The organism is Flavobacterium azizsancarii (genome assembly GCF_027980145.1).
GTDB classification, from domain to species: Bacteria; Bacteroidota; Bacteroidia; order Flavobacteriales; family Flavobacteriaceae; genus Flavobacterium; species Flavobacterium azizsancarii.
The window spans coordinates 115,343-230,685 of record NZ_JAMZNK010000003.1; the positions used below are offsets into that span (position 1 = coordinate 115,343).

Annotated in this window: 110 protein-coding genes, 1 tRNA gene and 1 pseudogene (2 of these 112 running past the window's edge); 57 read left to right on the forward strand and 55 right to left on the reverse strand. The window is 33.6% G+C overall.

What is annotated here, in order from left to right:
* Both NJT12_RS02665 and NJT12_RS02670 read right to left on the reverse strand, forming a co-directional pair.
* A protein-coding gene (locus NJT12_RS02665) for a L,D-transpeptidase family protein (protein ID WP_271334389.1) crosses the window boundary here: on the reverse strand, nucleotides 1–1,477 show its 5' portion. Its footprint begins 104 nt before the window's first position; the window shows 1,477 of its 1,581 coding nt (coding positions 1–1,477); the start codon lies at nucleotides 1,475–1,477; the stop codon falls past the left edge of the window.
* A gap of 189 nt (nucleotides 1,478–1,666) precedes the next feature.
* On the reverse strand, nucleotides 1,667–2,083 hold the full coding sequence (locus NJT12_RS02670; protein ID WP_271334390.1) for a DUF1573 domain-containing protein: 417 nt from the start codon (nucleotides 2,081–2,083) through the stop codon (nucleotides 1,667–1,669).
* Between the two features lie 162 nt (nucleotides 2,084–2,245).
* Between NJT12_RS02670 and NJT12_RS02675 the strand changes: the two genes are divergently transcribed.
* The 3 genes from NJT12_RS02675 to NJT12_RS02685 all read left to right on the forward strand — a co-directional run bounded on the left by NJT12_RS02675 (nucleotide 2,246) and on the right by NJT12_RS02685 (nucleotide 5,304).
* Entirely contained in the window at nucleotides 2,246–3,508 is a 1,263-nt protein-coding gene (locus tag NJT12_RS02675; RefSeq protein WP_271334391.1) for a sensor histidine kinase, read from the forward strand.
* Nucleotides 3,505–4,188: a response regulator transcription factor gene (locus NJT12_RS02680; protein ID WP_271334392.1), complete on the forward strand. Its 684-nt coding sequence runs from the start codon at nucleotides 3,505–3,507 to the stop codon at nucleotides 4,186–4,188. Before NJT12_RS02675 ends, NJT12_RS02680 begins: the two co-directional genes overlap by 4 nt.
* Before the next feature lie 351 nt (nucleotides 4,189–4,539).
* Nucleotides 4,540–5,304, forward strand: a complete 765-nt coding sequence (locus NJT12_RS02685) for an MBL fold metallo-hydrolase (RefSeq protein ID WP_271334393.1) — start codon at nucleotides 4,540–4,542, stop codon at nucleotides 5,302–5,304.
* Here the strand turns inward: NJT12_RS02685 and NJT12_RS02690 are convergent, their stop codons facing one another.
* Complete coding sequence (locus NJT12_RS02690) at nucleotides 5,305–7,539, reverse strand: B12-binding domain-containing radical SAM protein (RefSeq protein ID WP_271334394.1); 2,235 nt, start codon at nucleotides 7,537–7,539, stop codon at nucleotides 5,305–5,307.
* 146 nt (nucleotides 7,540–7,685) lie between these two features.
* On the opposite strand from NJT12_RS02690, the gene NJT12_RS02695 reads away from it, so the two are divergent.
* The gene (locus NJT12_RS02695; RefSeq protein ID WP_271334395.1) at nucleotides 7,686–10,256 is read left to right on the forward strand and encodes an Ig-like domain-containing protein; all 2,571 of its coding nucleotides are present in this window, start codon (nucleotides 7,686–7,688) and stop codon (nucleotides 10,254–10,256) included.
* Between the two features lie 100 nt (nucleotides 10,257–10,356).
* Here the strand turns inward: NJT12_RS02695 and NJT12_RS02700 are convergent, their stop codons facing one another.
* The gene (locus NJT12_RS02700; RefSeq protein ID WP_271334396.1) at nucleotides 10,357–11,634 is read right to left on the reverse strand and encodes an MFS transporter; all 1,278 of its coding nucleotides are present in this window, start codon (nucleotides 11,632–11,634) and stop codon (nucleotides 10,357–10,359) included.
* Between the two features lie 268 nt (nucleotides 11,635–11,902).
* On the opposite strand from NJT12_RS02700, the gene bshC reads away from it, so the two are divergent.
* The 3 genes from bshC (at nucleotide 11,903) to NJT12_RS02715 (ending at nucleotide 15,608) form a co-directional block, all read left to right on the forward strand.
* Nucleotides 11,903–13,492: a bacillithiol biosynthesis cysteine-adding enzyme BshC gene (gene bshC / locus NJT12_RS02705; RefSeq protein WP_271334397.1), complete on the forward strand. Its 1,590-nt coding sequence runs from the start codon at nucleotides 11,903–11,905 to the stop codon at nucleotides 13,490–13,492.
* A 204-nt stretch (nucleotides 13,493–13,696) separates the two neighbouring features.
* On the forward strand, nucleotides 13,697–14,968 hold the full coding sequence (locus NJT12_RS02710; protein WP_271334398.1) for an acyltransferase family protein: 1,272 nt from the start codon (nucleotides 13,697–13,699) through the stop codon (nucleotides 14,966–14,968).
* A gap of 220 nt (nucleotides 14,969–15,188) precedes the next feature.
* Entirely contained in the window at nucleotides 15,189–15,608 is a 420-nt protein-coding gene (locus NJT12_RS02715) for a nucleoside-diphosphate kinase (RefSeq protein ID WP_055095565.1), read from the forward strand.
* Between the two features lie 74 nt (nucleotides 15,609–15,682).
* On the opposite strand, the gene NJT12_RS02720 is transcribed toward NJT12_RS02715, so the two are convergent.
* The 13 genes from NJT12_RS02720 to NJT12_RS02780 all read right to left on the reverse strand — a co-directional run bounded on the left by NJT12_RS02720 (nucleotide 15,683) and on the right by NJT12_RS02780 (nucleotide 25,966).
* Nucleotides 15,683–16,156 (reverse strand): hypothetical protein, encoded by a 474-nt coding sequence (locus tag NJT12_RS02720; protein ID WP_271334399.1) that lies wholly within the window; start codon nucleotides 16,154–16,156, stop codon nucleotides 15,683–15,685.
* A gap of 26 nt (nucleotides 16,157–16,182) precedes the next feature.
* Nucleotides 16,183–16,476 carry a DciA family protein gene (locus tag NJT12_RS02725; protein WP_271334400.1) on the reverse strand — a complete coding sequence of 98 codons (294 nt, stop codon included), beginning with the start codon at nucleotides 16,474–16,476 and terminating at the stop codon, nucleotides 16,183–16,185.
* Entirely contained in the window at nucleotides 16,457–16,897 is a 441-nt protein-coding gene (locus tag NJT12_RS02730) for a lipocalin family protein (RefSeq protein WP_271334401.1), read from the reverse strand. The genes NJT12_RS02725 and NJT12_RS02730 overlap by 20 nt, the downstream gene beginning before the upstream one ends.
* 507 nt (nucleotides 16,898–17,404) lie before the next feature.
* The gene (gene ftsY, locus NJT12_RS02735) at nucleotides 17,405–18,358 is read right to left on the reverse strand and encodes a signal recognition particle-docking protein FtsY (RefSeq protein ID WP_271334402.1); all 954 of its coding nucleotides are present in this window, start codon (nucleotides 18,356–18,358) and stop codon (nucleotides 17,405–17,407) included.
* Between the two features lie 271 nt (nucleotides 18,359–18,629).
* Nucleotides 18,630–18,782 carry a DUF4295 domain-containing protein gene (locus tag NJT12_RS02740; protein ID WP_072961632.1) on the reverse strand — a complete coding sequence of 51 codons (153 nt, stop codon included), beginning with the start codon at nucleotides 18,780–18,782 and terminating at the stop codon, nucleotides 18,630–18,632.
* A 102-nt stretch (nucleotides 18,783–18,884) separates the two neighbouring features.
* Nucleotides 18,885–19,067: a 50S ribosomal protein L33 gene (rpmG, locus tag NJT12_RS02745; RefSeq protein ID WP_047778459.1), complete on the reverse strand. Its 183-nt coding sequence runs from the start codon at nucleotides 19,065–19,067 to the stop codon at nucleotides 18,885–18,887.
* 26 nt (nucleotides 19,068–19,093) lie between these two features.
* The gene (gene rpmB, locus NJT12_RS02750; RefSeq protein ID WP_072961635.1) at nucleotides 19,094–19,330 is read right to left on the reverse strand and encodes a 50S ribosomal protein L28; all 237 of its coding nucleotides are present in this window, start codon (nucleotides 19,328–19,330) and stop codon (nucleotides 19,094–19,096) included.
* A gap of 71 nt (nucleotides 19,331–19,401) precedes the next feature.
* Nucleotides 19,402–20,655, reverse strand: a complete 1,254-nt coding sequence (locus NJT12_RS02755; RefSeq protein ID WP_271334403.1) for a CinA family nicotinamide mononucleotide deamidase-related protein — start codon at nucleotides 20,653–20,655, stop codon at nucleotides 19,402–19,404.
* A gap of 224 nt (nucleotides 20,656–20,879) precedes the next feature.
* Entirely contained in the window at nucleotides 20,880–21,224 is a 345-nt protein-coding gene (locus tag NJT12_RS02760; protein ID WP_127339700.1) for an Hpt domain-containing protein, read from the reverse strand.
* Nucleotides 21,224–21,835 carry a fumarylacetoacetate hydrolase family protein gene (locus NJT12_RS02765; protein WP_271334404.1) on the reverse strand — a complete coding sequence of 204 codons (612 nt, stop codon included), beginning with the start codon at nucleotides 21,833–21,835 and terminating at the stop codon, nucleotides 21,224–21,226. The genes NJT12_RS02760 and NJT12_RS02765 overlap by 1 nt, the downstream gene beginning before the upstream one ends.
* Before the next feature lie 94 nt (nucleotides 21,836–21,929).
* Nucleotides 21,930–22,700: a 3'-5' exonuclease gene (locus NJT12_RS02770; RefSeq protein WP_271334405.1), complete on the reverse strand. Its 771-nt coding sequence runs from the start codon at nucleotides 22,698–22,700 to the stop codon at nucleotides 21,930–21,932.
* A gap of 216 nt (nucleotides 22,701–22,916) precedes the next feature.
* Nucleotides 22,917–24,227 carry a dihydrolipoamide acetyltransferase family protein gene (locus tag NJT12_RS02775; protein ID WP_271334406.1) on the reverse strand — a complete coding sequence of 437 codons (1,311 nt, stop codon included), beginning with the start codon at nucleotides 24,225–24,227 and terminating at the stop codon, nucleotides 22,917–22,919.
* 557 nt (nucleotides 24,228–24,784) lie between these two features.
* Nucleotides 24,785–25,966 (reverse strand): BamA/TamA family outer membrane protein, encoded by a 1,182-nt coding sequence (locus NJT12_RS02780; RefSeq protein ID WP_271334407.1) that lies wholly within the window; start codon nucleotides 25,964–25,966, stop codon nucleotides 24,785–24,787.
* 141 nt (nucleotides 25,967–26,107) lie between these two features.
* Between NJT12_RS02780 and NJT12_RS02785 the strand changes: the two genes are divergently transcribed.
* Nucleotides 26,108–26,698: a hypothetical protein gene (locus NJT12_RS02785; RefSeq protein ID WP_271334408.1), complete on the forward strand. Its 591-nt coding sequence runs from the start codon at nucleotides 26,108–26,110 to the stop codon at nucleotides 26,696–26,698.
* Between the two features lie 5 nt (nucleotides 26,699–26,703).
* The gene (locus tag NJT12_RS02790; RefSeq protein WP_271334409.1) at nucleotides 26,704–27,105 is read left to right on the forward strand and encodes a hypothetical protein; all 402 of its coding nucleotides are present in this window, start codon (nucleotides 26,704–26,706) and stop codon (nucleotides 27,103–27,105) included.
* A 287-nt stretch (nucleotides 27,106–27,392) separates the two neighbouring features.
* On the opposite strand, the gene NJT12_RS02795 is transcribed toward NJT12_RS02790, so the two are convergent.
* On the reverse strand, nucleotides 27,393–28,586 hold the full coding sequence (locus tag NJT12_RS02795; RefSeq protein ID WP_271334410.1) for a DUF5009 domain-containing protein: 1,194 nt from the start codon (nucleotides 28,584–28,586) through the stop codon (nucleotides 27,393–27,395).
* Nucleotides 28,587–28,813: 227 nt separating this feature from the next.
* Between NJT12_RS02795 and NJT12_RS02800 the strand changes: the two genes are divergently transcribed.
* The 4 genes and pseudogenes from NJT12_RS02800 to NJT12_RS02815 all read left to right on the forward strand — a co-directional run bounded on the left by NJT12_RS02800 (nucleotide 28,814) and on the right by NJT12_RS02815 (nucleotide 32,757).
* The gene (locus tag NJT12_RS02800) at nucleotides 28,814–29,779 is read left to right on the forward strand and encodes a T9SS C-terminal target domain-containing protein (RefSeq protein WP_271334411.1); all 966 of its coding nucleotides are present in this window, start codon (nucleotides 28,814–28,816) and stop codon (nucleotides 29,777–29,779) included.
* 90 nt (nucleotides 29,780–29,869) lie between these two features.
* On the forward strand, nucleotides 29,870–31,732 hold the full coding sequence (locus NJT12_RS02805) for an ABC-F family ATP-binding cassette domain-containing protein (protein WP_271334412.1): 1,863 nt from the start codon (nucleotides 29,870–29,872) through the stop codon (nucleotides 31,730–31,732).
* Between the two features lie 105 nt (nucleotides 31,733–31,837).
* Nucleotides 31,838–32,206: pseudogene (locus NJT12_RS02810) on the forward strand (four helix bundle protein).
* 83 nt (nucleotides 32,207–32,289) lie between these two features.
* Nucleotides 32,290–32,757: an FKBP-type peptidyl-prolyl cis-trans isomerase gene (locus NJT12_RS02815; protein ID WP_271334413.1), complete on the forward strand. Its 468-nt coding sequence runs from the start codon at nucleotides 32,290–32,292 to the stop codon at nucleotides 32,755–32,757.
* A gap of 108 nt (nucleotides 32,758–32,865) precedes the next feature.
* Here NJT12_RS02815 and NJT12_RS02820 read toward each other — a convergent pair whose 3' ends face one another.
* Nucleotides 32,866–34,416: an SDR family NAD(P)-dependent oxidoreductase gene (locus NJT12_RS02820; RefSeq protein WP_271334494.1), complete on the reverse strand. Its 1,551-nt coding sequence runs from the start codon at nucleotides 34,414–34,416 to the stop codon at nucleotides 32,866–32,868.
* Between the two features lie 183 nt (nucleotides 34,417–34,599).
* Here NJT12_RS02820 and NJT12_RS02825 point away from each other — a divergent pair, with 183 nt between their 5' ends.
* Nucleotides 34,600–35,388: an O-methyltransferase gene (locus NJT12_RS02825; protein WP_271334414.1), complete on the forward strand. Its 789-nt coding sequence runs from the start codon at nucleotides 34,600–34,602 to the stop codon at nucleotides 35,386–35,388.
* Between the two features lie 53 nt (nucleotides 35,389–35,441).
* Here NJT12_RS02825 and NJT12_RS02830 read toward each other — a convergent pair whose 3' ends face one another.
* Complete coding sequence (locus NJT12_RS02830; protein WP_271334415.1) at nucleotides 35,442–36,101, reverse strand: DUF6565 domain-containing protein; 660 nt, start codon at nucleotides 36,099–36,101, stop codon at nucleotides 35,442–35,444.
* Nucleotides 36,102–36,410: 309 nt separating this feature from the next.
* Between NJT12_RS02830 and NJT12_RS02835 the strand changes: the two genes are divergently transcribed.
* The 11 genes from NJT12_RS02835 to NJT12_RS02885 all read left to right on the forward strand — a co-directional run bounded on the left by NJT12_RS02835 (nucleotide 36,411) and on the right by NJT12_RS02885 (nucleotide 50,319).
* On the forward strand, nucleotides 36,411–37,097 hold the full coding sequence (locus NJT12_RS02835; RefSeq protein WP_271334416.1) for an ABC transporter ATP-binding protein: 687 nt from the start codon (nucleotides 36,411–36,413) through the stop codon (nucleotides 37,095–37,097).
* An 81-nt stretch (nucleotides 37,098–37,178) separates the two neighbouring features.
* Nucleotides 37,179–37,748, forward strand: coding sequence for a cob(I)yrinic acid a,c-diamide adenosyltransferase (locus NJT12_RS02840; protein WP_271334417.1), 570 nt, complete (start codon nucleotides 37,179–37,181; stop codon nucleotides 37,746–37,748).
* Between the two features lie 239 nt (nucleotides 37,749–37,987).
* Nucleotides 37,988–38,209: a DUF2795 domain-containing protein gene (locus NJT12_RS02845; protein ID WP_007138072.1), complete on the forward strand. Its 222-nt coding sequence runs from the start codon at nucleotides 37,988–37,990 to the stop codon at nucleotides 38,207–38,209.
* An 87-nt stretch (nucleotides 38,210–38,296) separates the two neighbouring features.
* Nucleotides 38,297–41,638 carry a preprotein translocase subunit SecA gene (gene secA / locus NJT12_RS02850; RefSeq protein WP_271334418.1) on the forward strand — a complete coding sequence of 1,114 codons (3,342 nt, stop codon included), beginning with the start codon at nucleotides 38,297–38,299 and terminating at the stop codon, nucleotides 41,636–41,638.
* 252 nt (nucleotides 41,639–41,890) lie between these two features.
* Nucleotides 41,891–42,268 (forward strand): hypothetical protein, encoded by a 378-nt coding sequence (locus NJT12_RS02855; protein ID WP_271334419.1) that lies wholly within the window; start codon nucleotides 41,891–41,893, stop codon nucleotides 42,266–42,268.
* A 117-nt stretch (nucleotides 42,269–42,385) separates the two neighbouring features.
* Entirely contained in the window at nucleotides 42,386–43,189 is an 804-nt protein-coding gene (locus NJT12_RS02860; RefSeq protein ID WP_271334420.1) for an MbnP family protein, read from the forward strand.
* A gap of 249 nt (nucleotides 43,190–43,438) precedes the next feature.
* On the forward strand, nucleotides 43,439–44,479 hold the full coding sequence (locus NJT12_RS02865; RefSeq protein WP_271334421.1) for a cytochrome-c peroxidase: 1,041 nt from the start codon (nucleotides 43,439–43,441) through the stop codon (nucleotides 44,477–44,479).
* Between the two features lie 485 nt (nucleotides 44,480–44,964).
* Nucleotides 44,965–45,924, forward strand: a complete 960-nt coding sequence (locus tag NJT12_RS02870; RefSeq protein WP_271334422.1) for a transporter family protein — start codon at nucleotides 44,965–44,967, stop codon at nucleotides 45,922–45,924.
* A 34-nt stretch (nucleotides 45,925–45,958) separates the two neighbouring features.
* Complete coding sequence (locus tag NJT12_RS02875; RefSeq protein WP_271334423.1) at nucleotides 45,959–46,339, forward strand: hypothetical protein; 381 nt, start codon at nucleotides 45,959–45,961, stop codon at nucleotides 46,337–46,339.
* 93 nt (nucleotides 46,340–46,432) lie between these two features.
* Complete coding sequence (locus tag NJT12_RS02880; protein WP_271334424.1) at nucleotides 46,433–48,601, forward strand: TonB-dependent receptor; 2,169 nt, start codon at nucleotides 46,433–46,435, stop codon at nucleotides 48,599–48,601.
* Nucleotides 48,602–48,723: 122 nt separating this feature from the next.
* Complete coding sequence (locus tag NJT12_RS02885) at nucleotides 48,724–50,319, forward strand: PepSY-associated TM helix domain-containing protein (protein ID WP_271334425.1); 1,596 nt, start codon at nucleotides 48,724–48,726, stop codon at nucleotides 50,317–50,319.
* A 262-nt stretch (nucleotides 50,320–50,581) separates the two neighbouring features.
* Here NJT12_RS02885 and NJT12_RS02890 read toward each other — a convergent pair whose 3' ends face one another.
* Genes NJT12_RS02890 through cysC form a run of 5 tightly spaced genes read right to left on the reverse strand, consistent with a single transcriptional unit; the run spans nucleotide 50,582 to nucleotide 53,925 of the window.
* Nucleotides 50,582–51,244 (reverse strand): TrmH family RNA methyltransferase, encoded by a 663-nt coding sequence (locus NJT12_RS02890; protein WP_271334426.1) that lies wholly within the window; start codon nucleotides 51,242–51,244, stop codon nucleotides 50,582–50,584.
* A gap of 52 nt (nucleotides 51,245–51,296) precedes the next feature.
* Nucleotides 51,297–51,683, reverse strand: a complete 387-nt coding sequence (locus NJT12_RS02895) for a hypothetical protein (RefSeq protein WP_271334427.1) — start codon at nucleotides 51,681–51,683, stop codon at nucleotides 51,297–51,299.
* Nucleotides 51,684–51,721: 38 nt separating this feature from the next.
* Nucleotides 51,722–52,681 carry a sulfotransferase family protein gene (locus NJT12_RS02900; protein WP_271334428.1) on the reverse strand — a complete coding sequence of 320 codons (960 nt, stop codon included), beginning with the start codon at nucleotides 52,679–52,681 and terminating at the stop codon, nucleotides 51,722–51,724.
* 9 nt (nucleotides 52,682–52,690) lie between these two features.
* A complete protein-coding gene (locus NJT12_RS02905) occupies nucleotides 52,691–53,374 on the reverse strand; it encodes an aspartyl/asparaginyl beta-hydroxylase domain-containing protein (protein WP_271334429.1) in 684 nt (227 codons plus the stop codon).
* A gap of 26 nt (nucleotides 53,375–53,400) precedes the next feature.
* On the reverse strand, nucleotides 53,401–53,925 hold the full coding sequence (gene cysC / locus NJT12_RS02910) for an adenylyl-sulfate kinase (protein WP_271334430.1): 525 nt from the start codon (nucleotides 53,923–53,925) through the stop codon (nucleotides 53,401–53,403).
* A 315-nt stretch (nucleotides 53,926–54,240) separates the two neighbouring features.
* On the opposite strand from cysC, the gene NJT12_RS02915 reads away from it, so the two are divergent.
* The 4 genes from NJT12_RS02915 (at nucleotide 54,241) to NJT12_RS02930 (ending at nucleotide 59,553) form a co-directional block, all read left to right on the forward strand.
* Nucleotides 54,241–54,942 (forward strand): SIR2 family NAD-dependent protein deacylase, encoded by a 702-nt coding sequence (locus tag NJT12_RS02915; protein WP_271334431.1) that lies wholly within the window; start codon nucleotides 54,241–54,243, stop codon nucleotides 54,940–54,942.
* Complete coding sequence (locus NJT12_RS02920; RefSeq protein WP_271334432.1) at nucleotides 54,939–55,631, forward strand: sterol desaturase family protein; 693 nt, start codon at nucleotides 54,939–54,941, stop codon at nucleotides 55,629–55,631. The genes NJT12_RS02915 and NJT12_RS02920 overlap by 4 nt, the downstream gene beginning before the upstream one ends.
* Before the next feature lie 89 nt (nucleotides 55,632–55,720).
* The gene (purB, locus tag NJT12_RS02925) at nucleotides 55,721–57,067 is read left to right on the forward strand and encodes an adenylosuccinate lyase (protein ID WP_271334433.1); all 1,347 of its coding nucleotides are present in this window, start codon (nucleotides 55,721–55,723) and stop codon (nucleotides 57,065–57,067) included.
* 236 nt (nucleotides 57,068–57,303) lie between these two features.
* On the forward strand, nucleotides 57,304–59,553 hold the full coding sequence (locus NJT12_RS02930) for a cation:proton antiporter (RefSeq protein WP_271334434.1): 2,250 nt from the start codon (nucleotides 57,304–57,306) through the stop codon (nucleotides 59,551–59,553).
* Between the two features lie 101 nt (nucleotides 59,554–59,654).
* On the opposite strand, the gene NJT12_RS02935 is transcribed toward NJT12_RS02930, so the two are convergent.
* From NJT12_RS02935 to NJT12_RS02945, 3 genes are all read right to left on the reverse strand, one after another.
* Nucleotides 59,655–60,293, reverse strand: coding sequence for a peroxiredoxin (locus NJT12_RS02935; RefSeq protein WP_271334435.1), 639 nt, complete (start codon nucleotides 60,291–60,293; stop codon nucleotides 59,655–59,657).
* Between the two features lie 231 nt (nucleotides 60,294–60,524).
* Complete coding sequence (locus tag NJT12_RS02940; protein ID WP_271334436.1) at nucleotides 60,525–61,745, reverse strand: MFS transporter; 1,221 nt, start codon at nucleotides 61,743–61,745, stop codon at nucleotides 60,525–60,527.
* Nucleotides 61,746–61,762: 17 nt separating this feature from the next.
* A complete protein-coding gene (locus tag NJT12_RS02945; RefSeq protein ID WP_271334437.1) occupies nucleotides 61,763–62,677 on the reverse strand; it encodes an AEC family transporter in 915 nt (304 codons plus the stop codon).
* 116 nt (nucleotides 62,678–62,793) lie between these two features.
* Between NJT12_RS02945 and NJT12_RS02950 the strand changes: the two genes are divergently transcribed.
* The 3 genes from NJT12_RS02950 (at nucleotide 62,794) to meaB (ending at nucleotide 65,161) form a co-directional block, all read left to right on the forward strand.
* Nucleotides 62,794–63,201 carry an RrF2 family transcriptional regulator gene (locus NJT12_RS02950; RefSeq protein ID WP_271334438.1) on the forward strand — a complete coding sequence of 136 codons (408 nt, stop codon included), beginning with the start codon at nucleotides 62,794–62,796 and terminating at the stop codon, nucleotides 63,199–63,201.
* Nucleotides 63,202–63,260: 59 nt separating this feature from the next.
* A complete protein-coding gene (locus tag NJT12_RS02955) occupies nucleotides 63,261–63,902 on the forward strand; it encodes an NAD(P)-dependent oxidoreductase (protein ID WP_271334439.1) in 642 nt (213 codons plus the stop codon).
* 161 nt (nucleotides 63,903–64,063) lie between these two features.
* Nucleotides 64,064–65,161, forward strand: a complete 1,098-nt coding sequence (meaB, locus tag NJT12_RS02960; protein WP_271334440.1) for a methylmalonyl Co-A mutase-associated GTPase MeaB — start codon at nucleotides 64,064–64,066, stop codon at nucleotides 65,159–65,161.
* Nucleotides 65,162–65,186: 25 nt separating this feature from the next.
* Here the strand turns inward: meaB and NJT12_RS02965 are convergent, their stop codons facing one another.
* The 3 genes from NJT12_RS02965 to NJT12_RS02975 form a co-directional block, all read right to left on the reverse strand.
* Nucleotides 65,187–67,127: an LTA synthase family protein gene (locus tag NJT12_RS02965; RefSeq protein WP_271334441.1), complete on the reverse strand. Its 1,941-nt coding sequence runs from the start codon at nucleotides 67,125–67,127 to the stop codon at nucleotides 65,187–65,189.
* Nucleotides 67,128–67,163: 36 nt separating this feature from the next.
* A complete protein-coding gene (locus NJT12_RS02970; protein WP_271334442.1) occupies nucleotides 67,164–67,391 on the reverse strand; it encodes a hypothetical protein in 228 nt (75 codons plus the stop codon).
* Nucleotides 67,392–67,512: 121 nt separating this feature from the next.
* Entirely contained in the window at nucleotides 67,513–68,898 is a 1,386-nt protein-coding gene (locus NJT12_RS02975; RefSeq protein WP_271334443.1) for an MATE family efflux transporter, read from the reverse strand.
* Nucleotides 68,899–69,086: 188 nt separating this feature from the next.
* Between NJT12_RS02975 and NJT12_RS02980 the strand changes: the two genes are divergently transcribed.
* Nucleotides 69,087–69,602: a hypothetical protein gene (locus NJT12_RS02980; protein ID WP_271334444.1), complete on the forward strand. Its 516-nt coding sequence runs from the start codon at nucleotides 69,087–69,089 to the stop codon at nucleotides 69,600–69,602.
* A 354-nt stretch (nucleotides 69,603–69,956) separates the two neighbouring features.
* Here the strand turns inward: NJT12_RS02980 and NJT12_RS02985 are convergent, their stop codons facing one another.
* The 3 genes from NJT12_RS02985 to NJT12_RS02995 all read right to left on the reverse strand — a co-directional run bounded on the left by NJT12_RS02985 (nucleotide 69,957) and on the right by NJT12_RS02995 (nucleotide 74,369).
* Nucleotides 69,957–71,750, reverse strand: coding sequence for a cytochrome-c peroxidase (locus NJT12_RS02985; RefSeq protein ID WP_271334445.1), 1,794 nt, complete (start codon nucleotides 71,748–71,750; stop codon nucleotides 69,957–69,959).
* A 91-nt stretch (nucleotides 71,751–71,841) separates the two neighbouring features.
* Complete coding sequence (locus NJT12_RS02990; protein WP_271334446.1) at nucleotides 71,842–73,293, reverse strand: PhoX family protein; 1,452 nt, start codon at nucleotides 73,291–73,293, stop codon at nucleotides 71,842–71,844.
* A 194-nt stretch (nucleotides 73,294–73,487) separates the two neighbouring features.
* Complete coding sequence (locus NJT12_RS02995; protein WP_271334447.1) at nucleotides 73,488–74,369, reverse strand: PPK2 family polyphosphate kinase; 882 nt, start codon at nucleotides 74,367–74,369, stop codon at nucleotides 73,488–73,490.
* A gap of 213 nt (nucleotides 74,370–74,582) precedes the next feature.
* On the opposite strand from NJT12_RS02995, the gene NJT12_RS03000 reads away from it, so the two are divergent.
* The 9 genes from NJT12_RS03000 (at nucleotide 74,583) to NJT12_RS03040 (ending at nucleotide 81,006) form a co-directional block, all read left to right on the forward strand.
* The gene (locus tag NJT12_RS03000) at nucleotides 74,583–75,419 is read left to right on the forward strand and encodes a DUF6929 family protein (protein ID WP_271334448.1); all 837 of its coding nucleotides are present in this window, start codon (nucleotides 74,583–74,585) and stop codon (nucleotides 75,417–75,419) included.
* 177 nt (nucleotides 75,420–75,596) lie between these two features.
* On the forward strand, nucleotides 75,597–75,938 hold the full coding sequence (locus NJT12_RS03005; RefSeq protein WP_271334449.1) for a hypothetical protein: 342 nt from the start codon (nucleotides 75,597–75,599) through the stop codon (nucleotides 75,936–75,938).
* 440 nt (nucleotides 75,939–76,378) lie between these two features.
* On the forward strand, nucleotides 76,379–76,879 hold the full coding sequence (locus tag NJT12_RS03010; protein WP_271334450.1) for an RNA polymerase sigma factor: 501 nt from the start codon (nucleotides 76,379–76,381) through the stop codon (nucleotides 76,877–76,879).
* A gap of 2 nt (nucleotides 76,880–76,881) precedes the next feature.
* Nucleotides 76,882–77,841 carry a hypothetical protein gene (locus NJT12_RS03015; protein WP_271334451.1) on the forward strand — a complete coding sequence of 320 codons (960 nt, stop codon included), beginning with the start codon at nucleotides 76,882–76,884 and terminating at the stop codon, nucleotides 77,839–77,841.
* Nucleotides 77,842–77,905: 64 nt separating this feature from the next.
* Nucleotides 77,906–78,226 carry a TonB-dependent receptor plug domain-containing protein gene (locus NJT12_RS03020; protein WP_271334452.1) on the forward strand — a complete coding sequence of 107 codons (321 nt, stop codon included), beginning with the start codon at nucleotides 77,906–77,908 and terminating at the stop codon, nucleotides 78,224–78,226.
* Between the two features lie 147 nt (nucleotides 78,227–78,373).
* On the forward strand, nucleotides 78,374–78,961 hold the full coding sequence (locus tag NJT12_RS03025; protein ID WP_271334453.1) for an LURP-one-related/scramblase family protein: 588 nt from the start codon (nucleotides 78,374–78,376) through the stop codon (nucleotides 78,959–78,961).
* Nucleotides 78,962–79,073: 112 nt separating this feature from the next.
* Nucleotides 79,074–79,790 (forward strand): 3-ketoacyl-ACP reductase, encoded by a 717-nt coding sequence (locus NJT12_RS03030; RefSeq protein ID WP_271334454.1) that lies wholly within the window; start codon nucleotides 79,074–79,076, stop codon nucleotides 79,788–79,790.
* Between the two features lie 85 nt (nucleotides 79,791–79,875).
* Nucleotides 79,876–80,385 carry a hypothetical protein gene (locus tag NJT12_RS03035; RefSeq protein WP_271334455.1) on the forward strand — a complete coding sequence of 170 codons (510 nt, stop codon included), beginning with the start codon at nucleotides 79,876–79,878 and terminating at the stop codon, nucleotides 80,383–80,385.
* Nucleotides 80,386–80,388: 3 nt separating this feature from the next.
* On the forward strand, nucleotides 80,389–81,006 hold the full coding sequence (locus NJT12_RS03040) for a hypothetical protein (protein ID WP_271334456.1): 618 nt from the start codon (nucleotides 80,389–80,391) through the stop codon (nucleotides 81,004–81,006).
* 120 nt (nucleotides 81,007–81,126) lie between these two features.
* On the opposite strand, the gene mtaB is transcribed toward NJT12_RS03040, so the two are convergent.
* A complete protein-coding gene (gene mtaB / locus NJT12_RS03045) occupies nucleotides 81,127–82,461 on the reverse strand; it encodes a tRNA (N(6)-L-threonylcarbamoyladenosine(37)-C(2))-methylthiotransferase MtaB (protein WP_271334457.1) in 1,335 nt (444 codons plus the stop codon).
* A 501-nt stretch (nucleotides 82,462–82,962) separates the two neighbouring features.
* On the opposite strand from mtaB, the gene NJT12_RS03050 reads away from it, so the two are divergent.
* A complete protein-coding gene (locus tag NJT12_RS03050; RefSeq protein ID WP_072961981.1) occupies nucleotides 82,963–83,481 on the forward strand; it encodes a hypothetical protein in 519 nt (172 codons plus the stop codon).
* 102 nt (nucleotides 83,482–83,583) lie between these two features.
* On the opposite strand, the gene NJT12_RS03055 is transcribed toward NJT12_RS03050, so the two are convergent.
* The 11 genes from NJT12_RS03055 to hisS all read right to left on the reverse strand — a co-directional run bounded on the left by NJT12_RS03055 (nucleotide 83,584) and on the right by hisS (nucleotide 94,039).
* Nucleotides 83,584–84,111: a GNAT family N-acetyltransferase gene (locus tag NJT12_RS03055; protein ID WP_271334458.1), complete on the reverse strand. Its 528-nt coding sequence runs from the start codon at nucleotides 84,109–84,111 to the stop codon at nucleotides 83,584–83,586.
* A 16-nt stretch (nucleotides 84,112–84,127) separates the two neighbouring features.
* Nucleotides 84,128–84,931 (reverse strand): Cof-type HAD-IIB family hydrolase, encoded by an 804-nt coding sequence (locus tag NJT12_RS03060; RefSeq protein WP_271334459.1) that lies wholly within the window; start codon nucleotides 84,929–84,931, stop codon nucleotides 84,128–84,130.
* A gap of 95 nt (nucleotides 84,932–85,026) precedes the next feature.
* Nucleotides 85,027–85,245: a putative signal transducing protein gene (locus NJT12_RS03065; protein WP_271334460.1), complete on the reverse strand. Its 219-nt coding sequence runs from the start codon at nucleotides 85,243–85,245 to the stop codon at nucleotides 85,027–85,029.
* A 115-nt stretch (nucleotides 85,246–85,360) separates the two neighbouring features.
* On the reverse strand, nucleotides 85,361–86,026 hold the full coding sequence (locus NJT12_RS03070; protein ID WP_271334461.1) for a DEAD/DEAH box helicase: 666 nt from the start codon (nucleotides 86,024–86,026) through the stop codon (nucleotides 85,361–85,363).
* 103 nt (nucleotides 86,027–86,129) lie between these two features.
* Complete coding sequence (locus NJT12_RS03075; RefSeq protein ID WP_271334462.1) at nucleotides 86,130–87,293, reverse strand: sigma-54-dependent transcriptional regulator; 1,164 nt, start codon at nucleotides 87,291–87,293, stop codon at nucleotides 86,130–86,132.
* Between the two features lie 105 nt (nucleotides 87,294–87,398).
* Nucleotides 87,399–88,715 (reverse strand): ABC transporter permease, encoded by a 1,317-nt coding sequence (locus tag NJT12_RS03080; protein WP_271334463.1) that lies wholly within the window; start codon nucleotides 88,713–88,715, stop codon nucleotides 87,399–87,401.
* 79 nt (nucleotides 88,716–88,794) lie between these two features.
* Nucleotides 88,795–89,724: an ABC transporter ATP-binding protein gene (locus NJT12_RS03085; protein WP_271334464.1), complete on the reverse strand. Its 930-nt coding sequence runs from the start codon at nucleotides 89,722–89,724 to the stop codon at nucleotides 88,795–88,797.
* Nucleotides 89,725–89,889: 165 nt separating this feature from the next.
* Nucleotides 89,890–91,002, reverse strand: a complete 1,113-nt coding sequence (gene dnaJ / locus NJT12_RS03090; protein WP_271334465.1) for a molecular chaperone DnaJ — start codon at nucleotides 91,000–91,002, stop codon at nucleotides 89,890–89,892.
* 100 nt (nucleotides 91,003–91,102) lie between these two features.
* Nucleotides 91,103–91,681, reverse strand: a complete 579-nt coding sequence (locus NJT12_RS03095) for a nucleotide exchange factor GrpE (protein WP_271334466.1) — start codon at nucleotides 91,679–91,681, stop codon at nucleotides 91,103–91,105.
* A gap of 307 nt (nucleotides 91,682–91,988) precedes the next feature.
* Nucleotides 91,989–92,059 (reverse strand) — tRNA-Trp (locus tag NJT12_RS03100).
* A 552-nt stretch (nucleotides 92,060–92,611) separates the two neighbouring features.
* The gene (gene hisS, locus NJT12_RS03105) at nucleotides 92,612–94,039 is read right to left on the reverse strand and encodes a histidine--tRNA ligase (protein ID WP_271334467.1); all 1,428 of its coding nucleotides are present in this window, start codon (nucleotides 94,037–94,039) and stop codon (nucleotides 92,612–92,614) included.
* A gap of 216 nt (nucleotides 94,040–94,255) precedes the next feature.
* Between hisS and NJT12_RS03110 the strand changes: the two genes are divergently transcribed.
* Nucleotides 94,256–95,500: an ABC transporter permease gene (locus tag NJT12_RS03110; RefSeq protein ID WP_271334468.1), complete on the forward strand. Its 1,245-nt coding sequence runs from the start codon at nucleotides 94,256–94,258 to the stop codon at nucleotides 95,498–95,500.
* Nucleotides 95,501–95,696: 196 nt separating this feature from the next.
* Here the strand turns inward: NJT12_RS03110 and NJT12_RS03115 are convergent, their stop codons facing one another.
* From NJT12_RS03115 to NJT12_RS03130, 4 genes are read right to left on the reverse strand one after another with little or no spacing between them, the layout of a single operon-like run.
* The gene (locus NJT12_RS03115; protein WP_271334469.1) at nucleotides 95,697–96,224 is read right to left on the reverse strand and encodes a hypothetical protein; all 528 of its coding nucleotides are present in this window, start codon (nucleotides 96,222–96,224) and stop codon (nucleotides 95,697–95,699) included.
* A 25-nt stretch (nucleotides 96,225–96,249) separates the two neighbouring features.
* Complete coding sequence (gene prmC / locus NJT12_RS03120; RefSeq protein WP_271334470.1) at nucleotides 96,250–97,116, reverse strand: peptide chain release factor N(5)-glutamine methyltransferase; 867 nt, start codon at nucleotides 97,114–97,116, stop codon at nucleotides 96,250–96,252.
* 59 nt (nucleotides 97,117–97,175) lie between these two features.
* A complete protein-coding gene (locus NJT12_RS03125; protein ID WP_271334471.1) occupies nucleotides 97,176–97,985 on the reverse strand; it encodes a hypothetical protein in 810 nt (269 codons plus the stop codon).
* Between the two features lie 7 nt (nucleotides 97,986–97,992).
* Nucleotides 97,993–98,478, reverse strand: coding sequence for a GNAT family N-acetyltransferase (locus tag NJT12_RS03130; protein ID WP_271334472.1), 486 nt, complete (start codon nucleotides 98,476–98,478; stop codon nucleotides 97,993–97,995).
* Between the two features lie 105 nt (nucleotides 98,479–98,583).
* On the opposite strand from NJT12_RS03130, the gene ribD reads away from it, so the two are divergent.
* From ribD to NJT12_RS03145, 3 genes are all read left to right on the forward strand, one after another.
* Nucleotides 98,584–99,633 carry a bifunctional diaminohydroxyphosphoribosylaminopyrimidine deaminase/5-amino-6-(5-phosphoribosylamino)uracil reductase RibD gene (ribD, locus tag NJT12_RS03135; RefSeq protein WP_271334473.1) on the forward strand — a complete coding sequence of 350 codons (1,050 nt, stop codon included), beginning with the start codon at nucleotides 98,584–98,586 and terminating at the stop codon, nucleotides 99,631–99,633.
* Nucleotides 99,626–100,228 carry an HAD family hydrolase gene (locus NJT12_RS03140; protein WP_271334474.1) on the forward strand — a complete coding sequence of 201 codons (603 nt, stop codon included), beginning with the start codon at nucleotides 99,626–99,628 and terminating at the stop codon, nucleotides 100,226–100,228. The genes ribD and NJT12_RS03140 overlap by 8 nt, the downstream gene beginning before the upstream one ends.
* 251 nt (nucleotides 100,229–100,479) lie before the next feature.
* Nucleotides 100,480–101,112: an IMPACT family protein gene (locus NJT12_RS03145; RefSeq protein WP_271334475.1), complete on the forward strand. Its 633-nt coding sequence runs from the start codon at nucleotides 100,480–100,482 to the stop codon at nucleotides 101,110–101,112.
* A gap of 31 nt (nucleotides 101,113–101,143) precedes the next feature.
* Here NJT12_RS03145 and NJT12_RS03150 read toward each other — a convergent pair whose 3' ends face one another.
* The gene (locus NJT12_RS03150; protein WP_271334476.1) at nucleotides 101,144–101,548 is read right to left on the reverse strand and encodes an acyl-CoA thioesterase; all 405 of its coding nucleotides are present in this window, start codon (nucleotides 101,546–101,548) and stop codon (nucleotides 101,144–101,146) included.
* A gap of 187 nt (nucleotides 101,549–101,735) precedes the next feature.
* Here NJT12_RS03150 and dnaA point away from each other — a divergent pair, with 187 nt between their 5' ends.
* From dnaA to scpA, 10 genes are all read left to right on the forward strand, one after another.
* The gene (dnaA, locus tag NJT12_RS03155) at nucleotides 101,736–103,163 is read left to right on the forward strand and encodes a chromosomal replication initiator protein DnaA (RefSeq protein ID WP_271334477.1); all 1,428 of its coding nucleotides are present in this window, start codon (nucleotides 101,736–101,738) and stop codon (nucleotides 103,161–103,163) included.
* A 9-nt stretch (nucleotides 103,164–103,172) separates the two neighbouring features.
* Nucleotides 103,173–103,640, forward strand: a complete 468-nt coding sequence (locus NJT12_RS03160; protein WP_271334478.1) for a low molecular weight protein-tyrosine-phosphatase — start codon at nucleotides 103,173–103,175, stop codon at nucleotides 103,638–103,640.
* Between the two features lie 71 nt (nucleotides 103,641–103,711).
* Entirely contained in the window at nucleotides 103,712–104,425 is a 714-nt protein-coding gene (locus tag NJT12_RS03165) for an SAM-dependent methyltransferase (protein WP_271334479.1), read from the forward strand.
* A 22-nt stretch (nucleotides 104,426–104,447) separates the two neighbouring features.
* Entirely contained in the window at nucleotides 104,448–104,885 is a 438-nt protein-coding gene (locus NJT12_RS03170; protein ID WP_271334480.1) for an energy transducer TonB, read from the forward strand.
* A 36-nt stretch (nucleotides 104,886–104,921) separates the two neighbouring features.
* The gene (locus NJT12_RS03175) at nucleotides 104,922–106,049 is read left to right on the forward strand and encodes a methionine aminotransferase (RefSeq protein WP_271334481.1); all 1,128 of its coding nucleotides are present in this window, start codon (nucleotides 104,922–104,924) and stop codon (nucleotides 106,047–106,049) included.
* A 77-nt stretch (nucleotides 106,050–106,126) separates the two neighbouring features.
* Nucleotides 106,127–107,008 carry an SDR family oxidoreductase gene (locus NJT12_RS03180; RefSeq protein ID WP_271334482.1) on the forward strand — a complete coding sequence of 294 codons (882 nt, stop codon included), beginning with the start codon at nucleotides 106,127–106,129 and terminating at the stop codon, nucleotides 107,006–107,008.
* Nucleotides 107,009–107,261: 253 nt separating this feature from the next.
* Nucleotides 107,262–107,870: a uridine kinase gene (gene udk / locus NJT12_RS03185; RefSeq protein WP_055095441.1), complete on the forward strand. Its 609-nt coding sequence runs from the start codon at nucleotides 107,262–107,264 to the stop codon at nucleotides 107,868–107,870.
* A gap of 152 nt (nucleotides 107,871–108,022) precedes the next feature.
* Nucleotides 108,023–108,358, forward strand: coding sequence for an FtsB family cell division protein (locus NJT12_RS03190; RefSeq protein ID WP_271334483.1), 336 nt, complete (start codon nucleotides 108,023–108,025; stop codon nucleotides 108,356–108,358).
* A 23-nt stretch (nucleotides 108,359–108,381) separates the two neighbouring features.
* Nucleotides 108,382–109,746, forward strand: a complete 1,365-nt coding sequence (locus tag NJT12_RS03195; protein ID WP_271334484.1) for a methylmalonyl-CoA mutase subunit beta — start codon at nucleotides 108,382–108,384, stop codon at nucleotides 109,744–109,746.
* A gap of 46 nt (nucleotides 109,747–109,792) precedes the next feature.
* Nucleotides 109,793–111,934: a methylmalonyl-CoA mutase gene (gene scpA, locus NJT12_RS03200; protein WP_271334485.1), complete on the forward strand. Its 2,142-nt coding sequence runs from the start codon at nucleotides 109,793–109,795 to the stop codon at nucleotides 111,932–111,934.
* A 48-nt stretch (nucleotides 111,935–111,982) separates the two neighbouring features.
* Here scpA and NJT12_RS03205 read toward each other — a convergent pair whose 3' ends face one another.
* The 4 genes from NJT12_RS03205 to dapF all read right to left on the reverse strand — a co-directional run.
* Entirely contained in the window at nucleotides 111,983–112,636 is a 654-nt protein-coding gene (locus tag NJT12_RS03205; protein WP_271334486.1) for a peptidoglycan-binding protein LysM, read from the reverse strand.
* A gap of 613 nt (nucleotides 112,637–113,249) precedes the next feature.
* Nucleotides 113,250–114,290 (reverse strand): endolytic transglycosylase MltG, encoded by a 1,041-nt coding sequence (mltG, locus tag NJT12_RS03210; protein WP_271334487.1) that lies wholly within the window; start codon nucleotides 114,288–114,290, stop codon nucleotides 113,250–113,252.
* 10 nt (nucleotides 114,291–114,300) lie between these two features.
* Nucleotides 114,301–114,834, reverse strand: a complete 534-nt coding sequence (locus NJT12_RS03215; RefSeq protein ID WP_271334488.1) for a GNAT family N-acetyltransferase — start codon at nucleotides 114,832–114,834, stop codon at nucleotides 114,301–114,303.
* A 48-nt stretch (nucleotides 114,835–114,882) separates the two neighbouring features.
* Nucleotides 114,883–115,343: the 3' portion of a diaminopimelate epimerase gene (gene dapF, locus NJT12_RS03220; protein WP_271334495.1), read on the reverse strand. It continues 322 nt past the right edge of the window; only the last 461 of its 783 coding nucleotides appear in the window; its start codon lies beyond the right edge, outside the window; the stop codon is at nucleotides 114,883–114,885.

Here is a 115,343-nt window from a genome sequence, read left to right on the forward strand (position 1 = left end):
TATAAACAGGAATTTTCTTTTTTAGCGTGTACCAGCTTTCTTTTCCGGCATGCATCGCTCTATCAATTTTCTCCGGAGTCATGCTTGGATCTTGCTTTAAAAGTTCAATGGCTAATTCTCTTGGTTTCCCCACACGAACGCAACCATGACTAAAAGCTCTGTTTTCTCTTTCGAACAAACTTTTTGCCGGCGTATCGTGTAAATAAATATTATTTGAATTTGGGAATAAAAACTTCACCAAACCAAGCGAATTATTTTTTCCAGGCAACTGACGAACAGCACCATTATTCCATTCCAGATTTTTTTGTGCCAAATAATTTTTATTTTTCGCCATTCCGGGTTTAATCTCGCTTTTTATGATACTTGGAGGGATATTCCAATATGGGCTAAAAACAATATTATTCATCATTCCGCTAAAAACCACGGTTTTAGTCATTGCTTTACCTACAACAACCGGAGATACAAAAACAATTTCGTGATTACGAATCAAATACAATTTGAATTCAGGAATATTAACCTCTATAAATTCTTTGCCTTTTTCGAGTTCAGGATCAATCCATCTGCAGCGTTCCATATTGACAATGATAGTTTTAATTCTGTCTGAAACCGGAATGTTCAATTCAGCAATGTGTTCAGGTAAGATTATATTTTTTGGAGTTAATCCGTGGTGAGATTCGAAATTTTTAATCCCGGAAATTAATGTAGAATCACATACATTACTTTTACTGTTTTCCTTAAGATCTCCTGTTAGAAACAATCTTTCTCTTATTTGTCCAATTGCAGCAACAGAATCTCCTTTTTTTAAACTTTTAAAACCTTCGCCAACTTCAATTGTTTTCCATCCGCCTTTTTTCTCTATCTCTCGATATTGCTGTAATGCATCGCGAAGTTTGTAATATTGACTGAACATCTTACTTTTTTTATCATCACTAATGGTAGATTTTTTAAAAATAGAATCTGAAAACACCTGATAATTTACTTTCTTACGAGGTAAAAGCCATTCTAGTGATTTGGTCGTTTTTTCATCTACTCCGGACACTTTCTGAACATAATAAAAATAGAGATTTGTAATCATCAAATCTGTGTCAGCTTTTGCTAATTTATTTTCAGGAATATGTTCAAAAATAGAACTGATATTTTCGTTATAAGGGAAATTTGCTTTTAAACCTTCCTGCTCGAGTCCTTTATATTTATTAAACAGCGTATTTGCAAATTCGACTACACCTTTATTATCCAGCCACAATTGAGTTGAATTGTTTTTCTTGTACAAAGCCAAAACCTGATCCTGAAATTTAACCACTTTGGGATATCTCTTGTAAAAAGCAGTAATACCGACGCTATCAATTGAAATTTTGAGTTCAGGTACCACTTTTTCAGAAGTCTCTTTCAGTTCTTCGCCTTTCTTTTCTGCTTTCTTATTGCAAGAAATCACTGAAAAAAGAAGGATAGCAGCAATCAGCGGATACAAAATTTTCATAATATTATTTTTAATAAAAATAGAAAAGTTTTGGTGAAAACAAAGTATTTATACAAAAATTAATATTTGCCTTACAAACCTGCAAAAGCGATCAAAGAAAAATACTGATTTCCTAAAATACAAAGTATAAAAAAACTCCAGCTAACATGACTTAACTGGAGTTTTTCGCTTTATAACTAACCTTTATTTTTAGATTACTGTACCTTTTAGAGTAAGTACTTTTGGAGTACTTTCTGCACTTGTCGTAACAGTAACTGTTTTTGTAAAACCACCTTTATTGGCAGCGTTGTACGTTGCCGTTACTTTCGCTGATTTACCAGGTAAAATTGGTTCTTTTGTATAATCTGTCGCAGTACAACCGCAAGATCCCTGAACATTTGTAATCACTACTGCTGTCTTTCCTGTATTTTTAAATTCGTAAACAATCGCTTTTGGTGTTCCCTGAGGAATCTGACCTACATCGATAGTTTCTGCTTTCCATACAATTGTCGAAGCAGCAGCTTCAACCAATTTTTCTTCAGAAGTCATAGATTGTATTGGTGCAATTGCTGAAAAAGACATTAAGCTTAAAGCTAAGGCTAACATCGAAATTTTGATCATTTTCATAATTATATATTTTAATGGTTTATAGTTCTAATTTTGTTTTACAAAGGTAATTCAGACAAATCCTAATCGCTGTTAACCACTTTCAAATCTTTGTTAATGACTTGTTAATCGCCGTTTTTAAGTCTAAATTTGATTAATATTACAGTCTAAAAACCGCATTTTTTGAAAATAAATAAACTCAATAGCATTATCCTTCTGGGACTTGTAGCCATTATTAGTATATTGGTGGCACAATTGCTTTGGACTAAAGAAGCTTTTACCCTGGAACAAAAAAAACTAAGCCAGAAAGCAAACATCGCTTTGCTTGAAGTTGCCAGAAAATTATACGAAGGAAAAGATCATGAAGCATCTTGTCAGAACCCAGTTCAAAAAATTTCGAACGATTATTATATTGTAAATATTCAGAACGATTTTGAACCAGATATTTTAGAATTCTATTTGAGATCAGAGTTTAAAAAAATGAATATTACAACTGATTTTGAATACGCAGTCTACAATTGCCAAAGTGATGAAATGGTTTACGGAAAGTATATTTCGTTTTCTGAAAAAGAAAAAAAAAAAAGAACGGTTTCTTTTCCAAAGCACAAAAATTTAGTATATTACTTTGCCATTCGTTTTCCCAACGAAACGACATATTTGTTCAGTTCTATGCGCTTTTGGTTTATACTTTCGATCGCTCTAATTCTGATTTTATTGATTTACGTATATTCGATTTTTACGCTTTTACAGCAAAAAAAATACTCAGAATTGCAACGGGATTTCATCAATAATATGACGCACGAATTCAAAACACCTTTATCTTCTATTTTAATAGCTTCAAAATACCTAAGTGAACAAAACCCAATTAAAGACGATAAAAAATTGCATACGTACACGAATATTATTATCAACCAAAGTCACAAACTGAACAATCATATTGAGAAAATTTTAAATATTGCCAAATCAGATTATGCTCCTTTAGAATTAAAAAAAGAAATGGTTTTAATTGTTCCTATTATCGAAGAAACTATCGAAAATATTCAATTGAAATATCCTGAAGCTTCTATTAAAATCCAAACGCCGTCGAATGAATATCAGATAGAAACCGATGTTTTTCATTTCTCCAATCTGGTTTATAATTTATTGGACAATGCTATAAAATACTGCAACGAAAAACCGGAAATCACAATTGGAATTTCAACGGAAAATTCAATTATAAAGATGACTTTTAGTGATAACGGAATCGGAATTTCTCCCAAAAACATGTCTTTTGTATTTGATAAATTTTACCGTGCTCAAAACGAAAAAAGCAATGAGGTAAACGGTTTTGGACTTGGTTTGTATTATGTAAAAGAAATTTGCAACTTGCATAACTGGAAAATAAAAGTACAAAATAACCCCACAAACGGCATTACTATAACTTTGTCAATTCCTTATAAAAAATGAAACAATTCAAAATACTTTATACCGAAGACGATGAAACATTAGCTTTTTTGACCAAAGACAATTTGGAACAAAACAACTATGAAGTGGTGCATTGCTGCGACGGAAAACTGGGTTTGGAGACCTTTAAAAAAGAAAATTTTGACATTTGTATTTTTGATATCATGATGCCCAAAATGGATGGTTTTGAATTGGCTACTGAAATTAGGAAATTGAATACTGATATTCCGATTATTTTCCTTTCGGCTAAGACTTTAAAAGAAGACCGTATTAAAGGATTGCGATTGGGTGCCGATGATTATTTGGTAAAGCCTTTTAGTATCGAAGAATTGCTTTTGAAAATTGAAATTTTTCTAAAGCGTTCTCAGAAAAATATTCCCGTAGAAAAAAACTTTTATCAGATTGGAAAGTATCAATTTGATATTAACAATTTTATTCTTTTTAATGAAAGTGAAAAAATTAGTCTTACACAACGTGAAGCTGATTTACTAAAATTATTTCTTGATAATAAAAATTTGGTTTTAAAAAGAGAGCAGATTTTAACTTCGCTCTGGGGAACTGACGATTATTTTATGGGACGAAGCCTGGACGTTTTTATTTCGCGTTTGCGTAAAATTTTGATTAATGAAACAGGGATTTCTATAGAAAACCTTCATGGAATTGGGTTTCGGTTTACGATGTAGTTTTATTTTTTTTAGCGCATCATAAAGTAATCACAAAGATTGTCCTTCAGATTTCTATGATAAAAACTAATTTTTATTTCAACGGATTAAAATCCGTTGCTACAATATAAATCATTCCTCTGGAATTTTTTTTAAAGTTCCGATAGGAACAAAATATATTGTAGGGATGGATTTTAATCCATCATTCGCAATCAGAACCTAATCTTGTCCTTCTTAGTAACGAGGAATCTCTGCACTATTCAGTAAAACAATATCTGAAATTAAAAAATAACAATTCTGCTAAAATTAGGGAAAAATCTGTAAAACAAGTTTTAAAAACTTTCGTAATTTTAAGATATAAATTTCCTGGATATGAAATTACATCACTTACGCAATGCTACTTTAGTTATCGAAACTGAAACCGATGTTATATTGGTTGATCCCATGTTAGGAAAAAGAAAAACAATTCCACCTTTTACCCTCTTTCGTTATAAACCCAAAAGAAACCCGCTTGTCGCTTTGCCTAAAAACAGCAGGGATATTTTGAGCAGAGTCACTATTTGTCTCATTACCCATTTGCATGCTGACCATATTGATAAAGCTGGCGAAATTTTTCTAAGACGAAAAAGTATTCCTGTCGTTTGCAGCATAAAAGATGAAAATGCTTTGACAAAAAGAGGGCTAAACATCATTCAAAGCTTGAGTTATTGGGAACCACAAGATTTTTTAGGTGGTAAGATTACTGGAATTCCTGCCATTCACGGTTACGGATTTATTGCAAAACTGATGGGAAATGTGATGGGTTTTCATATTGAATTACCAAACCAAAAATCGATTTATATCAGTTCTGATACGATTTTTACAGAACATGTTCAAAAAGTTTTAATTGAATTTAAACCAGATATTGCAACAGTTGCCTGCGGAACGGCACGTTTAGATATCGGTCAGCCGTTATTGATGCGAATGAACGATATTTTGAAGTTTGCTGCATTGGCTCCTGGAAAAGTTTTCGCCAATCATTTAGAAGCCTTAAACCATTGCCCAACTACCAGAATTGAGTTAAGCGTAGCACTTTCTGTACATGATCTTCTGGATAAAGTTGACATTCCTGACGATGGAACTTGTGTGGAATATTGATTATAAAACCAATAATCCAAATTCACGTAATGTATTAATTGGTTTGGAATACCAAAACAATTCAAAGTCATCTAAACTCGTTTCAAAATCTGATTTTACTTCCTGAAAAGTATAATTCTTAGCATTCGAAATCGTGATTTTAGTTAAAATTTCAACCAGCCATTCGCCTTCTTCTTTATTGGTCTGAATATTGAAACTCTCTTTTTTATCATGAAAAGTAAAAGTCATCATTTCCCATGAATTTCCTTTTTTCGATTTTGTAAAATGTTCAGCAAAAGGTTTTCCTCCCAGCCAAACTACTTTTGCATTTGGTTTTGTATTAAAATCATTTCCTTCTTCAAGTGCATTAAAAATAAAGTCGGGATCAATTTTTGTTTTCGGTATTTTAAAATCGAACCAATCCTGTAGTTCGTAATCAAAGCAAATTCCGTGCATGAAATTAAAGAGCGATTTCTTTAATCCAAAACTAAATTTATCATGATTGATTCCTGTAGAATCTGTATAGTCGATATCATTATTGGCAAAAGTACCAATGACTTCAGTCTTTTTTGTAACGCCAAATTTCTCCGGATACAATCCAACGGGACTATGAGCTGTCATCGCAAACTGATGCCAAAATCCGGATTGTAAAATTCCTGCTTCAAACAATTGGCGTACCATTTCCAGACTGTCAACGGTTTCCTGAATCGTTTGTGTTGGATATCCATACATCAAATAGGCGTGAACCATAATACCGGCTTCCGTGAAATTTCGGGTCACTTTTGCGACTTGTTCTACCGTTACACCTTTGTCTATTAATTTTAATAAACGATCAGAAGCTACTTCCAGACCGCCTGAAACGGCAATACATCCGGAAGCTTTTAACAACAAACAAAGATCTTTAGAAAAACTTTTCTCAAATCGAATGTTTGTCCACCAGGTTACGGCTAGTTTTCGGCGTAGAATTTCTAAAGCCAAAGCGCGCATCAAAGCCGGAGGAGCTGCTTCATCTACAAAATGAAAACCATTCTGACCCGTTTGCAGCATCATATCTTCCATACGATCACACAACAAATTGGCAGCAACAGGCTCATATACTTTGATATAATCTAATGAAATATCACAAAAGGTACATTTACCCCAGTAACAGCCGTGTGCCATGGTGAGTTTATTCCAACGTCCATCGCTCCACATTCTGTGCATCGGATTCACGATTTCGATTACCGAAATGTATTTATCCAAAGACAAATCTGAATAATCAGGCGTTCCTACGTAAGCTTGTTTGTAATCATGTTTTAAGGAATTGTTTTTATACACCACTTTTCCGTCTTCCAGAAGAAAGGTTCTTTTGTATTGCTTCTCTTCTTTCGACTCCGCTCGGGAAGACAAATTTTGAACAAGTTCTTCTATTGGAACTTCACCATCGTCTAAAGTTATAAAATCGAAGAACTCAAAAACACGTGCATCCGAAAGGGAACGCAATTCGGTATTTGGGAAACCTCCGCCCATCGAAATCTTAATTTCGGGATGATGTTGTTTAATCCATTGAGCACAACGAAAAGCGCTATATAAATTCCCGGGAAAGGGAACAGAAATCAGAAAAAATGTAGGTTGAATCGTTTCAATCTTCGCTTTTAAAATCGAAATTAGAATTGCATCGATATAAGTTGGTTCTTGTTGTAAAGCTTGGTACAATTCATCAAAAGAATTAGCACTTCGGCCCAAACGTTCAGCATATCGGCTAAAACCAAAATTTTCGTCGACACATTCAACAATATAATCGGAGATATCTTCAAGGTACAAAGTCGCCAAATGTTTTGCTTTATCCTGAGTTCCCATAGTTCCAAAAGCCCAATCGAGTTCTTCTAATTGTGCAAAACGAGAAGCTTCCGGCAGAAAATCTTCCTGACAAATTTGCAAAGCCAATGTTGGATTTTTCCCCTGCAAAAACTGAATTACAGCATCAATCGTTTTGACATATTCATCTTGTAAAGCAAAAATACGTTTGGAGTTATCTGAAACTTCATCCCTCGACTCCGCGCGGGAGGACACGTTTTCAAAAAGGCCCTGAGAATAAAGAAACAAATCTATCAATCCTTTTTTCGAAAACAACTCCAAAATCACATCAATACCCAAATCAGCCTGAACCGCTTCGATATTTTTGGTATTCAGAAATCCTTTTATATACGCTGTCGCCGGATACGGAGTATTCAGTTGGGTAAAAGGCGGCGTAACAACAAAAAGTTTGGTTTTCAAAAGGAATTATTTTTTTTGCAAAAATACGGCATATTTAGTGAATTTTCAGGAAAAGATTCAAGTTCTAGTTTTAGTTTTATTTTGTAGATATTTAATTACATTTGCGAGAATCCAAATTTTAGTCATATATATTACGATAACTATCAATGAATAGAATTACAATTACCTTATTTACTTTTTTTCTATTTTTTAATTTGAATCTATATTCACAAACTACACTAACTCATAATATTGGAAATGCTGTGATCCAGAATTCTATGTATTCTTGTAGTTGGGGAGGTATTTGCTGGGCGAGAAAATTTGTACTTTCAGATTTTGGAATCAAGTCTAATCAAAACTTCATAATTAATACTGGCGAAGTTGGTCTGTTTTATTCCGTTAATTGGGATACCAATCTACAATTCAATATTTATGCTATTGATTCAAACTTTCCGAGCTCTTTTTCTGAGTCAAATTTAATAGGAAGTAGTCAAATTGTTAAACTTCCAATGAGTAGTAATAACACCCAAATCATTACTGTAAATTTTGAAAATCCAATAATCGTACCCGCTGGTACTCAAGAAATATTAGTTGAAGTTTTTCAATTACACAGCACAAATAGTGAAGCACATGCATTTGTAGCCGGTACAGCTGAAGATAATGATTTTTCATGGTTTAGGTCTAAAAAGGGCGGATGTCCTCCGTATAATGAATATAAAACAACATTATCTTTAAATCGTCCAGATGCAAAATTTTACATTACTGTCAATGGAGAAGCAATAGATGATACTCCTTTTACCATAACTGTCAATAAAGATTGTAATGGACTTCAAAAACAATTCTCGTTAGTAAATAGCCTTGACATAAAAAGCGTTGTCTGGAATTTTGGAGATATAAATTCTAATACTGAAAATACAAGTACTTTAATTAATCCAACCCATACATTTTCTTCAGCCGACCAATACGAAGTTACCGCAACATTTACCGACATGCTGGGACAAATATATAATAGAACAAAGATAATTAACGTTAAATCATCGCCCATTGCCAATAAAGTTACAACTCTTTCCGCTTGTGAAAATACCTACCCAAGTGGCACTGCATCGTTTAATACATCTGATATTCAATCTGAACTCCTTGGGAATCAAACCGGAATGACAGTATCTTATTTTGATGCGAATGGTAATCCTTTCCAAAGTCCATTACCAAATCCTCTTCAAAGTAAAACTGCAATAATTAATGCAAGAGTGGCTCAAGCAGACAACCTAAATTGTTATAGTGAAACTACATTTAATTTAATAGTTAATCCTCTTAAAATACCAATTACCTCTTCGCTACAATCATTTTGCAATCCCATTAATGTAGATTTAGATGATATTTCTATAACAGGCCAGAATATAAAATGGTATAATAGTGCAACTTCCGGAATACTCTTACCAAATACAACTGCACTACAAAATGATGTAACGTATTACGCATCACAGACTATTAAAGGCTGCGAAAGCGAAAGAGTACCTGTGACAACAAAAATTCACAATACTTTACCACCAACAGCAGATACTAATCAACCTTTTTGTTCAGCCCAAAATGCAACTGTTGCCAACATTCAAGTTACAGGGAATTCTACAAAATGGTATGATGCATTAACGAACGGTTTATTATTACAAGAAACAACTAATCTTGAAGATGGAAAAACGTACTATGCTTCCCAAACTATAAATAATTGCGAAAGCCCTAGATTAGGAGTTACAGTTTCAATTGTAAACACACCATCTCCCCCAACTGGAAATGCAAATCAGCAATTTTGTAAAAGTGAGAATGCAACATTAAACGACATTCAAATAATTGGGCAAAACACAAAATGGTACGATACTGATTTCTCTGCGGCCAGTTTACCAAATACAACCTTACTAGAAGACAATAGAACATATTATGCTTCGCAAACAATTGGTTGCGAAGGTGACAGAACTCCTTTTTTAATCCGAGTTTATGATACTCCAATGCCAGGCGGAAGCGCTAATAAACAATTTTGTATAGACGAAATTGCAACTTTGGAAAATATAAATTTAACCGGAACAGCAATTAAATGGTACGATTCTCCGACAAATGGTAATATTTTATCCGAAACCACTTTATTACAAAATGGTATTTATTACGGTACACAAACATTAAACAATTGCGAAAGTAAAAGATTGGCTGTTACAGTAAAAATTCAGGATACTCAAAATCCAATTGCTGATTCACCTCAAACATTCTGTATTCAAAAAAATGCTTCAATAAAAAGCATCAACATTACAGGACAAAATATAAAATGGTATCAAAGCACATCTTCAAATATCACATTATCTGAAGCAGTAACTCTCGAAAACGGAATTACTTATTATGCTTTACAAACCATAAATAATTGCGAAAGCAACAGAATACCTGTTACTATTACTATTCTTGAAGCAACACAAGGAGATTGTATTAATTTTGTTGACGAACTTCCTTTTCCCAAATTTTTCACTCCAAACAACGATGGTTATAATGATACCTGGACAATAGATTTTGCGTATTTGAAACCTAATACAGGAATCAAAATATTTAATCGTTATGGAAAATTCATCAAAGAATTAAGTACTAATACTTCATGGGATGGAAATTATCTGGGCAGTCAGGAACCTGCATCAGATTATTGGTTTACTGCAACAAGATTAAACGGAAAAGAATATAGAGGGCATTTTAGTCTGAAGAGATAGATTTAAATTACAAAGTCCACAATCATGATACTTATTATCATGATTGTGGACTTTGTGTAAATCTTTTGTTTCCGATAAATATCGGATTACGATTAAACTTTTAAAACTTATGTTCTTCTTTGCTAATCACCAAAAATGAAAACAAAGAGATACAGGCTGCAATTGTTAAATATATCCCTACATAACTTACACTATAAGTAGAGGCTAACCAAATAGCAATCATTGGCGCAAAAGCAGCACCAAGAATTCCAGCCATATTAAAAGTCAAGGACGCACCGGAATAACGAACATTTGTTGGAAACAGCTCTGATAAAAAAGTTCCTAAAGGTCCATATGTGAATCCCATTAAAGCCATTCCGATACAGGCAAAAATGGTCACCAGAACAATGTTACCGGAACTTAAAAAGTATGAAAAGAAAAATCCAAAAATCCCGATTGCTACAGTTGCTATAATTAGCATTTTACGTCGGCCAATTTTATCTGCAACTACTGCCGAAACCGGAATAAAGATGGCAAAAAACAATACTGAAAATAATTGTATTAACAATCCGTCTCTTTTAACAATTCCTAAATCTGAAGTCGCCCAACTCAACGTAAAAACAGTCATTAAGTAAAAAACCAAAAAAGTTGTAATCGCGGCAAATGTTCCAAAAATCAATTGATTTTTATATGATTTGACAAGTACTAAAAAAGGAATTTTAACTTCTTCCTGTTCTTTTTTAGAATTTTCGAAAGAGGGAGTTTCAGTAATTTTTGTTCGAATATAAAACCCTATTACTACCAAAAGCGAACTGGCAATAAAGGGAATTCTCCATCCGTAATCCATAAAATCTTCATTACTCATTGAATCAGTCAAGAATAAAAAAGTTCCTCCTGAAAGTAATAATCCTATTGGAGCTCCCAATTGCGGAAACATTCCGTACCAGGCACGTTTGTTTGGCGGTGCATTTTCGATAGCCAATAAAACAGCTCCTCCCCACTCGCCTCCCAACCCTACACCTTGCCCAAATCGACACAGCATCAATAATAATGGAGCTGCAACACCAATACTGGCATAACTTGGCAAAAATCCAATGGCAACAGTCGAAATCCCCATCGTTAACAAAGCGGCAACGAGAGTGAACTTACGTCCTATTTTATCACCATAATGTCCAAAAAAGGCTGAACCTAAAGGACGCGATAAAAAAGCTATTGAAAAAGTAGCCAAAGATTCCAGAGTCGCCATAGTCGCATTAGAACCAGGAAAAAATAATTGCGGAAAAACCAATACTGCAGCATTGGCATAAATATAAAAATCAAAAAATTCAATTGTAGTTCCAATTAAGGAACCAAAAAGAACATGTTTTAATGAGTTCTTCTTTTTCGGGTTAGTTTCCATGTAAAATAGATATATCTTTTTTTATTGCAAAAATATAATTTCGTTATTAATAATTCACCATTATCATAAATAGTTTCAAAATAACAATCTTTTTTAACAACTATCATAAAAACTACACTTTTTAAACTGCATCCTATTTCAATTTTAAACAGCTGATTACAGGAACTTTAAAATAAAAGTAAAAAATCAAATCATAAGCAATAGTTAAAACTGAATTTAACTGCATATTTTCATTAAATTTACAGCTGTCAAAAATAAATTTAAAATTATGCCAACAGACTGTATCAGCTACCAAACTTCAGGATATTTCTCTAAATTGATGCAAGATTATTTAGATCAAAAACCAGAATTAAAGCCGCTGTACAATCATTTTCCAACATCGGAAAACTTTGAAAAACAAATCATTGAGAAACAAGCAAACTTCGATAATCAAAATCGAATGCCCTTGGTTGAAACTCTAAAAAAACAATACCAGCATATTGAAGTCTCTGATGCAACGAAACAAAACATAGAGCTTCTAGCGCTTCCAAATACGTTTACCATAACGACTGGGCACCAATTAAATTTATTTAGCGGTCCGTTGTATTTCTTATATAAAATTATTTCGACGATTAATCTGACGAAGGAATTAAAATTAAAATATCCGGCGAATAATTTTGTTCCGGTATATTGGATGGCGACAGAAGATCATGATTTTGAAGAAATCAATTACTTTAATTTTAAAGGAAAGAAATTTCGTTGGAATAAAGAAAGCACAGGTCCTGTTGGCAGACTTTCTACTGAAGGTTTAGCTGATTTTCTGGAAATTTATGCTGCGGAACTGGGATCAAGCACTAATGCTAATGTTATTAAAAAATTATTTGAAGAAGCTTATTTAAAACATGAAAACTTAGCAGATGCAACGCGCTTTTTAGCCAATAGTTTATTTGCTAACTATGGTTTAGTGATTTTAGATGCTGATGATGCAAATTTAAAACGTGCATTTATTCCTTATATCAAAGAAGAATTAGAACAACAAACTTCTTTCAAGGCGGTTCAGAAAACGATAGAACAACTTGCTGCTTATACCGTTCAGGTAAATCCGCGTGAAATTAATTTATTTTATATCGAAGATGACTTACGTGAACGCATTATTTTTGAGAATAACAAATACTTCGTTAACAATACCAAAATCTCATTTTCGAAAGACGAAATTCTAAAATTGCTAGAAAACAATCCTGAGAAATTCAGTCCAAACGTGATTATGCGTCCGTTGTACCAGGAGATTATTTTACCCAATTTATGCTATATTGGCGGAGGTGGAGAAATTGCCTATTGGCTAGAATTAAAATCTTTCTTCGAAGCCGTAAACATTACTTTCCCGATGCTTCTTGTTCGTAACTCAGTACTTTTAGCTACTGAAAAACAAGTTAAAAAAGCCGATAACCTAGGTTTAAGCTGGGCAGATCTTTTTACAAAACCAGCGAATTTAATCAATGCAATCACGCACAAATTATCTGCTTTCCCAATTGATTTAACACCTCAAAAAGAAGCATTAGAAAAACAATTTGAATATCTTTACGTATTGGCACAACAAACGGACAAGTCATTTACCGGAGCAGTCAAAGCGCAGGAAGTCAAACAAAAGAAAGGTTTAGACAATCTTGAGAAAAGATTATTGAAAGCTCAAAAACGAAAATTAGAAAACGAATTACAACGCGTAACAGATTTGCAATTCGAGTTATTCCCGAATCAAAGTTTACAGGAACGCCAAACTAATTTTTCTGAATTTTATTTAGAAAAAGGCGAACAATTGATTCCGCTTTTAATTCAAAAGTTAAAACCATTAGAAGCGAATTTTAATATAATTACAATATAAATATCGAAAAAAAACCGCGATTAATTACACGAATATTAATTCTCATGAATAAAAATTAGTGGAATTCGTGACAAAAAAACAATCCGTTTAACGGTAAAATAAAGTAATAATCCTCAGAAACAAATAACCACCTCTTCTGAAATTATTGCCTCTCTAAACCAAATAGTAACATTTAAAACAAAAATTAACCTATTTACCAAAATTATGACCAGAGAGCGCTTGATATCTTTAGATGTCTTTAGAGGATTAACCATTTTACTAATGACAATTGTAAATAATCCCGGAGACTGGGGACATGTTTACGGACCTTTATTACATTCAGAATGGCATGGCTGCACGCCAACCGATTTAGTTTTTCCGTTTTTTATCTTTATTATGGGAGTGGCAGTACCACTGGCAATGCCTGATAAATTTTATGACGGAAGCACTTTCAACAAAATTTTAGTTCGCTCTCTGCGAATGCTTTGTTTGGGGATTTTCTTTAACTTTTTTGGAAAAATACAGCTATTCGGTCTTGAAGGAATTCCACTTTTAATTGGCCGATTAATTATTACCATTGCTGTTGGTTACGCTTTAATGGGAAGTTTTAGTTCAAAAGTCAAAAACATACTGGCATTTTCAATTCTCGCTATTTATCTTTTTTTGGCATATAGCGGTATCGAAGCCTATCACGATGTGCGTTTACCGGGAGTTTTACAACGAATTGCAATTGTTTATTTTGTTGTTTCGCTTTTGTATCTTAAAACATCTCAAAAAACTCAAATTATAACCGGAATTATTTTATTACTGGGATATTGGGCAATAATGACATTAATTCCTGTTCCCGGAATTGGAGCCGCAAATCTTGACAAAGGAACTAATTTAGCTTCCTGGCTTGATAGCGTTTTACTAAAAGGACATATGTATCGCGGCACTATCACCTGGGATCCTGAAGGTATTTTAAGCACATTTCCGTCGATCGTAAACGGAATAATTGGTTTATTGATTGGACAACTTTTACAAACTGATGCAATCAAAATCCAAAAAGCTCAAAAAATGGGTATTATCGGTACGATACTTATCTTTTTTGGTTTAATCTGGGATCTCGTATTCCCAATAAACAAATCACTTTGGACAAGCAGCTATGTTCTATACACTACAGGATTAGCAACCGTATTTCTAACTATCCTATATTACATCATTGATATTACTAACTACCAAAAAGGTTTCAAACCATTCCTGATCTGGGGAGTAAATCCTATGATTGTTTTCTTTACCTCACAGATTATTCCGCAGGCATTAGTGATGATTGAATTTCAAAACCCACATAATCCTTTAGAAAAAATCAATCTTTTAAATTATTTATATACTTTCGGAATCGCCCCATTTTTCAGTAATCCAATGGCAGCCTCTTTAGCCGGAGCTTTAATTTATGTGGGGATCTGGACTTTTATCTTGTGGATATTCTACAAAAACAAATTAATTTTCAAAGTCTAAATGTTTCATCACATAAGCAATATAAGTTCATTTTAGAAAACAGCTAAAGTTCGGTACTGTTTTTCTACACAAAGCTATTTAAATGAACTTATATTACTTTTATGGTTCAAAAAACATCTTTCATTGGTCAAAACATTATTCTACCGTGTTTTAATTACGAATTAATTAAAATCAATTCATAAAAAAAGTATACTTTTGCACAAAATTTAATAAATATACAATGGCAACAAATAGAACGTTTACAATGATTAAGCCAGATGCAGTTCAAAACGGACACATCGGAAATATCTTAGCAATGATTACTAATGGAGGATTTAAAATCGTTTCATTAAAATTAACTCAATTAACTGTAGCTGATGCTAAAGCATTTTACGCAGTTCACGCAGAAAGACCTTTCTACGGAGAATTAGTTGAATTCATGTCTCGTGGACCAATTGTTGCTGCTATTTTAGAAAAAGACAACGCTGTAGAAGATTTCAGAACTTTAATTGGAGCTACAAATCCAGCTGAAGCTGCTGAAGGAACTATTCGTAAAGCATACGCAACTTCTATTGGAGAAAATGCAGTACACGGTTCTGATAGCGATGAAAATGCTGCTATCGAAGGTGCATTCCATTTTGCTGGAAGAGAGCAATTCTAAATTTCAGATTTCTGAATTTAGATTTTAGATTACACAATAAAAAAATCCCGTTCGACAAGTTGAACGGGATTTTTTTATGAATTTTTTAAAAAGTCAGAAATATTATCATGTCCTTTTATTTCACCTAAATCATTCAAATTTTCTTTTAAAACTAATTTTAAATCATTAAAATTACTTAGGTAATAACTACAAATACAAACAACTCTTTTTCCTTTTTCAAGAATAAAAACAGACTGCTCAGAAACACCAAGTTTTCCACTTTCGAATAAAACCACAAAACCATCTAATTTGCTAAAGTCATAAGCTATAGACCTACCTAACCCATAATAACGCTTAACTATTATATTGTTTTTTTCAATAATTACTTTATGAACCCTGGTTCTCACTAAAGCAAACCAAAAATAAACAATAATCATAAATACTACTAAAGGAAAAGCTACACTTTCTTGTGGAGAAATAACATAAATGTAAATAGCCAAAAATGGCAAAATACTTAAAATTGAAATTAACAAAATTGGTGAAATTTTAAACTGAGAATTTACAATCATGACAATTTAAACGTTCTATTAAACACTTATCTCAAAACCACATCCGTCACCACTTCACGCCCCAACTCTTCATTAATCATTTTCACGATCTTAGTTTTTCCGTGACTCAATTCCTCTCTTAAAACCGCTGATGACAACTCTACATATAATGTACTACCTTTCAAAACCACGTTTCTTGTATACGTATTAACACCATTCCCCATCAATTGTCTCCAGGCCTCCTTTACATCAATCTGGTCCATTCCTGCCCCTAATTTATTCACCTGGATAATCTGTTGCAAAACAGCCCCAATCGTTTGATTATTTAGTCTTTTTGCCATCTCCTAATAAATTTATTGCTGCTGCTTTTTTATAATGATACTCTTTTTTTTGCTGATTTTTCACCACCAGTTTCTCGTCTGAAATCGAAATCAATTCCTCACTCCACTTTGCATAATCTGTTTTATAATCCAGAAAAACCTGCTCACCCTTAAATCGAACCGAAACATTTTCAAAAGAATCACTCGTTAAAAAAGTTCCGTCAAATTGTGGCATTACCTTCTTTCTGATTCCTTTGTTATTTTTAATATCAAAATAATCAAAACTCTCATTCATTTTGTAATCCTTCTCTTCACCCTTATCAAAAACCACTTTTTCGATTTCCCAATAACCATTTAATTTCGCAATATCAGCCGGTTTAATTTCCTGTTTGCAACTTACAAAGAAGAGTGACACAACCAAAATTATAAAAGTTTTTTTCATAGTATAAAAATATATTAAATTCAAAACTGTTCTTTTGAACAATTCTGATAATTAAAAGTATAAAAATTAGGAGCTATTCCTGCTGTACGCTATATCTTTTCCTGGCTAAAGAATCCAGAAAAAGGATATCGCTTCCATCAGGGCTAAGGCTTCGGTTTTCAAAAGAATATTTAGTAATGCAAAGTTAACTTTATAAAATTCAAAAGAAATAAAAATTCCAGAAAACAAAAATAAGATCACCATCAAGTTATAAACATTATTAAAAAAATCAACAATGCAATTTGACGCAATCTTAAAGAAGAAAAATTTACTGCTATTACTCTATCGCTTCGTACGCAATCTTTTCAGAATTCCCATAAAAAAGAATATTAAACCTAAAACCAATAAAACGTAGTAGAAGGACAAAGCTTGATCTCTGATTACATTTGCTAAAACGAAACAAATAACGCTTGCAAAATAAAAAGTAAGAGGCGTTATATTTTTTAAAGAAGAAAAACTCATTATAAACTATTTAAAAAAACTATCTACAAATTCATATTTATTAAAGACCTGTAAGTCTTCGATTCCTTCACCAACACCAATATATTTTACAGGAATCTGAAACTGATCTGAAATACCAATTACAACCCCACCTTTTGCAGTTCCGTCTAATTTAGTCACAGCAAGGCAAGTTACTTCAGTTGCAGCAGTAAATTGTTTGGCTTGTTCAAAAGCATTTTGACCAGTAGAACCGTCTAAAACCAAAAGTACATCATGAGGCGCATCAGCAACAACTTTTTGCATAACACGTTTTACTTTGGTAAGCTCATTCATCAAATTGACTTTGTTGTGCAAACGTCCGGCAGTATCTATAATAACAATATCGGCATTTTGAGCCACAGCTGACTGTAAGGTATCAAAAGCAACAGATGCAGGATCACTCCCCATATTCTGTCTCACAATTGGCACATCTACACGATCTGCCCAAACTTGCAGCTGATCGATAGCAGCAGCACGAAAAGTATCGGCAGCTCCTAATACAACTTTATAACCTGCTTTTTTAAACTGATAAGCCAGTTTACCAATTGTAGTAGTTTTTCCAACTCCGTTTACACCAACCACCATTAAAACATATGGCTTTTTATCTTTTGGGATATCAAATTCAGTTGCTTCTCCAGTATTGGTTTCAGATAACAGAGCACCAATTTCTTCACGCAGAATCTGGTTTAATTCGTCTGTACCTAAGTATTTGTCTTCAGCAACACGTTTTTCTATTCTTGAGATTATTTTCAGCGTTGTATTTACACCAACATCTGACGCTACCAGAATTTCTTCCAGATTATCTAAAACATCGTCATCGACTTTAGATTTTCCGGCAACGGCTTTACTTAACTTTGAGAAAAAAGTAGTTTTTGATTTTTCAAGACCTTTGTCCAAAGTCTCTTTTTTATCAGTAGAGAATAATTTTTTAAAAAAACTCATTTTTATAGGTTGTTAGTTTTTTAGACTATCCGATTCTTTGACAATCTAAATAATCCTAATTTTTATAGAGGTCCAATTGTTTTATATGATTCTAAAAGCATTCACATCTTTTCGTTTCCACTACAGCGGAACAGTAAAGATATAGAGGATAGTAAGAATTATAGCTTAAAAAATTGCCAATTGTTATATTTCTATAAAATTTTAGACAAATATAAAAAATAAAAAAGCTACTTCCGAATGAAAGTAGCTTTTCTATATACTGTAATTGTTATTATTTCTTTTTCAAGAAAGTATCAACTTCTTCAGGAGCCATAATAGATTCTACGAATGTATATGCACCAGTTTTAGGAGATTTCACCATTTTGATGGCTTTTGATAATCTCTTAGAAGCTGTTTGTAACGATGCTACGGTTTTCTTTGCCATGATTTAAATGTTATTGAAATTCAATAAATCTTCAAATGCTACTAGTATTACAAGTATTACTTAATAATCAACATTTAAGATTGTATTAAAATCTCTAAATTATTACTTAATTTCTTTGTGAACAGTTACACGTTTCAAGATTGGATTAAATTTCTTAATCTCTAATCTGTCTGGTGTGTTTTTTTTGTTCTTAGTTGTTATGTATCTTGAAGTACCTGAAACACCAGAAGTCTTGTGCTCTGTACATTCTAAAATTACCTGGATTCTATTACCTTTCTTTGCCATCTTGCTATATATTTATTTAGGAAAGATTATTTGATAAATCCTTGTGACTGCGCTTTTTTCAAAACAGCAGAAATTCCATTTTTATTAATTGTTTTTATCGTAGATGCTGCTACTCTAAGAGTAATCCATCTATCTTCTTCTGGAAGATAAAAACGCTTTTTAACTAAGTTTACAGAAAATTTTCTCTTAGTTTTGTTCATAGCGTGAGAAACGTTATTTCCTACCATCGCTCTTTTACCTGTAAGGTCACAAACTCTTGACATTATACTTATCTTTTATCGTTATTCAAAATCAGGGTGCAAAGAAAAGAAAAATAAACGATTGAAACAAAAAATTATAGCACATTTTTTAAAATTTCTTTCTGTAATATTTCTAAACTCTTAATCACGGCTCTATCTATCACTTTTTCACGTGGTTGGCCAAAATTAAATTCTTCAACAATTATACCATCCGGAGTAGCCAAAGCAATAAAAACTGCTCCAATTTCAGCATTTGAGTCACCTTTTGTCGGTCCGGCGTTCCCGGTTGTAGCAATTGCATAGTCAGTTTTAAGTATCTCTTTCACATTCAAAGCCATAGCCGAGGCAACCTCTGCACTAACTACAGAAAATTGATCGATTAAATCCTGTGAGACCCCGAGAACATTAACCTTCACCTCTGTTGCATACGAAACTATACTGCCCTTAAAGTAGTTAGAAGCGCCGGGAACAGCTGACATAATCGAAGCTATTTTTCCTCCCGTAAAACTTTCAGCAGTTGCAATGGTTTTATTTTGCTTTGTAAGAATTTTACCAACTACAGATTCAATTGTTTCATTTTCCTCATACCCTACTATAATATCATGAATGATAGCATCTAATGATTTTACATTCTCCTCTATTGCAGCTTCAAGCAGTTCTTTATTTATTCCTCTGGCTGACAAACGCAGGCGAACTCTTCCTGGATTGGGCAAATAAGCCAACTTAATAAATTCAGGCAAATTATTCTCCCAGTCTTCAATACGTTCTGCCACTAGGCTCTCGCCCTGACCATATGTCAAAATAGTTTTATGAATGATATAAGGGCGTTTGTACTCCCGAACTATCTTAGGAACAATCTCTTCTTCGACTAAATATTTCATTTCATACGGAACTCCCGGAAGCGATATAAATACCGTATTCTCTTTCTTCATCCACATTCCCGGCGCTGTTCCCATTTTGTTGTGCAAAACGGTACATTTTGACGGAACTAATGCCTGATCTTTATTTAATTGTGAAATTGGCCGTTTATAAAAACCTTCAATCAATTCTGTCACGTGTGCAAGAACTTCCGTATTAACGACTAATTCATCATCAAAATAATCGCAGAAAGTTTTCTTAGTAACATCATCCTTCGTTGGCCCTAAACCACCTGTTATAATTACCACATCGACTTTGTTTTGCAGTTGCGCAAATGTGTCTAAAATGTGTTTTTTGTCATCGCTTATCGAAATCATTTCATGAACCTCAACACCGATCCGGTCAAGTGACTTGGCGATAAAACCAGAATTTGTATCTACAATCTGACCTATTAAAATTTCGTCTCCAATAGTAATGATAGTTGCTTTCATAGCTGTGGAATATTTTTACTTACTTATTGTAAGTTGTTATTACATAGTAGGTTGTTGTCCGCAATGATTTTGCGTGAGGGGTAGTAGCGATATCCTTTTATATAAAGGACATACATTGTTTAAACTAAAATTTCAGGGATAAAAGATACAGATCCCGAACTAAAGTACCGAATCTGTTTTTGACCTAAATTAAAAAAGATCAAAAACAGAGACATACCAAAATCTTATAGGTCAAAGTCTTTTTTAATTTCTTTGATTGCGTCCTTTACTTGTATCTTAATACTTTTAAAGGTCTCAATAATTTCTTTTTTCTTGCCTTCGGCCTTTGTCCAGGCTTCGACTTGCAGAATTTCTTCAAAAGCCACATTTAAACCCATTAAGTCTAATGTGGGTTTTATTTTGTGCGCGTAAGAATAAGCATATTTATGATCTTTTTTCTTAATTCCTTCTTTGATTTGTTTTAAATCCTCGGGAACTTCGGTAACAAATAACTTAAGAATTTCGTTTACAAATTCCGGATCATTGTCTGAAAGCGCATATACTTTCGAAAGGTTGTATTTTAAAGCCATTATTTTACTTGTATTCTGAATAATTTTTTATCTTCTAAAAAGCCTTCTAAAACATCATTTGGTTTAACCGCAGCAACACCTTCAGGAGTTCCTGTAAAAATAATATCTCCAATTTTTAAAGTGAAAAATTGCGATACATAAGAAACAAGCTCATCAATCTTCCAAAGCATAAAGCTTGTATTTCCTTTTTGAACTGTTTCAGAATTATTTGTTAACTCAAATGTAAGATTTTCCATCGAAACAAAATCAGTTTTTGGTAAAAACTCTCCAATTACTGCTGAGCCGTCAAAAGCTTTTGCTTTTTCCCAAGGCAATCCTTTTGCTTTTAGTTTGTCCTGTAAATCTCTGGCTGTAAAGTCAATACCTACACTAATTTCATCATAATATTTATGAGCAAATTTAGGTTCGATATACTTCCCTACCTTATTAATTTTAACAATTATTTCTATTTCGTGATGAATCTCTTCAGAAAATTCCGGAATTACAAACGGATGCTGCTTTAACAAAACTGCTGAATCCGGTTTCATAAAAACCACAGGTTCTGTTGGGCGCTCGTTTTTTAACTCCTCAATATGATTGGTATAATTTCTACCGATACAGATTATTTTCATTCTTTTTTGAGTTACTAAGTTACTAAGCTACTAAGGCCTTAAGAAACTATGTAAAAAAAACTTAGCAACTCAGAGCCTTAAGAACTTAGTCTCTTTATTTCGTATTTAACTTTCTTAATTTAATTGCCGTTAAAACTTTTTTGGTATACAAAGGAAAATCAGCGTTTTGAATCCAACTGAAATAGCCAGGCTCGGTTTCAAGGATTTTATCGACTTTGGCACCTTTGTGTTTTCCGAAGGTAAAGACTTCTTCGTTATCCTTATCAAAAGCAATCATTCCGGCAAAATCAGCGATTTTTTTACGGGTTGTAAATTCAGACAATGATTTCATATCATTCTCTAAATCCGGATAACGATCTAATTGTGCTTTTAGAATTTCATAGGTCGCCATTGTATCTGCTTCTGCAGAATGGGCATTTTCAAGACTTTTTCCGCAATAAAATTTCAATGCAGCACTTAAAGTACGTTCTTCCATTTTATGAAAGATAGTCTGCACATCTACAGAAACTTTATTTTTCATATCAAAATCAACTCCCGCGCGAAGCAATTCTTCTGCCAATAACGGAATATCAAAACGATCTGAATTAAAACCTCCCAAATCACTGTCCTTAATCATAGTATGAACTTGCATTGCCAGTTCTGCAAAAGTAGGCTCGTTGGCCACTTTTTCATCTGTAATACCATGAACCGCGGTTGTTTGTGCCGGAATTGGAATCGTGGGATTCACTAACCAGGTTTTACTTTCTTTATTTCCGTTTGGAAAAACTTTGAATATCGAAATTTCTACAATTCGATCTTTTCCGATGTCAATTCCAGTTGTTTCAAGATCAAAAAAGCAAATTGGTTTGTTCAGTTTCAGTTCCATTTTTTAATTTTATAAGATTACAAATGTAATTTTTAAAGCGGAATTTCCTCTTTTATTCTTGATTTTTTTAAACAAAAAAGGGCTCAAATTTGCGATTTTAACTTTTAAATTCATTCTGAAAGAAAGCTCTTGTTCATTTCCTAACCTTTTCTTACAAACAAAAAAACCCGGAAAATCACTAAAATCTTCCGGGTTTCGAATTTATTTTTATGTGATTTAAAAATCTCTGTCTATATCAAAAGCTTCTAAATACTCTGCTACTCTTTTTACAAAGCTTCCTCCTAACGCTCCATCTACAACTCTGTGATCGTAAGAGTGTGACAAGAACATTTTTTGACGGATTCCGATAAAATCACCTTCCGGAGTCTCTATAACCGCAGGCACTTTACGAATTGCACCAAGAGCAAGGATTCCCACTTGAGGCTGATTGATAATTGGAGTTCCAAAAACACTGCCAAAAGTACCTACGTTAGTTACCGTATAAGTTCCACCTTGAGTATCGTCCGGTTTTAGTTTTCCTGCTTTAGCACGATTTCCTAAATCGTTAACCGCTTTTGCCATTCCAACAAGATTCAACTGATCAGCATTTTTAATTACCGGAACAATTAAATTTCCGTTTGGTAAAGCCGCAGCCATTCCTAAATTTATATTTTTCTTTTTGATGATATATTCACCATCAACGGAGATATTCATTCCCGGAAAATCTTTTAATGCTTTTGCAACCGCCTCCATCATAATTGGCGTAAAAGTCAACTTCTCACCTTCCCTTTTCTCGAAAGCGGTTTTAACTTTTTCTCTCCATTTTACAATATTCGTTACGTCAACCTCAATAAAGGATTGTACGTGAGCCGAAGTTTGTATTGAAGCCATCATATATCCTGCAATCAACTTTCTCATTCTGTCCATTTCGATGATTTCATCACCACCATTTACAGAAATCGGAACTGCTTGTTGACTTTTCTGAACCGGAGCAGCTATTGGTTGTGCTTTTGGAGCAGCAACAACGGCTTTTGGAGTTTCGACACCCGATTTACGAGTTTCAATATATTTTAGAATATCTTCTTTTGTGACACGTCCGTCTTTTCCTGAACCAGCAATATTTTCTAATTCAGCAACAGAAATACCTTCTTCTTTTGCAATATTTTTTACTAACGGAGAAAAGAATTTATCAGATGCAGAAAAATCCTGTGCAGATGAAACTGACTCTTTTACAACTTCGATTGTTTGTTCAATGACCGCGGCTTCTGCAGGAGCAGCAACTTCAGCTTTTGCAGCTGGTGCGTCACCTTCTGTTTCAATAATCGCAATAGTTTGTCCTACCTGAACTAAATCATCTTTACCAAATAATTGCTCAACTAAAACTCCTGATACTTCACTTGGCACTTCACTGTCAACCTTATCAGTTGCAATTTCAAGTACAGCTTCATCAGCTTCAATTTTATCTCCCACTTCTTTCAACCAGTTGGTAATAGTTGCTTCAGCGACACTCTCTCCCATTTTAGGAAGTTTCAATTCAAATCTTGCCATATTGTTAACCTAAAAGGTGATTTTGATTTTCAGATTGCGAAATTACTGAATATTATAAATATAAATTACATTTAATATAATTTTTTACTCAATTTTTACAATTTGCCCCCTATCATTTCGTGAATTGCTTCCAATAATAAAATTTATGTTTTTGGGGAAAATCTTAAAAGTAACGTTCTTATCTTTAAGAGTTTTTATGATTTTGACACATTTTTCGAATGAAACATACTGATTATCCAAAATAATCCCAACCCTTTTGCCCTTAAAAATCAGGGACGAATTTACCATTTTTTCTTTTTTTAAATTCATAAACACCACTTTATTTTTCGAAATAAAGGGCAATTTTTCAGACAAAATTCTATTTGCAGCGTAAAAAGCAATACTTTCCGCTTAAGGTTTTGCTTTTATTTTAACCTGAAACATTTTCATAAAAGAGAAAAAATAATTTCCGATTTGAATAAAAAATACAAAGCTTTCTGAGTAATGCAATTTTATAATTACCCGTAATTACCGTAAAATGAAGGAATTGTTTTTGTTTTTGTTTTTTTTTTGCAGAGCTAAAAATTCTCAGCCAAACCTAATCGCAATGACCAATCGTTTTTACTAACCCCAAAATCCAAGACCAGATTACTATTATTTTGTTTGTTCCATTTAATACGTAATCCGGTTCCGACAGCGGGATTCCATTTTTTAAAATCATAAGTATCTAATTTAGAAACCGAAGAAATATTGGTAAAAAACACAGCCCCTAAAAAACCATTTTTAGTAATATCTGTCCTGTATTCTGTTTCAAAATAAATTAATGCATTGCTGCGGAATCTATTTCTGGTAAAACCCCGACCTGTTTTTCCGTCGCGATCCCAACCAATACTTGGCAAATCGAGATAATGAGGTTTTCCGCCAAAAGTAGACCAGTAAAAAGCTCTGTATGCTAGAACCCTGTGCTTGTATTTATTAAACGAATGATATTTTCGGGCATCAAAATAAATCGATTTCCATTTTTCACCATTTACTCCACTTGTATTAATTCTGTAATCTGCTTCGACATATAAGCCTTGTTCAGGATTTACGTTGTTTTTTCTCGAATCGTATAATCCTTGTATAGCAACCCCAAAAGAAGTTTCATCAGAGAAATCCCCATTCATATATTTTGAGTAATCAGTTTGATCCTCTACATAAGATTGCTCAGAAATATTTTGATAACTATCGAACAACAAACCAAGTCCCAATCTAAAATCGCCAATAATTTTTCGGGTTGCAAATTGATAAAACCGCCATTGCTGATAATCCAGAATCGACATTTCCTTATCTGTATTATGTCCGCCTAATCCATAAGTTGGCTGAGGATAAATCATATACCGATAATCTCCAATAAAATTCCAATTATTGTCTTTTGTGTAAATATAAGATTGAACAGGAAAAACATATTGTTTGGTAAAACTAAAATAAGGCGAAAAAGAAATCTGGGACATTTTGGTAGTATTACTGTCACCAAGATAAAATGTAGTTAAAAATGAAACTACCAATCCGGCATTTTTATTCGCATCGATAGGAACCGGAAGCAAAGAAAAAACCACTTTTTTATCGGGATTCATTCGAAGCGAATCATTTTTATGAAAAAGTTTATACAGAACATCTAAAATATCCTTTTTATTATTTGCAACTGAATCGTTTTGCGAATAACAAAATGGTGACAGGAAAAAGAAAAACAAAACAATTACGGATTTTACTTTTTTCATTTCGTAAGCTTTTCAACAACAACTTCTTACAAATTTAAACTTAAATTTAAAACGGAAGCTAATTTTATAAATAATAAAAAAGAAAACTATAACAGATTGCAAAAAAGCATATTTTTGGTTTTGAATAATGATACCATTTCTATGAAAAAGAAAATATTAAGTAAATTCAATTCGTTGCTTTTAATTCTAATAACGGGATTTTTCATGTTTGGATTTACTTCTTTAAAAAAAGATTCAGACAGGAATTTAGTAAAAACCTCAACTTGGTATATTGCGGGACCTTCTGTAGAAAATCAGGAAACAATTAATCGCATTCGGCAAGAAAAAGAGATCATTAAAGTTACTGCAAAAGACAATCCTACAGGAGAAATTGAATTGAATGTCCTGATTACAGATTCAGATTCGAATGATGGCGCTCCGACTAATTTATCTGACCATTCTAAATTTGTGACTATTACCTATAAATCATCACATTTAATAAAATTACAAGCCCGCGAAGGCAATAAAGAAGGAACAGGCTGCGTTCATGGAGGTTCACATCCTAGAGTTGATTTAGAAGCCTCACCAAAAAAATTTACAACAGTTAAAATTCCATGGTCTGATTTTAAACAAGACGGATTATCTCACGGTACACTTTTAAACCCTCACAATCTTTGTAAATTCAATTTTGTGAATTACAATCCGGTTTCAGGAGCATTTTTAGAAATTAAAGCAGTTATAGTTCAAAATTAAAAAACATGAAAACAAAACTTTTTATTTTACTTTTCGTTACCGTATTATTTTCCAATTTCGGCTATAGCCAAAAAAAAACTACTACCTCAAAAATAGATATTAATGGCGTTTGGGAAGATATTAATCCTGACGTTCAGAATGCAGTTGTTATTATCTCAGAACTAAACGGAAAAGTTATTTTCTCTCATTATCTGGAATGGAAAGGGAAAAAATTTGTAGAAAGTGGTACAGGAAAACGAATTGGAAACACAGTTGGTTACACCGTAGATGTCACTTTACCAATTAAAGGCTGGGCAACGGCAGGAACACACACTTTGACATTATCTGAAGACGGAACCACGCTTGAAGGAACTTTCGTCGACAATAAAAAAAGAACAGGTCCAATTGCGTTTAAGAGAATCCGTTAAATTTTTTTTCAGGTTGAAATGAGATTTTAACCGCAAAGTCCGCAAGTTTTTTTTTATTTAATTCTTTATTAAAATGCAAAGTTCGCAAAGCTTTATGTTTAAAACTTTGCGAACTTTGCGTAAATTTTATTAAGCTTTACGGTTAATTCTTTTGCCACAGATTAAAAGATTTTCTTAATGCAATAATAAAAATAATTCGCACCGCTTTATAAGCTTCGAATTCTTTCAAAAGTTAAATCTTAGCGAACTTTTCGTAAATCTTTGCGGCCTTTGCGGTTAAACAACTATTACAAATGCAATTGAATCTTATACTTGTTGCATAATTTCATGACAAACAACATAATGGTCGAAAACACCAATGACCAGATAATTCCCGGAACTCCTTCTCTAAAATATCCCGGAATAATATGAATTTGAAAAGCTTTACAGAAATAATAAATTACACCAGGCAAAATATAAATCAATAACGGATTTGCGGCTGCAGGCATAAAGAAATTACTCCATTTTGTTTGTTTTTTAATTTCCATCAGCCAATATAAAAAGTAGAATAAAACCGTACAGATTGTTGCAGAAAACATTGTCCAGGATGGAGTGCTTTTAATTTTTGAGATTCCAAAATAAGGTCTTAATAAATATCCTGTTACAAAAAACAAAACCGCAAAACCTACTACGGCCCAATTGATTTTGGCAGCTACTTTTCGATCAAAAAATAACAACGAAATTACCACTCCGGCAGAAACTACTGCAGCGTGGGTTAAATGTCCGGCTATAAAACCAAACCAGGGAATTTGATGTAATGCAGATCCTTCGGTTAAATTTATTGCATTTGCCGCCACGCAAACTACTAAAAAAGCAATCATTGCCCATAATCTTCCCGAAACAATCCAATAATATACAACTGTAAAAAGATACGCCCAACCAATTAACCCTAGAATTCCCCACCATTTTGGCGTGATCCCAATTTCGCCTGTTTCCTCCTGAACATATAAAAAATATAGCGCTACTAAAACCAGCATTCCGCCATAATGAAGTGTGTTTTTTAACCAAACCGGAAAATCTTTTGGGTATTTATTCCAAATCGGAATTGGCATCGCATACGCTAAAAGTCCCCAAAACACAGGTTCGATGATCATTTTTGACGCATCATATCCATATTCTGCATTGACCATATAAACACCAATGACAATTAATGCCAAAGCTCTTTTTAAAGTGTGTGTCCAGATTGTTTTAGCACTATCGCCTTTGAGTAAACGGGCATTAAATGCAAAAGGAACTGACATTCCCACAATAAATAAAAAAGCTGGAAAAACTACATCTACAAATGTCATTGCATCAGCATCAGCCGGCATATGTTTCATCCATTGTGGTACATTTTTGACACTTGCCAATTCGTTTACAAAAATCATAATAAAAATGGTAATTCCTCGTAAAGCATCAATAGAAATAATCCTTTGATTGTATAAATTTTCTTTAATTTTCATAAAAATGTAGGTTTTTAGCAATCTCAAATATAACATAATTCCGAAACCTTCAATTACATTTGTTACATAAAAAACCAACAATAACAAATTCCTTCTGTTTCGATACTTTTGCAACATCAAACCTTTATTAAAATTAAAAGCGCTTTAGTACCATTAAAAAACAGCATTTTTTCTATCTTTAATAATATACTATAGATTTCTTCTTTTTATATTTAATATTGCAGATCATGATTAAAACAATTTTATTTTTTTTCCTCATCTCATTTTCTGCTTACGCACAAATTTCAGGATGTACAGATCCTCTTTCTAAAAATTATAACCCAAATGCTACTGTAAACGACGGAAGCTGCGTTTATAAAAATTTAAAATTAAAACCTCAATACTCCATTAAATTAAGTGATTCAATCAAAGAAACTTCTGGATTAATTGCTTTTCATGATTTATTATGGACACATAATGACGATCATGAAAAAACGATTTACGGATTAGATTCTTTAGGGAAAATTCGAAAAAAGATTATTCTGGATAAAACAACCAATCACGACTGGGAAGAAATTTCTCAGGATAGTACCCATCTGTACATTGGGGATTTTGGAAATAATTATTCCGGAAACAGAACGGATTTGTCAATTTTAAAAATTAATAAAAAATCATTTTTAGAAGATAAACCAGAGATCGAGATTATTACATTTCGTTTTTCTGACCAAACTGATTTATCGCCTAAAAAACCAAATTCTACTAATTTTGATTGCGAAGCTTTTATTGTTTCAAAAGACAGTATTTATTTGTTTACAAAACAATGGAAGAACTCTGGAACGACTATTTATACTTTACCCAATACAGCCGGCGATCATATTGCAAAGCTCAAAGATACTTTTGACACAAAAGGTTTGGTAACGGGCGCGACTTATCTTGAGTCTAAAAAATTAATTGTGCTTTGTGGTTATTCTAAAATAGGAAAACCATTTTTATATCTTTTATACGATTACAAAAACAACGATTTTTTATCCGGAAACAAACGAAGAATGACCTTAAAATTTCCTATCCTTCAAATAGAAGGAATCGCTACTCAGGATGGTTTGCATTATTATTTAACGAATGAATCGTTGATTCGGAAACCTGTTATCAATGTTCCGCAGCAAATTCATCGCATTGATTTAAGTCCTGTTTTAAATTCCTATCTCCATAAATAATTCGCAAATAGCAATATAATAGCTTACTTTTGCAAAAAAGTTGTGTTTTGTAAAACATTCATAACTTCTAATTTAACTCATAATTACAACGTGAATTACTTATCTGTAGAAAATATATCCAAGTCATTTGGCGAAAGAACCTTATTTGACAACATCTCTTTTGGAATCAATAAGGATCAAAAAATTGCTTTCATTGCCAAAAATGGCTCTGGAAAAACAACTATTATGAGTATTATCAATGGTTTGGAAGAACCGGATACAGGTCAGGTAGTTTTAAGAAAGGGTATTAAAATGGCTTTTCTTTCACAAAACAATAACTTACAAGAAGAGTTAACTATTGAAGAAAGCATATTTGCATCTGATAATGAAACCCTGAAAGTTATTGAAGCTTATGAAAAAGCATTAGAAAATCCGGAAGACGAAGAAGCGTATCAAAAAGCTTTTGACGGAATGGACCAGCATAATGCATGGGATTTTGAAACTCAATACAAGCAAATTTTGTTTAAACTAAAACTGGAAAACTTTAAACTAAAAGTAAAAAGTCTTTCCGGAGGTCAGAAAAAACGTTTATCATTAGCTATTATCCTGATCAATCGTCCTGATTTATTAATCCTGGATGAGCCTACCAATCACCTTGATCTTGAAATGATCGAATGGCTGGAAAGCTATTTTGCAAAAGAAAACATTACGTTGTTTATGGTAACGCACGACCGTTTCTTCTTAGAGCGTGTTTGTAACGAAATCATAGAATTAGACAACGGAAAATTATACCAATACAAAGGAAATTATTCTTACTACTTAGAGAAAAAAGAAGAACGAATTGCTTCTGAAAATTCTAGCGTCGATAAAGCGCAAAACTTATTTGTAAAAGAATTAGAATGGATGCGCCGCCAGCCAAAAGCGAGAACGACAAAATCTAAATCGCGTCAGGATGACTTTTATGACATTAAAGAAAAGGCACAAAGCCGCCGTCGTGAAAATAAAGTAGAACTTGAAATTAATATGGAACGTATGGGAAGCAAGATTATCGAGCTTCACAAAATTTCTAAAAAATTCAAGGATCACGTTATTTTAGATAATTTCAGTTTTGATTTCCAACGTGGTGAACGTATCGGAATTATTGGTAAAAATGGTACAGGAAAATCGACTTTCCTGAATTTATTAACAGGAACACTTCCTCTGGATTCCGGAAAAGTCGTTGTTGGAGAAACAATTAAGATTGGATATTATACGCAAAGCGGAATCAATCCAAAACCGGGTCAACGTGTTATCGATGTTATTAAGGAATACGGAGAATATATTCCGTTGATGAAAGGAAAGATTATTTCGGCTTCACAATTATTGGAGCGTTTTCTTTTTGATGCCAAAAAACAATATGATTTTGTAGACAGATTAAGTGGTGGAGAATTAAAACGTTTGTATTTATGTACGGTATTAATTCAAAATCCTAACTTCCTGATTCTGGATGAGCCTACAAACGATTTGGATATCGTGACATTAAACGTTTTAGAGAGTTTCCTTTTGGATTATCCGGGATGTTTATTGGTAGTTTCTCACGATAGATATTTTATGGATAAAATTGTCGATCACCTATTCATTTTTAGAGGACAAGGTGTTATTGAAGATTTCCCAGGAAACTACTCTGATTTCAGAGCTTATGAAGATAGTAGCGATGTTGCTCAAAAAGAAGAAAACAAAGCAGAGAAGAAAGATTGGAAACAAAATAATCCAACAGGAAACCTAACTTTTAACGAGCAAAAAGAATATCAAAAACTAGAAAGAGAAATTAAAGATCTCGAAATTGACAAAACCAAAATCGAACAATTATTCTCTGACGGAAAAGTTCCCGACGCTGATATCGAAAAAAAAGCAAACGAATTGCAGAACATCATCAATAAAATAGATCAGAAAGAGGAGCGCTGGTTCGAGCTTTCGGCTAAGATTGAAGGGTAGTTTTTTAGTTTTCAGTCTCGGTCGCAGTTTTCAGTTTGGTTGCGAAATACTTTTTAAATTAAGTTTTTTCTTATTTTTTTTTAAATATCCTTGTAAAATTAAACAATGGATTTTAAAGAATTATTAGCTTATAAAAAGTCTTTTGAAATTGCAATGGAAATATTTGAACTTTCAAAGGCATTCCCTAACGAAGAAAAATATTCATTAACTGATCAAATAAGATGATCTGCAAGATGTGTTTCAGCAAATATTGCAGAATCTTATCGAAAGAGAAGATATGCAAATCACTTTATAAGCAAATTGACTGACAGTGATGCTGAGAACTCAGAAACGAATGTTTGGTTAGATTTTTCACTTAAATGTGACTATATTAATCAAGCAAAATTCGATATCCTAAATGCGAAAAACATTGAGATTGGAAAACTAATAAATTACATGATTAACAATCCTGGTAAATTTGGATGTACGATCTAATATTCTCTGAACAAGACTAAAAACTGAGACTGTGACTAAAAACTAAAATTTTACTATATTAGCACCTTAAAAATAAATACCATATGAAATACCTATTATCAGCATTTTTTGCAATGACTTTATTTGTTTCTTGTTCTTCTAATGATAAAGATTCAAAAAAAACAGATTACACTGTCGAGAATGAAAAAGAAATCACTGATTACATCGCTAAAAATAAACTAACAGCGACAAGAACAGATTCTGGTTTGTATTATATTATCAACGAGCCTGGAACGGGAGCTCAACCTACAGCAACATCAAATGTAACTGTAGCTTACAGAGGATACTTTACTAATGGAACAATATTTGACCAAAGTAAACCAGAAGGTCTTTCTTTTGGACTAAATCAAGTTATTAAAGGTTGGACAGAAGGTATTCCTCATTTTAAAGAAGGAGGAAAAGGAGCTTTACTAATACCTTCTCATTTAGGTTACGGAAGTTCTAGTTCTGGCACTATCCCAGGAGGTTCAGTACTTATCTTTGACATTAATTTAATTAAAGTCAACAAATAAAAACACAAAAGCATCTTAATAAAAAAGCACAACAAAATTTAATTCTGTTGTGCTTTTTTTTTATTTTATTAAATTCTGAAAAACTGAGATAGCGACTAAAAACTAATTCTACCAGGGAATTGGATTATAATCTTTTAAGAATTTTCCGCACCAGTGTTTTCCCGTATTGATTCCGTCAAACAAAGGATCCATAACACGTGCAGCACCATCAACAATATCCAGTGGCGGTTGAAAATCTTCTAATTCCTGTTTCTTTTTGGCCAGTTCAGCGGGATCTTCATCTGTTACCCAGCCTGTATCAACGGCATTCATAAAAATACCATGTTTGGCTAAAGTTCCGGATGACGTATGCGTTAACATATTCAAAGCCGCTTTTGCCATATTCGTATGTGGATGGCGATCTTCTTTAAAGAAACGATGAAACTTCCCTTCCATTGCCGAAACATTAATAATATGTTTTTGTCCCGTATTGTCTTTTTTCATCACTTCCGAAAGGCGGTTACACAAGACAAAAGGCGCAACAGAATTTACCAGTTGCACTTCGATCATTTCGGTAGTTTCTATTTGTCCTAAACGCAAACGCCAGCTATTTGTTTTTCGCAAATCGACTTGTTGCAAGTCAGCATCAAGTTCTCCTTCCGGAAAAACTTCATTGGCGACCAACGCATTATCAAAAGAATACGGAATTTGAGATAATTGGGCCGAAGCACGCAAACCAATTCCGGGTTCAGGTCCATGCCAGGTTACCGGCATATTTTCATTAGATGAAGCTCCGCTTGTCAGCATCTTTAATTCATCCAGACAATTAAGATGATCCAATAATAATTCCTGCGCTTGCTTAGGCAATGCACTGATTGGCAATTCTTCATTTTGCATCAAATGCGAATAAAATCCTGCAGGACGTCTAACAGTTTGTGCCGCATTATTGATCAAAATATCAAGGCGTTCGTATTTTTGCTCAATAAAATTGCAAAAAATCTCCACACTCGGAATATGTCTTAAATCTAAACCATGAATTTTTAAGCGATGTCCCCATTCCATAAAATCATCTTCTTTCGCAAATCGCAAAGCCGAATCTACCGGAAAACGAGTCGTAGCAATAACAGTTGCTCCGCCACGCAATAACATCAAAGTAATATGATATCCAATCTTTAAACGGGAACCTGTAATAATAGCAACTTGGCCTTTTACATCCGCCGTCTGGAAGCGTTTAGCGTAATTAAAATCACCACAATCCGTACACATTGTATCATAAAAGTGATGCATTTTAGTAAACTCTGTTTTACACACATAACAATTTCTTGGCGTCTCAAGTTCTAATTGCTCTTTATGAGCAAGATCATTATACGCTAATAACTTAGGAGCAACAAATACACTGGCCTCACGCGCATGACGAATTCCGGTTTCTTTACGCGCCGTTTTGTCTTTCTTTTCTTTTTTACGCTTGGCAGCTTGTACACCATCTTTTACCCTTCTGGAAAACTCATCCCTGTCAGGTCTGGAAAACAGTCCTGCTTCTTTAATTAAGGAGATTCGTTGTTCTTTCGGAATATCAAATATAAGATCTGTATTTGTATTCAATTGTGCTAAAATAGCAATGCATCGATTAATTTCTTCAGAAGATATCTTACTTGTACCTTCTATTTCTTCCTTCAACATCATAAAAAACGTATTACTATTAGCTTAAATTTAAAGTCTGCAAATATAGTCTTTTAAAAGTCTAAAGTTGTAAAGTCAAAAGTGAGAAAGCAATACTAGTATCTCTAAAACTTTTGACCTTTGACTTTCTGACTTTTGACTTTCTCCTTTTTTGTATCTTCGCGCCTACTTGTAAATTTTACTATGCTATTTCAAATAAAATCATATTTAAAATTCCTTTGGAACTCCAAAAATGAACACGGTGTACATTCGCCTTTTGTGTTTAACTTATTGACGAAGTGTTTTTATGACAAAAAAACAAAACCAGAATATTTGATCTTAAAAAATTATAGAAAATCCCTCGTAGAAAATCAAAATTTCATCGAAGTATCTGATTTTGGCGGATCAAAAGTTTTTAAATCGAATAGAAGACAAATTTCTAAAATAGCTAAAACAGCAGGAATTTCACCAAAACATGCCGAATTACTTTTTAGGGTGACTAATTATTTTCAGCCTAAAAATATTCTCGAAATCGGAACCTCTTTAGGTTTGGCTACGTCTGCCCTGGCTCTAGGTAATACCAATGCAAAAGTTATTACACTCGAAGGCTGCCCGGAAACTGCGAATGTCGCTAAAACTCAATTAGAAAATTTTAATTGTAACAATGTTAATCCGGTAATAACTGAATTCGAAAAATATTTTCAGGAAATCAAACTGAGACTGAATACTGACACTGAAAACTTTGATCTAATATACTTCGACGGTAATCATTCTAAAAAAGCCACTTTGGCTTATTTTGATCTCTTGCTAACAACGATTACGAATGATTCCGTTTGGATTTTTAATGATATTCATTGGTCACCAGAAATGGAAGATGCCTGGGAGCTCATAAAAAACCATCCAAAAGTTACCGTAACTATTGATACGTTTCAATGGGGATTTGTATTTTTTAGATACGAGCAGGAAAAAGAACACTTTGTAATCAGGGCATAAAAAAAAGACAACCATCGCTGATTGCCTTTTTAATACTAATTCAATTTACTCAATTATTTTTTAGCAGCTTTATTCTCTTCTGATTTCGCTCCCATTCTGTTAAGAGTATACATTGGAGCAAATTTTACTTTTAAACCTGCAATTTTTCTATTGTCTTCAGAGGTAAGACCTTCTTTTTCAACCGTGTTTTTTCGGCTATCAAGAGCTTCATACATGATTTTAATTTTATCCCAGTCTTCACGGGAATATTTATCTTTATTATTCTCTACGGTATGAACAAATTGTTGGTATACACTGTGAATATTTTTAGCGTTTACCCAATCAAAATTCATATCCTCGCCAATTTTTCCTTCACCAAATAAGGAATTTCTTAATTGTTGTTGTGGGCTTGGAGCGGGAGGGGCAAAAACGGTGGTCATTTCATTTTTAAATTCTTCGTATTTGACTTTACTCGCATTTATTTTTTCTGTAGCAGCTGAGTTGTCTTTAATATCTGCAAGTGCTGTTTGAGCTTCTGCAGCTCTTCTGTCATACTCTGCTTCTACATCTTTCCAATCTGCTTTCAAATCGTCTGCTTTAACATTCTTAACCGAGTCTACGTAGGCTACATAAGAGTCGATTGTTTTTTGAGCTTTTTCTTGTTTCTCATCTTTACACGATGTAAAGCTTAATGCAACTAATGCAATTCCTGATAACAATTGTATGTTTTTCATAATTCTGATTATTAAAGATTAGACAACAAATATAGTTAAAATTTTAAATAAAAATAAATAATACATAATAAATTAATAATTTCATTAAAAATAATTCAGTTAAAAATAGAAAATATGACAATTATGTAATTATATTCAAAAATCATATAACAACTTATTCAGTCATTATTTTATAATTAATGTAAAAACAATAATTCCGATAAAAGGACAAGTTCAAATCAACAATTTTTGTAACAAAAATCAATTTCACGCTACTTATCGTTTATTGAAAAGTGTTTTGTACTTTTAAATCCAAAATTGTAAATCGAAATGGCAAATCCATTAATTAAAATAACCAACATCAAACGAGATTTTGTATTAGGTAACGAAATTGTTTATGTTTTAAAAGGCATAGATTTAGAAATAAACAAAGGAGAATACGTGGCTTTAATGGGACCGTCAGGATCAGGAAAATCGACTTTAATGAATTTGTTAGGTTGTTTAGATACGCCAACTTCCGGACATTATGTTTTAAACGGAAAAGATGTCAGCAAAATGAAAGACGATGAATTGGCGGAAATTCGAAACAAAGAAATCGGTTTTGTATTTCAGACCTTCAATCTTTTACCCAGAACTACCGCTTTAGACAATGTCGCATTACCCATGATTTATGCGGGATATTCGAAATCTGAACGTAATGCGCGTGCAAGCGAAGTGCTCAAACAAGTAAATCTTGCTGATAGAATGGATCATCAGCCCAATCAGCTTTCAGGAGGTCAGCGCCAGCGTGTTGCTATTGCACGCGCCCTGGTCAACAAACCATCGATTATATTAGCCGACGAGCCAACAGGAAACTTAGACAGTAAAACCTCTGTAGAAATCATGAAACTCTTTGGCGATATTCACGCACAAGGAAATACTGTGATTCTGGTAACACACGAAGAAGATATTGCAGCTTATGCACATCGCATTATTCGTTTGCGCGATGGAATAATTGAAAGCGACACGACCAAATAGTTTTATTGTTTATTTGTTAAACTGAACAAAAGGAAAAACTTAGTCACTTAGCAACTCGGAACCTTAGCAACTTAAAAAAAAATGAAAGTTTATACAAAAACCGGAGATAAGGGAACCACAGCCCTTTTTGGAGGAACGCGCGTTCCTAAAGATCATATCAGGATTGACAGTTACGGAACTGTTGATGAATTGAACTCTTATATAGGACTCATTCGCGATCAGGAAATTGATGCACATTACAAAACTATTTTAATAGAAATTCAAGATCGTCTTTTTACGGTTGGTGCTATTCTTGCTACTCCGGCAGAAAAAGAAGTATTAAAAAATGGCGAACTTCGATTGAAAAATCTCGGAATTATAGATACTGACATTGAATTACTAGAGAATGAAATAGATAAAATGGAAGAAAGTCTTCCGCAAATGACCCATTTTGTTTTACCTGGAGGCCATCCAACTGTGTCACATTGTCATATTGCACGTTGTATTTGCCGTCGTGCAGAGCGTTTGGCAGTACATTTAAGCCACAATGAGCACGTACCTGAAATCGCAATCATGTACTTAAACCGACTTTCTGACTATCTTTTTGTCTTGGCACGGAAGTTGTCGTCAGACTTAAAAGCGGAAGAAGTGAAATGGATTCCAAGAAAGTAAATTTTCTTTAATTCCAATTTTTATAAATCCCAAATTCCAAAGAAATAATTTAAAAATTCTGCGAATTTAAATAATATACAAAATTCCAAATATTGGCAATTTTAGGTTCCTTTTTTGGAATTTTGAATTTATTTATTGGAATTTTAAGGAGACGTTCTTAAATTTTATTAAAATAAATCAAAATTTACTTGTCTTTTTCAGTAAAAAATTTATTTTTGCACAAACTAAACAGATAACAGATGTATTGGACATTAGAATTAGCATCTTATTTAAGTGATGCCCCATGGCCTGCTAACAAAGACGAACTTATTGACTACGCTATTAGAGCTGGTGCTCCATTAGAAGTAGTAGAAAACCTTCAGTCGATTGAAGACGAAGGAGAGATATATGAATCAATGGAAGAAATTTGGCCTGATTATCCAACAGACGAAGATTATCTTTGGAATGAGGATGAATATTAAAAAATAAACCAAAGGAAAAAGTCTCATCACCGAGGCTTTTTTTTTGGTTCAAATACACATTTACATAAAATAGAAATACAATAAATCATGAGTTTCATAAACAGTATTATTAAAGTCTTTGTAGGTGATAAATCACAGAAAGATGTCAAAGCTTTACAGCCCTATTTAACTAAAATTAAAACATTCGAAACCAGCTTAATGAGTTTGTCTCACGACGAATTGAGAGCCAGAACCGCATATTTTAAAGAAAAAATAAAAGAAGCCAGAGCTGATAAAGATGCTAAAATTGCTTCGCTAAAAGCAGAGGTAGAAAACATTGAAGACATTGACAAAAGAGAAGATCTTTATGATGCTATAGATACTCTTGAAAAAGAGGCTTATGAAATCTCTGAGAAAACTTTATTGGAAATTCTTCCTGAAGCTTTTTCTGTTGTTAAAGAAACAGCGCGTCGTTTTAAAGATAATTCTTTTATCGAAGTAACTGCAAGTCCAAAAGACAGAGAATTTTCAGCAACTAAAACATATATCACTATTGATGGTGATAAAGCCGTTTGGGCAAACAAATGGAATGCTGCCGGTAAAGAAATTACCTGGGACATGATTCACTACGATGTTCAGTTAATTGGTGGTATGGTTTTGCACGAAGGTAAAGTTGCAGAGATGCAAACAGGTGAGGGTAAAACTTTGGTTGCTACATTGCCACTTTACTTAAACGCCTTGACAGGAAACGGAGTTCACTTAGTAACCGTGAATGATTACCTTGCAAAACGTGATAGTACATGGAAAGCGCCTTTATTCGAATTTCACGGTTTAACTGTTGATTGTATCGATAATCACCAGCCAAGTACAGAACAAAGAAAAAAAGCATACGACGCTGATATCACTTACGGAACCAATAACGAATTTGGTTTTGACTACTTAAGAGATAACATGGCACATTCGCCAGCAGATTTAGTACAAAGAAAACACAACTACGCTATTGTCGATGAGGTCGATTCTGTATTAATTGATGATGCAAGAACACCACTTATTATTTCAGGACCGGTTCCTCAGGGAGATCGTCATGAATTTAATGAGTTAAAACCAAAAATCGAAAACTTAGTAAGTCTTCAACGTCAGTTGGCAAATGGTTTCTTAGCTGAAGCTAAAAAACTAATCAAAGAAGGAAACACTAAAGAAGGTGGTTTCTTATTATTGAGAGCTTACAGAAGTTTACCTAAAAATAAAGCATTAATTAAATTTTTGAGTGAAGAAGGAATCAAACAATTACTTCAAAAAACCGAAAATCAATATATGCAGGATAACAATCGCGAAATGCATAAAGTGGATGAAGCTTTGTATTTTGTAATTGAAGAAAAAAACAATCAAGTTGAATTGACTGATAATGGTATCCAATACCTTTCAGGCGATACTGATCCTGACTTTTTCGTACTTCCGGATATTGGAACTGAAATTGCAGCAATCGAAAAACAAAAACTCGATAAAGATGGTGAAGCGGAAGCTAAAGAAAGATTATTCCAGGATTTTGGGGTAAAAAGCGAGCGTATCCATACTCTTACTCAACTTTTGAAAGCGTATGCTCTTTTTGAAAAAGATGTAGAATACGTAATCATGGACAACAAGATTATGATTGTCGATGAGCAAACTGGTCGTATCATGGATGGTCGTCGTTATTCTGACGGTTTACACCAGGCGATCGAAGCTAAAGAAAATGTAAAAATCGAAGCTGCTACACAAACTTTTGCAACTGTTACATTACAGAATTACTTTAGAATGTACAGCAAATTAGGTGGTATGACAGGTACAGCGGTCACAGAAGCTGGCGAGTTATGGCAGATTTATAAATTAGACGTTGTTGAAATTCCAACCAACCGTCCGATGTCAAGAATAGACAAAGAAGATTATATCTATAAAACTACACGTGAAAAATTCAACGCTGTAATTGATGATGTAACTGAATTATCAAATGCAGGAAGACCAGTTTTAATTGGAACAACTTCTGTAGAGATTTCAGAATTATTAAGCCGAATGTTAAAAATGAGAGGCGTTAACCATAACGTTTTGAATGCAAAAATGCACAAACAAGAAGCTCAAATTGTTGAAGAAGCAGGTAAAGCCGGAGTTGTAACTATTGCAACAAATATGGCTGGTCGTGGTACGGATATTAAATTGACCCCAGAAGTAAAAGCTGCCGGAGGCTTAGCAATTATTGGTACAGAACGTCATGATTCACGTCGTGTTGACAGACAGTTACGTGGTCGTGCAGGACGTCAGGGAGATCCGGGAAGTTCGCAGTTCTATGTTTCTCTTGAAGATAACCTAATGCGTTTATTTGGTTCTGAAAGAGTTGCTAAAGTAATGGACAGAATGGGACTTCAGGAAGGTGAAGTTATTCAGCATTCTATGATGACTAAATCTATCGAACGTGCTCAGAAAAAAGTAGAAGAAAATAACTTTGGTGTTCGTAAACGTTTATTAGAATATGATGACGTAATGAACTCTCAACGTGAAGTAGTATACAAACGTCGTCGTCATGCTTTATTTGGCGAGCGTTTGAAACTGGATATCGCGAATATGCTTTATGATACTTGCGAATTAATCGTAAGCCAAACTAAGCCTACAAACGATTTCAAAAATTTCGAATTTGATTTGATCCGTTATTTCTCTATCACTTCTCCTATTTCTGAAGGTGATTTTGCAAGATTAACTGATATCGAAATCACAGGAAAAATATACAAAGAGACTTTAGCATTCTATACTGAAAAAACAGAAAGAAGTGCAAGAGAAGCTTTCCCAATCATAAAAGGAGTTTACGAAGAGCCAAACAATCAGTTTGAGCGTATCGTAGTTCCGTTTACTGACGGAATCAAAACTTTGAATGTTGTTACAGATTTGAAAAAAGCATATGATAGTCAAGGTACTCAGCTAATTGCTGATTTCGAAAAAAACATCACTTTATCTATTGTTGATGAAGCCTGGAAAAAACACTTACGTAAAATGGACGAATTGAAACAATCTGTTCAGTTAGCCGTTCACGAACAAAAAGATCCATTGCTTATTTACAAATTAGAAGCTTTTAATTTGTTTAGAGGAATGTTGGACAACGTAAACAAAGAAGTTATTTCATTCTTATTCAAAGGTGATTTACCGGCTCAAAACGTTCCTGAAATTCACGAAGCAAAAGAAGTTCGCCAAAAAGAAAACTTCAAATTAAGCAAAGACGAAATTGTAAACAGCGAAGACATCAACCGCGAAGCTGGAGAAACACAACAACGTCAGGTTACAGAAACCATTGTGAGAGACAATCCAAAAATCAACCGTAATGATACCGTAACAGTTCAGGAAGTTGCAACTGGTAAAACAGAAACAATGAAATTCAAAAAAGCAGAAACTTTAATCGCTTCTGGCGCTTGGGTTCTTGTTAAGTAAGCCTCAGTTTACAGTTTACAGTCGAAGTTTACAGACTGATATTCTTATATAGTTCAACCCCGTCAGTTTTAAAACCTGACGGGGTTGTCTTTTTAAATAGTTTACATATTGAGACTGGGACTGAAACTGAATACTGCAAACTGCTACTGGGACTATAAACTGAGACTAAAACTTTTTTTATAAAAAGCTCAAAAATCATTCGATATAAACGAATAAGATGTATTTTTGCTGTCGAAACAACGAAATCAACTCTTGAAGAAGTTTATTATCATAGTACTTTCTTTTATGCTTTTAGTGCCATCATTTGGCAGTTTCTTTGTTTATACCTCATTCAAATTAAATCAGGACGAAATTTCGAAAACGATTTGTGTACAACGCAAAATGCTTTTTAATTCTTGTAACGGCCGATGTGAACTTCAAAAGAGTTTAAAAAAATACGCCGACAATGAAAAGAAAATGCAAAACAACCTGAAAGAGAAAGTAGAGATTGTTTACATTCAAAATACAATTACAACACCATTCAAATTAGTAGCTCCTATAACTACTAAAGAAAATCTTTTTGCTTCTTTAGACCAAAAACCAATTTCGGTTTCAATTGCTACTTTTCGCCCTCCATCCTATTTTATATAATTTTTTAAATCGCATTTCAATTCTTTATTGAGATGATTATTTCGTTGTTTCAAAAACAATGGAATCGTGCTTACGCACACCCAAAATTTAAAATTACAATTATATAAAATTCATAAAATGAAAAACACTTTATACAAAGCCCTTGCTATTGTAGCAATTTCTATATCACTAATTTCATGTTCAAGCGACGATAATAAAAACGATACTTCAGGAAGCGGAAGCTTAATCTTAGAATATGACAATGGTTTTGGTACAAACGACTTGATTTTAAATACCCAAGGCAATACAACTTCTAACAATGAAGTATTAAAAATTAGCCTGATCAAATATATTGTTAGCAATGTAGTTTTAACAAAAGCCGACGGAACTACGGTAACTTACCCAAAAAGCAAAAGCTATTTTATTGCTGACGAAGGTGCTGCAGACGGACACGAATTTAAGCTTACTGATATTCCTGCCGGAGATTACGTAAAAGTAAAGTTCGGGATTGGAGTCGATGAAGATCAATGGAAATTAGGCGCTACCGGACAAGGCGATTTTCTTGCGCAGACTGACAAAGCTGGAATGTTATGGTCTTGGGCTGCGGGTTATAAATTCCTGGCTTTCGAAGGTACTTTTACATCGCCTACTGTTACTACACCAACACCTTTTATGATTCATACGGGCAAAACAGGAACTGATTATAATTATACTGAGGTTACACTTGATTTGCCAACAAAAGCATTGGTTCGTACTACTATTACACCAACAGTTCATTTTAAAATCGATTTGTCAAAAATCATTGACGGAACCAACAAAATCAAACTGTCTGACAATAATGCAGGCGGAATGGGCGCAATGATTATGGGCGGCGCGAACTTACCGCTTATTACTCAGAACATATCGGCTATGTTTAAAGTTGACCACGTACATAACGACTAATTTTATTTTAAGGAGCACAAAAATTTTGGTTTACCAGAAATAAAGTCCCGCTTTCCGTTTCAATCTTTTTATCCGCCGCGGCGGACAAAAAGGATTTCTACTGCAATCGGGGCTAAACCAGAATTTTTTGTACTTCTAATAAATCAAAGAGCAATCACAAAGAAATTTTAATGTCATTGTAATTTGTGCAAATTCGTGCAATTATTGGCAAAAAAATATGTTGTCTTGCTTTTTATTAAACTTAAAATCATGCTGAAAATAAAATATTTTCTATGGCTGATGATTCCGTTGTTATGGAGTTGCTCTAATCAGGATGACCAATATGTAAATATTCCTCTGGAATTTACTGTTCCTTCAAACTTTCCTGCTTTAGCGTACAATATATCACTGAATCCGCCAACAGAAAAAGGATTTGAACTGGGTAAAAAACTGTTCTACGACGGACGTTTAGCGTCTGACGGAATTGTTTCTTGTGGCTTTTGTCACATACAAGCCAATGCGTTTACACATCACGGACATACAGTAAGTCATGGTGTAGACAATGCGCAAGGCACCCGAAACACACCATCGATTCAGAATCTCGCTTACCAAACTACATTTATGTACGACGGATCTGCAGACCATCTTGACTTACAGCCTATAATTCCAATTACGAGTATTATAGAGATGAATGGAAACCTGAACGACATCTTAAAAATGATGAAAGCTGACAAAGAGTATCAAAAGCTATTTGGACTTGCTTTTGATGACGGCGCGATTACGACCGAAAATATGTTAAAAGCTCTTTCGCAATTTATGGTTATGGTTACTTCATCTAATTCACGATTCGATAAATACAGGCGAAATGAATCCGGAGGAACTTTGACAAACGATGAATTGGCTGGTTACGATTTGTTTAAATCAAAATGTGCTTCTTGTCACGCGACAGATTTACAAACTGATAATTCATTTCGCAACAATGGCTTAGCTGTAAACCCAATGGTAAATGATGTTGGGCGTTATAAACTAACCGAATTGGTGACAGATTATTACAAATTCAAAGTACCAAGTTTACGAAATGTAGAAGTTTCAGGACCTTATATGCACGACGGAAGATTTGGCACTCTAGAAGGCGTTCTCGATCATTATGCAAGCGGTATAGAAAACTCTGCAACTCTGGATCCGGTATTAAAACAAAACGGAAAGTTTGGGATTGCACTTTCTGACACAGACAAAAAACAAATTATAGCTTTCCTGAAAACATTGACTGATAATCAATATTTGACTGATAAACGTTTCTCGGAATTTTAAGAAAATTAGCCCACGGGTTTTACGGATTACTGATTAACGCAGATTAAAAGCAATTGAGAATCATATTTAAAAAAAATCATTTTAATCCGTGTAATCTGTGGCAAAAAATATCGCCGAAGTTTGTCATCATTTCGAGGAACGAGATCCGATCGATAGCGAACAGGCGAAGCAAATCACACACGTTGATCAAACAAAGATTGGCCCTTTTCTTTACGGAGTTTCTAGTGTGATTTCTCCTTCGTCGAAATGACAAGATTGTGTAAACACTTTTGCTATTCACGATAGTTATCAAGAGTAGCAAAAAATAAAAATATAATAAAAACCGGAGTCCTAGCCCCGATTGAAGTGGAAAGCCTTTTTGAAAAAAGACCTTATTTTTCCTGAGTTTATAAAGCAACCAACGGAAGCTTTGTCAACTTATAGAAAATGGGATTTTGAAAAAAGCTTGAAACGGAAAGCGGGATCAGCTCCTAAAAATAATTAAAATGAAAAAAATAATAGTAATGATTGCGCTTTTGGCTGGGTTTTCGGCCTTTAGTTTTACCGCAAAAGATAGTATTTCGGTCTTCACCTTTCAACGTTTAGCGATGATGGAAGATTTTGATTGTGATGCTTGCGGATGTTCAGCAAGTGGCGGAAGCATGGGTTTTGGCTCAATGCTGAATAACAATTTTGTAGGGTTAAGATATATGAAACAAAGTTATACGAGCCGTGACGGAATCTTTGCCAATTCGCCCTGGATTGATGAAAATTTTAATACGATTCAGGCTTGGGCGCGAATTCCTGTTACAGAGAAAATTCAGATTTCGGCATTGGTTCCCTATCATTTTAACGAAAGAGCATTGACAGCCGGAACTGAAAACATCGAAGGTTTGGGAGATATTACTGTAATGGCTTTGTACACCGTTTTTGAAACAAAAAAAGACAGTACGTTTTTTACGCATAAAATAAATCTTGGCGGGGGTATAAAACTCCCGACGGGAAAATTTAAAGAAGCTAATAATTTAGGAAGCGTGAACCAGAGTTTTCAACTAGGAACCGGAAGTTGGGATTTTCCTGTGATTTCTGAATATGTAATCAAACATAAAAACTTGGGGTTGAACACAACATTGAATTATATTTTCAAGACTGAAAACAGCAAAAATTACCAATACGGAGATCAGTTTAATTATGCGGGAACGTTCTTTTATTTGTTCGATTTAAAATCAGTTCAGATTGTTCCGCAAGCCGGATTGGCGGGCGAAGTTTACCAAACCAACAAGCAATACGGTTTAGATTTACCTAATACGGCAGGCGATATTTTGTTTAGCAAATTTGGTATAGAAGCCGGGAAAGATAAATTTTCGGTTGGATTAAACGTGATGTTGCCAATCAATCAAAACTTATCAAGCGGCAATATGGAAGCAAATTACAGATGGAGCGTAAACTTAAATTACACACTGTAATTTTTAAAACAAAATACAAACAACGAAATAAACTTTGAAAAAAATCATCATCATCATATTACTTTCCTGTATGCTTTTGGTGCCATCTTTTGGCAGTTTCTTTGTTTACACTACATTTAAATTAAATCAGGAAGAAATTTCAAAAACGATTTGTGTACAACGCAAAATGGTTTTTAATTCTTGTAACGGTCGTTGTGAACTTCAAAAAAGTTTAAAAAAATATTCTGATAACGAGAAAAGAATGCAGGACAATCTGAAAGAAAAAGCAGAAGTCATTTATATCCAAAATGTTCCTGTAAATCATTTCAAATTTGTTGTATCAATAGAAACACGAACAGCCGTTTTTGCTTATTTCGATAAAAAACCAATTTCGGTTTCAAGCTCAACTTTTCGCCCTCCCTCCTGTTTTATATAAATTTTAGCCCTGCTTTTCGATTCTTTCGAGAAGCTTTTTCCTGCGTTCTACTAAGAGAATGCCGGTTACTTTTTTAAAATTTATAGTATTAAAATGAAGAAAATATATCTCATCCTATTCCTTATAGGACAATGTGTGATAGCACAAAATAAAACAGAAAAAGACACCACAAAATCACAAGAACTGGACAATGTTTTTATAACAGCCAACAGAACTGCCACTTTACGCAAAGAAACTCCTGTTGCCATTAGCAAAATAACTGCTAAAACCATTAATGAAACTAAAGCGACGGCCGTTTATGAGATCATCAATAAAACTCCTGGAGTTCTAATGGTCAACTTAGGAAACGAACAGCACATGATGTCGATTCGCCAGCCTATGACTACAAACGCCTATTATTTGTATTTGGAAGATGGTTTACCAATTCGGCCAATGGGAATTTTTAATCATAATGCTTTATTAGAAATCAATCAATTTAATTTACAAAGTATCGAAGTTGTCAAAGGCCCCGTTTCGTCTTTGTACGGACCTGAAGCTGTTGGCGGAACAATCAATTTAATTTCACTAAAACCACCTGTTGATCCGGAATTTAAATTTGGAGTTCAGGCTGACAATTACGGTTACAGAAGATTTCAGGCTGCCGGTGGAGCAACAATCGGGAAAGTTGGTTTTCATATCGCCGGAATTTCAAGCTTGCAGGAAAATGGCTGGATGACCTATTCTGATTATAACAAAGACAACCTGAATGCCAGAATCGATTACAACATCTCTTCTTCTACCCGATTGATCAGTAATACCATGTACGGAAAATATTTTTCTGACATGAGCGGAACCGTAAATGAAGATTCATTTAATAACAGAACTTATCAAAGCACATCTAATTTTACCTATAGAAAATCTCAGGCTTTACGAACACGATTAACACTGGAACATGACTGGAACCCTAATTCCAGCAGTTACATTACAGGGTATTTACGAGACAATAAATTAGGACAAAATCCTTCGTACGGAATTAGATGGAGCCCAACCGTAAACCCAACAACTGCAAAAGGCGAAGTCAACTCGAATAATTTTAAAAGTTACGGCGCCATTGGTCAACACACTCAAAAGTTTGATTTTTTGAATACAAAATTAGTCGCCGGAGCATTATATGATTATTCTCCTGTAACTTATTGGTCATACGTTATCGATCTAAAAGCTAATCTAAATCCTGGAGAAGTCGGAAAACAAACTGTCGATTCATATGGAATTATTGCAGAACATCCGGACTCAAAATTAGCAGATTATACTGCTGATATTTTCAATAGTGCGGCTTACGCCCAATTTAGCTTTAGCCCGATAGAGAAATTAGTAATCACAATTGGCGGTCGTTATGATAATATGAAAGTGAATTACGAAAATGCCCTTGACAATTCTACCGGAAGTAAACTTTATGACAAAATGACTTTTAAAGCCGGAGCCAATTACAACCCGTTTGAATTCGCCGGTTTTTATGGGAACTATTCACAAGGTTTTGCACCTCCCGGAATTACATCCATTTTTAGAACTAAACCCGGAACCGGAGGAACAACCGGAGTTCCTGCTGATTTTTATTATAATCTGGAACCTGCTACTTTCGACAATTATGAAGTGGGCGGATGGTTTTCTTTCTTTCAAAACAAATTAAATTTTGATTATGCTTTCTATTATATGGAAGGAAAAAATGAACTTTTAAACATTAAACTGGCAGATAATTCAACTGATTATCGATCAGCAGGAGAAACACGTCATAAAGGGATTGAGTTTGGAGCTTCGTACCGTCCTTCAAAACAATTCAACATTCGTTTTGGCGGAACTTATGCACAACACACTTATATCGATTTTAAACTTTCTGACAAACCAACCGATCCTGTTCAGGATTTAAACGGAAAAGACATGCCAGCAGCGCCAAAATGGTCCGGAAATTCTGAGGTAAGTTATTACCCAAACTGGCTTCCTAATCTTAGAACTTCTGTAGAATGGCAGCTTGTTGGCAGCTATTACCAAGATCAGATTAATAGCATAAAATACAGTGGCTACAATATATTCAACGTCAGAGTAGGTTATCAATGGAAATCTATCGAGATATACGGAAACGTATTGAATTTAACGGACAAATTATATGCTTACAATGTTTCAAGAGCCAATACAGCAAACGCTCAACCCACTTATACAGCAGCTGCACCAAGAACTTTTGTGTTTGGAATTCAGTATAATTTTTCATTAAAAAAATACAAATTATAAAAATTGAACCATTAAGATATTACGGTTCATTAAGCCAAAACTTAATTTTCCTTAATCTCTTAATGGTAAAAAAATCATTTTAATCTGTAGCAAAAAAATAGGTAAATCATAAAAACTCAAATATGAGCAAAGAAATAAAAGACAAGAAATCTAAAAAGAAAGATTCAAAGTTTGTCAAGAAAATAAAACAGCACATGTACAAATGGCATCGTACGATTGGTTTAATTACCATCGTTCCTGTTATTTTCTGGACACTATCAGGTTTGATGCATCCGTTTATAGCGCATTTTTTTAAACCTGAAATTGCACACGAAAAACTCGAAGCACAGATAGTCGATAAAACTCAATTGAAGTTTTCGATTCAGGAAGTTTTACAGAAAAATGAACTCACGCAATTCAAAAATTTCAGAATCGTTACCTTCAATAATAAAACCTATTATCAGCTGAAAACTATAATTGGCGAATTATGGTATTTTGATGCATCTACAGCTGAAAAACTTGAAAACGGAGATCAAAAATATGCCGAGTGGCTTTCGCGTTATTTCCTCGATGACCAAAAAAGTCCTTTAAAAAACAGTGAAGTTGTAACGGAATTTACTTCGCAATACAAATATGTAAACCGTTATTTACCGGTTTACAAACTCAGTTTTGATCGCCCTGACAATATGCAGGTTTATGTAGAAACATCATCAAGTAAATTGGCAACTTATAACCCGACTTCAAGACAGGCTTTTATCTGGTTTTTTGACACGTTTCATAATTGGTCGTTTATCGATGCAATATCAAACAATAGTATCCGAATTATTACAATGATTTTCTTATTATCTATCATTGGATTTTCTGCCTTAAGCGGAATTTTAATCTATGGTTTATTATGGAAACAATTCAAAAAAACAGATAGTTTACAACCTAAAAAAGGTCTTAGAAAATACCATCGCCAAATTGGAATTTGGATTTCACTATTTACTCTGACATTTGCTTTTAGTGGAGCGTATCACGCCACAACAAAATGGAATCCATATACTTTATCGCAAATGATTTACGAACCTACATTTGTAACTAAAGAAATTCCGGTTGCGAACAACGATCTTGATTTAGACTGGAGTCGTTTTCAAAATGTGAGTATTATTACGCTAAACGACACGACCTATTATCGCTGCCAATTGCTTGAAAAGCAAAAATTCAAATCATCTAAATTAGATTCGAATTCAAAATGGAATAAAAAAGATGATCCAAAATCTGAGGTAGTCTATATTAATGCTTCAACCAATAAAGTTGCACCAAATCTGGACTTTCAATATGCGGAGTTTTTAGCTTATTATTTTACAGATGGCGCTCCAAAAGCTGCCTGTTGCGAAATGGACCAAACTTCAGATGAACCTCATGTATCTTTGGAAAATTCAAAACTATTAGATTCTAAACTCTTAACTGATTTTAATAGTCGCGAATATGGCTTTGTCAACAAAAGATTACCCGTGATAAAATTAGCTTATGACACTCCCGAAAAAACAACTTATTATATTGAAACTTCAACTTCAAGATTGGCTGCCGTAGTTAAAAATTCGGATATGGTCGAAGGCTATTCTTTTGCAATTCTACACAAATTCTTATTTATGGATTGGGCAGGAAAAAACATTCGGGATCTAACAATGGTTTTAGCCGCCTTAACTATTTTGATTGTAAGTATTTTGGGGTTTATTTTATTCCTGAAGAAATAAAATAAATCTCGTAAAGTCCAAAGTTTTATTGTTTCACGCAGATTTAAAAAGATTTAAGCGGATGCTCGCAGATTTATATAATTCTAAATCAAAATAAAATCTGCCTAAATCCGCAGAATCTGCGTGAAATAATCCTTTGAATCTTTCTAATCTTTAGTCTTAAATATACAATTTGCCACTTCGCTCCCACTAACTATCGGGATTGCGATATTAAATCTACAATTATTACCAGCGTGTCAAGCAAAAGTTTTTTCTTAACAACTTATCGAGGATTTTCCTCAAAATATCTCGCTTCAATTCGTTTAATATCTTTTATCGAATTCTTGGCCCACGCCAAACGTTTTTCCAGAATTTCATCGTCTGATAAATGCCAGTCGATATCTGATTTTTGTAATCTGTTTGTTAAGTTCTGAATGATAATAGCCGCGGAAACAGAAATATTTAAACTCTCTGTAAAACCAACCATTGGAATTTTAAGAAAACCATCTGCTTTTTCTAATATTTCTTCTGACAATCCGTCTCTTTCTGTTCCAAAAAATAAAGCACTTGGTTTTGTAATATCAAAATCTTCCAAGAGACAATCATTTTCATGAGGTGTAGTCGCAATTATTTGATAACCCTGATCTTTTAAAGTTGAGATACAATTGGTAACTGAATCGAACTGATTAATGTCTACCCATTTTTGGGCGCCCATTGCGATTTCTTTATCGATTTTTTTTCCGTAACGCTGCTCGATTACATTTAGCTCCTGAATTCCAAAAACCTCACAACTACGCATAACAGCACTTGTATTGTGCATCTGAAAAACATCTTCTACAACAACTGTAAAATGCTTGGTACGGCTGCCAAGTACTTTTAAGAATCTTTCTTTGCGGTTATCAGTCAGTATATTTTCAAGGAAAGCGAGGTAATCTAAATCAATCATTATATTCGTGTTTGCCGCAAAAATACGTTATATACAAATAATTGGTATTGCTTTACTTTGATTTTTTATCGAAAACAGCATCTAAAACATCATGCAAAATGGCTTCTCCAAATGTTTTCTCTTTTTTTTGATCTGGATAAATTGGTTCTCTTTCCTGATTACTCATTTGTCTTCTAAGTAATAAATTGGTATTTGTAAAAGAATAATATTTCTGGGATTCAATTTTAATGGGATTAAAACCAGGTTTAGGATTGTAAATAGAAAACTGAACAGGAGAATTTATATATTTTTGATAATCTACAGAATAATCATCATACTTTGAAAATTGAAAATTTGCAATAGTGTTGTTGTTGCTAAATGAAATGCTTTCATTAGTTTTAACTTGAGCGAATAAAAAACCTGTTGCAAAAAAGATCAGCAATAAAAATAACTTTTTCATTGGATAAAAATAAGATAAAAAGTAAGAAAAAGACCTAATTACGAAGTAATAAATTCATTATCCCATTTTTTATACAAAGCAATAAGCTTTTTAAAATCAATTTGTAAATCTTCATCTTTATATGAATCGCCTGTAAAAATGGCATTGTCATTTTTCGAATGTTTCTTTAGACGTTCATACATTTTATCAAGTTCAGTTGCACCATAATCAACCTTAATATAGGATATGAATTTTTCGATAACATTTTTCATTCCTTCGTTATAATTAAGTCTTACAACATTTTGATCTATGTCGTAAAAGTCCAGAAAACCTTGAAAATATTTCTCTAAAACCAGCACTCTGTATTGCTGAAAACTAATTTCATTAATTTCTACAGCTGTTATTCCAAAAACATCCGAAGGCAATAAATTGGGAATCATGTGCATTCCTGCCATTTTTTGATGTGATTTTAAAACCTCTATTGGATTTCTGTAAAGTAAAGCAAAAGGTGTTTCAGGGAAAATTGATCTTAGATAATCGACATTAAAAATATGCCAGGCATCGAGTTTTATAATTAAATGTTGCTGTTCCGGAAATCTTTTTTGACCCAATAATTTTATTACTGACTTTATTAGCAGTGTTTTTTCATCCCAACTAAAATGATCACTTCTTAAAATTTGATCAATAATTGGCGCTTCTGAAATCATAATATTTTCAGAAGAAGTTGCCAAAGATTGACTCAACATCGTAGAACCACATCGGGAAACGTGAAAAACCAACGATTTTAATTCGACCGAAATTAATTCATTAGACCAATCTCTAAGGTTTTCTAAAATGCTAACTGCTTTAAATGGTTTTGAATTGTAAGTATGGCTCTTGCACTTTGCAATCGTTTCATCAAAAAACGGATCGTCATATTTTAGGTCTGCCAGATACAGCCATTCAAAATAAATCTCGTTATCTTTTTCGATTAACTTAATCGGGATCCAGTTTAAAAGCGGATGATTTATATTTTCCATTTGATGATTTTATTTTGATTGTAGATCTGCAATAATTTTAGCCCCGGCTTCTGATGGATTTCTGGAAAGTTCTGCAATTATTTGTTGCTTTACTACATATGAATATTCATTTTTACCCGAAGACGCATTTATATCAAAACCCATTTCCGTAAATAATTGATCTGACCAATCGTTTCTTATACAGTCTAGTGTAAAATGAATGCGCGGTTCTGAACTCCTGTTTTCTACACTATGCAGAAGCTGAAAATTGGCATACCAGCACTCGCCCATTTTCATTGGAACACGCTTTTTATCTACATAAAAAAATACATTATCGTTGGTTATAATAGGTATATGAATTCTAAAAAAACCGTCTTCATAGGATGTATCATTATCCATATGCTCTTTAATTTCGCTTTGAGGATCTAATCGAAGTAATCTGACAGCTTCCTTTTCGCATTGAAACCAATCCATAATTTCTTTAAAATAATGGCAGCGATCCAGCAAATTGGTATTATAATATGCTTTGTTTGGGAAAGACGTAATATCATTTATTAAACCGGATTGTGATCTAAGAGAAACACTTGTCCATTTTCCCTCGTATCGATTAGTATTAAAATGCGGTGTCCATAAATCATTTTCGCAGATCACAAGATCTTCTTGCAATTTATCTATTGAAAAAGAAATGGGAAGTTGACTTGAAGAGGCATTCATATACTAAAGGATTTAATTATTTAAAACTAAGATAAATTACTAATGATAAAACTATAAAGTCTATTAGTAGAAAAAATTTCCGTTTCGACATCTGTTTTTAAAACTAAATCTGCATTTGATGGAATCTCAAAAACATCGCTTATTCCTGTAAAATGGCTAATTTTATTAGGGTCATTATCTGGCAACAAAGCTTGCTTATACAATCCTTTTGGATCTCGTTTAATCAGGTTACTTATGGAACAATCTAAATATACGGTTCTCACAAACTCATAGGTTCTTAACTCATTGCGCAGACTTTCATAAGGATTAATCACCGACATTAAAACGATGGTATCTTCTCTAACAAAGTTTTGCGCTACATTAAACAAACGTCTGATATTTTCGCATCTGTCTTCTCTGGAAAATCCTAAGTCCCTGCAAATCGTTTTACGATAAACATCTCCATCAACGATTTCGACTTTATAACTTTTATCTAATAATAAATGCCGAACATTTTGAGCTAATGTTGTTTTACCAGCACCTGATAATCCCGTAAACTGTATTAGAATCATTGAAAGTTTTATTTTGCTTTACTCGATAATAAAAATAAACATTTTGTAAGACTCTTACAACAAGTATAATTACGCTTTTATTATCTGCAAAAAATCAAAAGTTAAAATGTGCCTTTAGATACATAATATTTATAATCACTAGATTTTTGATATTCGCAGGCGTGCCGCGGATACACAACAAAACGATAACTATTGGGTACGTACGGCACGCTAAACCCATTCCATTTTTTATTTTTACGATAATTAGTGCCTAACAGAACAAAGTATAGTGTTTCATTCTTTTATTCCCTATTTTTATCTTTTTAATGGAATAAAATGAAAAAGAAATTGGTTGTTTTAACCGGAGCCGGTATAAGTGCCGAGAGTGGCATAAAAACATTTCGCGACAGTGATGGTTTATGGGAAGGTCATGATGTAATGGAAGTGGCAACTCCTGAGGGTTGGCATAAAAACCAAGAATTGGTTTTGGACTTTTACAACAAAAGGAGACAACAGCTCAAAGAAGTAAAACCTAATTTAGGACATCAAATTTTAGCCGAATTAGAGCGCGATTTTGATGTTCATATTATAACCCAAAATGTTGATGATTTGCACGAACGTGCCGGAAGTACAAAAGTTTTGCATTTGCACGGAGAATTACTAAAAGTAAGAAGTACGCAAAATCGGGATTTAATCCTTGATTGGAACGATGATTTATACACTGGTGATCTTGATGAAAACGACCATCAGTTGCGACCTCATATTGTTTGGTTTGGTGAAGATGTTCCTGCGCTTGAAGAAGCAATCGAAATTACCGAAACCGCTGATTATTTTGCCGTAATTGGTACTTCTTTGCAAGTATATCCGGCAGCGGGTTTAATTTCGTACACTTATAGCATTACACCCGTTTTCTATATTGACCCCAAACCTATTGCAATCCCAAACATTCAGAATAAAGTCGAAGTTATTGCAAAACCTGCATCTGAAGGCGTTGCTATTTTAAGAGAAAAACTATTAGAAATCGAAAAAACAATATGATATTCCAAAGCTGGTTACAGGAATTATCCCAGTATAATTTACTTAGTTTATTTATTTTCTTTTTGATTGAAAATTTAGTTTTGATACTGCTTTCCATTGTTTTAGCAAAAGCAATTGAATATGATAATACAAAATTGAACAAAACAGATCGTAAATGGGTACTCTCAACTTTAATTTGCAATGCGCTGATAACGTTATTGGGATTTGAATTATATCGCTATGAAATTCTCAAAATAGATTTTTCACCCTCTCTTTTATCAATAATTACAGATACTTTATTGCTCATTGTAGTAATGGATTTTTTTATGTTTGTTTTCCATTTTTTGGCCCATTATCTAAAATGGTTTTATCCCATTCATAAACTGCATCATACTCATGTCGAAACAAGTGTCTATAGTTTGTACGTTCTTCATCCTATAGAAACTTTAGGATTTGGGATTATCTGGTTATTTTCGATTACAATATTCGACTTCAACTACCTAAGCATCACAATTTATCTCATTTTAAATCTGTTGTACGGGATCTTTGGACATTTAAAAAAAGACGTTTTTCCTGATATTTGGTACAATAATCATTTTACCAAATGGATATCAACAACAAAATTTCACTCTAATCATCATAAAAACGAATCTCACAATTATGGTTTTTATTTTACCATATGGGATAAAATCTTCAAAACGATTATTTAATTTACAAGTTCTGCCATAATAACGCTTCGGTAATTTTCAGAAGTTTTAACAATAGCTTATATTTGTGCCTTTCGAAAAACAACATAACAATGACTACTTTAAACGAATTGAATGCTATATCACCAATTGACGGACGATATAGAAGTAAGACCCTTTCATTAGCACCATTTTTCTCTGAAGAAGCTCTAATCAAATACCGTGTATTAGTTGAAATTGAATACTTTATTGCCTTGTGCGAAGTACCTTTGCCACAACTAGCAGACGTAAACCCAAATTTATTTGACAGTTTACGTGACATCTATAAAAATTTCTCTACTGAAGATGCTCTTTGGATAAAAGAAACGGAGAAGGTAACCAACCACGACGTAAAAGCGGTTGAATACTTTATCAAAGATGCTTTTGAAAAACTAGGCTTATCTCAACACAAAGAGTTCATTCACTTCGGATTAACTTCTCAGGACATTAACAATACTGCGATTCCTCTTTCGACAAAAGATGCTTTTGAGCAAGTTTATTTGCCTTCATTAATTTCTTTAATTTCTAAATTAAAAGAATTAAGTGTAGAATGGAAAGATATTCCAATGCTAGCACGTACGCACGGACAACCGGCTTCTCCTACTCGTTTAGGCAAAGAAATTTTGGTTTTTGTAGAACGTCTTGAAGAGCAGATGCGTTTATTGTTCAATATTCCGTTTGCGGCTAAATTTGGCGGAGCAACAGGAAACTACAATGCACATCACGTAGCTTATCCACAAATTGACTGGAAAAAATTTGGTAATAAATTTGTTGAAACAGATCTTGGTTTACACCATTCTTTCCCAACAACACAAATTGAACATTATGATCATTTTGCTGCATTTTTTGATGCTTTAAAAAGAATCAACACTATCGTTATCGATTTAGATAGAGATATCTGGACGTATGTTTCAATGGACTATTTTAAACAAAGAATCAAAGCGGGAGAAATTGGATCTTCGGCAATGCCTCATAAAGTGAATCCTATTGATTTTGAAAACTCAGAAGGAAACTTAGGAATTGCAAATGCTATTTTTGAACATTTAGCAGCAAAATTGCCTGTTTCAAGATTACAGCGTGATTTAACAGATAGTACTGTTTTACGTAATATTGGTGTACCAATTGGTCATACCATTATTGCTTTTGAAGCTTCGCTAAAAGGTTTAAACAAATTGCTCTTGAACGAAGCTAAGTTTGCCGAAGATTTAGAGAAAAACTGGGCTGTTGTAGCCGAAGCAATTCAGACAATTTTACGTCGTGAAGCCTATCCAAATCCTTATGAAGCTTTAAAAGGTTTAACAAGAACTAACGAAGCTATTGATAAAAAAGCAATTCATAATTTTATTGCAACTTTAGAGGTTTCTGACTCAGTTAGAGCTGAATTGATGGCAATTACACCTAGCAATTATGTAGGAATTTAAAGAAAACTAAAAATATTTTCTCAAAAAAAGCTATCTTTATCGAGATAGCTTTTTTTTATTTAATACCGGGAATTTAGCCCAGATTGCAATGAAAAGCCTTTTGCGAAAAAAGCCCTGTTTTTTTGCAGGTACAGAGCGACCAACGGAAGCTCCTAGAACTGCTTAAAAAATAAGCGTTTTGAGTAAAAGTTTGAAATGGAAAGCTGGATTAGCTCCTTAATATAAAATACCACTTTATGATCGCCTTAAGCGCCGCTGCAGAAACTACACACCATTTACAACCACTTATTAGCGACTTGGGATTAATCCTGATGACCGCCGGAATTGCTGTTTTGATATTTAAAAAAATGAAACAGCCTTTGGTTCTAGGCTATTTGATTGCCGGATTTCTAGCCGGAAATCATTTCGATTTTTTCCCCTCGATAACTGACATGAAAAGTGTTGAAGTCTGGGCTGAAATTGGGGTTATCTTTTTATTATTTAGTCTGGGGCTCGAATTTAGTTTTAAGAAACTGATGAAAGTTGGAGGTACATCCTCTATTACTGCCATAACACAAATTTTGTCCATGACCCTTATTGGCTATTGCGTTGGGCAATGGATGGGCTGGGGAAAAATGGATAGTATTTTTCTTGGGGCAACACTCTCGATTTCTTCTACAACCATTATCATTCGTGCATTTGACGAATTGGGAGTAAAAGGAAAAAAGTTTGTGGGTATTGTATTTGGCGCTTTAATCGTCGAAGATATTGTTGCGATCTTAATGTTAGTTTTACTATCAACAATTGCAGTAAGCGATCAGGTTTCAGGAACTGAGCTATTACAATCCGTTTTAAAATTAGTTTTCTTTTTAATTATCTGGTTCTTAGGCGGAATTTTTATTATACCTACAATCCTGAAAAAAGCAAAACATCTTTTGACAGATGAAATGCTGCTGATTATATCATTGGCCCTTTGTTTAATGATGGTTATGTTTGCCGCTAATGTAGGCTTCTCTCCTGCTCTTGGTGCTTTTATCATGGGATCTATTATTGCAGAAACAACCCAGGCAGAAAAAATAGAACACTTGATTCAGCCTGTAAAAGATCTGTTTGGTGCTGTTTTCTTTGTATCAGTCGGAATGTTAATCAATCCGGAAACACTGATAACTTATGCGCTGCCAGTGGCACTTATTACGCTTATTACTATTTTCGGAAAAGCCATCAGTTCATCAATAGGCGCTTTATTATCTGGACAACCTCTTAAACAATCCGTGCAAACCGGAATGAGTTTGGCTCAAATTGGTGAGTTCTCCTTTATTATTGCAACATTAGGTATGACACTTAAAGTTACCAGCGATTTTTTATATCCAATAATCGTTGCGGTATCTGCCATTACAACATTTACAACCCCTTTTTTAATTAAATATTCAGATCCTTTTTCCGGATATCTGGAAAGAAAACTACCTAAAAAATGGATTAAAAATATTAACAGATATAGTGTCAATGCACAAGCGATTAAATCTGTAAGTACCTGGCAGATCGTACTTCGCGCTTCTATTACACAAATCATATTGCATACTATAATTATTACCGCTATTATTTTATTGTCGGCTAAATTTGTCGCTCCGTTAGTAGCTGACACACGATTTGGAAATACTTTGGCCGCATTGATAACCTTAGTTGTAATTGCACCGTTTTTATGGGCACTTTCGTTACGACGTGTAAAAGTAAATGAAGTGGAAACTTTATGGGAAGAACGAAAATACCGTGGCGCTCTTTTGATGCTTATTTTAATAAGAATGAGCCTTGGTTTATTTTTTGTTGGTTTCTTGCTTAATATTTTCTTCTCACCTTTAGTCGCTTTTGTTGCCTTAATAATTGCTATTGGGGCTTATCAATTGTTTCCTAAAAAATTGAATGAACAATATCATAAAATTGAGAATCACTTTTTAAAGAACCTTAACGATCGTGAAAATAAAAAAATCGACAGAAGATATGCCAATTTAATGCCTTGGGATGGTCACATGTCTATTTTTGATATTGGAAAAGAATCTAATCTGGCCGGTAAAACGTTACAGGAATTACGCATCCGAGAAAATATGGGAATTAACATTGCTTTTATCAGGCGTGGTGAAATCACAATCCCAATTCCGACTAAAAATGAACGTTTGTTTCCGGGTGATGAAATTTGTGTTATTGGTACCGATGAGCAAATCGCACAGTTTACCAATTATTTGCAGAATGAGGTAGAAGCTACCAAAAACCACGAAGAAACAGAAATTGTATTACGTCAATTAGAGATTTCTAATGAAGATTTTATTCAAAAAAGTATTGGTCAATTTAGAGAAAAAACCGGTGGACTTGTTGTTGGAATTGAAAGAAACGGTAATCGAATTTTAAATCCGGAATCTCATATAATCCTGGAAAAAAATGATATAATCTGGGTTGTTGGAGATAAAAAACGAATGAATGATTTAATGAAAGATAGCGTACACGTAGCCTTATAACATTTATCTATAAAGTTACTAAGGCGCTAAGTTTCTAAGGTACTCATTTTTATAAAAACTTTTTAAACCCTCGAAACTTAGCGCCTCAGCAACTTAGAAACTTATTTATTAGGTTGCGGTGTCATTCGCAAATAAGGTTTTATAGGTGTATGTCCTTTTGGGAATTTTGCAGCAATATCACTATCAGGAACAGCAGGTGTAATTACTACATCTTCTCCGTCTTTCCAATTTGCAGGAGTTGCTACACTGTAATTCGCCGTTAACTGCAAGCTATCAATAACACGAAGTAATTCGTCAAAATTTCTTCCTGTTGAAGCCGGATAAGTCAATGTTAATTTGATCTTTTTATCAGGACCAATTACAAAAACAGAACGTACCGTAAATTTCTCACTTGCATTAGGATGCAGCATATCATATAAAGTGGCTATCTTTTTATCTTCGTCAGCAATTATCGGAAAATTAACTACTGTATTTTGTGTTTCGTTGATGTCTTTAATCCATTCTTTGTGCGACTCTAAACCATCGACGCTTAAAGCTATAACCTTTGTATTTCTTTTTTTGAATTCCGGAACATAATTCGCAACTGTTCCTAATTCAGTTGTACAAACAGGAGTAAAATCTGCAGGATGCGAAAATAAAACACCCCAGGAATCTCCTAACCACTCATGAAAATTTATAGGACCTTCGGTTGTTTCTGCATGAAAATCCGGAGCAATATCTCCTAATCTTAATGTTGACATAATTATATTTTTTTAGTTCATCTAAAATTAGTCAAAAAAAGGACAAGGAAAACATCAAATTTTTAAAAATAAGTTAAAATTCTATTTTTTCTATCGAGTTACTGTTTTAGGTAAATAAAGCGCATTTGAAAACATGAAACTACAGATATTACCAACGAAATTTCAGTTTTGAAACTAATCATTACGATGACATTTACTGCAGTTAGTCTTTGTTTGAGATTAAAAATATAATTAATTTTTCTTCTTCTGAATGTTCGGTAAAAAGTAACATAAAATACCAATTAATGGCAAATAGGAACTTATCCCAAACACATATTCAATACTGGTTTTATCTGCAACATATCCTAAAATAGCAGATCCCAAACCTCCCATTCCGAAAGCAAATCCAAAGAACAAACCTGAAATCATTCCCACTTTTCCCGGTTTTAATTCCTGAGCAAAAACTAAAATTGCTGAAAATGCCGAGGCAATAATAATTCCAATAACAACAGCTAATATGCCAGTCCAGAATAAATTAGCATATGGTAAAAGTAACGTAAACGGAGCGGCTCCCAGAATAGAAAACCAAATAATATATTTTCTACCAAAATGATCTCCTAACGGACCACCTATTAAAGTTCCTGCTGCTACCGAAGCCAGAAAAATGAATAAATACAGTTGAGAGTCCTGCACTGACATAGAAAATTTACTCATTAAATAAAAAGTAAAATAACTTGACATACTGGCCATATAAAAGAATTTTGAGAATATCAGAAATAATAAAACGATTATAGAAATGGTAATTTTTCTATTGGACAGAGGAACGATTTCTTCTTCTAAACTTACTTTTTTAGAAGCTCTTAAAGCCATATGATCCTGATACCAAACTGCAATTCTGGATAAAATTAGAATTCCCAAAAAGCCTGCAATAACAAACCAAATCACATACGATTGTCCGTGTGGCGCCACTATTAATGCAACCAATAATGGTCCTATAGCACTTCCTGCATTTCCGCCTAATTGAAAAATTGATTGTGCCAAACCTCTTTTTCCTCCTGAACCTAAAAAAGCAACGCGAGAAGCTTCCGGATGAAATATAGAAGATCCTATACCTACAAAAGCTACAGAAACTAAGATCATCCAAAAAGAACTGGCAATCGATAATAATCCCAATCCAACAATGGTAAAAAGCATTGAGATAACAAGTGAATATGGCTTTGGTTTTTTATCTGTATAAAAACCTATAAAAGGCTGTAGTAATGAAGCTGTAAGCTGAAAAACAAATGTAATTAATCCGATTTGGGTAAAAGTCAGGTTAAAGTTTTCTTTTAAAATTGGATAGGCTGCCGGAATTACTGCCTGCATTAAATCATTTAAAAGATGCGCAAATGCAATCGAGAATAAAACGGAATAAACTGTTTTTTGAACTAAAACACCACTATCAATCGTGGTCTTTTGTGTAGATGAATTCATATTTGTAGTGAGCAAAATTAAACGGCAAAACTAACGATAAAATACCAAATAGCGATCGTTATAAACGAAATAGGAATTCCGAAACCAATCATCATACTGCTTAACTTTGGTTTTAAACCATAAGTCGATGCTAAAATTGCACCTGTGATCATGGGAGCCATAGCCATTTCTATAATTGTTATTTTAATTGCTTCAGAATGTTGCTTTAAAATAAAAACATATAGTACCAAAATAACAAACGGAGTTACAATAAGCCTAAAGAATAGTCCTAATCCCAGAAAGCGCCAATGCTGGCTTTTTCGATCAAAGGTAAGTTGCAATCCTACAGAAAACAATGCTAAAGGAGTTACTAAACTTCCCATTTTCAATAAACCATACTGAAGATTTGAATCCAGATCATATTGAAAAACATTCATCAGGCAGGATACCACAAAAGTAATGAACGGCGGAAAGAAAATTATTTTTTTGAAAATACTAAAAGTATCGGGACTTCCCTTTGAATAAAAAGCAGCTACAAAAACACCCAATGTAGAAACCACAACAAACGTTCCGGGCTGATCAACGAGAATCGCTGTCTCTAAACCTTTTTTTCCAAACAAAGCCTCAATGATCGGATATCCAAGAAAAGACGAATTGCTTAATCCTGCTGTCAGAATCAAACAACCAATTAGTTTATTAGACCAGCCAAGTCTTTTGCCAAGAAAATGAAAAAACACAAAAGCCAGTATAAAACTAATCCATCCTGAAGCTATCGGAAAAAGCAAATCGTTACTCCATTTTATCTTCGGAATATGGTATAAGGTTATCGCAGGCAAACAGATGTAAATTACAATCTTATTCAACACCTTATAAATACGGGTTGGAAATTGCTTAATATGCTGCAAAACCAAACCTAAAGCAAGAAAGAAAAATATAAGAATAAAATTGTTCATAGTCCTAAAAGCATCAAAAATAAGGATTTATCAATTGCCTGTAAAAATTAATTTTAAGTTAAAACTTTTTTTTATTACATAAAACCTACTACATTTGTAACATATTTTATTACAGTATGATTTCAGGAAAATTTGCCATAACGATTCACATTCTTACTTTACTCACTAAATACCCAAATGATTATCTATCATCTGAGCATATTGCGGGAAGTATAAATCTAAACCCTGTTTTGGTGAGAAAAGAAATTGCAAACCTGAAGGCGCATCACATTGTCGAAAGTAAAGAAGGTAAAAATGGTGGTACAAAACTATGTGTTGATCCTTCGAAAATTACATTAAAAGAGATATTTGAAATGACTTTTGAAAACATTAATTTGGGTTACGCTAAAAATCAACCGAATCCGGCTTGCCCTGTTGGAAAAAAAATAAATGAAAACTTAAGTTCCTTGTATGCTGATATGAATCAAAAAGTTAGTTTACAATTAGAAGGAATTTCTTTGGAAGATTTTTCTAATCAATTCTAAGCGGCTTTTTTTAAACAAAACTGTAACTTTTTTTATTACAAAATTAAATTATATATACTATGAAAATCGCAATCATTGGAGCAACAGGATTTGTTGGCTCAGCAATTCTAAACGAATTAGCAAACAGAAATCACTACATTACTGCTATTGCAAGGACTCCAAAAGAAACACCAAAAGTAAAATGGGTAGCTACGGATATTTTTAATGTAGAGGCGCTGGCGGAAACTCTTAAAGGAAATGATGTTATTATTAACGCTTACAATCCAGGTTGGACAAATCCAAATTACGCAAATGATTTCATCAACGGATCTAAAGCAATTCAGGAAGCTGCAAAAAAATCTGGTGTAAAACGTTTTATCACTATTGGTGGTGGGGGAAGTTTGTTTGTAGCGCCAGGCTTACAAGCAGTTGACACTCCTGATTTCCCAAAAGAATATCATGATGCGGCATCTGCTGCGAGAGATTATCTAAACATTATTAAGGAAGAAAAAGAATTGGATTGGGCATTTTTCAGTCCGGCTTTCGAAATGCACGCTGGAATTACAACGGGAAGAACCGGAAAATACCGTTTAGGATTAGACAATCCTGTTTTTAATGAGGAACAAAGAAGTATCATTTCTGTAGAGGATTTGGCAGTTGTTATTGCTGATGAAGCCGAAAACCCAAAACACCACCAGGTTCGTTTTACTGCGGGATATTAATTTTTTATAGCTACAAATTACACGAATATTTATGAATTATTTTTTTAAAATCCAATTCAATACGGATAACAAATTCGTGAATATTCGTGAAATTCGTGGCCCACTAACTTTTTGAAACTGTTTTTGTTTTCTGTACTTTTACGTTACATAAAAATATCGTTTTGTCAAGTCAAAAAAAACAATCAGGCAGCTTACAAGAAAAAGCCGGAATTTCAGCTCCTGAAATCACGAATGTTGCCGCTATCGATCAAATTAAAAAAAGCAGAAGACAGCAACCTTCTTCTACTGAATTGATTGATGGTATTTTAAAAGGAAATATCACATCCCTGAGTCGGGCTATAACTTTGGTCGAAAGTACCAATCCTGAACATGCTGCAAAAGCGAATGAAGTGATCAATGGTTGTTTACCTCACGCAAATAAATCTATCCGAATAGGTATTACGGGAGTTCCCGGAGTTGGAAAAAGTACTTTTATTGAAGCTTTTGGATGTTTTCTGACGCAATTAGGTAAAAAAGTAGCTGTTCTGGCAGTTGATCCAAGCAGCTCACTTTCGCATGGTAGTATTCTGGGCGATAAAACCCATATGGAAGAGTTGGTAAAGGATGAAAATGCTTTTATAAGACCTAGTGCTTCGGGAGATACTTTGGGTGGTGTTGCCCGAAAAACACGTGAATCTATTATTTTATGCGAAGCTGCTGGTTTTGACACCATTATTATAGAAACTGTTGGCGTTGGACAAAGCGAAACTGCGGTTCATAGTATGGTTGACTTTTTCTTATTATTAAAAATTTCCGGCGCCGGCGATGAACTTCAAGGCATCAAACGCGGTATTATGGAAATGGCGGATGCCATTGTCATCAATAAAGCAGACGGAGATAATATCAAAAAAGCCAATCAGGCTAAATTAGAGTTCAACAGGGCTTTGCATTTATTTCCTCCTAAAAAATCAAACTGGCAGCCAAAAGTCACCACTTGCAGCGCCATCACTAAAGACGGAATCGCAGAAATTTGGGATACAATTTCCAGTTATTTCGAACAAACAAATGAATCTGGTTTCTTCCCGGAAAAGCGAAAAGAACAGAATCATTTCTGGATGATGGAAACGATTAACGAACAGCTTAAACTGAACTTTTATAATCAACCCGAAATTATTTCGCAACTGGAACAAAACAAAAAAGCAGTGCAAAATGATGAAATGTCACCTTTTGCAGCTGCTCAAATATTATTAAAATTGTATTTTAATAAAGGTTCTAAGTAAGAAACTCAGAGCCTTGGTTACTTAGCTACTTAGAAGCTTTTCTAAGCTTATACTTATTCTCTTTATACAAATTCCCTGCTGTAATTACATGTGCCAAAGCATCTTTTGCTAATTCTTCATTTAATTTAACCGGAATTAAAGTTGTATCATTTTTGATTTCGAATTGCAAAGGTTTCAAATTAGGCTGCATAATCACAACTTGATTTTCGACTCTGAACGCATTGATATCATTAAATTGCATAATTGCTCTTCCTTGTATTTTTGGATCTAATTTGTTTAGATTTCTACCTACCATTGGTGTTTCAAACGGAAGCCCTAAATAGCTCAATAATGTTGGTGGAATATCAATCTGACTTGCCAATTTATCATAAGAAGCTCCTTTTTGAACTCCAGGTCCTATAATCAAAGCAGGAATATGAAATTTATTTATTGGCACTAAATTTTTTCCGTAAGTTCTGGTGTTGTGATCCGCAATTACGATGAAAACTGTATTTTTGAAATAAGGTTCTTTCTTTGCCATTTCGAAGAATTTTCCAATAGAAAAATCAGCATATTTCATGGCATTGTTTACCGTTGCCGGTTTCGCATCATAAGGTTTTATTCTTCCTGCCGGATATTCAAATGGTTCGTGATTTGAAGTTGAGAACATCAAAGAGAAAAATGATTTATCTCCTTTTGCTTTAAAATAATTGTTCGCTTTGGTTACCAAATCTTCATCAGAGTATCCCCAGGTTCCTTTGAAAGCATATTTATTTCCATCTGATTCAAAATCTTCCTGATCTACAATATCTTCAAAACCATTTCCGTTAAAAAACGAAGCCATATTATCAAAATTCGCCATTCCGCCATAAATAAAACTGGTGTCATATCCTTTTTGTTTTAAGGCTGCAGCCAAAGTAAAAAATCCTTGTTGCGAATTTCCTAATTTCACTACACTCTCTGACGGTGAAGGCAAAAATCCAGTTACAACAGCTTCAATTCCGCGAACGCTTCTTGTTCCTGTACAATATAAATTGGTAAACAATAAACCCTCTTTTGATAATTTGTCAAATTCTGGTGTTAATGGTTTTCCTCCTAAAATTCCAACATACTCTGCTCCTAAACTTTCTTGTAGAAAAATTACTAAATTATAAGGTTTCTTCAGGATTGTATCCGGTTGCTGCACATGTAGAAACGGAATTTCAGCATCAGTAAAATCATTTGGTCCGGCAATCATGTATTTTTTTACACGAGCGATTGCTTCAGCTTCATCCATTTTACCATACATCTTAGTGTTTCCTTCGTTTTTAATCGAATATGCTGCAAAAGCTACGGTGTAAAAAGAGTTTAATCCAAGAGTATTTGTCAATTGATCTGTCGAAAAAACAGCATTACTGGCATTAATCGGACGTTTTGAAGTAAGGCTTGAACGTGCTCCAAAAAACAATAAAAAAGCTACTAATGGAAATAATATCAACTTGAATTTATATTCGGCACTAGTCGTATGAAAATATTTTTTCCCTTTTTTGAAAGCAAAATACAAGACAACTCCTAAAATTAAAAAAGTTACAATGATCGAAGTCAAATAACTTTTTAGAAGCATTCCCACTACTTCTTTAGGATAAATCAGATAGTCTAAGAAAATCTTATTCGGTCGTGTATCATATTGTTTAACGAAATCCGGTGTTGCCAATTCTACAAAAAGAATCAGAAACAGGAATAAAAAGCTATAAATCACCAAGAAATTATTGGTAAACTTCAACCATTTATTAGGCAGGAAAGTAATTAAAACTGCTGGTAGAAATGACAAATAACACAATAAAATCAAATCCATTCGAAGTCCGATTGGAAAAATATACCAGAAATTTGGTGTTTCTACTACTCTCTCTTTAAAAAGAAAAAACAAAAAGATTCGACTTAAAGTAGTAATTAGCAATCCTATTGCTATGAAATTAAAAATAGGTTTTAAAAAACTTAATTTTTTCATTTGATGATTTAATTAATTTCTGTTTACTGTGAATTTCTACTCTTCGTAACGTTTTATTTCTCTGTCATAAAACTCATTTGCCTGAACAATTAAGCCTTCCATTTCAGCATTTAATTCTGCTTCGTCAAGATCTTCCGCTTCTTCCATAAACTCAACCTCATCATCTTTTAAGTTGATTATAAATCTTGGATAATCAAGGTGAATGATGAAAATATCATCTACAAAATCAGTATTATCTCCGAGTAAAAATTTAGGTAATTCCATTTTTATTTATTTTTTGTTTTTATTATTTTTTCCCACAGATTGCACAGATTCTCGCAGATTTTTTAAAGAATCATTTTAATCTGTAAAATCTGTGGCATACTTTTATTTAGAAGTTTCAAATTTAACTATTTGAAAGTGAATTTTGGATTAATTTTTTTGTTAGGTAATGAAATCGAATATAAAGAAATATCGCCGCCGCCGTTAATCCAGCCAAAAGTCCAATCCAAACTCCTTGTGCTTTTAGATCAGTATATTCAGCCAGGTAATACGAAATTGGGAAACCAATAATCCAATATGCCACAAATGTAATGTACATAGGCACTTTTACATCTTGCAATCCGCGTAAAGCTCCTAAAACAACTACCTGAATTCCGTCAGAGATTTGAAAAACTGCTGCTATTAAAAGTAGTTTTGATGCAATACTTATTACTTCGGCATTATCCAGAACTTGTCCGGTATTTTCCATATTCAAAAAGATATGAGGCAGGAAATTATGAAAAGCCACAAACAGAATTGCAAAAATAGTTTCTATAATAATGGCGAGTAAGAAAATAGAACGAGCAACAACGATTAATTTCTTGAAATCCTGTAAACCTCGTTGGTTACTAACCCGTATCATCGAAGTAACACTTAATCCCATTGCAAACATAAATGTCAATGAAGCAAGACTTAACGCAATTTGATTGGCTGCCTGACTGGTTTTACCAATATTACCACACAACCAGATTGATGCTGTAAACAACACCACTTCAAAAAGCATTTGCAATGCTGAAGGAAATCCTATGCTTATTATTTTTTTCAACATTTCTTTTTTAATCTCGTCAAAACTGAAATTTGCAAAAAAACGTTTCAAATCATTTCTTCTCGATAACATAATATGCATAAACATGACAAGAAATATTCTTGAGATTACAGTTCCAAGAGCCGCCCCGATAATTCCCATTTTTGGAAAAATCCAAATTCCGTAAATCAACATATAATTGATCCCAACATGCAGGACATTGGCCATAATCATAGCATACATCGAGTATTTTGTCAACGATAATCCGTCAGCAAATTGTTTGTACCCCTGATACATAATAAGAGGAATCAACGAGAAAGCAACCCAGTCAAGATAAGGTTTTGCAAGCGCAATAACATCAGCAGGCTGTTGCAGCAATTCCATTATTGGCTTTGCCAAAACAATTACCCCAAAAAGAAACAAGCCTAAAACAGTGCACAAGAATAATCCATGGTGAAAGGCAGAACGAATTTTGCTGTCATTTTTTTCAGTATCACCTTCGGCAACAATTGGCGTAATGGCAGTAGAAAAACCAATTCCTAACGACATTGCGATAAAAATCATACTGTTCCCTAATGAAACGGCTGCAAGTTCTGTACTTCCTAATTTCCCTACCATTATATTATCTACAATACCTATTAAGGTGTGCCCCACCATTCCTAATATAATAGGATATGCTAATCTTAAATTATATGAAAACTCTTTGGTATACTGTTTTAAATTCACTTCTATTCTTTTTAGTCGGCAAAGATAATCAGAAGCTTTGGATTCTTTGATATTATTAAAAACATAAGCAAACATTAAGTCTGTTTACATTCACCCTGAGATTATATAACAATTTCAAAAAATTATATAACAAAGCCCTCAGGCCTTGAAAGTATTTTTACAGTATTAAAAATCATAAAAAAATTGTCATGAGAAAATTACAAATTATATGCCTGTTTGCTTTCGCTTTATTATCTGCCAATACTACTTTCGCTCAGGACACTGCTATTAAAAATTATGATCAGGGTTTTAGATTAGGCTTTGGTGTGAATGGCGGAATACCAACTGACAATGATTACAGATGGTCGCTTGGTGGAGATGTTCGTTTACAATATGATTTATCTAAAAGTACATCGTTGACATTGACTACAGGTTTCACCAATTTATTTATGAAAGATAAAGATGGAGTTGAAGCAAAAGATCTTGGATTTATTCCGGCAAAAGCAGGTTTTAAAGCCTTTATCTGGGAAGATCAATTTTATGTTTTAGGAGAAGTGGGTGCTGGTTTTGCCGTGACAAACGATTATAACCAAACTACTTTTTTATGGGCACCAGGAATTGGGTACGCCAACAAATATATTGACATTAGTGTCCGTTACGAGGACTATAATAAATTTAATACCAATCAGGTGGCTTTACGTTTAGCCTATGGTTTTAAATTATAAAATTTAGGTTTATTTTATTTTTTTGTTTTTGGTATAAACCCGAGAGATCGCATAGTCTCTCGGGTTTAGTTGTTTATATACCTTTGTATGATCGGTAGCTGAAAAATTTTACCGCAAAGAGCACAAAGATGTACACAAATCTCGTAAAGTTATTTGCTGATAAAAGAATGCAAAGTTCAAAAAACAAAACATGAAGATTTACCATCTTAAAAATTAGTGCTAATTCGTAAAACTCGGGGCAAACAGTCTTACTTTTATCCTCTTGCTTCTATTCTCCTTACTCTTTAGTCTTGCTTCTTTACTCTTACTTCTTTACTCTTACTTCTTTACTCTTGCTTCTATCCTCTATTCTCTTTACTCTATTCTCTTTACTCTATTCTCTAAATATCTACTATCCGTCAACGTTTTCATAAAAGCAATAAGTTGCTTCTTCTCCTGATCTGATAAATTCAATTTGTCTTCTGGTAAAGTTTGGTTCGGCACGTCAAATCCTAAACCTCGTCCACCTCCCTGATCATAAAAGTCAATCACTTCTTCCAGAGTTGTATAAACACCATTGTGCATGTACGGAGCTGTAAGTTCTATGTTTCTAATCGTTGGCGTTTTAAATGAATATTTATGAATTGCTGCTTGTGTGATGACAAACTTCCCCAAATCTCCATCGAGTTTTTTAGCTTTATTAGGAGTACCCAAAATTTCACTTTCAGACCGGTCAAAATTTGGAGGAACAGTTCCGTTGGTAAGCGGAATAAAATGACAAGTCGCACATTTGGCTTTTCCGGCAAATAAATTAAAACCTGCTTTTTCATTTTCTGTAAAAGTTGCCCCGTTTTGCATATAAGCATCAAATTTTGAATCATAATGACTCAACGAACGAATATAGGATGCCAAAACATTTTTGATCGCAAATTCGTTGATGCCGCCTTTTGGAAAAGCTTTTTTGAAGTCATTTACATAATCTTGCTTTTTTTGAATTGCCAAAGCCGATTTCTCCAGGGAACCGTGCATTTCGTTTTCGTTTTTGATAACAGCTACAGCCTGATCTTCCAGATAACTTACTCTTGAATCTGCAAAAAATACACGCTGAAATGCAATATTGGTTAATGTTGGCGTATTGCGCTGAATCATCGATTTTCCGTCTAATGCAACTGCTCTTTCCAATCCGTCTGTAAAAGCTTTTTCGGCATGATGGCACGAAGCGCAGGAACGCGTGTTGTTGCCGGACAAAATTGGATCATTGAATAACTTTTTTCCTAAAGCAATTTTTTCGGGCGTAGTCTGATAATCCGCAAAACCAGAGAATGCTTCCGGATCAAAAGCATCTTTATCAAACAATATTTGTGCAGTTACTTTCAGACCTCTTTGCTCTTTCATTAACGGAATTCCTAATTCGGATTGAGTTTTATAAAGACCTTTACTTAACGGATTTAAAATTTCTTTGATAAAATATGCGCGATCGAAAGCATTAAAATTGGTATTTTCTTTTAAATACTTTTTCCCTTTTTCAAGAATCCCGAGTACTTGTTTACTATTCGAAATTGATTTATTTTCCAGATAAAGCTGATAATATTTTTCGATTGCTTCCAGAGATACCAACGCTTCGGGAAGTGAATTTAGTACCACAGGCGAATCAAAACCGGTAATTCCTAATGAGATAATTCGGTATACTTCTAGTCGCATTGCATCAAAAACATGGGCATCTGTCAATTCATTAGAATTTGAAACTTTTTCTAACCGAATTAAATTAGCCGATAAAACACCCAATTCCTGTAACAGTTCTTGCTTACTCTCTTTATTGTATTTTGGAAAAACCAGTTCTTCAATAACCTGAAAACCTTCAGGCGGAACAGTCACTTTATCATTTTCTTCGAACTCAGGGATTGCCGGGCCGTTGATAGATTTAGAAACCGCCGGTGAATAATATTCACTGATCATTTCGACCTTTTTATAACTTTGATGTGCTTCGAGAAATTGTCTCTGAATTTGTGTTTCAGTAGAATCTGATTGTACGGAATATTTAAGTTTGGCTACTTTTTCTATCAATAAAGTAATATCAGACTGAAATAATTCATTGACTTCCTGATGTTTGCTTTTTTTATGGCAACCAATAAATAGTACCAATAACAACAAACAGTATATTTTTTTCATGTAATAACGATTAAAAGAGGAATATTGATAAAAACAGAAACCACTATCTCAAATAGAAATAGTGGATGACTGTTTTATAATGACTTAAAATTTATCTTGCTAAACCTTTAAGTACTAAAATTTGACTTGCCTGATCTTCTTTCGGACGATTAGTTCCTCCGTCAGGACTTAAATATTTTGTACCCGTCCAGGTATGTGGCTGAACACTTAACATGAAAGTATCCGGAATACCAACCTGATCAGAGACATCGATTAAAGCACCATATTCCCAATCTCCAAATTTCGAAATTCCGCCTACGTTATATTTTGCAGCATCGGCCTGAGTGCGACGGTGGTCTAGTTCTACTACAACTTTTAGATCTTTTGTAGCAATATTGTACTGATAAATATAAGCATCATGAGTTTCATCGCCATATCCGTTTGCATCTTCCTGAACGTATACATAATTTTTAGTCACACAAATATTATCCGGGTTTTGAAATTTACCTGCAATTCCAGAGCGGTTATCTCCATCAAGAATTACCTCAAGAGTTCCTTTTAATGGGTCAGCAGCATCAAGATTTAATTTGTAAACTCTGCCGTATTTCGTTCTTGAACCATCTGCATTTGTTCCGGTTGTATTTTGTCCTGTTACATTAAAATATAATTCACGATCTGCAGCAGCGCCACCTTTGCGATAATCTAAATCTTCTACACGACCAAATTTAACTGCTTTCAAAACATTTACAGCTGTATTGATCTGAGCACCGGTTAAAGTAGTATGATTATCAATTTTCACGAAAGAAACTGGATATGTTTTACTCACTTCCATGTCTTTTTCTCTTTGATTGTTATCATTTCTTTTTAGCATGTATAAAGAACCATTGGTCAAATCACCAACAGCATTCGACACATACATAAAAACCTGACCTCCGTAAGTTCCGGAATCATCATCACCAATTACCACTACAGTTTTTCCCTTATAAGCTGTAGCAGGTAATGGCAAAGCATTCTCAGCACTTAAACGGCCAAATCCTGCCAATTCTTTAGACACAGATGCTGAACCCGCACTTCCGTAAGGATCTAAAGCATGTGTACGGGATTCTTCTCCGGATTCTCCACAAGTCAAATAAACAGGACCAAAACCATGCTCTTCTTTTGTTGCCATCGTTGCACCACACAATCTCCAGGTTCCTCCGCTCGAGTTCAACAAATACTCCCCTTTGGTAGGTTTGAATGTTTTGTCAAGTGTAATTCTGGAAACTGCAAAGTTGTCTTCGTTGTTTACTAAAAAAGTAAATGTTCCATCAGTGTTTTTCAATAAACCTGAACCATCTGCAGAACCTCCAAAAACAAATTTTGGACTATCCGGAAAAACATCATCTGAACTAAAAAGAGAATAAATCTTCAGGTTCTCAAAACCTGGTTTTGCCTTCAATAAACTTGGTGTTACAGATTGGTCCTTCAATACAACACTAGTTGCTTCCGTTTCGTCTTTAGAATCGTTATTACAAGATGTAATCAACGAACCCAAAATAATTAGGGGTAAAATAATTCTTTTCATTAGCTAAAAATTGGTTTTATTTTTTTTACAAAGTAAAGCCCTGCTCTTTAACTTAAAATGACTTTCATATTATCAAAAAAACAAGACTACAATTAAAAAGCCAACTAAAGCCTTAAAAAAATTAACATTAATTTAGTACTACAAAACATTCATAAAACTGCAATAACATACAAACAAAAAAAAGAGCCTTATTTCTAAGACTCGTTTTCTAGTTGTTGTTTATAAACTCCAATATTTTCTTTTATATTCTCAGGCAGTTCCGGTTCCTTAATATCTGTATGTTTCTGCATAGTATCCCAAATGATTTGGGCTACAATATAGCGCGCCATCTCTTTATCATCTGCAGGAACAACATACCAAGGAGCATCTTTGGTCGAAGTTTTATTTATCGCCTCTTCATAATATTCCTGATATTCATCCCAATGTCCGCGTTCTTTTAAATCTGCCAAAGAAAATTTCCAGTTATGTTTTTCTTTTTCTAATCGTCGTAATAATCTTTGGCGCTGTTCTTCTTTACTCAGGTGCAAATAAAACTTAAGAACAATAATTCCGTTTTGCGTGATATGCTTTTCAAAATTATTAATTTGTTCGATCCTGTTCTTCCAGAAATCCTTCGGAATGTCCTCAACACTTTCAATTCCCGGTAAATTTTCTGCCAGAATAAATTCAGGATGAACGCGTGTCACCAGGATATTCTCGTAATGCGTACGGTTAAAAATCGCATATTTCCCTTTTTCCGGCAAAGCCATATAATGTCGCCACAAATAATCATGTTCTAACTCAGTCGAAGTTGGCGTTTTGAAACTATGCACCACAACACCACGTGGATTAAACTCTTTGAAAACCTCACGAATCAAACTATCCTTTCCCGAAGTATCCATGCCTTGCAAACATATCAAAACGCCATACCTGTTATGCGCATACATTTTATCTTGCTGTTTGCTTAATTTAGATTGTACTTTATCCAGTTTTTCAATCTTTTCATCATCATCTCCTTTTACTTTCAACAAAGTTGGAATCTTAGATAATTTTATTTTATCTGTAACTTTAAAATCATTCGGGTCTATAGATTTCATAATTTATGAGTTTTTATAATAGTAAATATACTAATTTTACGAAGCATATTCCTGCTATTCATTGTAATACTTTTTCTATAAATTATTTTTTACCAAGCCATAACAAGAGCTTCCTCCGGTCGCTTTGTTCTGTCAGGAAAAAATACAATTTCTTCTCAAAGTATTTTCATTGCTATCAGGGCTGGGCTTTAAGTATTCAAAACAAAACATTTCATGGAAAAATTTACATTAGAAATATTATTTCAAATCATCGGAATCGGTTCGGCATCAGGATTATTTTTAAATAACGATTCACTATATATTATTGGTGATAACAGCGGATTTTTATACGAATACAATATGCAAAATCAGCAATTAAACCAACATGCTTTAATTGACAATCCAACGCAAAATACCCCAAAAAATTTAAAACCTGATTTTGAATCCTTAACGCATCATAACGATACACTTTATGTTTTTGGTTCCGGCTCTACCGAAAACCGAAACAAAATGATTGAGTTTGATTTAAAAAGCAAAACTGTTTTACAGAAAAACAATCTCGTTGATTTATATGGCTTAATGCAAAGTTTTGGCGAAATAAAACCTGAAGATTTCAACTTAGAAGGCGCAATCTTCGATGGCGAAAACTGGTATTTATTCAATCGCGGAAATGGAATCACAAACAAAAACACCATTTTTACCATTCACGCCAAAAACCTGGGAGAAGAATTTGCATTGGTAGCAACCAATTATAAACTTCCAAAAATAAAAGGCGTTCGTTCCAGTTTTACCGATGCCATTTTGCTCGAAGACAAAATTTATTTCCTTTCGACTGCCGAAGACACAAAATCAACCTACGACGACGGAGAAATCTTGGGAAGTTTCATTGGCCGAATCGATCTTAAAACAATGAAAATTGATTTCACGCAAAAAATCACCTCAACCAATAAATTCGAAGGATTGACTTTATATAAAAAATCAAATGATAAAATTGAGTTTTTGCTTTGTGAGGATAATGATACGGAGTTGTTAGAAACGAAGATTTTTAAATTGAGTTTGCCTGTTAAGTAAAACAACTTTGATGAGAAAAATAATTCTTTCATTACTACTAGTTACCATTCTTTTGGTAGCAGTTATTTATTTTATGATTTTAAAACGAGGCAAACAAAAAAAGAAAACTTTGGTACTTTTAATATTAAAGATTTCGATACAAAAAATCAATATTTTAAAACTTTAAGCCCAAAAGATTTGAATCCAAAATCATTTATTAAAGTTTTTAGAGAGAACTATAACAAAGACTCGGCATTCCATTTTGTATCAATGATCGGAGAGTTTCCAGATAAATGGGTAAAACCAAATGATATTCAATATTTAATGTCAATTATGAGATCTAAAGAAAAATGTTGCGGATATATGAATATGTTCTCGTCAACTCTTGTAACTGACAATGGAGAAGTGGGCGGTTTTGCAGTAATTTTTCTGAACTCTTATATTTCTAACACGAAAATTAAAATGGGATTGAATTGTAATCCTAAAACAGATAAAGAATCTATTGAGAAGATAGAAAAATGGTATCAAAAACAAAAATAATCGCATTTCATTTCGACAAAGGAGAAATCCTCATAAGTAGCTAGCCATTTATGGAAGTACTTTGTGTTAGTTTCTTTGGAGATTCCTCCTCCGTCGGAATGCCAAGATTGCGAAAAAGCTAGTGCGATTTCTCCCTTTGGTCGAAAGGACAAAGATTGTAAAAAAATAAGATTACGAAATAATTCATATTAAAATTCCGTAGAGACGCACAGCTGTGCGTCTCCCGCAAAGATTATTTGCCAATAAATAATAAACCGAAGATATACTGAACGAAGACGCACTGCTGTGCGCCTCTACAATAAACCTTTGTTCCTCTGTACCTTTAAACCTTAAAAAAAACTTTTTTTTTAACTCGTCCCAACCTTTTTATCTTTTTAACCCTCTTTAGTATAAAGACAACAATTGTGATAAACGAAACGCTAATTTCTAACTGCAAAAAAATGAACCGAGATGCTCAGCGTCAGGTTTATGAGCACATGGCTCCAAAATTGTATCGCCTTTGCAAACGATACCTCAAAAAGGAAGAAGAAATAGAAGAAGCTATGGCTGATGCTTTCTATACCATATTTACAAAACTGGAACAACTTAAAGAAGTTCTGGCGTTTGAGGCATGGGCGCGAAAAATAACCGTCAACCATTGTTTGGCTACCATCAAGAAAAACACCAATTTCAACATGTATCTTGATGATGTCAAATTGCTTTCGCAACCTTTTACAGATGAGATCAATACATTAGAAGAAGAAGATTTACTCAATTTACTCAATCATATTCCGGATGGCTGTAAAACTGTCTTTAACCTTTTTGTTATTGAAGGTTTCGCGCACAAAGAAATAGCAGCAATGCTTAATATCTCTGAAGGCACATCAAAATCACAATTGAATGCCGCAAAAACCAAGCTAAAGGAATTAGTAAATAAATTGTATTACCAAAAAGTAAAATAGTCATGGACAATCAAGATAAAACATTCGATAAATTTAAAGAAGCCGCAGCAAATTCGGAGCATAAGGAGTTTCCGGGAATGGAGAAAGTCTGGGCTCGTGTTGAAGATAAACTCAATAAAAAAGAAGATAAAAAAGCCATTTCATTATGGAAGAAAATTGCTATTGCCGCTTCGTTTTTATTACTTATTTCCATTGGATTCCAGTTTATAAAATCAGATAAAACAACGATAATTCAAAATCCAAAAGTTGTAGTCAATGACAAAGAAGCTATTAAAGAAACCATAACGGAAAAAGACAATGCAATCGTTTCTTCAGATTCACCAATAGTTCCAAAAGCCGAAGCCATTAAAATTCTGGACAAACAAATCAAACAGCAACAAGGAGTAGCCGTACACGAAGCGCAAGTTTCTGTTGCTAATTCCCCTGTAATAACTGCAGCACCGGCACCATCTAAAATTGGAGCCGAAGTTGTGAGCGCGACTTCCATACAAGATGATTATTCTGTCGATGAAGATAACAGTGCAGCAAAGGACAAAGCAAGTTTTGGTTATTCTAAAACCATAGAAAGAGAATCAGCTAAAATGGCTTATCCTGAGAAACAATCGCAAATGACTAAAAAGAGTGCTCCCTTAATTGTACTGAACGGAAATGCAATATCTCATAGCGACGATACTAAAAGAGATAAAATGATGCAAAATGAGCTTCCTAATTTACAACCTGAAAATGTAGATTCCCTGGTAATTCTAGATGCTCCACTTTATATTATTGATGGCGTTTATTATTCTGAGGATGATTTATTCGGCAAGAATCCAACAAGTCCTTATGCACCCTTAAACAAACAGGAAATAAAAACCATAACAGTTCTTCAGGATCTCGAAGCGACATCAAAATATGGAGAAAAAGGTAAAAAAGGAGTTGTAATTATTACCACAAAAACAGGTAAACCAACTCCTGAAAAATAAAGAAAAACCAAAATTTTAAAACTTTGATAAAGATAACGCCAATCATTTATCTAAAATTATCATCATGAAAAACGTAAAATTTATTTTGCTAGCACTTTCTATGCTTATATGTTTCGTAGTAAAAGCACAGGAAAAGACAACGACAAAAGATACCTTACACTCAATTTTAACTAATAAAGTAGTAATCTGTGCACCATCCAGACTTCTTATAAATGAACCATTAACTATTCTGGATGGAGTTGTAATTGATTCTAAACAATTTTCTGGACTGAACCCAAATGATATTGAAAACATTAAAGTTCTCAAAGGAATTGATGCAACTTCTATTTATGGAAATAAGGCGATAAATGGAGCGATAGTTATTACAACAAAAAAGAAAAACTAATAAGGTGATAGGTTTTAATTTGTAAAGCTTTATTCCAAATTTAATATCCTATTACCTGCCAATATTTTTCTACATTTGAACTCCTTTTGAAAATCCTTCAAAATTTACTCAGGTAAAAATATTTACAAATCAATTTCAAAAAAAATAATGAACCCTATATTAAATCAGAATCTATTTCTTGTAAAAGAACATATCGGAATGTTTAAAGCGGCTAATAATTATGACATTTATGATCCTGCAACCAATCAGATTATAATGAATTGCAGAGAAAACAACTTGGGTTTCTTTACAAAAGTATTTCGTTTTACTGACTACAAAAGAATGACGCCTTTTGATATCGAAATCACCACTGCTTCGGGAGAAAAATTAATTTCAGTAAAACGCGGTATTGCATGGTTTCGCTCGACTGTTGAAGTTTTTGATGAGAAAGATCGTTTGGTGGGAACATTTAAACAAAAACTATTGTCTATTGGAGGAAAGTTCGAAATTCTGGACCAAAACGAAAGAACTGCCGCAACTCTTCAGGGAAAATGGACTGGTTGGGATTTTAAATTCAATCATGAAAATAAACAATTGGCTCAGGTCAGTAAAAAATGGGCAGGAATGGGTAAAGAGTTTTTTACCAGTGCTGATAATTATGTATTAAAAGTCGAAGAAACCGTTGCCACGGATAGTCCGCTGAGACAATTAATCCTTGCAGCTGTTATGTGTATTGACATGGTACTCAAAGAATAAAAAAGTTGTTAAACTTAGATTAAGAAAATAACTGAAAGCATCGTTTTAGGAAGCAAAAACTGTATTTTTGTGTAACTAAAATGATGCTTTTTGCATTTCTAAAAAATAAATCATGACAGACTTAAAAAATAAAAATGCCCTAATTACCGGCGCAGGAAAAGGAATTGGAAAAGCAATTGCGATTGCACTTGCAAAAGAAGGCGTGAACGTAATTTTAGTTTCAAGAACCCAGGCTGATGTTGATCAATTGGCTGATGAAACTGCTGCTTTAGGCGTAAAATCTTTAGCTTTATCTGCTGATGTTTCTGACATTAACTCTATCAATAATGCGGTAGAAAAGGCTTTGGCAGAATTTAAAACTATAGACATTTTAATTAATAGTGCAGGAATTGCTTCTTTCGGAAAGTTTCTGGAATTAGAGCCGGACGCTTGGGAAAACATCATTAAGGTTAACTTAATGGGAACTTATTATACAACTCGCGCCGTTATCCCTAATATGATCGAAAGACAAACTGGCGATATTATCAATATTTCTTCTACAGCCGGATTAAACGGAAATGCATTAACAAGTGCTTACAGTGCTTCAAAATTTGCTGTTTTAGGCCTGACTGATTCTTTAATGCAGGAAATGAGAAAACACAATATTCGTGTTACAGCATTAACACCAAGTACAGTAGCAACTGATATGGCAAAAGATTTAAACCTGACAGATGGTAATCCAGATAAAGTAATGCAGTCTGAAGATGTTGCGGAATTAATCATTGCTCAATTGAAATTAAGCCGTAGAGTTTTTATAAAAAACAGCAGTATCTGGTCTACAAATCCTTAAAAAAATAAACAAATTTCAATCTCTAACAAACTTTGTCAAAGTTTAAAACTTTGACAAAGTTCATAACAGCCTTAATAAAAACCAAATGGAACAATATTTAAGACAATTAATTGCAATAGAATTTACAGATAAAAAAGAACTTTTTACCGGTTTTCTTATTGACTACTCTGACGATTGGATTTTACTAAGAAACAATCCTGAAGATTTTATATTAGATGGTTTTGTAATTCTGAAAAACAAAAATATCGAAGCCGTTCACAGAGATCAAGATCTTGAATTTACAGAAAAAGTTATTCGCCTTAAAGGTCTAAAAACAAATGCCGAAGATATTATTCCGATTAGGGATTTAAGCACTATCCTAAATTATGTAAATACTAAATATGGTATTTTTCAGATTTCTAAAAAATCTGCAAAATCAGCCTATTTAGGGAAACTTATAGAATTGAATGACGAAGAACTGACCATCGACTTTCTGGACATAAAAGGTCAGTTTGGTGGCGAACTGAGTTTTAATCCGGAGAAAATCAGAGTTATTGAGTTTGATACGGATTATATTAATTCTTTGAAATTGGTGATTCCGGAAGGTCAGAAATAGAATATGAATAAACTTATTATCTTACCCGCATTATTTCTCTTGGTTTCCTGCTTTCAGAAAAGCAAAACTGAGGATGTAAATCCTGAAATCTCAAACAAAGATTCTGTTTCCGTAAAAACGGAAAGTACAACTTCGCAAGAAGAAAAAACAAGTAAACTTTTGGTGGGTACAAAAATCGAAGGTGATTTTGATGGTGACGGGAAAAATGAGTTTGCGACTGTTACAAAAACAAAACAAGGAGAAGGAAATCCTATAGAAGACGGAACTCCGGACGAGTATACGATTACTTTTAGCAATGCATCCTTAAAACCGATACCTATTAATTGTTGCGAAGCGACTCTTATTAATGAAGGCGACTTAAACAATGATGGAAAAGATGATTTTTCAGTTTTTCAGGCTCCTATGAACGGATGCAATTATTCTATGACGACTTACTCTTTACAAAATTCAGAGTGGAAACAAATTATAGAAACTTTTTCAGTTCAAACAGGCTGTGATGGATTTACAAATGAGGACTTGCAAAACAGAATTTTTATCGAAAACAAAACGGTCTATAAATTAGAAACAGATCCTAATGATGAAAGTTTAAAATTGATTCGGAAAAAAAATAATTTGAAATAATTTATTCTAAAATACAATTAACAGTCAACTTTGACAAAGTTTTCGAAAACAGAAAAGCCCTTTCTAAAAAAAAGGGCTTTTCTGTTTTTTGTCAGAAATGACAACTATCTTAAATATACACTATGCCTCTGCCAATTTATTCAAAAACTCTAAACGAACACTTCCGTCTTCGTCGATTTTTGTCAGATTGATTTCATGTAATGTGTTTACTAATTCAGGATTCCAGGGTGTTTTTACTTTTACGTAATTTTCTGTAAAACCGTGAATGTATCCTTCTTTATTTTCGCTTTCGAACAAAACAGTTCTGCTAGATCCCAATTGACCTTCGTAAAAAGCACGACGTTTTTTAACTGATAATCCGCGTAACATTTTACTTCGTTTTGCTCTCACATTTGCAGGAACAATTCCTGGCATATTGGCAGCTTCTGTATTGTCTCTTTCTGAATAGGTAAATACGTGTAAATAAGAAATATCCATTTCATTAAGAAAATGGTAGGTTTCTAAAAAGTGCTCATCAGTTTCACCTGGAAAACCAACAATTACATCAACACCAATACAAGCATGCGGCATTACTTCACGAATTTTATTTACTCGTTCTGTATAGATTTCACGCAGGTAACGACGTTTCATTAGTTTTAAAATATCATTACTTCCTGATTGTAGCGGAATATGAAAATGAGGTACGAAAGTGCGGCTTTTAGAAACGAACTCTATTGTTTCATTTTTCAGCAAATTAGGTTCAATTGATGAAATTCGCAAACGCTCAATTCCATCCACCTTATCTAAAGCCTGAACTAAATCAAGAAATGTATGCTCGTGTTTTTTGTTACCGAATTCTCCTTTTCCGTAATCACCAATATTTACTCCGGTTAAAACAATCTCTTTTATATTTTGAGCCGAAATTTCTTTGGCATTTTGAAGGACATTTTCTAAAGCATCGCTTCTGGAAATCCCTCTTGCTAACGGAATCGTACAATAAGTACATTTATAATCGCAGCCGTCCTGAACCTTTAGGAAAGCACGGGTACGATCTCCAATAGAATAACTCCCAACATAAAAATCAGCTTCAGAAATTTCGCATGAGTGAACTTCACCCATGTCGTTTTTACTCAAATCATTAATATAATCGGTAATTTTAAACTTTTCGGTAGCACCCAAAACTAAATCAACACCATCAACTGCTGCTAATTCTTCAGGTTTTAGTTGTGCATAACAACCTACTGCTGCAACAAAAGCCTTATCATTCAGTTTCATTGCTTTTTTTACAACCTGCTTAAATTGCTTATCTGCATTCTCTGTAACAGAACAGGTATTGATGACATAAATGTCTGCTATTTCTTCAAAATCAACACGATCAAAACCTTCATCATTAAAGTTTCTGGCAATTGTAGAAGTTTCTGAAAAATTCAGTTTGCAACCAAGCGTATAAAAGGCAACTTTTTTTCTATTTTCCATGGGAATAAACTACGTTTTAAGTAGTAAGATATTATATTTACATCTCTTTTAAAGAGTTTGCAAATTTACGTACAATATTCTTTAAAATAAAATCAATAATACACTATATATCAATATTTTGAACGAAACATGTATTTCAGGACTTCATAAAAAAACACAAATAAACCTTAAGAGCAATTAATAAATTTTATCTGCAAAAAACTGATACTTTTTTTTCAATAAGAATAAATTGACAAAATCATCGATTAAATGCAAATAACATCGATTAAATACGTTTTTCACAAGATTAAATTCAAATTTTCTTACATTTAACTTTGTTTAAATCATTTTTAAAGGTAATTTCACTTCCTTAAAAATGTTTCTATAAATTTTTATTATTTAAACAATAAATTGCTCATAACAATTTTGATTTTCCCTCGTTATGTTGTTGTTTTGTTGTTATAAAAAATGGGAAGGCCGAAAACCAGAAAGAGTAGGCAAAATTATAAATTAAAAATCCATATGAAAGCATTTTTACCCACAATCTGCTTGATGTTCTTAACCCTTTTTAGCTCGCAAGCGCAAAATACTGCTCCAGCTGCTAATCCATTTCCTTCTATTAGTACATTGACAACTTGGGCGAGTTTAAACTCTCAATCTCAATTTGATATTGCAATTCGTGCGGTTGGATTTAAATTTGAAGTAAAAGAACCGAGTGAAGGCTCGACTGCTTACACTTATATTCGTAAAGTAACTGTAAATGAAGTAAATTATACTGATAGAATTGTTTACAGAATTACTAATAATAATTCAGCAAGTATTATTTCTTTAGTAACAGCTTCTACTGATTTAGTGAGCTTATACACACCACAATTGTCAACTTTTAAAAATAACAATTGCAAAACTGAAATGTCTAAAGACAAAAATACTACTTGTACTTGTTACGAAAGTGCCAATTTTGCAATCGATCTTTGCGATGAACGTGTTAAACTGACAATGGGTGACGGAAATAAATATTTTGTTTCTGTAGCTAAAAAATAATATCTAACTTAAGTATTAGAAACTACGAGCTGTTTTCTAAATCTTTGTAAATCTTAACGAGATAAGAGTACAAAGATTTAGAACGCATTTCCTAGAATAATTTTATAAGTTTGGACTTTTTAATTCATACCAAACTTCCAACTCTCCTTCATATTCAAAAGAGTTTACATACTGCAAACCCAACTTTTCTAATATTCTTCTGGAGTTTTCATTCCCTTCATCTGCATACGCATAAAGTGTTTCTACTTTCATTACATTAAAAGCATAATCTATAAAAGCTTTTCCAGCTTCAGTAGCATATCCTTTTCCCCAATGTTTTTCGATAAAACGATATCCTATTTCATAAAAATCTTTATGATTGTTGATTTCATTTGTAATGAATTTTATTCCTGACCAACCTATAAAATCTCCGGTTTCTTTTAGAATAACCGCCCAACGGCCTGCGTCAAAATCTTTGTATTGCTGTTGAATATTTTTGATATGAGAGCGACTTTCGTCAATATCTTTTACCGGTTTTTTACCAACAAAAACATGTACGTTAGGGTTAGAGTCTAATTCAAACATTCCTTTATCATCTGACGCTGTCAATTCTCGTAAAATCAAACGTTCGGTTTCTATTGGTTCTCTCATCTCAAATAAATTTAATTTAATTTAAAATATAACGCTGCACTACCTCCGCAACACCGTCATTATTATTCGAAGCCACAATTACATCTGCTCTGTCACGCAGTTCCGGCGTAACATTATCAACCCAAACTCCAAGTCCTGCATATTCTATCATAGTAAGATCATTTCCTGCATTTCCTACTGCAATAATTTCACTTTGGTGAATGTTTAACTTTTCAGCCAAAAGTTTCAGGCTCGCCGCCTTATCAATCCCATTTTGAGCTGCCTCTAAGAAAAAAGGTTTAGACATTGCAACACTCAAATGAGGCATTGCTATTTTTAAATCTTTCTCTACCTCTTTTAGATAAGAAGGTTCTGCTAATAAAATACATTTTACGGCAGGCTTTGTAACTGCTGCTTTAAAATCAGGCACTTTATTATGTCGTAATCCCGTAATTTCTTTTTCGATGTCGATATATTCAGAATCAGTTTCACTAACAATTTCTCCATCAATATAAGTAATGATATGCGTTTTCATCTTTACACTATAATCGTATAAATCATGAATTTGTTCCGGAGTTAATGATTGTTCAAATAATATAAGATCATCTTTTACTGTGCTAATTACAGCACCATTAAACGAAATTATATGCGAATCGTACACATCTAATTTTAACTCTTTTGCATAAGCTGTCATTGCTGATGTTGGTCTGCCGGAAGCCAAAACCACATGAACACCTTTTGCCTGAGCCTCAAGAAGTACTTTTTTATTTAATTCAGAAATTTTATGATCGTCTGTCAACAAGGTATCATCCATGTCAAGCACTAGCATTTTATATTGCATTTCTTTTTAATTTACAGTTTTTAGCCGCAGTATACAATCTAGGTTTTCAGTGCTCATTGAGACTAAAAACTGTAAACTGAGACTGAAAACTTCCTTTAGATACTCATTCTGAATTCTTCGATAACCGGATTTGCCTTAGCAAAATCTGTTTCCTGAATAAATACCTCAACTGCCAAACCAGATTGTCCAAAACCTCCCAAGCGGGCAGATTGAATATTATCTTTTTTTGTTGTTTCAACTCCGGCTTCTTCTAATCTTTCTTGTAGAGCAAGTGCTAAAACTTCGCTTCCTGAATACACTTTCATTAATCCCATGACATCTTAATTTTTATTATTATTTTTTATTTCTACTGTAATATTCTTTTCAGCTGATTTTGAAAATCACTTCTTTTCAATTCAAAACTGTAAAGTGAAACTGAAAACTGCGACTTTATTCTTCTTCCTGAATATCCTCTTCTTCCTCATCAAGTTCTTCTTCACCTTCTTCATCCATATCAAATAAATAAGGCTCTAACATCATTTTATCAGCTAAAATTTCGATACGTTCTGTCAAATTTTCAGCAAAAATAATACGTTGTGTTTTTGTGATACTGTTTGAAATACGCATTATTTTAGTTTCGTGACGCAACTTCAACATAGGATCAGCATCATCTATAATAAACATTTTCAAACGGTTTACATTATAACCTGCCGTTGTAAACATATCACTCAATTTATTTGGCGTACCAATTAAAACATCTACTCCGGTCGAAATATAGTTTTTATCATAATCAGTATCTCCTTTGTCGTGTACGCCATAAACTTCAAGATTAGAATATTTTCCGTATTTCTCAAAAAGCGCTTCCATTTCTAACACTTTGGCCTTATCTTCTACAAAAATTAAGGCACGGGGCGATTCTTCTGTATGCCCGGTTAATTGCTGAATTACATTTATTACAATCGTAGTCGATTTTCCGCTTCCTGCCGGAGAAAGAATAATACAATCAGCACCACTTTTTATAGTCGAAAAAGTTTCCTGCTGCAAAACATTTGCTTCCGTTAAACCATTTTCAATTAAAGCGTCTTGTAACTTTTCGTTTATTTTTTTTAGTTTCATCTTTTTTCATGCTTTAAGCTTTAGGCAATAAGCCACAAGCAAAAATTATTTTTAATTTTTATTAGCCTAAAGCATATAGCTTAAAGCCTATTGCGCGAAGCATTTATTTGCTTGCAAACATTTTTACGTCATTTTCAGAAATTTCAGTTCCTCCCAAAATGATTAATCTTTCTACAACATTTCTAAGTTCACGGATATTTCCTGTCCAATCATACTCTTGCAATAATTGTATGGCTTGCGCCGAAAATACTTTAACGACATTTCCTTGCTCTAAAGCTATTTTGGCCGAAAAATGTCTTATCAAAGCCGGGATATCATCACGCCTTTCGTTCAATGGCGGAACTTTTATCAAAATTACAGCCAGACGATGGTATAAATCTTCCCTGAAACGACCTTCGGCAATTTCAACTTTTAGATCTTTATTAGTTGCAGCCACAACACGCACATCTACTTTTATATCCTTTTCTGCACCCACTCTGGTAATCATGCTTTCTTGCAAAGCACGTAAAACTTTGGCTTGCGCCGAAAGACTCATATCACCAATTTCATCTAAGAAAATAGTTCCTTTATCTGCTGCTTCAAACTTCCCTGCACGATCTTTTACTGCAGATGTAAATGCTCCTTTTACGTGACCAAACAATTCGCTTTCGATCAATTCACTTGGTATTGCAGCACAGTTTACTTCAATCATAGGAAAATTGGCGCGTTCGCTTTTTTCATGCAATTGATGTGCTACCAATTCTTTTCCAGTTCCGTTTGGTCCCGTGATCAAAACTCTCGCTTCGGTTTGAGCAACTTTATCAATCATTACTTTAATATGATTAATTGCTTCGCTCTCTCCTACCATTTCGTAGTTTTTGCTTACTTTTTTCTTCAGGATTTTATTCTCAACAACAAGTTGTTTTTTATCTAAAGCATTACGAACCGTATTCAATAACCGATTTAAATCCGGTGGTTTCGAGATATAATCAAAAGCTCCCAAACGCATGGTATGAATCGCTGTTTCCATATCGCCATGACCAGAGATCATGACCATCGGGATTTCAGGCTTGATTTTTTTAGCTTCTTCTAAAACCTCAACACCATCCATTTTTGGCATTTTGATATCGCACAAAACCAAATCGTAATCGTTGTTTTTTATCTTTTCAAGACCCGCAACTCCATCTTCTGCTTCCTCTACCTGATAGGTATCATTCTCTTCTGATAAGATTTTTACCAAAACCCTTCTGATCGATGCTTCGTCTTCTATAATTAGTATTTTGCTCATTCTTTTATAAGGTTCTAAGGTTTTGAGTTGCTAAGGTTCTAAGTTTTTATTTAAGAAGCTAATCTTAGCGACTCAGCAACTCAGAACCTTAGCGACTTTAAAAAATTAATATTTAAGCCATCTATACAATTCTTTCCAGGTTGGTTTTTTGCCGTACATTAAAATACCAATGCGGTAAATTTTTGCAGCAAACCAAACTGTAAGGAAAAACGTAGCAAACAATAATGATACCGAAATTGCGATTTGCCACCACGGCACTCCAAACGGAAGTCGCATTAACATTACAATTGGCGAGGTCAAGGGAATCATAGAAAACACTACTGCAATGGTTCCGTTGGGATCATTGACAACTGTAAAAAATCCGATGTAAACACTTAAAATAAGCGGCATAATAATAGGCAGAAGAAACTGTTGAGAATCTGTTTGATTGTCAACCGCTGCTCCAATTGCGGCATAAAATGAACTATACAAAAAGTAACCGCCAATAAAATAAATCACAAAACCAATTAGGATACTTGCAATTGGCAGATTCCATAATTCACTGATATACATTTGAGCCGTTCCTGTCATTTCCTGTTGTGCTGAGTGCATTAATTCAGGTGAAATTCTTGCCGTTGGGCCAACATTTACTCCAAAAAATGCCGAAGCCGCATACATTAATCCTAAACCAATAATCGCCCAAATCATAAATTGTAACAATCCCGCAAGCGAAGTCCCGATAATTTTACCAATCATTAACTGAAATGGTTTTACCGATGAAATAATGATTTCGATAATTCGGTTCGTTTTTTCTTCGATTACACTTCGCATTACCATATTTCCATAAATGATAATGAACATCATAATCAAATATCCAAATGCTCCGCCAATACCAATTTTTATCTCATTTAATCCTTTTAGACTTTCTTCTCCGGAAGCTTTTACCAAATGAATATTAACTGCAGATTGTGCTTTTTGAATCGCCAGAGTATCCAGTTTTGCATTTTCAAGATTTATTTTGGTTATTTTTTCTCCTATTACGTCCTGCGTTTTTTCAATAAAAGAAATACTGGGACTATTATTGGAAATAAACTCAATTTTACTTTCTAAATCTTTTAAGTTATTTGTTTTTGGAATAACAATTAAACCATCAAAACTTTCATTGGTAATACTGTCTTTTAATGCTTTTGTATCAATTTGAGATAAATTGAGATATTTAAATTGAGACTGATTTTTATTCTGCTTTACAAAATCATTTGCAAACAAACCTGTTTCGTCACGAATGGCGATTCGTTTGGTCTCTGCTTTCATCGAACTTAAATAACCAATAAATCCTGCAATTGCAACAAACAATAACGGACTTAAAAAAGTCATGACAACAAAAGATTTATTACGAACTTTTGCAATAAACTCTCTTTTTATAATCAACGAAATGATGCTCATAAATATTTTAATTTTTCAAATTCAAAATTCCAATTTTGATCGCTCCGACATTGGAATTTGAAATTTAATTTTTCGAATTTTAATTTTTATTTTCAGTTACTGTTTGAATAAAAATATCATTTACACTCGGTATTTTTTCTACAAAATGGGTTACCTGTCCGCGTTGTGTCAGAATGTTTAATAACTCGTTTGGAGTAGAATCCCCTATTTGAATATCTAATTTCAAATCATCATTTAATGATTTGAAGTTTGCCGGCGAAACGGTAAATTTTTGTGTAATGTCATACATCAAACCTTCTACATTACTCGTTAAAATTCCAACTTCAAAACTATTGGTTCTAAACTGACGTTTGACATCGCTTAGTTTTCCTTCTATTAATTTATTCGATTTATGAATTAAAGCAATATGATCACAAAGCTCCTCAACGCTTTCCATTCTATGTGTCGAAAAGATAATGGTTGCCCCTTGTTCTTTCAAGGCTAAAATTTCATCTTTTATAATATTGGCATTAACAGGATCAAATCCTGAGAAAGGCTCATCAAAAATCAGCAATTTCGGCTTGTGCAATACACAAACCACAAACTGAATTTTTTGTGCCATTCCTTTAGAAAGTTCCTGAATTTTTTTATTCCACCAGCCCTGAATTCCTAACCTGTCAAACCAATACTCTAATTGTACTTTAGCTTCGGCTTTAGACAATCCTTTCATTTGTGCCAAATACAAACATTGCTCACCTACTTTCATAGAAGTATACAAACCTCTTTCTTCCGGAAGATAACCAATAGTCTGCACATGTTTTGGCTGCAATTTTTCTCCGTCCAAAATTATTTCGCCACTGTCCGGCAATGTAATTTGATTTATGATTCGGATAAGAGAAGTTTTTCCGGCTCCATTTGGACCTAATAGTCCGTAAATACTACCTTTTGGCACATTTAATGAAACTTCGTTAAGCGCTACATAATCACCGTATTGTTTTACGACTTTATGTACTTCGAGTAAGTTGCTCATGCTGTTTTTAAGATTTTCTGCTTCAGTTTGATCATTATGACCAAGAGCTTGTAAAAGTAAATAATTCGAAACGAATCTTTGTATAATTAAGCAAAAAACCCATTCTAAATTTACATTAGAATGGGTTTTTTAAAACTTATTTAAATATTTTAGAAAAAGCGAAGCTTATGAAAACATATCTTTTACTTTTTCAAAAAATGATTTTTCTGATTTTTCAGGACTTGGAATAAAGTGTTCGTCGGTTAAAGCATTTTCAAAAAATTGTTTTTGCTCTTTATTCAACGTTTTTGGCGTCCATACATTTACATGAACCAATAAATCACCGCTTCCGTAACCGTTGATACTTGGAATACCTTTTCCTTTTAATCTTAAGATTTTTCCGGATTGGATACCTTCTTCTAACTTAATACGAACTTTTCCGTTGATTGCTTCAATATCTTTAGAAACTCCTAAGACTGCTTCAGGAAAACTGATGTACAAATCATAGTGGATGTTTTCACCTTCACGTTTCAGGAATTCGTGCTCTAATTCTTCGATAGCAACAATTAAATCACCAGGAATACTATTTCCCGGAGCATCATTTCCTTTGTTAGAAACTTTTAATTGCATACCATCAACAACTCCAGCAGGAATTTTGATTGAAACAGTTTCATCTTCCACAACCATTCCTTGTGCATCTGCTTCTGAAGGTCTTTTATCTAAAATCTGACCGGAACCACCACAAGTAGGACAAGTTGTTGCAGATTGCATTCTTCCTAAAATAGTATTGGTTACACGCATTACCTGTCCCTGACCGTTACAAGTCGAACACGTTTTGTATGTTACTCCTTTAGCCTGAACTTTACGTTTTACTTTTACTTTTTTCTCAACACCATTCGCAATTTCTTCTAAAGTTAATTTTACTTTAATTCGAAGATTGCTTCCTTTAGCACGACGAGGACCTCCGCCTCCGCCTCCGAAACCGCCAAATCCACCTCCAAAAATATCACCAAACTGGCTGAAAATGTCATCCATATTCATACCACCATGGCCACCACCACCAAAACCACCTGAACCATCAAAAGCCTGGTGTCCGTACTGGTCGTATTTTGCTTTTTTGTTAGGATCGCTTAGCACTTCATAAGCTTCTGCCGCTAGTTTAAAGTTTTCTTCTGCCTCTTTGTCGCCTGGATTTTTATCCGGGTGATATTTAAGCGCACTTTTTCGGTACGCTTTTTTAATTTCGACAGCATCAGCACTTCTTGTTATGCTTAGTATTTCGTAAAAATCTTTTTTCATAATTAGAATAAATTCCATCCAATCCCAAAGATTCGGGACAGGATAATTTCAAACTTCAGTTAACTAATTACTGAACTCCAAAACATTTTATTTGCATTTTTTAGTTTCCGGTAACAACTTTAGGGAAACGAATGATTTTGTCTCCTAATTTGTATCCTTTTTCGATAACATCAACAATTTTCCCTTTTAATTTCTCAGACGGAGCTGGGATTTGGGTAATTGCTTCAGCAAAATCAGCATTAAAAGCATCTCCTGGTCTAACTTCAATTTGCTCTAAACCTTTAGAAACCAAAGTGTTTTTTAATTTTTCATGAATCAACTCCACACCTTTTTTCAGATTTTCATCATCAGATTTGTTGATTTCAACAATCGCTCTGTCAAAATCATCCAAAACAGGCAGCATTGCTACCAAAACATCCTGGTTTGCAGTTTTGAACAAATCTATACGCTCTTTTGAAGTTCTTTTTTTGTAATTTTCAAATTCAGCAAATAGTCTCAAAAACTTATCTTTTTCTTTTGCCAAGTCTTGAGCCAATTGCTCTTCAACACTTAATTCTTCAACAATTAATTGTTCACCGTTGGCATTGTTCTCTAACGTTACATCATCTAATTCCTGATCGAACTCTGTATTTTCCGTAGTCATATTACTTTTATTTTTAAAAATATTCTTAAACTTCATTTTTTATTCTTTCTTTTGGATTGCAAAAGTACTGCCAAATCTTATAAAATGTCAAATTGTCACTTTATTAAAACTGAACTACTTAAAAAGCAAAACCAGTCAGATAAAATTTATTATAATTTTAAGACTATTACGTTTTAGTTTATACTATATTTGAGTTCCAAATTGAAAACTAAATTATTACCAAAATTGAATTTAAGGGTTGGCCTCGGCTTTATAAATAATTATTAATTCAAGTTTACCTTATATTAAAAAAAGCTTCGACTATTTCAGACGAAGCTTTTTTTTATTTGATCTGTTATAGTTGCACGGGCGGAGGGATTCGAACCCCCATCAACGGTTTTGGAGACCGCTATTCTACCCTTGAACTACGCCCGTAACTTAAGGTCGGCAAATTAAATGCTTTTTTTTCTTTCTCACCAACAATTTTAAGCAAATTTTCAAAAGTTTTAAGCTGATAAATGCTAATGTTTCAGTAACACAATCACTGCCAAAGCTTTGTAAAACACAACTTCTTCTATTAGAACAAAAAACTTTGCAAAATTAACCGCAAAGAACGTTAAGGTTTAAAAAATATAGTTTTACAAAAACACAAAGTTCGCAAAGCTTTGTGTTAATCCAGCTTTGCGAACTTTATGTTTTCTGTGCGTGAAGTAAAATTAATTCCAGCTTACTTTGTGTTAATTTTTCGCCACGAATTTCACGAATCTTCACGAATTATTTTATCAATAATCATGACAAAGCTTTGCGGACTCCATCTTTTTTAATCAACTAAAAACTTTGTGAACTATGCCTAAATCACGAATTATTTTATCAATAATCGTCATAAAGCTTTGCGGACTCCGTCTTCTTTAATCAACTAAAAACTTTGCGAACTCTGCCTAAATCTTAGCGTTCTTTGCGGTTAATTTCGTAACGTATTTAAACCTCTTAAGCCAGCAATGCAGCCTTCAACCCTTCAAAATCAACAGAAACCTGTTCTCCTGTCACTAAATTTTTAAGAGAATATGAATTTGATGCAATTTCCTGATCTCCTGCAATTACAACAAACGGAATTAAGCGCTTATCTGCATATTGAAACTGTTTTCCAACCTTTACATTATCCGGATACAATTCTACTTTTATATTTTCTTTTCTTAATTTTTGAATAGCTTGTGAAGCATATAAAGCCTCTGCATCTCCGTAATTTATAAACAATGCTTTTGATGTTGCCGCAACAGTTTCAGGAAACAATTGCAATTCTTCCAGAACTAAATAAATACGATCTAATCCAAAAGAAATCCCAACACCACTCATGTTTTTCAAACCAAAAATACCGGTTAAATCATCATATCTTCCACCGCCGCCAATAGAACCCATTGCTACCGATTTTGGCGCTGCTACTTCAAAAATGGCCCCAGTATAATAATTCAGTCCACGGGCAAGAGTCACATCAAGATCCAAAGTGGCTGTTGACAAACCTAAAGTTGCCACATTGTCACAAATAAACTTCAATTCCTCTACTCCTTTCATTCCTTCCTCAGATTCAGCCAATAAATTTGAAAGCTGACTGATTTTATCTGCAAACGATCCTGTAAAGTTAAAAAGCGGCTGAACTTTCGCCAAAGCTTCTTCAGCAATACCTTTCTCGATCATTTCTTTTTTCACACCATCTTCACCAATTTTATCCAGCTTATCAAGTGCTACCGTAAAATCGATCAGTTTATCTGATGCTCCGATCACTTCGGCAATTCCGGATAATATTTTTCTGTTATTAATTTTTATCGTAACACCTTCAAGACCTAAAGAAGTAAAAACGGTATCATACAATTGAACTAGTTCTACTTCCTGCCATAATGATTTTGAACCTACAACATCAGCATCACATTGATAAAATTCCCTGTAACGTCCTCTTTGAGGTCTGTCAGCTCTCCAAACCGGTTGAATTTGATATCTCTTAAAAGGAAATTCAATTTCGTTTTGGTGCTGTACCACGTATCTTGCAAACGGAACAGTTAAATCGTAACGCAATGCTTTCTCTGAAATTTTTCCGGTAAATTTATTTAACTCAATTCTTTGATTCAAATCTATTGTTTCAGCAGAATTAGATTGTAATGCTTCTATGGATTCGGGTAATTCGATTTTATTTTTATTAAAGAAAAAATTACCTGAATTCAATATTTTAAAAATCAAACGATCGCCTTCTTCTCCATATTTCCCCATTAAGGTATCTGAATTTTCAAACGAAGGTGTTTCGATTGGCTGAAAACCAAATTTCTCAAAATTATTTTTTATGGTCTGAATAATATATTGACGTTTTGACACCTCTGCAGGTGAAAAATCTCTTGTCCCTTGCGGAATACTTGGTTTTGAAGCCATTTTTTTTAGATCTTTAGATTATTAGATCTTTAGATTATTAGATTTCCTTTGCTTGAAGTCTTAAATATAAATGATCTTTTTAGATTATTGGATTTTCGCAGAATTTAGATTCCTCATAAATTCTAATCGACTGCAAATATCTTGTTTTTTAAAATAAATAATGCTTGTTCGAAAACAAACTTGTAACAAAAAACGTATTTTCGTGACAAATTGGTCATGATGCTAAAATTATTTAAAGAAAATATCCGAATTGCTTTTGGTTCTATCAAAACACAATTACTGCGTACTATTCTTACCGTTTTAATTATCGCAATCGGGATTACCGCTTTGGTTGGAATCCTAACCGTTGTAACGGCACTCGAAAATACTATTTCGACCAATTTTGCTTCTATGGGAGCAAACACTTTCAATATTAATCAATACGAAAACAACCTTAAAAATCGTGGAAGTAATGAGCGTGAAATTGTAAATCCAATTATATCCTATCCGGAAGCAGTTGCCTTCAAAAACAAATACAAATATCCCTTTACAGAAACTTCCTTGTCTTTTACGGCTACAAAAACCGCAGAAGTTAAATATTCTGACCGAAAAACAGATCCGGAAATTACCATTCTTGGTGTCGACGAGCATTTTATCGCCAACTCAGGTTTAGAGGTAAGTTTAGGACGAAGCTTTAATCAGTTTGATATTGACAACAATACCTATTCGTGTGTTGTAGGATCAGATTTTGAGAAAGGTTTATTGAAAGATGTAAATCCAATCGACAAAATAATTTCTATTCGCGGTGCTCGTTTTAAAGTCATTGGAGTCTTAAAAGAAAAAGGGTCAACGTTTGGAAACAGTCAGGATTTACGTGTTTTAATTCCAATTCAGGTTGCACGTTCCTTATTTACTGCTCCAAACATCAATTATACATTGAGCGTAATGGTTGCTAAAAAAGAACTTTTAGACGAAGCTATCGATAATGCTACAAGTACAATGCGAAGAGTTAGAAAACTGAGTCCGATTCGTGAAAATAATTTCGGAATTGGCAGAAGTGATGATTTGATCAATCGTATTTTGGGCATCACAAAATATTTAGGCTGGGCTTCCTGGATTATAAGCGTTATTACCATTCTGGGATCTTCAATCGCTTTGATGAATATCATGATCGTTTCGGTGACAGAACGTACTCGCGAAATAGGGGTAAGAAAAGCTTTAGGAGCAAAAAAGACCACTATTGCTGTTCAGTTTTTTATCGAAACTTTATTGATTGGACAAATTGGCGGTTTGATTGGAATTATAATCGGAATTCTTTTAGGATTTGCAATTGCAACTGCAATGAGTTTTGTATTCGTAGTGCCTTGGGTGGCTATTTTTGCTGCTTTTGCAACCAGTTTTACCGTTGCCATCGTTTCAGGTTTATATCCAGCAATAAAAGCCGCTAAACTTGATCCTATCGAAGCTTTGCGCTATGAATAGTTTTCAGTTTTCAGTCTCAGCTTACAGTAACAAATAAAATTGATAGTATTTGAAGCAGAAATTAATTGTTTCAAAAAACCATTAGTCCCGCTATTCGTTTCAAACTTTTATCCCGAACACCGGCATAAAAGATTTTTCACTGCTATCGGGGCTAGATTAGAAATTTCATTCTTTTAAGATCTTTTATAAATGAGATTTACAAAGTCTTCTCATTATTGCGTTTTTTATCAAAATGTGCTTTAATATTTTTGCTAATCATTGGAAAATCACTTTCAAAACATAATCCTAATCTAAAACCATCAGATGGTGCGGTAGGCCTATACTGATTTTCTTCATGAAGCCTATACACTATTTCCGGGATCGCATTTTCAAATTGTAATGCTATAACATGATTATTTCCTCTTGAAATACTACCTTCAGGAACCCATCCGTTCCATAAAGAATGAATAAGTTTACATTTTTGAAAAACATATTCTTCAGGATTATTTTTATTAAAGACACAATCAAAAATTTCTAATAATGGTAAGGCATCAGGAGCGCGAAATGTCGCCAGTAGAATTTCATTTTCAGCTTTATGCCAATTTATAAAATCATAATAAGAATTAGTTTTTACATGGTTTTCAAAACGTTTTTCAACAAGTTCTTTTACAGACTTAATTGCTATGGTCGAAAAATAAGCATCCATTTCAATATAACTTCGTTCAGTATCAATTTGATCTTCCATCTTAGGTTTTTGTTATATAATCCACCTACAACGCTTTAGAAACCTTGCAAGAAATCATGCGGTCATTATCGTATATATCTTTTCGCAATTCGATGTTTTCAAAATTCATTTTTTCTAACAAATCTTTCATTTCGCATCCAAGATACTGATTGATTTCAAAATACAATTGTCCGTTTTCCAGCAGATTTTTCTGAGCCAGTTCAGCAATTTTTCGATAAAAGATCAAAGCATCATTGTCTTCTACAAAAAGCGCCAAATGCGGCTCGTGATCCAGAACATTCTTCTTAATTTCTTCTTTCTCTAAATTACGAACATAAGGCGGATTTGAAACTATAATATCAAAATTACATTTTAACGCCTCCGTTTCTAAAATATTCTGAAGTATAAAATTGACTTCAACCTTATTATTAGCTGCATTTTTCTTAGCGGTTTCGATAGCTTTCTTCGAGACATCAATAGCATACACTTGTGCATTTGGAATGTTTTTCGCCAAAGAAATGGCAATGCATCCGCTTCCTGTTCCAATGTCAAGAATTTTGATTTTTTTAGCTGGATTAATCTTCGAATTTTCATTGATAACCCATTCTACCAATTCTTCTGTTTCAGGTCTCGGAATCAGAACATTTTCATTTACCTCGAACTCCATACCATAAAAATGAGTTTTACCCAATAAATACTGTATAGGAATCTCTTTTTTTAATTGACTTAGTAATGAATCCCATACCACAAAATCACTTTCTGAAAAAGTCAATTCATGATTTAATGCTAAATCAATTTGTCGTAATTTGTGTTTGTCTTCTAAAATTAAATAGAAAAAACTTTCTGCTTCATACGCATCGTAAAAGGGCGATAACTCTTTAATAAACTGAGTGCGGTATTGTTTAATTCTCATTTATACTTGAATTTATATTTAAGCAGTCTTTAATTTAACACTTTTATATCTGGGTTCTGTTAACAATCGAATTGTATTGCGATTTGAGAAACTTTTTTTACCGGCTCATCATTTTCAGACTTCGAAGAAAGAAATAACATCACACGTGTTTCCTCATAATCTCTGTTAGCACCAAAAATAAAATCCAGTTTTCCGTCATTATCAATATCTCCGGCAAAAAGTAATTCAACAAAAGTATCATTGAAAGTCTCTACTTGCAAAAGCAATTTTTCAGGACCGTTATTCGCTTTCAAATAAAGCTTATAGTTTTCTACTTTTTTATAGATCTCTTGCTTATTATCATCTAAACTTCTTTTTTCAGTCGAAAGTACTTTTCCTTCAGCCCTGAAAACATAGTCAGTATCATCGAATTTTAAAGTTACTTTTTCACCTGGCCAGATCTTGTTTTTAGCCAATTTCAAAGACTTTATTTTTCCTAATTTCAATTCCGGATAGTCCATAAACAAAAGTGATTTATTTTTAGAAACAATTGATCTTAAAGAATCACCAACACATTCATCAAATCCTTTTTCGATTGTAAAATCAGCCTTCCCTAAATAATATGTTCCAGCTTCCTCGAATAAATCAATCCAGTTTTTATTTAAAGAATTAGCAGGGTTCTTACCCTGATCATCTCTATAACCATCTGGCAGCAAAATTTCAAAATCGTTTTTTACATCCTCATCCACAATATCTTCATCCCTTACGACAGAATCTTTAACAATTTGAGTCTTAACAGGAATTTGAGATTTTTGAGATTTTACTAGTTTATCATCTTTACAGGAAACCAAAATCGAAAACACCAAAAATGTAAGTATTATATTTTTCATAGCAATTTTACAAGTTTTTCAACATCCAGACTGGACAAGAACTATGCCCTGTATTTCCTAAAGGAGCATCTAAATATTCAAAACCTGATTTTTTATATAATTTCTGGGCAGCATGCATGAATGGCATGGTTTCGATATAACATTTTTCGAAACCAAAATCTTTTGCCTGTTCTAAACATTTCTGCATCATTTCAGAACCAATTCCTAAACCTCGCGTCTCTGGCAAAAAATACATCTTTTGTAATTCACAAATCCCAGGATCTCCATTTTCCAGCGGCGCAATACCTGCACAACCTAAAATTTTTCCTTCGTTTTCAACTACAAAATAAACTGATTGCGGTTTATTATACTCCTCAAACATTAAATCTAAATATGGATCTTCGTAAGCTGTACCCACTTTTGGAATTTCCATTTCATCAAAAACTGATCGTATTAATTGAGCAACTTCCTGATTGTCTTCTTTTTTAATTGACCTGATAATGCAATTTTTCATATTTCCTTATTCCTATACTATATTACAAAAGTAAAATAGTTTTTTGATAGTTTCTTAACTATATCGTTAACTATTGAACTAAACAAAAATAACTACTTTTGTATTGTGAATATACATGAAAAATACATAAAACGCTGCATCGAGTTAGCAGAAAATGGCTTTGGAACCACATATCCAAATCCAATGGTTGGAAGCGTAATTGTTTACGAAAACAAAATTATTGGCGAAGGCTGGCACAAAAAAGCCGGAGAACCACATGCCGAAGTCAACGCAATTCGATCTGTAAAAGACAAATCGCTCTTAAAGAAGGCAACTATCTACGTGAGTCTTGAACCTTGCAGTCATTTTGGCAAAACACCGCCATGTTGCGATTTAATTATAGAGCACCAGATTGCGAATGTTGTTGTTGGAACTGTTGATCCTAATGAAAAAGTGGCCGGAAATGGTATTAAAAAATTAATTGCCGCCGGAGCAAACGTAACCGTTGGTGTCTTAGAAAAAGAATGCAATGAGCTCAACAAACGTTTTTTTACTTTTCATCAGAAAAAAAGACCTTATATTATATTAAAATGGGCCGAAAGCCAGGATGGTTTTTTATCTCCTGAAAAAGAGATCAACAAAGACAGAAAACCTATCTGGATTACTAATCAATATTCCAGACAATTGGTTCATAAATGGCGCAGTGAAGAACAGGCAATTTTAGTAGGAACACAAACTGTTATCGATGACAATCCGAAATTAAATACCAGGGATTGGGCAGGAAATAATCCTGTTAGAATTGTTTTAGATCAGCACAATCGTATCGCAAAAGACAGTTTTATTTTTGACAATAGTGTAAAAACAATTGTATTTACAAAATCTGAAATAACCTTTTCAGAAGAAAACACTAACTTTGAAGTAATTGATTTTAATCAAAATATAATTCCGCAGATAGTAACTGTTTTGTATCAAAACCAAATTCAGTCTGTCATTATCGAGGGCGGGTTACAAACTTTACAATCTTTTATTGATCAAAATATCTGGGATGAAGCCCGAATTTTTATCGGAGAAATCACTTTCGAAAAAGGAACAAAAGCACCGGTTATTCAAAAGAAAAACACAACTAAAAGTTACGTTCAAAGCGACGAATTACTAAACATTAGAAATCATGATTGATACTATAATTTTTGACTTTGGAGATATTTTTATCAATTTAGATAAACAAGCAACCATTTCAGGATTGCAGCAATTAGGCATGACGGAGTGGAATACTGAATTAGATCGTTTGAATCTTTTATTCGAAACCGGGGATATTTCGTATGATGATTTTTTGGCCGGATTTCAAAAAGAACTTCCAAACGCTTCAACTGAAGAAATATTAAAAGCATGGAATGCTGTTCTTGCAGATTTCCCTTTGTATCGATTAGAATTTCTACAAATGCTTTCTCAAAAATACCGCTTATTTCTATTGAGCAATACTGATTCGATTCATATTGCTACTTTCGAAAACAAAACTGGAATTTCATTCTATAGCGATTTTTACCAATGTTTCGAAAAAGTCTATTTTTCATTTGAAATTGGAATGCGAAAACCAAATGCTGAAGTTTTTCATTACCTGATCAACAAACATGAATTATCTCCAAAACGAACTTTGTTTGTAGACGATAAAAAAGAAAACACGGACTCTGCCGCCGCATTAGGTTTTCATATCTGGAATTTACAAGTTGGACAGGAAGATGTTGTAGATTTATTTGAGAAAAAGATATTGTAGCTAACGTATACTTTGTCAAAATGATTTACAATTATTGATGTAATTAACCGCAAAGAGCGCTAAGGTTTTTTATCTATCTGTATGATCAGAAAATGCAAAGTTGGCAATCCCGATAGCTATCGGGATTGTATTGAATCCGGCTTTGAGAACTTTGCGTCTATAAAGCCATGCAAAGTAAAAAACCTTAGCGCCCTTTGCGGTAAAATTAACTCTACGGCTAAAAAACAATAAACTAATTTAGAAATTTACTTTTGGAATATAACGACACTTACAAAACCATAGCCTTTGAATCTGAAGAAATACTTTTTAAGGAAAAAGGAAGTAAGTTCTTTGGATACGCCTTTCCTATAGAACACGAAGACGAAGTAAAACCGATTATCGAAAACTTAAAGAAACAGCATCCTCATGCTGTACACTATTGTTATGCCTACCAATTAGGCACAGCACCAAAAATTTCTTATCGTGCCAATGACGATGGAGAACCAAGCAATACTGCCGGAGCTCCAATTTACGGACAAATACAATCTTTTGGCTTAACAAATATTTTGGTTGTCGTAGTTAGAATTTTTGGCGGAACAAAATTAGGCGTTGGCGGATTAATAGCAGCTTACAAAACGACAGCACAAATGACTCTCGATGTTTGCGAAATTATCAAAAAAACTATCGATGTTCATTTTTTAATCTCTTTTGATTATAAAAACATGAACAAAATAATGCGCGTTATTAAGGAAAAAAAACTGGAAATCACGTCTCAGGAAATGGAAATTGATGAAGTTTCAGGCTTACCAATTGGCAAAATTAAGACAAAAACGCGCAAAAAAAATGCCGAATCAGTATTCGACATTTTTGATTTAATGTTTGAAATCGATATCAAAATTATATAAATTGATACAAAAACCTATCTCATTTTAACAATTATATCAATGTTTCAAACAATTCTAAAATGTAATCTGGAGGCGCCGTCGGACGACCTGTTTTTAACGAAATAAATACTAAAATAAACGCCGCCGTTGTTAATAACTCATTCGCTTCGTTATAAATCGCACACTCGAATTCGATCTTAACAGACGACTGACTTTTGAAAGCGGTATGAATCGTAAGAAGCTCATCGTAGCGTGCTGATTTTTTATAATTTATTTGCATGGAAACAATCGGCAATCCAATTCCGCTTTCCTCCATACTTTTATACGAAATCCCTTTGTTTCTAAGCCATTCCACGCGTCCTATCTCAAAATAAGGAACATAATTTCCGTGATAAACCACTCCCATTTGATCGGTTTCAGAGTAACGAACACGCACTTGCGTTTGATGATTTTTCATTATTTATATATTAAAAAAATTTAAATTCTTAAAGTTCACTTACAACATTTTTTTATAAAATTAGAGGGCAAAATATTTTTTTTTACAGAAATTTGTTCACATATTTGTTATCCCGAAATACGGAATAAAATTGCTCCTTTTTTATTAGGAGAATCTTTATCAATAATAAAAAAATTTATCTGAATCTATGACTAAAACTGCTCAATCGGTATGGGAAAACTGTTTGTCCTTTATAAAAGACAATATTCAAGATCAAGCATATAAAACTTGGTTCGAACCAATCAAATCAGTTGAGCTAACCGACAACGCGTTATATATTCAAGTACCAAGTAAATTTTTCTACGAATGGCTAGAAGAACATTACGTGAAATTATTGAAAGTCGCACTTACCAAAGAACTGGGAAAAAACGCAAAGTTACTCTATAAAATTAAAATGGAGAACACTTATGGCAACAAACAACCGTTTACCGAACAGTTGCCAAGTGCCAACAGAGTGCCAATGAAACCGCAAGAGGTTGATGCTCCGTTTAAAAACTTAAACCCTGAACTTAAAAATCCGTTTGTAATTCCCGGAATTAGAAATCTTAAAATTGAATCGCAATTAAATGCGAACTACAGTTTTGACAATTTCCTTGAAGGTGATTCTAACCGTTTAGCCCGTTCTGCAGGTATGGCTGTTGCCAATAAACCTGGAGGAACATCATTTAATCCTTTATTGATTTTTGGTGGAGTTGGTTTAGGAAAAACACACTTAGCACATGCTATAGGTGTAGAAGTAAAAGATAAATATCCTGAAAAGACGGTTTTATATATTTCTGCCGAAATTTTTACACAACAATATATTGATTCGGTTAAAAAGAATAATCGTAATGATTTCATTCACTTTTACCAATTAATCGACGTTTTGATTATTGATGATGTTCAGTTTTTATCTGGAAAATCAGGAACTCAGGACGTATTTTTCCATATTTTTAACTATTTACACCAAAACGGAAAACAGGTAATTTTGACTTCGGACAAAGCTCCTGTTGACATGCAGGATATTGAGCAACGTTTATTATCTCGTTTTAAATGGGGATTGTCTGCTGAATTACACCAGCCGGATTACGAAACCAGAATTTCGATCTTAAAAAACATTCTTTATCGCGATGGTGTTGAAATCCCGGAAGATATTATTGAATATGTTGCACGCAATATCAAAAGCAATGTTAGAGAACTTGAAGGTGCTATTATATCGTTAATTGCACAATCTTCTTTCAATAAAAAAGAAGTTACAATTGAGTTGGCTAAAAGCGTTGTTGAGAAATTTGTTAAAAACGTAAAGAGAGAAATCTCTATCGATTATATTCAAAAAATTGTATCAGACTATTTCCAGTTAGACATTGAAACACTTCAATCAAAAACCAGAAAAAGACACGTGGTACAGGCAAGACAATTGGCTATGTTTTTTGCAAAGAAATTCACAAAAGCTTCTTTAGCAAACATTGGCTCACAAATTGGAGATCGTGATCACGCTACTGTATTACATGCTTGTAAAACTGTTGACAATTTAGTTTCTACAGACAAACAATTCAAGAAATTTGTCGAAGACATCAACAAAAAACTAACGCTATAAACGCGAATCATGCCAGTAAAAATTTTAATGGTTTGTTTGGGAAATATTTGCAGATCACCTTTAGCCGAAGGTATTCTAGCATCAAAATTACCCCATGATAAATTTATTGTTGATTCAGCCGGAACAGGTTCATGGCACGTAGGTAATGCTCCGGACAAACGTTCGATTGCAGTAGCCCAGAAAAATGGATTATGCATAGACGCTCAAAAGGGACGACAATTTAAAATCACCGATTTTGATGAGTTTGATTACATTTATGTAATGGACAGTTCCAATTATAGCGACGTAATTCATCTTGCAAAAACGCCTGAACACAAAAACAAAGTTCAGCTTATTCTAAAAGAACTTTTTCCTAATAAAAATACAGATGTTCCTGATCCTTATTACGGAGCAACAAATAGCTTTGACGATGTATATAAAATGCTGGATGAAGCTGCTGAAATTATTGCCAAAAAACTTATCGAAAAACATTCATAATTTAATTTGTATTTTAATTACTTAACTGGTAATTAAAATACATTTTTGTTTAAACTCTAAAATATCACAAAATGAAACTTCTAGGAAAATTATATTTAATTCCAACAACAATGGGCGAAAGCGATCCAATGGATGTTTTGCCACAAACCGTAAAAAGAAGTATCGATTTTATAGATCATTATATTGTTGAAAACGAAAAAACGGCAAGAAAATCAATAAAAGCGGTTTCGCCGGAAAAAAAACAATCAGAACTAATACTTTTCACCCTTAATAAACGTACCGAACCAAGCGAGCATTTAGATTTTATCAAACCTTTGCTGGAAGGAAAAAACGTAGGATTAATGAGTGAAGCTGGTTGTCCGGGTGTTGCTGATCCCGGTGCTGTAATTGTAAAATTAGCACATGAAAAAGGAATTCAGGTTGTTCCGTTAGTTGGTCCTTCGTCTATATTGTTAGCAATGATGGCTTCCGGAATGAACGGACAAAGTTTTACTTTCAACGGGTATTTGCCAATTGATAAAGAGGAGAAAAAATCGGCATTGAAGTATTTTGAAAAATTATCGCAGGACAAAAATCAATCTCAACTTTTTATTGAAACTCCTTATCGAAACAATAAATTAGTTGAAGATATTCTTCAAATATTAAATCCTTCGACGCATTTATGTATTGCGACTGATATTACGTTACCAACAGAATTTATTAAAACATTGCGTGTTGCAGATTGGAAAAAACTAAAAGTTGATTTACATAATCGACCTACGATTTTTATTATACATAAAATGTAAACTAACTTTAAGACACTATATCATGAAAAAGTTTTTAATACTAATTCTAATTTGTGTTGCGCAAAAAACATTTTCACAAAAGGAGATCAGGAGAATTCCTGAACCTCCGAAAAATATAAATGGAAATATCATTCCTCCTAACGAAATCGACATATACAACCCTATTGGGATTGACGTAAAACCAGAGTTCCCAGGAGAAAAAGTAGAATTTCATCAATTTATAGAGAGAAACTATAAAAAATCAAACAAGAGACCAACTTTGCAAGGAAAAGTATTCGCCACTTTTAATATTGAAATAAACGGTTCATTAAGTGATATAAAAATCCTTCGAGATATTGCATCTTACAGCGGAGAGGAACTGGTAAGGGTTTTAAAATTATCTCCTACATGGAAACCTGGAAAACTAAACGGTAAAGGAGTCAGAACTATATACTCACTTGTTGTGCCTGTACAGCTATAAGTCTGCAATTATCAATCTTTTTCTTAATCTAATTTCATGAGCAAACTTCCAAATGTAACAACAAGCATTTTTACGGTCATGTCTAAAATGGCAACCGAATATAATGCAATAAATCTTTCGCAGGGATTTCCGAATTTTCCTGTAGACGAAAGATTAACAGCTATTTTGGCAAAATTATCGAAAGAAAATGTGCACCAGTATACACCAATGGCAGGTTTTCCTCCATTGATGAATCAGATTGCAAAATTGGTTCAGAGTTCATACAACAGAATAATTGTTCCTGAAACAGAAATCTTAGTTACTGCCGGCGCAACTCAGGGAATTTTCACTTCAATTTTGGCCTTGGTAAAAACAGGTGACGAAGTTATTATTCTGGATCCGAGTTATGACTCTTATGAATCCCCTGTTCTTCTTTGTAATGCAAAACCTGTTCGGGTAGCTTTAAATGACAATTATACACCAAATTGGGAAACCATAGAAAAAGCCTGTTCGCCAAAAACAAAGATGATTATTATCAATAATCCGCATAACCCAACAGGAAAAATTTTGACAGAAGAAGATTTTCTTCAACTAGAAAAACTACTATCAAAACATCCTGACATTATTGTTTTATCAGATGAAGTTTATGAATACATCACTTTCGAAGAAAAACATATTTCTGCACACACTAAAGATTTTCTTTTAAACCGTTGCATAATGGTTTCTTCTTTTGGAAAATCATTTCATATTACGGGCTGGAAAATAGGCTATACTGTTGCACCCGAACATTTGATGAAAGAAATTAAAAAAGTACACCAGTTTTTGGTTTTTAGCGTCAACAGTATTTCACAAGCTGCCATTAGTGAATATTTAGATCTTGTAAATGTCAATCTTTTAGGGAAATTCTATCAGGAAAAACGAGATTATTTCCAGAAATCACTTCAAAATAGTCGTTTTGAGTTAAAACCTTGCGAAGGAACTTATTTTCAGGTGGCTTCTTATGCAAGCATTTCAAACGACGATGATGTTACTTTTTGTAAAAAACTAATAACCGATCATGGCGTTGCTGCTATCCCTATTTCTACTTTTTATTCTGATCATAAAGACCAAAAATTAATACGTTTTTGCTTTGCCAAAGATGATTTTACTTTAGAATCTGCCGCAAAAAAATTGTGTGATATATAAAGTTTATCAAAAATTTATAACATTATTATGCGCGCATCCTATTTATTTAATTAATATTGTAATAAAAAGAAAAAAATATGAGCTATACAGATAAAATGTTAAGAGATGACGCTTTAAAAGGTAAAGTCATAGTAGTTACAGGTGGCGGAAGCGGTTTAGGAAAAGCAATGACAAAATATTTCTTAGAATTAGGCGCTCAGGTAGCGATTACTTCAAGAGATTTAGACAAGCTAAAAGCTACTGCAACTGAACTTGAAACTGAAACAGGAGGTAAATGTTTACCACTTCAATGTGATGTTCGTCATTATGAAGAAGTAGAAAACATGCTTCAGGAAGTTTTAAAAGCTTTTGGCAAAGTTGATGTTCTTTTGAATAATGCTGCCGGAAATTTTATTTCTCCAACAGAACGTTTATCTGCAAATGCATTTGATACTGTTATAGATATCGTATTAAAAGGGTCTAAAAACTGTACGCTTGCTTTTGGTAAGCACTGGATCGATACCAAACAAAAATCATCTACAATTTTAAATATAGTTACTACTTATGCCTGGACTGGTTCAGCTTATGTTGTACCAAGTGCTACTGCAAAAGCAGGAGTGTTAGCCATGACGCGCAGTTTAGCAGTCGAATGGGCAAAATACGGAATCCGCTCTAATGCAATCGCTCCGGGACCATTCCCTACAAAAGGTGCATGGGACAGATTATTGCCGGGCGATCTTGCTGAAAAATTTGACATGGCCAAAAAAGTTCCATTGAAACGTGTAGGTGATCATCAGGAATTAGCAAATTTGGCAGCTTATTTAGTATCTGATTTTTCAGCTTATGTAAATGGTGAAGTGATTACTATTGATGGTGGAGAATGGCTAAAAGGCGCAGGGCAATTTAATTTACTAGAAGCAATTCCTGAAGAACTTTGGGACCAGCTTGAAATGATGATAAAAGCAAAAAAGAATAAATAATTTTACGTGCTTACTAAATTCAGAATATTTTTTATAAACTATACTGATTGCACCAAATCCCGAAGGTTCTACTTTCGGGATTTTTTTATGTTTTTTACCATATAAGTAATATAAGTTCAATGAAGTAATAAATTGTTTAAAGATCTGTTTGCTTAAATTTACTTATATAACTTATATGGTTAAATAAGTTAATATGTGTAGACAATCCAGTTAAATTATTATTTTTGCCGAACAAAATATATAATATAAAATTATGCTCATTATTGGAATTGCAGGAGGAACAGGAAGTGGAAAAACAACGGTGGTACACCAGATCATGAACGAATTACCAGACACTGAAGTGGGCGTAATTTCTCAGGATTCGTACTATAAAGAAACCCATAATTTGTCATTCGACGAAAGAGCATTAATCAATTTTGATCACCCGCGCGCGATCGATTTTGAATTATTGGTAAAACATTTAAAAGCTTTAAAAGAAGGCGAAACTATCGACCAACCGGTATATTCATTCATTCAGCACAACAGAACTGACGATACGGTATCAACGCATCCAAGAAAGGTAATGATTGTTGAAGGGATATTAATTTTAACGAATCCTGAGCTACGCGACCTTTTTGACGTTAAAGTATATGTTCACGCTGATTCTGACGAAAGATTAATTCGTCGTTTAAAGAGAGATATTTCTGAACGCGGACGCGATATCGACGAGGTTTTAACACGTTATCAGAACACTTTAAAACCTATGCATGAGCAATTTATAGAACCTTCAAAAGCCTTCGCAGATATTATTATTCCTAATGATAAATACAATACTGTTGCCATTGATGTAGTTCGTGCTGTAATTAATCAACGAATTTCATAAATTTTATCGTAAATTTATTCCATAGAAATAAGGAGCTATTTCCCGCTCTCGCCTTTATCTTTTTATGGCAGAAAAAGCCATAAAAAGGATATCGGCTCCATCGGGGCTAGAACACCAATCAAAATTATAAGAAGTAATCAGTCAAAGAGAAAATGAAATTCAAAAATCCATATAAAGGCAAACGCTGGTTCAAATTAGTAGGCAACAAATATGTCTGGGTTTTACTCTTTTTTGTAATCTGGATGTTCTTCTTAGACAATTACTCTTATTTTGATCATCGCTTTTTAGACAACCAGATCAACGAACTACAAGACAACAAAAAGTATTACCAGGTCGAAATAAAAAAAGATCAGGAACAGATTAAGCAACTTAAAAACCCTGAACAAATAGAAAAATATGCTCGCGAAAAGTATTTCATGAAAAAAGACAGCGAAGATATTTATATCATCCAATTTGAAGGAGATACTATTCAAGACACTAAAGAATAATCAGAAAAAAGCACACAATCCCAATGGCTACTACCCTATTCGACGATTTTAATCCGATTTCATCCAAACAATGGAAACAAAAAATTCAGTTCGAATTAGACGGAGCTGATTATAACGAAACTGTTATTTGGAATTCTCCGGAAGATATTCAGGTAAAACCATTTTATCATATCGATGAATTTTCAAAAACTGCTTCAGTACAAACAGAAGCATCTAATTTTAAAATTTGCCAAAACATCTTTGTTTATGATATTGAGAAATCGATTCAAAGAGCCATTAACACTATCGAAAGAGGTGCGGAAAGTTTGCGTTTTACCATACAAAACGAAAAAATTGATGTCAAAAAATTATTAGAAACTCTTCCTTTAGAAAACAGAACAGTTTACTTTAATTTATCGTTTATTTCAATCGATTTCGTAAAAATATTAGACACTATTTCAATTCAGAAAAAAGCTATTTTTTATTGTAATATTGACCCAATTGGTCATTTTGCAAGAGAAGGGAACTGGTTTACTACATCAGATAAAAATAATTTTGAAACGATTGAAAAAATTTCAAAAGCAACAACAAATCTTAATTTATTAAGTATAGATTCAGGTTTGTATCAAAATGCAGGTGCCAATATTACACAACAAATAGCCTATAGTTTAGCGCATGCCAATGAATATTTGAATCGTTTACCAAGTATTACAAAACCAATTGTTTTTGAAATATCTGTAGGCACCAATTATTTTTTTGAAATTGCAAAACTTCGTGCTTTACGAATGCTTTTCAAATTGATCGCTTCAGAATACAATCCCAATTTAGAATGTCATTTTTTGGTAACACCAACCAAACGTAATAAAACGATTTACGATTATAACGTAAACATGCTTCGTACCACAACCGAATGTATGTCAGCCATATTAGGCGGTGCAGATGCTGTTGCAAATTTACCTTATGATTCATTATACCATAAAGACAATGAATTTGGTGATAGAATTGCCAGAAATCAATTATTGGTTTTAAAACACGAAAGTTACTTCGACAAAGTCAATAATCCGGCTGATGGAAGTTATTATATAGAAAGTCTAACCACACAATTGGCCGAGAAAAGTTTAACTTTATTTAAAGATATCGAGGCAAATGGTGGATTTTTAAAACTTCTAAACGACGGAACTATCAAAAAGAAGATTCAGGAAAGCGCTGTAAAAGAGCAGGAATTGTTCGATTCTAAAAAAGAAGTTTTATTAGGAACAAATAAATATCCTAATAAAGATGACAAGATGAAGCATGATTTAGAATTGTTTCCTTTTGTAAAAATAAAACCTCGAAAAACTTTAATTACACCTATTATAGAAAAAAGATTAGCTGAGAAGCTGGAACAAGAAAGATTAGAACTTGAATAAATATTTTTTCTAAGTAATTAATAAACCTGCTCAAAAGAGTATTTCCATGATAAGAAAAGACCTTAAACATATTAAGTTAAATGTAAAAAATGAAAAGTTAGACAAACTGGCCAATAATCCCAATTCTATAACTGAAAACTTTTACACGGCTGAAGGAATTGAACTCAAAAAAACTTATTCTGAAAAAGATATTGAGGATTTAGAGTTCTTAGAATTCGGAGCTGGCTTTGCACCGAATTTACGTGGACCATATGCTACTATGTACGTAAGACGACCATGGACGATTAGACAATATGCAGGATTTTCGACCGCTGAAGAAAGTAATGCTTTTTACCGAAGAAATTTAGCAGCAGGACAAAAAGGGCTTTCGATCGCATTTGATTTACCAACGCATCGTGGTTATGACTCAGATCATGAAAGAGTTGTGGGTGATGTAGGGAAAGCCGGAGTTGCCATCGATTCTGTCGAAGACATGAAAGTTCTATTTGATCAGATTCCACTTGATGAAATGTCAGTTTCAATGACTATGAACGGCGCCGTTTTGCCAATTATGGCATTTTATATCGTTGCAGCAGAAGAGCAAGGTGTTGCCATTGAAAAATTATCCGGCACGATCCAGAATGATATCCTGAAAGAGTTTATGGTTCGTAATACTTATATCTATCCTCCAACGCCTTCTATGAAGATTATAGCTGATATCTTTGAATTTACGAGCAAGAAAATGCCTAAATTTAATTCGATCTCGATTTCAGGATATCATATGCAGGAAGCCGGAGCAACTGCTGATATTGAATTGGCTTATACGCTGGCTGATGGTTTAGAATATATCAGAACCGGACTTTCTACAGGAATGACGATTGACGAGTTTGCCCCTCGCCTTTCTTTCTTTTGGGCAATTGGTATGAATCATTTTATGGAAATCGCCAAGATGCGTGCCGGAAGAATGATTTGGGCAAAATTAGTACAACAATTTAATCCTAAAAGCGATAAATCATTAGCTCTAAGAACGCATTGCCAGACAAGTGGCTGGAGTCTAACAGAACAAGATCCGTTTAATAATGTGGCAAGAACTTGTATCGAAGCTACTGCCGCTGCTTTTGGAGGAACTCAATCCTTACATACTAATGCTTTAGATGAAGCGATTGCATTACCAACAGACTTTTCGGCAAGGATTGCTCGTAATACTCAGATTTTTTTACAGGAAGAAACTAAAATCACAAAAACTGTTGATCCTTGGGGAGGAAGTTATTATGTTGAAAGTTTAACTAATGAAATTCTAAAAAGTACCTGGAAACTAATTGAAGAAGTAGAGGAATTAGGAGGAATGACAAAAGCTATTGAAGCAGGAATTCCAAAACTACGAATAGAAGAAGCAGCTGCCAGAAAACAAGCCAGAATAGATAGCGGACAAGATATTATTGTTGGTGTTAATCAATACCGACTGGAAAAAGAAGATCCTTTGCATATTTTGGATGTAGACAACCAAATGGTCCGCAAACAACAATTAGAGCAACTAGAACAGATAAAAGCAAAAAGAGATACTGAAAAAGTAAATCAATCACTCGAAAAATTAATACTTTGTGCCAAAACCGGACAAGGAAACTTATTAGAAATTGCTATTGAAGCTGCTCGAAACAGAGCAACATTAGGCGAAATCAGCGATGCTCTTGAAAGTATTTTTGGAAGATACAAAGCACAGATTAAATCCTTTAGCGGTGTGTATAGTGCAGCAATAAAAAATGACGAGAATTTTGAGAAGGCAAAACAATTAGCTAATGCCTTTGCCAAACAAGAAGGAAGACGTCCCAGAATCATGATTGCCAAAATGGGACAAGACGGACATGATCGCGGCGCAAAAGTAGTCGCAACCGGATATGCTGATGTAGGTTTTGATGTAGATATAGGTCCTCTTTTTCAAACTCCAGCCGAAGCAGCCAAACAAGCTGTTGAAAATGATGTGCATATTTTAGGCGTTTCATCACTGGCTGCAGGACATAAAACATTGGTCCCTCAAGTTATTGAAGAACTTAAAAAACACGGACGTGAAGATATCATGGTAATTGTTGGCGGTGTAATTCCGGCGCAAGATTATCAATTTCTGTTTGATGCCGGAGCCGTAGCTGTTTTTGGGCCAGGAACTAAAATCAGTGAAGCAGCTATTAAAATCTTAGAAATCTTAATTGACTAAAGAGCATAAAAAAATCCCGAACAATTTCGGGATTTTTTTATGCTTATTCTAAATTTGATCGTGTATTGTAGCATCATTATCTGCCTCAATATGGGATAAATCATAACCTCCAAAGGCTTTCATGTAACTTTTCAATGAAGTTCCATAGGCATCTTTAAAATGTCTGTTTCCATTATTTTTGAAAAAGTTTTTAACTGAACCAGCACCTCCAAGGTGTGCAGCTGCCAAAATTCCAGATTCGGTAATTTGAATGCCACTGATAATTTTACCTTGATACTTTTGAATTTCATTACGTAAAATCCATTTGTTTTTGGATAGCAAAGCAATAAATGCTTTTTCCTGTAAGGCAGGATCTTTTAAAAATGCTTTATTATTATGAACACCAACCGCTCTTAAGGCTTTAGAACCAAATTGGTATTTTCCCATGTAACCCAATGAATTTACCAATCGGTATTTTCCTTGAGATTCTTTAAAAGCAACTGCTTCTTTAAAACTTATAAGGCGCTTTTCTGTAAATAGAACATTTACCTTTTTTTCTGTAGGATAATCATCCTCTTCTTGCGATGGAAATACGTATTCAGATCCATCTGTTTTTTCGATTAGGAACCACGGTTTGGTTTCCATATTAAAGGGTTTAAAACCCAAACTCAAAAATGTAATAATAACGATCAAACTCGCATAAAAATACCACTTCTTTATCATAAATTGTTTTTCTTCAAGACGCTGTCACCCTCTTGAAATTTCTACGCTGCAAAGATAAGAAATACAAAACAATACTCATAATCAGTGTTTTACATATTTTATAAAATACAATAATCTCTTTTAATCCCTTTATTGACCGAGTATTCGAGCGATCGAACAGCTTCTGAAATTAGCTCCAAAAACTAAAAAAAAGAGTAAAAAAAAAGGGCTTTTTTAGCATTTTTTTATCAAATTCAAACAAAAAACAAGAAAAAACGTACTTTAAAGTCTCGTTTTTAACAGCGAAAAATGAATTTGATTTTAAAAATTCACATAAATCGAATCGAAATAAAAGATACTTTTTACTCAAATTCGAAGTCTGGTTTTTTACGAAAAATTAAAATTTACCTGAAAGCAAATGCTTTTTTTGTCAAAAGTATTTTCATAACATTCCATAAGTACAAAAATTGCAATTAAATGAATTTGCAACTGTTTTCCGAAATGCTTAGGTGTCATGTTTTTTTATGTAGGAAATAAAAAAATACCTCCCTATCAAACTATAATAAAAAAAACCGAAGCCATAAAAGCTTCGGTTTTCCATATAATTTCAATTGCACTACATGCAAATGCTCATTTATCTTGTTACCCCCTGGCTAGCAATCCAGTCTGAATATTTTTTTGCATTTTTAGTATGTTCTTCATAAGTAGCCGCAAATTCGTGATAACCAAATCGATCTACACTTGCACAAAAATAAATATAATCGTTTTTTTCCGGGTTTAAAACCGCTTCAAGAGCAGTAATATCAGGCATTGCGATTGGCCCTGGCGGAAGTCCTATGTTCACATACGTATTATAAGGCGATTTCATTACCAAATCATTATAAAAAACTCTTTTGATAACCTGATCAAAATTATTATCTTTTAATTTCAAGGCATAAATAACAGTTGGATCTGCCTGCAACGGCATTTCTAATCGTAAACGATTCAAATAAACGCCGGCAATGCGAGGTCTTTCATCTTTTTTGACAGATTCTTTATGAACGATTGAGGCCAAAATTGTTGCTTGTACAGGTGTTAATCCTTGTTTCTTTGCTTTTTCTATTCTTTCAGGAGTCCAGAAATTATGGTATTCCTTAATCATTTTATCACGGAATTTCTCTGCAGACGTATTCCAGTAAATTTCATAAGTATTGGGAATAAACATAGCAAATACATTATCTTCATTAAAACCATTTTCTTTCAAAAAAGCAGGATCTTTAATTGCTTTCATTAAAGACAAACTATCTGCTTCAATCTCTGCACCTACTCTTCCGGCAAAATTTTCTAAGCGCTCCTGATTATTAAAAGCCAATTTTACAGGAATATTAGCTCGCATCGCACGAACTAAATCAAGATTATTCATGTCTTTTTTAAGTAAAAAACGACCGGATTTTACATTTTCAGGATAACTTCTTTTATTGGCAACCATTTCAAAATTGTCAAAATTCTTGATATAGGGTTCTAATATTTTCTTTACATCAGTATAATTAGCACCAGTTGGAACATATACATAAAGTTCTTTTTCTTCGAATTTGGTATTGGCGCTGAATATTTTATTAATTAAAATAAAACCATAAATCATTAAAACTGAAATTACAGCTACAGCAGATATCGTGATTATTTTTTTTAAGCTCAAAGTCTAAAGTTTAAATTTGTTTGTTAATTAACTGAAAAATTGCTTCATCGTGATAGCGGTTATTGAGCAAAATCCAATCTTTTTTAATTCCTATTTTCTCAAAGCCAAATTTAGTAAAAAGAGCTATACTTGGTACATTTCCTACAGCAATATTTGCATACAATTGATGTAAATTTAAATTATGAAAGGAATACTTAATTAAAAGTTCTAATGCCTCAGATCCAATTTTATTGTTTCTATTTTCACCGCTCTGAATAACGATTCCAACTCCTGCTCTGTTATTTTTTGGATCAAATTCAAATAAATCAATTAAACCAATCGCCGGAAAATCCTGATCCTGGCAAATTGCCAGACGAAGTTGTTTTGCTTCGTAAATATCCTTTTGTGCATTTTCGAGATATTGCCTAACCAAAAATCGACTATAAGGCGTTTGTGTGTTACTGACTTCCCAAATATTTTCATCATTCTCCATCGCATATACAAACTCTAAATCATTAGGTTCTAATGCTCGAAGATAAATATTTTCGCCTTTCAGTGTAATCATTGTTGATTATATATTTGTCTTCGACTTGTCTCAGACTGACATTATTGATTAAATTTCTATTGTTCCCTTAAAAACAAATTTTGCTGGTCCGGTTAAGAAAACATTCGTAAAATGATCTCCTAATTTATCAAAAGAAACGGTTAATTTTCCTCCTTCAACATTTAGGTTAATCGAAGTTTTATCTGTCTCACCAATAGCGTTCATAGCAATAGCTACTGCAGTTGCTCCTGTACCACAAGCCAGCGTTTCATCTTCTACTCCTCTTTCGTAGGTACGAAGTGAAAAAGTACTGTCATCGACTTTTTTTACAAAATTAATGTTACTTCCTTTTTCTCCATACAACTCCCCATAACGAATTGCGGCACCATTCTCTTTTACATTATAATGTTCTAAATCATCAACAATCTGAACATGATGTGGGGAACCTGTGTCTAAAAAAGTATAAGAACCTTTTTTTTGCACTTCATCAACGTCAATCATTTGTAACGAAATAATAGCATCATCACCAA

What these genes read in the sequence shown, in the direction of transcription:
- NJT12_RS02670 (WP_271334390.1), bottom strand. Translation starts at nt 2,083, where the DNA reads ATGAAAATGATCAAAATTTCGATGTTAGCCTTAGCTTTAAGCTTAATG.
- NJT12_RS02680 (WP_271334392.1), top strand. Translation starts at nt 3,505, where the DNA reads ATGAAACAATTCAAAATACTTTATACCGAAGACGATGAAACATTAGCT.
- NJT12_RS02685 (WP_271334393.1), top strand. Translation starts at nt 4,540, where the DNA reads ATGAAATTACATCACTTACGCAATGCTACTTTAGTTATCGAAACTGAA.
- NJT12_RS02695 (WP_271334395.1), top strand. Translation starts at nt 7,686, where the DNA reads ATGAATAGAATTACAATTACCTTATTTACTTTTTTTCTATTTTTTAAT.
- NJT12_RS02700 (WP_271334396.1), bottom strand. Translation starts at nt 11,634, where the DNA reads ATGGAAACTAACCCGAAAAAGAAGAACTCATTAAAACATGTTCTTTTT.
- bshC (WP_271334397.1), top strand. Translation starts at nt 11,903, where the DNA reads ATGCCAACAGACTGTATCAGCTACCAAACTTCAGGATATTTCTCTAAA.
- NJT12_RS02710 (WP_271334398.1), top strand. Translation starts at nt 13,697, where the DNA reads ATGACCAGAGAGCGCTTGATATCTTTAGATGTCTTTAGAGGATTAACC.
- NJT12_RS02715 (WP_055095565.1), top strand. Translation starts at nt 15,189, where the DNA reads ATGGCAACAAATAGAACGTTTACAATGATTAAGCCAGATGCAGTTCAA.
- NJT12_RS02720 (WP_271334399.1), bottom strand. Translation starts at nt 16,156, where the DNA reads ATGATTGTAAATTCTCAGTTTAAAATTTCACCAATTTTGTTAATTTCA.
- NJT12_RS02725 (WP_271334400.1), bottom strand. Translation starts at nt 16,476, where the DNA reads ATGGCAAAAAGACTAAATAATCAAACGATTGGGGCTGTTTTGCAACAG.
- NJT12_RS02730 (WP_271334401.1), bottom strand. Translation starts at nt 16,897, where the DNA reads ATGAAAAAAACTTTTATAATTTTGGTTGTGTCACTCTTCTTTGTAAGT.
- ftsY (WP_271334402.1), bottom strand. Translation starts at nt 18,358, where the DNA reads ATGAGTTTTTTTAAAAAATTATTCTCTACTGATAAAAAAGAGACTTTG.
- NJT12_RS02740 (WP_072961632.1), bottom strand. Translation starts at nt 18,782, where the DNA reads ATGGCAAAGAAAACCGTAGCATCGTTACAAACAGCTTCTAAGAGATTA.
- rpmG (WP_047778459.1), bottom strand. Translation starts at nt 19,067, where the DNA reads ATGGCAAAGAAAGGTAATAGAATCCAGGTAATTTTAGAATGTACAGAG.
- rpmB (WP_072961635.1), bottom strand. Translation starts at nt 19,330, where the DNA reads ATGTCAAGAGTTTGTGACCTTACAGGTAAAAGAGCGATGGTAGGAAAT.
- NJT12_RS02755 (WP_271334403.1), bottom strand. Translation starts at nt 20,655, where the DNA reads ATGAAAGCAACTATCATTACTATTGGAGACGAAATTTTAATAGGTCAG.
- NJT12_RS02760 (WP_127339700.1), bottom strand. Translation starts at nt 21,224, where the DNA reads ATGGCTTTAAAATACAACCTTTCGAAAGTATATGCGCTTTCAGACAAT.
- NJT12_RS02765 (WP_271334404.1), bottom strand. Translation starts at nt 21,835, where the DNA reads ATGAAAATAATCTGTATCGGTAGAAATTATACCAATCATATTGAGGAG.
- NJT12_RS02770 (WP_271334405.1), bottom strand. Translation starts at nt 22,700, where the DNA reads ATGGAACTGAAACTGAACAAACCAATTTGCTTTTTTGATCTTGAAACA.
- NJT12_RS02775 (WP_271334406.1), bottom strand. Translation starts at nt 24,227, where the DNA reads ATGGCAAGATTTGAATTGAAACTTCCTAAAATGGGAGAGAGTGTCGCT.
- NJT12_RS02780 (WP_271334407.1), bottom strand. Translation starts at nt 25,966, where the DNA reads ATGAAAAAAGTAAAATCCGTAATTGTTTTGTTTTTCTTTTTCCTGTCA.
- NJT12_RS02785 (WP_271334408.1), top strand. Translation starts at nt 26,108, where the DNA reads ATGAAAAAGAAAATATTAAGTAAATTCAATTCGTTGCTTTTAATTCTA.
- NJT12_RS02790 (WP_271334409.1), top strand. Translation starts at nt 26,704, where the DNA reads ATGAAAACAAAACTTTTTATTTTACTTTTCGTTACCGTATTATTTTCC.
- NJT12_RS02795 (WP_271334410.1), bottom strand. Translation starts at nt 28,586, where the DNA reads ATGAAAATTAAAGAAAATTTATACAATCAAAGGATTATTTCTATTGAT.
- NJT12_RS02800 (WP_271334411.1), top strand. Translation starts at nt 28,814, where the DNA reads ATGATTAAAACAATTTTATTTTTTTTCCTCATCTCATTTTCTGCTTAC.
- NJT12_RS02815 (WP_271334413.1), top strand. Translation starts at nt 32,290, where the DNA reads ATGAAATACCTATTATCAGCATTTTTTGCAATGACTTTATTTGTTTCT.
- NJT12_RS02820 (WP_271334494.1), bottom strand. Translation starts at nt 34,416, where the DNA reads ATGTTGAAGGAAGAAATAGAAGGTACAAGTAAGATATCTTCTGAAGAA.
- NJT12_RS02825 (WP_271334414.1), top strand. Translation starts at nt 34,600, where the DNA reads ATGCTATTTCAAATAAAATCATATTTAAAATTCCTTTGGAACTCCAAA.
- NJT12_RS02830 (WP_271334415.1), bottom strand. Translation starts at nt 36,101, where the DNA reads ATGAAAAACATACAATTGTTATCAGGAATTGCATTAGTTGCATTAAGC.
- NJT12_RS02835 (WP_271334416.1), top strand. Translation starts at nt 36,411, where the DNA reads ATGGCAAATCCATTAATTAAAATAACCAACATCAAACGAGATTTTGTA.
- NJT12_RS02840 (WP_271334417.1), top strand. Translation starts at nt 37,179, where the DNA reads ATGAAAGTTTATACAAAAACCGGAGATAAGGGAACCACAGCCCTTTTT.
- NJT12_RS02845 (WP_007138072.1), top strand. Translation starts at nt 37,988, where the DNA reads ATGTATTGGACATTAGAATTAGCATCTTATTTAAGTGATGCCCCATGG.
- secA (WP_271334418.1), top strand. Translation starts at nt 38,297, where the DNA reads ATGAGTTTCATAAACAGTATTATTAAAGTCTTTGTAGGTGATAAATCA.
- NJT12_RS02860 (WP_271334420.1), top strand. Translation starts at nt 42,386, where the DNA reads ATGAAAAACACTTTATACAAAGCCCTTGCTATTGTAGCAATTTCTATA.
- NJT12_RS02865 (WP_271334421.1), top strand. Translation starts at nt 43,439, where the DNA reads ATGCTGAAAATAAAATATTTTCTATGGCTGATGATTCCGTTGTTATGG.
- NJT12_RS02870 (WP_271334422.1), top strand. Translation starts at nt 44,965, where the DNA reads ATGAAAAAAATAATAGTAATGATTGCGCTTTTGGCTGGGTTTTCGGCC.
- NJT12_RS02880 (WP_271334424.1), top strand. Translation starts at nt 46,433, where the DNA reads ATGAAGAAAATATATCTCATCCTATTCCTTATAGGACAATGTGTGATA.
- NJT12_RS02885 (WP_271334425.1), top strand. Translation starts at nt 48,724, where the DNA reads ATGAGCAAAGAAATAAAAGACAAGAAATCTAAAAAGAAAGATTCAAAG.
- NJT12_RS02890 (WP_271334426.1), bottom strand. Translation starts at nt 51,244, where the DNA reads ATGATTGATTTAGATTACCTCGCTTTCCTTGAAAATATACTGACTGAT.
- NJT12_RS02895 (WP_271334427.1), bottom strand. Translation starts at nt 51,683, where the DNA reads ATGAAAAAGTTATTTTTATTGCTGATCTTTTTTGCAACAGGTTTTTTA.
- NJT12_RS02900 (WP_271334428.1), bottom strand. Translation starts at nt 52,681, where the DNA reads ATGGAAAATATAAATCATCCGCTTTTAAACTGGATCCCGATTAAGTTA.
- NJT12_RS02905 (WP_271334429.1), bottom strand. Translation starts at nt 53,374, where the DNA reads ATGAATGCCTCTTCAAGTCAACTTCCCATTTCTTTTTCAATAGATAAA.
- cysC (WP_271334430.1), bottom strand. Translation starts at nt 53,925, where the DNA reads ATGATTCTAATACAGTTTACGGGATTATCAGGTGCTGGTAAAACAACA.
- NJT12_RS02915 (WP_271334431.1), top strand. Translation starts at nt 54,241, where the DNA reads ATGAAAAAGAAATTGGTTGTTTTAACCGGAGCCGGTATAAGTGCCGAG.
- NJT12_RS02920 (WP_271334432.1), top strand. Translation starts at nt 54,939, where the DNA reads ATGATATTCCAAAGCTGGTTACAGGAATTATCCCAGTATAATTTACTT.
- purB (WP_271334433.1), top strand. Translation starts at nt 55,721, where the DNA reads ATGACTACTTTAAACGAATTGAATGCTATATCACCAATTGACGGACGA.
- NJT12_RS02930 (WP_271334434.1), top strand. Translation starts at nt 57,304, where the DNA reads ATGATCGCCTTAAGCGCCGCTGCAGAAACTACACACCATTTACAACCA.
- NJT12_RS02935 (WP_271334435.1), bottom strand. Translation starts at nt 60,293, where the DNA reads ATGTCAACATTAAGATTAGGAGATATTGCTCCGGATTTTCATGCAGAA.
- NJT12_RS02940 (WP_271334436.1), bottom strand. Translation starts at nt 61,745, where the DNA reads ATGAATTCATCTACACAAAAGACCACGATTGATAGTGGTGTTTTAGTT.
- NJT12_RS02945 (WP_271334437.1), bottom strand. Translation starts at nt 62,677, where the DNA reads ATGAACAATTTTATTCTTATATTTTTCTTTCTTGCTTTAGGTTTGGTT.
- NJT12_RS02950 (WP_271334438.1), top strand. Translation starts at nt 62,794, where the DNA reads ATGATTTCAGGAAAATTTGCCATAACGATTCACATTCTTACTTTACTC.
- NJT12_RS02955 (WP_271334439.1), top strand. Translation starts at nt 63,261, where the DNA reads ATGAAAATCGCAATCATTGGAGCAACAGGATTTGTTGGCTCAGCAATT.
- NJT12_RS02965 (WP_271334441.1), bottom strand. Translation starts at nt 67,127, where the DNA reads ATGAAAAAATTAAGTTTTTTAAAACCTATTTTTAATTTCATAGCAATA.
- NJT12_RS02970 (WP_271334442.1), bottom strand. Translation starts at nt 67,391, where the DNA reads ATGGAATTACCTAAATTTTTACTCGGAGATAATACTGATTTTGTAGAT.
- NJT12_RS02980 (WP_271334444.1), top strand. Translation starts at nt 69,087, where the DNA reads ATGAGAAAATTACAAATTATATGCCTGTTTGCTTTCGCTTTATTATCT.
- NJT12_RS02985 (WP_271334445.1), bottom strand. Translation starts at nt 71,750, where the DNA reads ATGAAAAAAATATACTGTTTGTTGTTATTGGTACTATTTATTGGTTGC.
- NJT12_RS02990 (WP_271334446.1), bottom strand. Translation starts at nt 73,293, where the DNA reads ATGAAAAGAATTATTTTACCCCTAATTATTTTGGGTTCGTTGATTACA.
- NJT12_RS02995 (WP_271334447.1), bottom strand. Translation starts at nt 74,369, where the DNA reads ATGAAATCTATAGACCCGAATGATTTTAAAGTTACAGATAAAATAAAA.
- NJT12_RS03000 (WP_271334448.1), top strand. Translation starts at nt 74,583, where the DNA reads ATGGAAAAATTTACATTAGAAATATTATTTCAAATCATCGGAATCGGT.
- NJT12_RS03010 (WP_271334450.1), top strand. Translation starts at nt 76,379, where the DNA reads ATGAACCGAGATGCTCAGCGTCAGGTTTATGAGCACATGGCTCCAAAA.
- NJT12_RS03015 (WP_271334451.1), top strand. Translation starts at nt 76,882, where the DNA reads ATGGACAATCAAGATAAAACATTCGATAAATTTAAAGAAGCCGCAGCA.
- NJT12_RS03020 (WP_271334452.1), top strand. Translation starts at nt 77,906, where the DNA reads ATGAAAAACGTAAAATTTATTTTGCTAGCACTTTCTATGCTTATATGT.
- NJT12_RS03025 (WP_271334453.1), top strand. Translation starts at nt 78,374, where the DNA reads ATGAACCCTATATTAAATCAGAATCTATTTCTTGTAAAAGAACATATC.
- NJT12_RS03030 (WP_271334454.1), top strand. Translation starts at nt 79,074, where the DNA reads ATGACAGACTTAAAAAATAAAAATGCCCTAATTACCGGCGCAGGAAAA.
- NJT12_RS03035 (WP_271334455.1), top strand. Translation starts at nt 79,876, where the DNA reads ATGGAACAATATTTAAGACAATTAATTGCAATAGAATTTACAGATAAA.
- NJT12_RS03040 (WP_271334456.1), top strand. Translation starts at nt 80,389, where the DNA reads ATGAATAAACTTATTATCTTACCCGCATTATTTCTCTTGGTTTCCTGC.
- mtaB (WP_271334457.1), bottom strand. Translation starts at nt 82,461, where the DNA reads ATGGAAAATAGAAAAAAAGTTGCCTTTTATACGCTTGGTTGCAAACTG.
- NJT12_RS03050 (WP_072961981.1), top strand. Translation starts at nt 82,963, where the DNA reads ATGAAAGCATTTTTACCCACAATCTGCTTGATGTTCTTAACCCTTTTT.
- NJT12_RS03055 (WP_271334458.1), bottom strand. Translation starts at nt 84,111, where the DNA reads ATGAGAGAACCAATAGAAACCGAACGTTTGATTTTACGAGAATTGACA.
- NJT12_RS03060 (WP_271334459.1), bottom strand. Translation starts at nt 84,931, where the DNA reads ATGCAATATAAAATGCTAGTGCTTGACATGGATGATACCTTGTTGACA.
- NJT12_RS03065 (WP_271334460.1), bottom strand. Translation starts at nt 85,245, where the DNA reads ATGGGATTAATGAAAGTGTATTCAGGAAGCGAAGTTTTAGCACTTGCT.
- NJT12_RS03070 (WP_271334461.1), bottom strand. Translation starts at nt 86,026, where the DNA reads ATGAAACTAAAAAAAATAAACGAAAAGTTACAAGACGCTTTAATTGAA.
- NJT12_RS03075 (WP_271334462.1), bottom strand. Translation starts at nt 87,293, where the DNA reads ATGAGCAAAATACTAATTATAGAAGACGAAGCATCGATCAGAAGGGTT.
- NJT12_RS03080 (WP_271334463.1), bottom strand. Translation starts at nt 88,715, where the DNA reads ATGAGCATCATTTCGTTGATTATAAAAAGAGAGTTTATTGCAAAAGTT.
- NJT12_RS03085 (WP_271334464.1), bottom strand. Translation starts at nt 89,724, where the DNA reads ATGAGCAACTTACTCGAAGTACATAAAGTCGTAAAACAATACGGTGAT.
- dnaJ (WP_271334465.1), bottom strand. Translation starts at nt 91,002, where the DNA reads ATGAAAAAAGATTTTTACGAAATACTAAGCATAACAAGAAGTGCTGAT.
- NJT12_RS03095 (WP_271334466.1), bottom strand. Translation starts at nt 91,681, where the DNA reads ATGAAGTTTAAGAATATTTTTAAAAATAAAAGTAATATGACTACGGAA.
- hisS (WP_271334467.1), bottom strand. Translation starts at nt 94,039, where the DNA reads ATGGCTTCAAAACCAAGTATTCCGCAAGGGACAAGAGATTTTTCACCT.
- NJT12_RS03110 (WP_271334468.1), top strand. Translation starts at nt 94,256, where the DNA reads ATGATGCTAAAATTATTTAAAGAAAATATCCGAATTGCTTTTGGTTCT.
- NJT12_RS03115 (WP_271334469.1), bottom strand. Translation starts at nt 96,224, where the DNA reads ATGGAAGATCAAATTGATACTGAACGAAGTTATATTGAAATGGATGCT.
- prmC (WP_271334470.1), bottom strand. Translation starts at nt 97,116, where the DNA reads ATGAGAATTAAACAATACCGCACTCAGTTTATTAAAGAGTTATCGCCC.
- NJT12_RS03125 (WP_271334471.1), bottom strand. Translation starts at nt 97,985, where the DNA reads ATGAAAAATATAATACTTACATTTTTGGTGTTTTCGATTTTGGTTTCC.
- NJT12_RS03130 (WP_271334472.1), bottom strand. Translation starts at nt 98,478, where the DNA reads ATGAAAAATTGCATTATCAGGTCAATTAAAAAAGAAGACAATCAGGAA.
- NJT12_RS03140 (WP_271334474.1), top strand. Translation starts at nt 99,626, where the DNA reads ATGATTGATACTATAATTTTTGACTTTGGAGATATTTTTATCAATTTA.
- NJT12_RS03150 (WP_271334476.1), bottom strand. Translation starts at nt 101,548, where the DNA reads ATGAAAAATCATCAAACGCAAGTGCGTGTTCGTTACTCTGAAACCGAT.
- dnaA (WP_271334477.1), top strand. Translation starts at nt 101,736, where the DNA reads ATGACTAAAACTGCTCAATCGGTATGGGAAAACTGTTTGTCCTTTATA.
- NJT12_RS03160 (WP_271334478.1), top strand. Translation starts at nt 103,173, where the DNA reads ATGCCAGTAAAAATTTTAATGGTTTGTTTGGGAAATATTTGCAGATCA.
- NJT12_RS03165 (WP_271334479.1), top strand. Translation starts at nt 103,712, where the DNA reads ATGAAACTTCTAGGAAAATTATATTTAATTCCAACAACAATGGGCGAA.
- NJT12_RS03170 (WP_271334480.1), top strand. Translation starts at nt 104,448, where the DNA reads ATGAAAAAGTTTTTAATACTAATTCTAATTTGTGTTGCGCAAAAAACA.
- NJT12_RS03175 (WP_271334481.1), top strand. Translation starts at nt 104,922, where the DNA reads ATGAGCAAACTTCCAAATGTAACAACAAGCATTTTTACGGTCATGTCT.
- NJT12_RS03180 (WP_271334482.1), top strand. Translation starts at nt 106,127, where the DNA reads ATGAGCTATACAGATAAAATGTTAAGAGATGACGCTTTAAAAGGTAAA.
- udk (WP_055095441.1), top strand. Translation starts at nt 107,262, where the DNA reads ATGCTCATTATTGGAATTGCAGGAGGAACAGGAAGTGGAAAAACAACG.
- NJT12_RS03190 (WP_271334483.1), top strand. Translation starts at nt 108,023, where the DNA reads ATGAAATTCAAAAATCCATATAAAGGCAAACGCTGGTTCAAATTAGTA.
- NJT12_RS03195 (WP_271334484.1), top strand. Translation starts at nt 108,382, where the DNA reads ATGGCTACTACCCTATTCGACGATTTTAATCCGATTTCATCCAAACAA.
- scpA (WP_271334485.1), top strand. Translation starts at nt 109,793, where the DNA reads ATGATAAGAAAAGACCTTAAACATATTAAGTTAAATGTAAAAAATGAA.
- NJT12_RS03205 (WP_271334486.1), bottom strand. Translation starts at nt 112,636, where the DNA reads ATGATAAAGAAGTGGTATTTTTATGCGAGTTTGATCGTTATTATTACA.
- NJT12_RS03215 (WP_271334488.1), bottom strand. Translation starts at nt 114,834, where the DNA reads ATGATTACACTGAAAGGCGAAAATATTTATCTTCGAGCATTAGAACCT.